Raw genomic sequence first — 84834 nt, 5'->3', positions numbered from 1 at the left:
TATTAATTCTCCTCATATTTATTAGATTAAGTTTAATTGACCTTATAAAATCTGTCCAACCAAGTGTAACCGATTCAACAACAAGCTTTTTGGAGTGAAAGAGTAAGTGATTAATCTAACAGGTGATAGGTGGTTAAAACTAGCCACCTGTTCCCTCATAAAACGAAGTGAGGGAAGTGAGGAAGAGTGAGGGAAACCCTTATTCCCGTTCTAACCGTTGTCACATAAGCGTTTGAGGGGAATTGGGGTAAGTGGGGGAAGGTTTTGGGGGTATGTAAAATGAAACCATCAAATCTAGGTTATATGGTTGGAATACCGAACGAATTATATTTTAAAACATTGAATCGTTTTTCTATCGTTTATATAGATCGTCAAGAAGATGGCTGGTTAGTTGTAAGAGAAACACACAGAAAAGATAGATTAGAGCCATACAGTTACAGGCAGATTATAAAAGCTAAATCTTTGGAATATGCCATACAAAAAGCAGAAAAATACATTCAATATTTGAATAGAAAGTCAGCTTAAAACTATTCTTTTTGTAGCACTAAATCAATCATAAATAGCGTTAATACAACGAAAGAGAAGGGGATATACCCCTATAGGTTAATGGAGGTGAGTATTATGGTTAAAGAAAGACGATTAAATAAACCACAAGATGTTAAAAGGCTTATGCAGGAGCAAATAAACATTCTAAGACAAGATGAGGACATTGACCCTATTAAGAGAGCTAACGCCATTGGTTACCTTTCTAACGTGTTTCTAGGAGCTTATAAAGATGGTGACGTTATGCAAAAACTAGAGGAAATTGAAAGTGAATTGAAAAAGAAAGGATTGAAATAACATGAGTATAAACTCTAGAATTGCAAAGTTAGAAAGACAAATAGAGTTACTAGGCGGTAAGGCGAGCGATATAGATTGGCCGGAATTATTCAAGGAATGGAGCGAGGTTGAGTTAAGACTCATCATAGATCACATTGAAAATGGCGTTCCTATATCTGATGAATTGGAATATAAATTAAATCAAGTAGCAGAGGGAATGGAGGTAAGCCAATGAGTATAATAAACAGATTGGCAAAGATAGAAAGACGCTTAGAACAATATATTGATACTCCACAAGTGCATTTCTTTAATAGCGAAGAAGAATATGAAGAAGCTAAAGAGAATGGCGAAGTAAGAGATAATGATGTTAGTTTAATAGATGATATAGTCAAATGATTGAGTGGATTGTGATGATAGGTGCATATTCGTTTTAAAAATGCGGTTGATCGCTTAGGTGGTTAACCGCTTTTTTGTTGTCCAATTGTTGACCAAATCAAAGTTTGTAGCCCAAAAATAAACGCACTACATAAAGAGAACAACAGATAAAGGTTATTATACCAAGGTTTATAGCACTTAATCTTATTTGAGAATATTGGCTACACAGAATTGACAGGGTGGAAGTCGTTGGTTCAAGTCCAATCGGAGTCATACCTGAAATCCCTTGACACATTTGGTGTTGGGGGATTTTTATTTATGTCTGAAATATGGAAAGCATAGATTGGTATCCAGCCACCAATTACCCATCAACAAGTGCATCATAAACAAGCACTTCATCATTATACTCCACCAAAATGATGAATGGGGCATCACCTTTCTCGTATTGATCAGCGGTTGTATACAATTTAGTACCCCTTGGAATTTTGCTAGCGTATAGATTCCTAAACCACTATTTATTACTTGAGCGTTTTTAATTTCTCCAATTCACAAATTAGTATATTCTCACCTTTCGAATCTCTCAATCCGTATCTATACTTCAAATTTGCAAAATCCAACCGATATGATCCATAGAGTGAACAAGATGTCGTTGTATTGTTAAATAATTGTCCAAATGACTGTTAAATAAACGTAGAATACTCCGATATAATTATGGGACTAAGGTAACAACTCCGATCGAAATAATTGTATCATTGAAGATCGGAATTTATATATACGTAGCTTTTGATCAATCTAGCAATCGGAGGAGAGTACATGAAAAAGAAATACCGTTTTGGACTTCGTAAAAAATTAATATTTTTCACAACAATTTTAGCAATCATTACATATTCGATGAGTGCTTTGTTTTTGTATGTAGTCTATGATTACATTACGCAGTATTGGTCTGTTTCCATGGAAGTATTTACGACCTTAACCTTATTGTTAGGGGTTATTTGGTCAGGAATTTTAGCTTTTTTTGCTGCTCGGTTCATTACAAAGCCTTTGGAAAAATTAGAGCACGCAGCCTCAGAAGCCGCCGATGGACAGTTGAACCAAGAAATTGATATTCATTCTTCGGATGATGAAATTCGTGCCTTAGGACAGGCGTTTGATCAGATGCTGACAAATCTAAGAGATACCGTTACGAATATTGATACGCATTTTGAACACACGAATGATACAGTTATTAAAATGAAATCTATTTCACAAGAACTTGCGAGTTATTCAAATACAATTCGTTCAGCGACCGATGAAATTGCCAGTGGGTCCGAAAGTTCTTCAGAAGCAATCCAACAAACAGTTGAGTCGGTTGAGCGGGTTACTGAGCTAGCTGAAAATGTTCAAGAGAAAGCCTCTACTTCAAGGGATAAATCGCGTTCGATGTTAGGTACATTGCAAAATGGGAAAATGGTTGTCAATCAATTAGTTAATGGCATCCAGCAGTTAACAGAGAACCAGGAAATTTCTTTGACGGATGTTAATCGCTTAAAAGAAAATACGAAGCAAGTAGAAACGATTATTACGATGGTTGGTGATATTGCCGAGCAAACAAACTTGCTTGCATTGAATGCGTCCATTGAAGCGGCTCGTGCAGGAGAACATGGTAAAGGTTTTGCAGTTGTTGCTGAGGAAATTCGGAAGCTGGCGGATCAAAGTGCTGAAGCCGTTAAAAACATCTCTGAATTGATTGCAGCGATTCAAAAGGATGTCGGTAATGTTGTTGGGCGAATCAATGAAAATGTAGAGACAGCAAGGGTTGAGTCAGAAAACGGTGTTAAAACAAATGCAGCGATTGAAGAAGTTGCCGATTCTGTAGAAGAAGTCGCAACAGAGATTGATTCGATTTCCGAATTAGTAAATGAACAGTTAGAAGCCATTCAATCAACGGCTTCACAGTCACAAGAGGTTGCCGCAGTCGCAGAAGAAACATCAGCTGGTACCGAGGAAGTCAATGCCTCGATTCAAGAACAAGCGAGTACAATTGAAGATGTTAATCACTTTGCAAATGAATTAGAAAGCCAAGCTCAAAGTTTAAATAAGCAGATTCAACGGTTTAATCTAAATTAAATAAGAGCAATATTATAACCTCTTTTCCTTTAAGGATGGAGGTTTTTTTGTATTCCTTTTAAGAAATTTAGGATCAATGTATTAGGCAATTAGATTTAGAAATTTAAATGATATGGAATTTGATGTCACAGAAAAAACGCGTCTAAACTCAATCCAGAACAAAATAAGTCTAAGTTGACAGTTTTATAAGGGACAATATCCTTTATCAAAACAAACTGAGGACACAATTCAATTTAACTGTTTATACATTTTTATACTCTAGATAACAAAATGTAGTTAATACGTCTCATTTTCTTAAAAAATGTAAGCGTTTTTTTAAAAAAATTAAATTTATTCAGAATAATAGGTTGACTTTCGAACATATGTAAAATAGAATACATAAAAAAGCAAGAAAATTCTGATGAATGGGGGTGAACGAATGATCGGGATGATCGTCCGTCGTATATTACAATTAACTTTCCTTTTGCTAGGTATCTCTTTTTTGGTGTTCATGAGCATGCATTTAGCTCCAGGTGATCCAGCTACCGTTATAGGGGGACCGAATGCTACTTCCTCAGATTTGGAGGCTATACGAGATAAAATGGGCCTTGATCGTCCAGTTCTCGTACAATATTTTGATTACCTAGGTGGAATCTTGCAAGGGGATTTCGGTTATTCGTACCAAACGAATCAGGCAGTGACAGAGGCTATTATTACTCGATTTCCTACAACGGTTAAATTAGCGGTAGCCAGTATGGTCGTTGCAGTCTTAATCGGCATCATTGCTGGAATTATTTCTGCAAGAAAACAGAATTCATGGGTCGATGTGACGAGTACAACTTTCGCGTTAGTTGGTGTTTCTATACCGAACTTCTGGTTAGGAACTATACTCATTCTAATTTTCTCCGTTAACTTTCAGCTTTTGCCTGTTGGAGGATTAAATTCACCCTTTTATACATTTGAAGGTATGAAAGAATTGATTCTTCCGGCAATAACGTTAGGAACAGCTTCTGCAGCTTTGATTGCGAGAATGACGAGGTCCTCGATGCTTGAAGTAATTCGTTCTGACTATATTCGAACGGCAAAAGCAAAAGGTGTAAGAAAGCGGCCGCTGATTTGGGTACATACGTTGAAAAATGCAATGATACCAGTACTCACAATTATTGGAATTAACTTCGGTTCATTACTTGGAGGAACAATCGTCACTGAACAGGTGTTTGCAATTAATGGTATCGGAAGGTTAATGATCGACGCCATTGCAGCGCGTGATTTTCCAATCGTTCAAGGCACCGTATTATTGATAGCGGCCATTTTTGTAGTAGTCAATTTAATCGTAGATATTATTTATACGCTTATTGACCCAAGGATCAGTTATGACTAGAAAGGGGGGATCAGATGTCTGCAGTTACTGAAACAGAGAAGAATATAAACACCGAAAAGAAAACGACAAATCGGTTCGTTGAAGTAGCTAAAAGTCTTATGAAAAATAAACTTTCATTAATAGGGATTATCATCATTACATTGATTGTTCTAGTCGCTATATTTTCACCGATTATTACGAGTTATGGACCATACGAGCAAAATTTAGAAAGGACAAAACTAGGTGTTGGATCGGAAGGTCATTTCCTAGGTACGGATAATTATGGCCGTGATATGTGGTCGAGAATTGCACATGGAGCAATCATTTCATTATTAGTTGGATTAAGTTCTGTCGGTATTGGTTTATTTGGTGGAATCATTCTAGGGTTGCTTGCCGGCTATTATCGTAAATTAGATAGTATCATTATGAGATTCGTAGACTTACTGTTTGCATTCCCTGGTATTTTACTCGCCATGCTCATTATTGCCATGTTAGGTACTAGTTTAGTGAATGTTGTTATCGCAATAAGTATCTGGTCCATACCTGGGTGCGCAAGGATTGTTAGAGGTAGTGTGTTATCCATTAAGAACCAGGAATATATTCAGGCGATGAAAACGGTAGGTGCAAGTGATCTAAGAATTCTTTTGAAGCATGTCCTACCTAACTGTACAGCTCCATTAATTGTCTATGGAACGATGAGAATGGCAACGGCAATTCTTTCAACATCTGCCTTAAGTTACCTTGGATTAGGTGCTCAACCACCAACAGCAGAATGGGGAGCTATGATTGCAGCAGGACAAGATTTTATGTGGGATGCACCACATATATCCATTATCCCAGGAATTGCGATCATGCTGACAGTTTTCGCATTTAATGTCGTTGGTGATGGTTTGAGAGATGCACTAGATCCGAATATGGACGTAAATAACTAACAAACGGAGGAGAGAAATGATGAGATTGAAAAAAACGATTAGCTTATTGTTCCTTTTAATGACAGTACTGTTATTGTTCGTAGGTTGTAGCAACAGTGAAAGTAGTAGTGATGGAAATAACGGAGAAGGTGCTGAAAGTGATAATGAAGGGGCGTTTGAAGTCACCTATGCGACGACCTCTGATGCAGCAGGACTTTCACCGATTGATACAAACGATTCAGTTTCTTCTAACGTTACATACCAAGTGTATGAAACGTTGTTTAAGCAAAATCCAGATACACTTGAACCAGAACCATTATTAGCAGATTCATATGAAAATCCTGATGAAAATACTTGGGTCATTAAGTTAAAAGAAGACATTGAATTTCACGATGGCACACCGTTTAATGCAGAAGCTGTAAAATATACGTTTGACCAATTAAAAGATCCTGAGCGAGCTGCACCACGTGCATCCTTACTTGCTCCGGTTGAATCGATTGAAGTTCAAGATGAGTATACAGTTGTCTTGAAAACGAAAGAACCTTATGGCCCGATGCTAGCTGCACTCAGCCATACGAATGCTGCGATCGTAAGTCCTGAGGCAGATAAAGAAGGAGATATTAACAAAGAACCTGTTGGAACAGGGCCATTTGTATTTGAAAGCTGGGAAGAAGGAAATCAGATTACGTTGAAACGAAATGAAAACTACTGGCAAGAACCGGCTGCAATTGAAAAAGTGACGTATAAAATAGTACCTGAGACATCTACCGCTATTTCAATGCTTGAAACAGGAGAAGTTCAGTTCATTGATCAAATCCCTTCTGACCATATTAATCGTATAGAATCACTTCAAGGAATCGAAGTACAAAAGACTGAAGGAACTCGAGTTTCCTATTTAGGGTTTAATATGGAAAAAGAACCATTCAATGATTTGAAGTTTAGGCAAGCTGTTGCTTATGGCGTGAACCAAGAAGCATACGTTTCACAGCTAAATGATCTTGGAGTCTATAGTGAAAGCATAATTGGCCCGAAAGTCTTTGGGTATGATGAAGAAGCAAAATCAGCAGGTTATGAATTTAATCCAGAGAAAGCAAAACAAATGATAAAAGAAAATGGCTATGAAGGACAAGAGATAACACTCCTTGCAGCCAATCGTGATAACTACCTAAAAATGGCTGAAATAGTTCAATCACAACTATCTGACATGGGTTTAAATGTATCCATAGAGACAATGGAATGGGCAAGCTTTTTAGATGTTGCTAGAAAAGGTGACTTCGATATGACTTTTCTTGGTTGGGCCAACAGTACGGCAGATGGAAGTGAATTGCTATATCCGAACTTGCATTCTGATAATATAGGTGCTTCTAACAGAGTGCGTTTTGATAATAGTGAGTTTAACCAATTAGTAGATGAATCCAGAACATCAGTCGATCAAGAAGTCAGAAAGGAAAAGTTGCATGAAGCAAACCTACTTGCAATAGAAACCGCTCCATGGGTTGTGATGAGCCATGGTGTCGTGACTTTGGGCTATGACGAATCGATTGAAGGATTGGTTGTCGATCCAACTGGTATGTGGTCTCTTTATCCGGTAACCAGAAAGTAGGTGCGAAAAAAATGTCAAATTTACTTAATGTCGAAAACCTTGAAATTAAGTTTCGAACAGCTGACGGCACTTTGCCAGCTGTTCGGAATATTTCGTTCTCGGTGGATCGAGAAGAAACTTTATGTATTGTGGGAGAGTCAGGTTCGGGAAAAAGTATCACTTCATTATCTATTATGGGTCTTCTACCATCGAATGGTGATATTACAAAAGGTTCTATTTATTTAGAAGATGAAAACCTTAGCGGAAAAAAAGAAGATGAAATGGAACGTTTAAGAGGTAATAAATTATCGATGATTTTTCAAGAGCCAATGACTGCCTTGAACCCTGTACTGACCATAGGTTATCAACTAAGGGAACCATTAATTATTCATAAAAATATGTCGAAAAAAGAAGCAAGCCAGGCAAGTGTGGAACTTCTGGATAAAGTTGGTATACCGAATCCAAAAGAGAAACTTAATCAGCATCCACATGAATTGAGTGGCGGGATGAGGCAGCGTGTGATGATCGCTATGGCATTGGCGTGTGAACCATCATTGTTAATCGCTGATGAGCCAACTACAGCCTTAGATGTTACCATACAGGCTCAAATTTTGGACTTAATCAATGACCTGCAATCCGAAATCGGTATGGGCGTCATTTTTGTAACACACGATATGGGTGTTGTAGCTGAAATCGCCGATCGTGTCATGGTGATGTACGGCGGGGAAGTAATCGAATTAGCAGATGTAGAAACTCTTTTTGACAATCCGCTTCACCCATATACGAAAGGTCTGCTTGATTCTGTACCGGATGTGGACGATGTATCTAAGGAAATCAATGCGATTAAAGGTTCGATGCCAAGTCTTAATGAGGAAATACCAGGATGTCGCTTTCATCCCCGCTGTCCTTTTGCTATGGATATTTGTAAGCAAAAAGAACCGCCTACGTTTGAAGTAACATCTACTCACTATAGTAAATGCTGGCTTCAGGAGGTGAATCAAAGTGAACCATCAAACACAGTTACTTCAACTTAATCATGTCAAAAAACATTTTCCTATTAAAAAGGGTTTGTTACAACGACCTAAAAATTATGTCAAAGCGGTCAACGGAATTAATTTAACTGTTTCAGAAGGAGAGACCTTAGGCGTTGTAGGTGAATCCGGATGTGGAAAATCGACACTTGGAAGAGTTGTTATCGGATTGGAAAAACTATCAGATGGATCGATTCAATTTAAAGATGAATCAATTGGTAATCTATCAGAAAGAAAACTAAAAAAATATAAAAAAGATTTACAGATGATTTTTCAAGACCCATTCGCCTCACTGAATCCCCGACAAAAAATCGGTAATGCTTTGGAAGAAATTTTTATCATTCATACGAATATGAGTAAATCTGAACGCAAGCAGAAAGTTTTATCCCTTTTAAAGGAAGTCGGGTTGAAAGAAGAGCATTATGATAGGTATCCGCGAGAATTCAGTGGAGGACAGAGACAACGAGTCGGAATCGCACGCGCTTTAGCACTCAATCCTTCGTTGATTGTATGTGATGAGGCAGTTTCTGCACTTGATGTGTCTGTTCAAGCACAGATAATGAAGCTTCTCAAAGATGTTCAAACGAAATATGAGTTGACCTATCTATTTATTTCTCATGATTTGGGTGTTGTGAGATATATGAGTGATCGAATACTAGTAATGTACTTGGGGGCACAGGTTGAATTAGGTGACTCAGAGCAAATTTATAAGAATCCATTACATCCTTATACGAAAGCTCTATTGTCTGCTATTCCACGGCCTAATCCAAAACATAAGCGGAATCGGATAAAATTGCAAGGTGATTTGCCGAGCGCATCTAATTATCCAACTGGCTGTCCGTTTCACACACGGTGTCCAATCGCTCAGGAACACTGTGCAGAGATTGTACCTGAATGGAGAGAGATTGAAGAAAATCACTTCGTGGCCTGTCATGAAGTTTAGTCACTTCGAGTAGATGATGATTTTATTAGGAAATGCACAAGCTAAAGAAGAGGTTATTCAGCTTTAATAAATGTCATATAAACAACAGAAAGTATTTCAAATAATGGACTCTAAATGACCAAATTAAAAAACCGACCAACAGCCTTAATCAGCTGATGGTCGGTTTCTCTCATTTATAATTTATTTTTCAATAAACTGTTGTGTCCAGTGGTTACCTTGTTCGACATACCCAACACCGATGTGTGTAAAGTTACCGTTTAAGATATTGGCACGGTGTCCTTCACTGTTCATCCAAGCATTGACGACTTGTTGTGGTGTCCGTTGTCCTTTGGCGATATTTTCACCAGCTGTACGGTAATCCACACCAAATTGCTTCATCATGTCAAACGGTGAGCCGTACGTTGGGCTGTTGTGTGCGAAATAGTTATTCGCAGCCATGTCACGTGATTTTTCGCGAGCAACTTTGCTCACTTCTGTATCAATCTGTAATGGTTGTAAACCATGCTTGCTTCTTTCTTCGTTCGTCAATTGAACGACCTGTTGTTCGAACTGATTCAATTCATTATTTGTTTGTTCAGGTTGTTCTTGTTTTTGTTCAGTAACTTCTTCTTCAACTGGCTGCTCTTTTTCTACTTCTTTTTCAGGTGTTTCTTCAATTTGTTGCTCTTTTTCAGGTGTATCTTTAACAGGTTGCTCTTTTTTTGGTTGTTCCGGAGCAGGTTGTTGATCTGGCTTCGGCTGATTTTCTTCATTCTTAGAAGGTTGTTGTACTTCTTGATCTTGTTGATTTACTTCTGGCTGTTCTTGATTGTTTTTCTTATCATCAGAGTTCGATTGAGTAAAGAATTTTTTCCACCAATCATTACCTGAGAAATAGTCGGACCACCCGTTAAAAGAATAGAAGACTTTATATGAATAATTCTGTTGTCCTTGTGCTTGATCGGATGCAGCTGCTGATGCAGAAGACGCAAACACTCCTCCGAACAGAATGGTTAAAGCGATCGCTAGAATGCTAATTTTTTTCTTCATGTGTTGTACACTCCTTTGGGTTGTTTTTGTTGCAACATCATCATAGCATGCGTTTTTCTGTCATATTTGTGGCATAAATTACCTGCTAACTAGACAATTACAGGGATAAAAGCAAAACCTTTAAGTAACAAGCAATTGAGAAATTGGCTATTTTTTAATAATTGGTTAATAGAAGTACACCAGGAAACTTTTACATAGATTTATATATTGACAGATTTCAAAAATCGTCTTTTGTTACAAAAGCGGTCTAAATGTAATGAAAATGTTACTTGATTTGACCAGGGAAGGTCTGCACGATGAATACTTTAATGTAAAAAAGGATAACACGGACTAAATATTGAATAAAATACTTAGGAGGTTATGGTATGAATCTCAAGCTTTCTTTACTAATTCCATTGATAGTTTTTCTTTTAACTGGGTGTGCTCCCAAAAATGAGCCCACAAAGGAATTTACTTTTAAAAATGAATCAGAGAATTGGGAGGCCACAATTTCCGGGACATATTCGCGAGGAAATTCTGATATTTTTGAAGAAACTACTGGTATTTTCACATATAAAGGAGAAAAGGATATTAGGTCAATTGATATTTTAACTTATACGAGTGGGACTGAATTTATGAGAGGAACAGAAGCAAATGAATTATCTACTGAACAATCCATTGAAACATCATTTGATAATTTTGGTTTTTGGGAGGATTATGAAGAAGGGAAAAAGATTATTTTAGAGTTTGAGTGGCGAGAAGGAGATAGAAATACAAAAAGAAAGGAAAAGATGGCATTAGAGTTAATGGAATAGTGAAATCTTTCTAAAACCCTGTTCTTATAAGTGTGATAAATTTCTCCAACATCTAACCCTTAGCTCACATACAAAAAAAGCACCGACTAAAGTCAGTGCTTACATAATAAATTTTCTCTACTTATATTTGTGGTCAGTTTCATTATTTTACACGTGGAAATACCAAAATCATTTTCGTAATCAAGAAAAAGTAGATCATCAAGGGCAGTAAATTAATCCAAACGGTTTCAATTTGAAAGATACGAAATATGAGATAGAAGATCATAGGGATTGTTAAGGAAAACGCAGTCATTTTCCACAACTGTTGGTAGGCTAGTTTTCTATGTAACAAGTTACGTAGAATGACAGCGAGTCCAGATAAAACCGATAATCCAATCACGACGAATAAAAAAATCGTTGCTGGATAAAGAATAATCAGTTGAATAAAGTACAATTCCCTCGGCATTCCAAAATAATCAACTTCCTGATAAGACTTAAATGCATGGAAAATATCAGGGAGAACTAAAATGAAAGTGAAAATCAGTGCGTAAACCATTGTATCTCGCATACTAACCCGGTTTAAGCGAAATAAAGCTTCTTTCTTTGGTAATTGAATACTATTTTTGACGTTTATTAAGAAATTCACGGCTGTTCCTCCGGCGTCCTTTAACTTCGTTTAAAAAATTCTTCGGCTGCTTTAAGGTATTTTTCCTCATCAGGCATCATGTCAAAATCTTCAACAATTGCACTCACAGGGCATACAGAAAGACATGCACCGCAATTGATACAGATTTCAGGATCGATATAATATTGATCTTGTCCTTTTTCAATGCAGTCGACAGGACAGACCTCTACACATTCACCTGCCATTTCATCTTGGCAAGGGGCAGTAATTACAAAAGCCATTATCTATTCCTCCAATGTTGACTTACTCTATCATGTTCATTACTCATTATAATGAAGATTCTTCAAATAAAAAAGCTTTCCGTTCCAAATGAATGACGATTAATCTTATGAGGGAAGGGAACTGAGTAAATGAAGTGCTACGAAAGAGGAGGAATTTGAATGAATATCTATACAGTCGGTCATTCTGTTCATAGCCAAGATTATTTTTTGAAAATGCTTTCCTATGCGGATATTGATTTTGTCGCAGACGTCCGAGCCTTCCCGGGTAGTCGGAAGTTTCCTCATTTTAAAAAAGAGCGGATGGAACAGTGGCTACCAGAATCAACAATCGCTTATCAACACTTTCCTCTTCTTGGTGGAAGACGAACAAAATCAATATCATTTCAGGAAGAATTGAATGATGGGTGGAACAATCGATCTTTTCATAACTACGCGGATTATACATTAACCGAAGATTTTTTAGAGGGAGTAAATGAACTTCAACGTACAGCGAAAAACCATAACCTTGTTTATTTCTGTTCAGAAAGGCACCCTTCACGTTGTCATCGTTTATTAATCAGTAACTGGCTACAAGCCAATGGATGGAAGGTGTATCACATCATCGATAATTCCAAAAACGAAGTAGAACTTGTTGAACATGAATTAGGCCGATGGGGTGCGATGCCAATCATTGAAGAGGATGGATCTGTTGTTTATCCAGAACTGAACGCATGAAAATGCCCACCTTTGAAATGGAGGTGGGCATTATAGCTATTATTTATTTTTCTTCTTTAATTGCGCTTTGCGCTTCATCGACAATATCTTTCGTTTGAGGGTTTCTGGCTAAGTCACCTATTGAGACAACACCTTTTAACTCATCATTTTCGACGACGAATAGGCGTTTCACTTGATGACTTTCCATTTGCTCAACTCCTTCGCGAACATCCGTGTCAGGAGCTGCACTAATGACTTTGCTTGTCATGATTTCATTAACTTCCGTGTTCTCTGGATTCTTTCCTTCTGCCAATCCGCGAATCACGATATCACGATCGGTAACAACGCCTTTTAGCTTATTACCTTCCAACACTGGGAGGTCTCCAATGTCATGATTTTTCATCTCTTTCGCTGTATCCGTAAGATTGTCTGTTGAATCTGCTGCAATGACGGTTTCTGTCATAACTTCTTTAACCATAGGCATGTTGATAACCTCCTTTAGATGAAATTCTTATGCCTCATTGGGTCTTGTTTGACCCACAGTAATACTATTTCCGGAAAGCGATATCTTAAAACTAGGTAATTTGTACACCAATACGGAACACTATGCAAAGTATTCATAAACTCTTCAAAGATTTTATTAAATGAATAATGAATACTATGTTAAATTGAATAAAGAAACAGCAATTTTGATGACAAATGGAGGAAAAACAAATGAAAATAAAACGTTTAATAATTTTGGCATTATTCGTTCTTGTGTTAGCAGCTTGTTCAAATGGTGATCAGGAGGAGACAACAGATTCCTCAAATGATGCGAATGAGTCAGAAGAGTTAACCGCATTGGAAGTGGAAGTTGATATCCCTGAACAAGTCGAAGTAGGGGAAACGGTAGAACTGAAAGCCTTGGTTACTTATGGAGAAGAAGACGTCACTGATGCGGAAGAGATGAACTTTGAGTATTGGAAAAAGGGCGATCAGGACAATAGTGAAACCGTTGAAACGACGAACAATGGAGACGGCAGCTATACCGTGGAAGTCACGTTTGAAGAAGAAGGCGTATATGAGATGTTTGCTCATACGACTGCGAAAGGTCAGCATAATATGCCACAAGCATCAATCACTGTCGGAGATGTCGAAGAATCCGACGAGAAATAATTGTAAATACAACAAGGGCAATCTTCAGAAATGATGAAGATTGCCTTTTTCTATCCTAATTTATTTATTAAATACTTACTCTCCAATTAGATTAACAATACTTCTTCAAAAACATCTCGTCCAATTTTAAAAAGGTAAGCTTGAAAGTTGTACAAACGCCTTCTGGCTCACCGAGTGCTTCTGTCGTTTTTCGGAGAGATGTAATCAATTCTTCAATATTTTTGTAATCTTGCTCGAGGTTGATCAGTAATTGTTTTAATTGGACATCTTTCTCATTGGAATCTGGTTGCTCTTTCATTGGAAGAAGCACATTTTCTTTTCGTTGCATCACATGGCTGAGTTGCTCCTTAAGCATCTGATACAAACTATGAATACTTACAAGTTCAGGAAATCTTCCTCCATGCACTCGGTAAATCTTTGTTACGTAACCATCAACTTCATCAAGGTCTTTTTTAAATTCTTGATGGCGTTCGAGGATATACGAGGTTATTTGATTGACGGAATCCATATCCAATTGGTTGACAGTCTCTTCGTTTGGTTGATTTTTGATATATAATTCGTTTAATTGATGCAATATTTCATGTTTATCTAATCCTAAATCTTCTGAGATCTCACCTATTGGTCGATTATTCTTACAACAAAATCCTATATTGTTTCCTTTAAGAATGGAACTTGATTTTGGAAAATCAAGAACAATATTTCCAGTTTTCGATTCAAGCGTAAATATTCCTTCCATTTGTCATCCTCCTTATATTTTAACGATATACTATGTAGTTTAAATGGTCGTTTCAGTATTGGCTGTGCGATAGGTCACAAAACGAAATGAAAAAGTCATATTCGTTCAATGAAAAGTAAAACAATCTTCTATATAATGAAAGTAGATGATTGTGAAAGAGAGGATGTTTTTTAATGGTATATTCTCCTGAGTTTTTTAGGCAATTTCCTATTTTTTCAGATTTGACAAGTAATGAGTTAGCTGGAGTGGCGGAGATTTCCAATCAGCGGAGTTTTCCTAAGGGAACGAATATTTTTATAGAAGGTGAAGAACGAAAGGCTGTTTACTTTATCTTGTCAGGATTGGTAAAGGTATACAAAGTCAGTGAAGAAGGGCAAGAACAAATTATTTCCTTCTTGCATTCAAATGAAATGTTTCCACATGTTGGCTTTTTTGATGAAACACCAAATCCTGCAACAGCAGTAACAATCACCGAAGTGACCTTGCTTTCCATCCCAATAAAAGAATTTGATGCCTTAATGTTTCGTAAACCTGAAATTTCCATTAAGGTGATGAAAGTTATGGGTAAAAAATTGTTAGAGTTACAGAACCGAATTCAGTCGATTACTTCTCAAAGTGTATTTTCACGTATCGTTAGTACATTATTGCGATTTTCAAAAGAACTAGGAGAGCAACAGGAAGATGGAACGATTCGTATCCGCATGCCAATGACCAATACCGATTTCGCTAGTTTGATTGGTGTAACAAGAGAGTCAGTCAATCGTTCTTTAAATCGGTTAAAAAAAGAAGGCATTATCGATCATAGCCGTAAGGAAATTCATATACTGGATGAAGACAAACTAATCGATTATACATAATTTTTCCCTTGCTTTAAGCGAAGTAGATAAAGGCATCCAATCGAATGAGTATATTTCACTTAAAACAAAAGAAACCCCAATCATCAGTTGTTCAACAATTTAACTAACCTAGACACAATATTGTCAAAAAGCATTGCGAAAACGTGATTTGGAACACAATTTGAATTCCTTTGGGATTTATACTGTAGTTAGTAAGACAGATAGAAAAACCAAAGGAGGAGTTTATTTATGAAAGGTTTCAAGGGGATTTCATTTTTAATTTTAATGGGGTTAATTCTCGTGTTGGCTGCATGTGGTGGAGGAGACGATGAGTCATCAGCATCCGAGGATCAATCTTCTTCTTCTGATACAAGTGAGAAAGTTGTTTTAGAAGCATCCAACTGGGATTTTGATCAAGAAGAATATCAAGCAAAAGCTGGAGACGTCACAATTGAATTGGTCAATGCGGAAGGAATGCATGGAATCACAATTGATGAACTGGATGGCTTTGAATTAGAAGGCGAAGGAAGTAAAACGGTTGAACTAGAAGCAGGAGAATATACGGTTCGTTGTAGTATCCCATGTGGTCAAGGCCATGCAGATATGGTAACGACCATCCAAGTTTCTTAAATCATGCACCATAGGAGGGTAAGGGATGAAGCGGCATGAAGCACTGACACCACTATCCCACCATCATCATCATGCGCTAGTTGTTGCTTTGGATTTCAAAAGAGCTGGCACAGAAAAAAGTTCCAAAAGCTATAAAACATTGATTGAGGAAATGAACGAATTTTGGAAGGAAGATGGGGAGCCTCATTTTCAAGATGAAGAAATGATTCTGTTTCCAATCTATTTGATTTATGCTGAGGAGCCAGATGAAGCGTTGGTTAAAAAAGCTCTCTATCAACACACGAAGATCAGAGGCTTGGTGAAAGAATTACGAAGTCTTCCTATAAAAAACTATGACAAACTGAATGAATTGGGACACCTATTGGATGAACATATTCGTTTAGAAGAAAGAGAATTATTTCCATTGATTGAAAAAGCAGTACCAGATGAATCTTTATACGAAGCCAAAGGGGGATATCATAAAGATTCGGTGAGCGGACGATAACCTATCCTTACAGTGAAAATAAAGATAGGGCATAATTCTAAAAATGAAAAAGCACTGACTTCGGTCAGTGCTTTTTATGTGTGCTAAATCAGTCGGTTTTAACTAGTTTTGTAAGCGCTAATCAAAGATAGCGCTCGAAAAAGATGAGCTATATCCTTGAATAGAAGCGTCCTAATCAAAGATAGCGAGCCAAAAAGGGATGCTATCCCCAATTAGAAGTGTCTTCATCAAGGATAGCGTTTATATAGATACCTATTCGAAAAAAAATAATTATAATGAAGTGCGATTTTCTAAAAAGTCATCATTGGTTACATCCGTAACAAACATATGCCCTGGAGAATGTGTGATCATAAAAGGCACCTTACCTTTTACCGCAGCCATTTGAGGTGTCACTCCACAAGCCCAAAAGACAGGTTCTTCATCATCTTCTATTTTGACCGCATCGCCGAAATCAGGTCGGTCAATTGCTTCGATTCCAATTTGATCTGGTTCACCGATATGAACTGGTGCACCGTGCATGTTTGGATAGTTTGCCGTAATTTGGCGAGCTTTTTCAATTAAGGTTTTTTTGATTGGTCGCATCGAAACGACGAGAGGTCCGTGGAACACACCCGCCGACGTTGTAGGGATCGTTGTCGTATACATGGCAACATTTTTACCTTCTGTAATATGTCTTAAAGAAATTCCAGCATCAAGTAATGTTTTTTCAAATGTAAAACTGCAGCCAATTAAAAATGTGACCAAATCATTGTTCCAAATAGATTCAATGGAACTGAGTTCTCGGTCGACTTTCCCGTCATGATAAACTCGGTATTTCGGCACATCGGTCCGAATATCTGAGCCATTCGCAAGGTTTGATTCCACCTCACCTGGTTCCAACACGTCGATGATCGGGCATGATTTTGGATTCCGATAAGCAAATAGAAAAAAGTCAAATGCATATTCTTTGGGTAAAATAACAACATTCGCTTGTACAAAATCTTCACAATGTCCGGAAGTTGTATGATTAAATTCACCATTTCGGATTTTTTCTCTTAATATTTTAGGGTAATCTCTCATGATACAAACGCTCCCATTTAAATGATAATGTTAGCGTATCTTTTGAGATATAGAAAGTCAATAACGGTTAGTTGTCATACGTTTGAATGTTGAAACCGTTATTTGGATGCCATTCAGCAAAGTAAATATCTTTCACCTCAATATTTTGATCCCTCAATTGCTCAAGCAACCAATCTTTCGTTTTACCAGCAGCTTCCAGGTCTCGCTTACTGATATCTCCTTCTTCTATAAATAAATAACTCGGGTGATTTTGTTCGAAATCATCTAATAGTTCATCTTTATCCGCCTGGTCATATCTGGCTTTCTTAATCACACTGACTAAACCACTTGTTTCTAAAATGGCGTGTTGAACTTGTTCAATGGAAAAAATTCCTTGCATTCGTAAAAGTGTTCGAAGTTGTTCCGTCTCTAACTTTGCTTTCTCCACATTCTTAATATTTAACTTTCCATCTTTAATGAGTGTGATGGCACGACCTTTAACAATCGGCCGTAATTTATCATATTTAACGAGTAAAGTTTCAATTGCCCAAATTAAAAAAGCCCATAGTGCAAGTGCAAAAATAATGTGATAAAATTTAGCTTGGTCTTCGTAAATGGATTCTTCGATTATTCCACCTAATATTAGTGCGTATACGAAGTCTAGAGGTGTCACTTGGGAAAGCTCTTTTCTACCAAGCAATCGTGTTATAATGACGACACCGATTAAGCCGATAATTAATGAAACAGCGATCGTTTGAAACATCATTGACGGATATCCTCCTTTTTTGATTAGTCGCATAAACAGTACCCCTGTTAGTGAGTAAGCAAACTTTTTAAGGGCAATGTCCAAGCTGTTTCATTTAATTTTCATTTACTGTCAAAGAGATGTACTTTAGAAAGGAGCTAACCATGAGGGTCATTGTAATCGGTGATACTCACATGCCTAAGAAAGCGGAAACACTACCAATACCCCTGTTATCTGAATTGGAGAGAGCTGACTTGATTATCCATACAGGAGATTGGTCTTCACTTGAAGTCTATGAGGAATTGAGTCGGTTCGCTGAGGTAAAAGGCGTTAGAGGGAATATTGATCAAGTTGAAATAGTAGAGAGCTTTCCAGAAAAGTTACTCCTGAATATAAAAGGATTTCATATCGGTGTTTTTCATGGAGACGGTACAAAGGGCACGACGGAGAAAAGAGCTTTGGAAGCATTTGAGAGTGAGCAAGTAGATGTCGTTTTATTCGGTCATTCGCACATTCCGTATCTTCGTTATCATCAAAAGACATTATTGATTAATCCAGGTTCACCAACGGACAAACGAAGAGTTCCAGTAAATTCTTTTGTTGTTTTAACGATTAAAGAGACGATTGACCCATCATTTAAATTCTTTCATTCTTAATCAAATAATGGAAACAGTTTTTACTTTTCACTTCCAAATGTCTGTATTACAATCAAACACAAGGTCTGAATGAAAAAATGAGAGGAGTAGACCAATGCAACAAGAGAAACGAAAAAGCTTTTTTCAACGTTTTTTAGACCGCATTGAAAAAACGGGGAATAAGCTACCGCATCCGATCACGCTTTTTGCGATATTAGCACTTATTGTCGTTATTCTATCTGCAGTTGTCTCAAGCCTAGGAATTAGCGTCGAGCATCCAGGCAAAGAAGGAGAAATGGTTGAAGTCACCAACCTATTAGATAAAGAAGGAATACGTTACTTATTTGGAAGCATGGTGGACAACTTCATAGGATTTGCTCCATTAGGTGTAGTCCTTGCCACGATGCTTGGAATAGGTCTTGCCGAGCGCACAGGATTAATCAGCGTGCTGCTTCGTGGATTTGTGATGGCGATTCCAAATTCGTTGATCACAGCAGGTTTAGTGTTTGCAGGTATTATGTCCAGTGTCGCCGTAGATGCTGGTTATGTCGTGTTACCTCCGTTGGGAGCAGTCATATTTGCTGCACTTGGTCGTCACCCATTAGCAGGTATTAGTGCCGCTTTCGCAGGTGTATCAGCAGGCTTCAGTGCCAACTTAACCTTGTCATCACTTGATGCTTTACTGAGTGAGTTGACTTCATCAGCGGCAAGTATTATAGATCCTGCTTATGCAGAACAAATGAACATTGCAATGAACTGGTGGTTTATTATTGCATCAACGTTCTTCTTGACGTTTGTAGGTGCGTGGGTAACTGAAAAAATTGTTGAACCTCGTCTAGGTAAGTATGAGGGTGGATATCAAGGAGAAATCGAACAACTTAACAAGACGGAGAAAAAAGGATTAAAATGGGCAGGTCTATCTGTTTTAATTACAGCTATCTTATTATCTTTGCTCGTTGCATTCCCGAACGCTCCTCTTCGTGCAGATGACGGCGGAATTATCGATTCTCCATTTATGAGCTCTTTAGTACCGGTTATTTTAATATTATTTTTCGTTCCAGGATTGTTTTATGGAATTGCAACGAAATCGATTAAAAGTGACAAAGATGTCGCTGACCAGTTGACAGATACGATGGCGACAATGGGTATGTTCATTGTATTGGCTTTCACAGCCGGTCAATTTGTGGCTTACTTCAGTGAGTCCAATATGGGACTTGTTTTAGGGGTATATGGAGCAGAATTCTTAGATACGATTAACTTAAGTGGTATTCCACTAATTATCACTTTTGTATTTGTTGTTGGTTTCCTCAATTTATTCATCGGAAGTGCGACAGCCAAATGGGCTATGATTGCACCAATTTTCGTTCCGATGATGATGCAATTGGGCTACTCACCAGAGTTAACCCAAATGGCGTATCGGATTGCCGATTCTACAACAAATATCATTACGCCATTGATGACATATTTTGCGTTAATTATCGCGTTTGCGCAGAAATATGATAAGAAAATGGGTATCGGTACATTAATTTCTGTTATGCTGCCTTATTCTATAGCTTTCTTAATTTCATGGACAATCATGTTAATTGTCTGGATGTTATTAGGAATTGACTTAGGACCAGGCGCACCAATTTTATATGAATAGTAGAATTTAGATTGAAATGTTAATCTGTCGAGCATTGAATTGCATAGCAATTTGATGCTCGTTTTTTTGTGATTTTAACGTTTTTTGGAAATATCCTTGGAAAGTGATTTAGTGGGTGATGGTTAGAAAAGGGATATGGGCCCAATGGCAGTATATATGCCTCCTGCTAGCGTGGAAATGAGCCCATAGTTCAATCTTATGCACCCATACTTTCTTTATATGGACCCTAACACAGGATATATGTTCCCAAAATAAAAAAATATGTTCCATTCTATAGAGGTTGTACGGATGAAACAATTTTATAAGTAAATTTTTCAAAAACTTATATAGCTGATCCTCAGAAATTATGATATATTTGTAAAATAGTTGACTCAATTTACATAGGGGGAACAATGGCGATGAGGAAGTCAATGATTTCATTTATCACACTCGCCTTACTATCCGTTACTCTAATTGCTTGCTCAGATCAATCGGAGGATTCTCAAAAGGATACAGAAGATGGTTGGAGTGAAAGTCCTGCTTTTGAATTAGGTGATTACGAGGTAATTGGAAAAGAAGAGCGTTTAGCAATTGATCATATTCCATTTGTCGCAGGAGAGAATGAGCATTATGTCATCTACTTCTGGGGTGAACAGGAAGAATTAATGAATGGCCCAGTGAAGATCGAAGCTTTCCATGAATCTAGTGAAGAAAAAAAGAAGGCAATCGTTGACATGGCCGGTACTGAGAATGAAGAAAAGGTATGGGAAACAACTGCACCGCAAGTTGGTAAGGAACAGGCCCACTTGCCTTTAGTTTTGTCTTTACCGACTGAAGGTGTTTGGCGTTTAGACGTCTACCTTGGCGACGAATTATTTGATCACATTTATGTAAAAGTTGAAGCGAGTGAAGAAGCATAAGTGCTAACCACGGCCATTTGGGTTGTGGTTTTTCTTTGGAGTGAGTCATTGTGAAAAATGAGGAAAGTTTTTTTGTCTATATGCTTCGTTGTAGAGATGGTTCATTATATACAGGCTATACAGTTGATCTAGAAAATAGATTGAAATTACATAAGGCCGGTAAAGCATCGAAGTACACTCGATCGAGAGGGCCCGTCCAATTAGTCTATTGTGAACAACTGGAAACAAAGAGTGAAGCTATGAAAAAAGAAGCCTATGTAAAGAAATTGAGAAAGGACCAAAAAGAAAATTTGATTACTTCAGTAGCAAATGAGTTTGCAAATGTAAAAGAAACATGCCCCGCTTTAAAAGATGAGTAAATGTAAAAAAATTGCTCGTTAACTACCTTTATTGGTTTGTCCGTGTATGAAGTGGGGAACTGGTTACAGAATATGCTTAGAAAGGAGAATATGATTTGAATGCAGTAGAAAATGTACTTAATGACATTGTCAGCTATGGAAACACTATTTTTTGGGATTATATTTTAGTTTACTTACTTATTGGAGCTGGCATTTACTTCACATTAGGGAGTAAATTTGTCCAATTCCGCTTGTTCGGCAATATGTTTAAAGTCATCACTGAAGAGGCTGTTGAACAAAGTGGCCGACGAGGAATTAATGCGTTCCAAGCTTTCAGTATTACGATCGCTTCACGGGTCGGAACCGGAAACCTGGCGGGTGTTGCACTAGCAGTTGCCATCGGGGGTCCTGGTGCTGTTTTTTGGATGTGGATGGTTGCGTTAGTCGGTATGGCAACAGCATTCATTGAAAGTACGCTGGCACAAGCGTATAAAATTCCCGATAAAGATGGTTTTCGTGGAGGACCAGCATATTATATGCAAATGGCACTTGGCCAGAAATGGATGGGTGTCTTATTCTCAGTGTTGATTATTATTACGTTTGGATTAATCTTTAACTCAGTTCAAGCAAATACGATATCGCAAGCTGTTGATCAGGCATTTAATATTGATCCAATATGGACAGGGATTGTTCTTGTTGGTTTGGCTAGCTTAGTGATTTTTGGTGGAATTAAACGGATTGCAACCGTTGCAGGAGCAATTGTTCCAATCATGGCTTTGATTTATATGATTGTCGCTTTGTATGTAGTTGTCACGAACATTACAGAAGTACCTGCCGTATTCTCACTGATTTTCAAAGATGCATTCGGTATGGAACAAGCATTTGGTGGCGGTGCCGGAGCAGCAATTATGTATGGAATCCGTAGAGGTCTATTCTCCAACGAAGCCGGTATGGGTAGTGCACCTAACGCAGCTGCGACAGTTGGTGTCAGTCACCCAGCAAAACAAGGTCTCGTTCAATCTTTAGCTGTATTTTTTGATACAATTGTCATTTGTAGTTTCACAGCTTTTATCGTTATCCTTTACGATAATTTTTATGGAGCTTCAGAAGATGGTATTCAATTGACACAAGTTGCGCTTGATGCCCATATTGGAGCATTTGGGTCCATTTTCTTGGCGATTATTATCTTTTTCTTTGCCTTTAGTTCATTAGTCGGGAACTATTATTATGGTGAAACGAATATCGCGTTTTTGAAAAACAGCCCGGTGTTTTTAAATATTTATCGTGTAATCGTTTTAGCGATGATTATGTTTGGTTCTTTGGCATCAGTTCAAATCGTTTGGAATATGGCCGATTTGTTCATGGCATTAATGGCAGTTGTAAACTTAATCGCTATTTTATTCCTAGGAAGAATAGCTTTTCGAATTTTACAAGATTATATCGATCAGAAAAAAGAAGGAATCGACCCACAATTCCATTATTCTCGAATTAAAGGATTGAAGAATATTGAGTGGTGGGGTAAGCAAGATGAGAAGGATGACCTTCCAAAATAGAATGAATGAAGCTAAGCCTTATGTGATTTTATTGCATAAGGCTTTTTTAATATTAAAAATTATTTCCAAGACTAATCTTTAAAAGAAAAAGGATGTGAAAATGATTGGTTAATGCACAATAACTAATTCTCTTTAAATGAAGAACAAAAAAACAGCCAAGCTATATTCAACTGGCTGTTTTAATAAAACTTATAACCATTCTTCTGCCCACTCTTGTGTGCAACGAATGACTGGTTCCATTGCTTTTCCTTTATCTGTCAACGTATATTCAACACGTACAGGTGTTTCGTCATAAACTTTGCGCTGAACGATACCTTCTTTTTCTAGTTCTTTCAATCGTTCAGATAATACCCTACCGCTGATGCCGATCGAGGATTCGAATTCGCAAAAACGTTTTGGACTCTCGAGGAGTTGATAAATGATTAATGTGACCCAACGTTTCCCCATCAATGTTAATGCTTTTTCAACTTTATCGCATACGGCTGAATCTGCCATGTAAATCACCTCTTTCCTATAGTATACAAAATATAAGTAAAAAAATAAACAAAGTTTACTTACTTGACGCAATCAGATGTCTAAAGTATACTTACTTACATAAAGTAATTAAATAATTTTTAGGAGGAATTAATATGTCAAATATTATATTAGACCAACCACATAGTTCCATTAACTTTCAGGTGAAACATATGATGGTTTCAAAAGCGAAAGGTGAATTCAAAGACTTTGATATTCAAGTTGATGGTGATCTTAACGACTTAGAAAACTTACGTATTGAAGCGGTAATTCAAACAGCATCGATTGATACGAGTCAAGAAGATCGTGATGAACATTTAAAATCAGCAGATTTCTTTGATGCAGAGACGTATCCAACGATTAAATTTGTAAGTAAATCCTTGAAAAAAGTAAGTGGAGATACGTATGAGCTTACTGGTGACGTTACGATGAAAGGTGTTACTAACGAAGAAACGTTCACTGTAAACTTCAATGGTCAAGGAAAAGAACCAATGCAAGGGAATACAATTGCTGGTTTCGACTTCACTGGTACGATCAACCGTGAGGCTTATGGATTGAGCTGGAACGCAGCACTTGAAACAGGTGGCGTACTAGTTGGTAAAGATGTTAAAGTAAATGGTGAAATTGAGTTAATCATAAAATAAGTGTAGAATAAACAAACCCCAGATTGAGGAAAATTATTTTTCAATCTGGGGTTTTTGTATGTTATTCTATTCGTCCTCTCAGGGAGTTAGCGCAATCCCTTTTCTTCCAAAATTTCAATTAACAAATCCGGCCGGTCCGTAATGATTCCATCAACACCCGCATCAACCATTTGCCGCATCGTCAATTCGTCATTGATGGTCCAGTAATGAACGTCCATTCCAAGCCTTTTTGCACCTTCCATCATTTCTTTTGTGAAAAAATTAAAGTATTTATTTGCTCGTGGAAGTTGGATCACATCTCCAGTCGGTTGAAATAAATTACGTAAGAAGAATTTATGAGCGATCGTAAAATTAAATACGACTTCCCGTCCTGTTCCAAGTGCAATTTGTCCATCCGCCAACGCATCAAATCGATTGATGATTTTCTGGTTGAATGATGATACCATCACTTGATCATGCATCTCATACTCTTCGATAATTGCCCATAACTCTTCAACGATTTCTTGATGGACATCTGCCGGGTTCGTGTGTTTGACTTCAAGCATGTAATTCATATCCGGGTAGCGATCAAAAACCTCACGTAACGTCGGTTTATAAACACCGATACCTTTGAATGCATATTCTCCTTCTGTATTTTGAAAGTGAAACCCAGCATCCAATGCTAAAAATTCATCTAATGTATAATCTGAAACGTAACCTGTGCCATCAGTCGTTCTGTCTACTGTTGGGTCATGTGCAAGTACAATTTGCCCATCTTTTGTAATGTGCAAATCGACTTCAATCATATCGACACCCATTTCAGAAGACATTTTAATCGCAGTCATTGTGTTGCCGGGTGCGATTTGATCTCCTGCACGGTGTGCAATAACGAGTGGAGCATCCTGTTCGTTATTAAAAAAAGGATGCTGATCAATTGGTTTTACGGGTAAGTAATTCAATGCAATAAAAACCACAGCAATACCTATTATTATGAGGAAAAATTGCTTGAATCGATTTTTCGTCTGCAGTTTCATCGTCTGTTCCACCTTTTAGCAATCAAAAACTATACTCTATTCATACCTTTTCATGAAGGTTATATAACATAAAGATGATAACTTAAAAAATTGCTACTTTTTGAAAAAACAGTCGTAATTAACTTATCCACTAAAATAATTCTTTGCTGTTCTCGTGTAAATTATATCAGTTTTCTTTATAATAGAAATTAGAGGAGGTTTTTTTATGCAAAATGAAGTAATTGAATATTTAAAGAAGCATCGTGAAAAACATTTAAGTGAACTAAAAGAATTTTTATCCATCCAGAGTATTAGTGCTTTGTCATCTCATAATGAAGATGTCAAAAAAGCAGCAGAATGGGTGAAGAATGAATTAGAAAACATCGACTTTGGTCATGCTGAAATTATGTCTACTGAAGGTCATCCGGTTGTTTATGGTGAGTACATAAGCAATGAGAACGCACCAACCGTACTCGTGTATGGCCATTATGATGTTCAACCTGTCGACCCTGTAGAATTATGGGATTCTGAACCATTTGATGCAACCATTCGTGATGATAAAATTTATGCGCGTGGTGCTACAGATGACAAAGGACAAGTATTCATGCATCTGAAAGTCATGGAGGCAATCTTGAAATCATCCGACGAATCCCCTGTGAATTTTAAAGTACTGATTGAAGGTGAAGAAGAAGTCGGCAGTCCAAACCTACCGAAATTTGCCCAAGAGAAAAAAGATTTGCTCGAAGCGGATTTAATTGTTGTATCTGACTCCGCACTTGTTGAAAGAGGTAAACCGACAATTACGTATGGCTTAAGAGGTCTTGCCGGTATTCAAATCGATGTCACAGGAGCGAAAAGTGACTTGCACTCAGGTGAATATGGTGGAGGTGTTGTCAACCCAATTCACGCGCTAGTAAAAATTGTTGACAGCTTCCGAGATGAAAATAATCGAATCCAAGTCGATGGCTTTTATGACCGAATTCCGGAATTATCGCAAGAAGAACGAGATGCCCTTGCATCCGTACCATTTGATGAAGAAAAATTAAAAAATGAATTGAATGTTTCTGAGTTAGATGGAGAAGAAGGGTATAGCTATGTCGAGCGGACATCGGTTCGACCAACGCTTGAGGTCAATGGAATCTATGGTGGCTTCCAAGGTGAAGGTATCAAAACGGTTTTACCGAATAAAGCCACAGCTAAAGTGACCTGCCGTTTAGTTCCTGATCAAGATCCAGATGAGATCGTTGAGTTACTGACCAATCACGTTGAAAAACATAAGCCAAAAGGTGTTAGTGTTGACATTAAGCCATTTGATAAAGGAAAACCATACGTCACACCATTCGATCATCCAGTTATTCAGATGGCTGCAAAGGCTTATGAGAAAGTTTATCAAGCTGAGACGGCTTACATTCGTGGTGGTGGATCCATTCCGATCGTAGCTGAGTTGGACGAGATTTTGAACGTACCCGTTGTGTTAATGGGCTTTGGTTTACCAGATGAGAATTTACATGCGCCAAATGAGCACTTAAACCTTGAGAATTTCGATAAAGGTATGGAGACTTTGGCCCATTATTATTATATGTTGAATGATTATAAAGGTTAATATTTATAATTAATGATATAATCGCGCTCATTTGAGTAACGAGACACGTACTCGATGACATTTCGTGAAGTTTTTGATCTTATTTGAGTGTCGAGATATGTCATCCATCCGCACGGCATATTCTTATGCTGTGCGGTTTTTGTTTTTTAAGAAAATAAAAACCCTGAATACGTCTATACCCCCGAGCGACGAAAAATTAAGGCCGGAAAGTCCTATAGAAGCGCTCTATACCCCCGAGCGACGAGAAAATGAATCCGAAAAGTCTTATAGAAGCGCTCTATACCCCCGAGCGACGAAAAAATAAATCCGAAAAGTCCTATAAAAGCGCTCTATACCCCCGAGCGACGAGAAAATGAATCCGAAAAGTCTTATAGAAGCGCTCTATACCCCCGAGCGACGAAAAAATAAATCCGAAAAGTCTTATAGGAACGCATTATACTTCCGAACGAATAATATGCCCGACACAATTCAGGGGCATATTTTTTTCACGGACACAAAAACTAACGACACCTAAAGGAGGGAGTATATCAGTGAAAAAGTTATCGGTAATTTTATTTGCAATTATTCTTTTTTGTGTCGGTTGCGGCCAAGAAGAAGAAAGTATTGATTTTCAATTTGAACCAGACCCGGTGAGTTTCGATGGAGATGGTGACCAAGAGAGACCACGAACAAGTCGGTGGGCAAATGATGGTGATCCAAATTCGATCCAGAATCCGGATTATCCATTAGGAACAAAGGAACGTGAACGTCCGAATGAAAGGAATCGACGTGGATTTGAATCAGAAATTGACCCACGCCCAGGGATCGGTTCACCTGAAAAGCGAGATGGAGATTCCATTAAAACGCCATCACAGCTAGACGATTTGCTGGAAGAAGTTGTTGAGTTAACGAATCGTGAAAGAGAAGTGAATGGATTGCCGGCTTTGGAAATCGACAAGGAGTTACAGGACGTCGCTCAAGAAAAGTCAGCAGACATGGCTGAACTCAATTATTTTAGCCACGAATCCCCAACATATGGTTCACCTTTTGACATGTTAGATGAATTTGAGATCGAATACAAAGTGGCGGCTGAAAATATAGCGGCAGGATTTTTTGATCCAGAAGACGTCGTGAATGGTTGGATGAAAAGTGAGGGGCACCGAAAGAACATTTTAGATGAGAATGTAACCCACATTGGTGTCGGTTATGAAGAAGGTGGAGAAATGGAGACTTATTGGACACAATTATTCATTGCTAAATAAGTACAGATAGCGCGAACCTCCATAAAGTCCTAATTTTCTAAATTGACTGTTAACAGATTCCTTTTATATAATGAAGGATAGAAAAGGAATTTAAAGTGGGTGAGGAAAATGGGACTCAGGCTATCAGAATTAATGAATATTCCTTCTTTACAAGACGTTCACGTCGTAACCGGTGAATCTTTGTTGGAAACAAAAAAAGTTGAATGGGTTTCTATCGTTGAATTACCGGTTCAGAACTTTATCCGTAAGCATGAGCTTGTTTTATCATCGGCAACAAATTTCAGGCAAGATTCAGATTTAAGTGATCAATTTGTAAGCGATATCATCCAGTCTGGTGCGACGGCCTTGGCGGTTGCGAGTGATAATTGGACGGAAACTTTACCTCAAAGAATTATTGACATGGCTAATGAAAATCAATTTATTCTTTTGTTGTTGAACTGGAAATCCAGCTTTTCCGACATTGTCCAGGAATCCTTGCAAGTCATCAATGAGCACAATGAAAAAAGAAGAGAGAAAACAGAGGCTCTACGCATTAAATTGATGGATCAAGTGCTCAACAATAGTTCGTTGGAAGCATTAATAAAAATACTATATAAAGAAATCAATATCCCTGTCGCCATCAGTGATGAAGAGAAGCAGATACGGGCCAATTATGATTTTGATCAAGAAATCATCGATGCCATCAATCAGTTTAATGATCTTCCGGTTCAGTTAATGGAATCACCAATTGTACCATCAAGCGACCACCCACTTTACCAACATATTAACCAATATACAGTCGGTAACCAAACATGCTACGAATTGACGATCTTTTCAAATCATAAAAAACAAGGGTATTTATTATTTATGCCTAAAAGTCCGGATGAGCTAGATTGGTTTGTCATGCATGCGTTGGAGCATGGCTTAACGGCATGTGCATTATACTTTTTAACGGAAAATGCCATTGAAATGACAGAAATTCGATTGAAAGATAATTTTGTGATGCAGTTGGCCAAGGAAATAGAGCGTATGGATGCGAAAATTTTATCAAAGGGTGATTTGCTGGGTTATGATCTCTCTTTACGGTATGCCTGTATTGTTGGTGATTTTACAACAGGCTTTTCGGAAACATCTTGGCGTGAAGAGAAGGACCAACCTGGTCATTCTTCTTTGCATAGTTTGAATTACTATATACAAAAAGAAATAACGTATGCAGAACAGCAATTAAATCGAAGGACGATGTCATCGTTTGAAGAAGGTGAGGTCGTTATCTTTCTGGAAATTGATGAAGGAGGTCACCAAAAGACTGTCAGTCATTTTTTGGATATGATTGAAAGACGCTTACATGATCAGTTGGCGGGGATTACGTTTGCATGGGGTATTGGTATTCACAATCAAGGTTTGCAATCTTTTTATAAAAGTTATCAAGAAGCCCGGACAGCACTCGATCTGCATGTAGAGCAAACGACCTTTGGTGGCAGAACGTTTTTCGAGGAAACGAAGTTGAACCGACTGCTATTAAGTATAGAAGGGACGGATGCATTAATAAATATTGTGAATGATACCATTCGTCCATTGTTGGAATACGATCGAAAAAAGCAATCAGATTTAATTCACACTTTCATGACTTATCAAACATTCAAAGGAAACGTTAGTCAGACAGCCAGGGCATTGTTTTTACATCGTCAAACATTATTATACCGATTACGGAGAATTGAAAGTTTGACGGGTCTGACACTCGTTGATTCTGATGATTCATTTTTATTGGAGATGAGTATCCGATTATGGCAACTAAAAAATGGAGAATGGAATGAAGCATAGGTAAGGAGTACAACGGACACATAATATGAAAAAATGACTGACCCGTACGGAGTAGATTTAACTCCGTACGGGTTTTCTTTTGGACGCCTACTTAGCAAGTAAACAAAGTGTATGAGTCCATGAATGAAATTTCATACAAATTGTATGTTACCAAAACCACTCGGCCGGTAATACAATAGAGTAAGAGTTATTATTTAAATATTCTAAATATAAAGCGCTTTCATTTAGAAGGGAGGAAAAGACCGTGTTGACCTTTGAAGTAGGAGAGTACCTGAGAAGATTAAAGAAAACAAAACATCAAATGGAAAAAGAAGGTATAGATGTTTTGTTGGTGACAGACCCGGCGAATATGAATTATTTAACAGGTTATGATGCATGGTCCTTTTATGTGCATCAAATGTTGATCGTAATCATCGATGAACCACAGCCGATTTGGGTCGGTCGGTATATGGATGCTAATGGTGCGAAACGTACGACCTGGATGCATGATGAAAATATTGTTTCTTATCCGGATTATTTCGTGAATTCACATCAATTTCATCCAATGCAGTACATTGCAAAGCTTTTAACTCAGTTAAAACAAGAAAAGCGCGTGATTGGTGTAGAGATGGATCAATATTATTTTTCAGCAAAATGTTATACGACATTACTTGAGCATTTGCCAAACGCAACATTTAGAGACTGCACCTCTATGGTGAATTGGGTTCGTATCATTAAATCCGACCAAGAGATTGAGTTGATGCGACGAGCGGGGATGCTGGCAGAGCAAGCCATGCAAGCAGGTATCAACGCAATTCACACAGGATCAAGAGAATGTGATGCAGCAGCGACAATTTACTATGAATTGGTTAAAGGGAGAGAAGAGTTTGGTGGGGATTATCCATCGATCGTACCGATGCTGCCCACAGGAGATAAGACATCGGCACCTCATTTAACTTGGTGCGATGATTATTTTGAGGAAGGCAATGCCGTCATTATTGAACTTGCTGGTTGTCATAAGCGCTACCATACTCCATTGGCAAGAACGGTATTTCTCGGTAATCCAACTGATCGCCTAAAGAGACTTGATGAAATTGTACAGGAAGGTATAGAGAGTGTTTTACAAAAAGTGAAACCAGGAGCCTATCTTGAAGAGCTGGAAGAAGCTTGGATTGAGTCAACACGGAAATATGGGATTGAGAAAGAATCTCGTTTAGGTTATTCAATTGGATTAAATTATCCGCCAGATTGGGGCGAGCATACTGCAAGTATTCGTAAAGGTGATCGAACAGTCTTGGAGCCAAATATGACATTTCATTTTATACCTGGATTATGGTTCGATCAAGATGGTATCGAGACGAGTGAATCCTTCCGTGTGACTGAAAACGGTGTTGAACTGCTGACGAATTACCAACGTGGACTTATTCAAAAAATACCTTTTCACTTTCCTGATGATACAAAAGGAATTATTAGTTAAGTTAGCAACGAATGAATATAGATATTAATTAAGGAGGAGATTATATGACAACATTCAAACCAGGAACGAAAGCTTCATGGTCAGGGGAAAAGGATCAATTAGCCTTTGGTGCGACACAGGTGCCCGTCGTAAATAGTGTTTCTTTTGGTTACGACGATATGAATGAGTGGTATGAAATTGCAACTGGGCAGCGAGAGGGTCATATTTATGGACGGAACACAAATCCTACAAATCAAGCATTTGAGGATAAAGTAAAAGACTTGGAAAATGCTGAGGCAGCCACTGCTTTTGCTTCAGGTATGGCAGCAATTTCAAATACGCTATATACATTTCTACGTCCTGGAGATCGAGTCGTTACTATTAAAGATACGTATGGTGGAACAAATAAAATTTTCACAGAATTTCTCCCAAATATGGGTGTAGACATTACGTTTTGCGAAACTGCGGATCATGAAGAGATGGAAGCGGAAATTGCGAAAGGCTGCGATCTTGTTTATTTAGAATCGCCGACAAATCCGACACTGAAAATCATCGATATTGAACGCATGGCGAAAGCAGGTCATGAAGTCGATGCACTGGTTGTCGTGGATGGAACATTCGCATCACCTATTAATCAAAATCCATTAGAGCTCGGTGCGGATATCGTTCTTCATAGTGCAACGAAATATTTAGGTGGACATTCAGATGCAATGGGTGGAGTCGTCGCAGGCAGCAAAGAATTAGTCGATCAGATTTACCACTACCGTGAAATTAATGGGGCGACAATAAATCCTCATGCAGCTTATTTATTATTGCGCGGAATGAAAACATTGCATTTGCGCATTCGTCAACAAAATGAAAACGCAATGAAAGTTGCAGAGTATTTAAAAACATCCGAATGGGTAACCGATGTGTTTTATCCTGGCTTGGAAGATCATGTCGGCCATGAGATCGCAAAGAAACAGATGAAAGGCTTTGGTGGAATGCTAAGCTTTAACGTCCGAGGTGGCGTTGAGACGATGAATAAATTTTTGCCGAAGTTAAAGTTAGCGAAACGGGCAGCAAGTCTAGGGTGTGTGCAAACTATTATCGGACCTCCACGAGTAACAAGCCATGTTGAATGTACGCCAGAAGAGCGTGCAGCAATGGGCATTCCGGAGGGCTTGATCAGGTATTCAGCAGGAATTGAAGACCCAGATGATCTAATAGCTGATTTAGAGCAAGCATTTCAAGCATTGCCGGAAGAGCTTCTTACTGCAGAGGTGAATGAATAGACAGTTTGATTAATTGACGAAAAAAGCAGTTCAACGAAGGGAATGAGTCCTCTCTTGAACTGCTTTTTAATTTGATTTCATTAAGAATTTCCGTTCGTTTTCGGGAGTTGGTAGCATACATGTATCTTGACGTCCGAACCATTGATAACGATGGTGGGCGATACATGTATAGGCTTGATCACGAAGCGGTCGTGGTAAAAGTCTTAACAGATACAAATAATTCCAAGGTGCAGGGAGATGTTTCGCAATGCGGAGGGCTGCGGTAGATGTTGTATAGATTCGACCTGATTCAATAAGAACAATGCTATCTATATTTTTATTGTTTAATTGCTGCATCACTTTTCTGCCTAAATCACTTTGTAATGAAGCAAAACGGAATTGGTCCTGTGAATCCCGGTTGATTAAAAATTGGACGGCTCCGTTACAAAGGTTACAAACGCCATCGAATAGAATAATGGATTTATTCACTGAGCAATCCTCCATTCATCACCACAAGGGTTCTTCATGATCGCTAAGTTCAAACAAAAAGGGCATGGCTAAGTAGTAACCAATGAGAAAAGCGAATAAAAGAGGGATGGCTATTGTTAGAGGTACGTCAAAAAAACCCAAAATAGAAACGACAAAGGCACTGATAAATGCATAAAACATTCCTTTTTTTCTACTCCTTGCCGTGAAATAATTTGTTTTTGCACAATTTGGGCATCGTTTTCCAACACCTGTACTGGAAGCCATCCCCAAAGCTTCTTTATAGGTATATTCATAGCCACAATGTTTGCATTGAAACATTCTATTCGCTCCCTATTTAAATAGTTTCCTCAGCAATTTCCCAGAACCTTTACCTGCAACACGCCTACCGACCCGTTTTCCTACACGTCCTTTTCTAACAGCATCGACATCATTCCAAATGCGAAGGAATTTATAAATTTTTGATTTTAAAGACATACGCCCATCTCCTTTATATTGTCATCAAGCGCACTAAAAATAAATATTTTCATTAATATCTTGAATAACGATATACTCTCTATCTTAAGTATACATCGTTTGTTGAATTTTCCCAAGAAAGCAACGTGGTTGATCAGACCACCTTGAAGTTATATCTATTGTCAGTTATAATTAAAGTAACAAAAAAAGTGAATCGACAAGACCACAGGGGGAGCCAATGAGTTGGCTGAGATTGAGTGCGATGCTCTAAACCCTTTGAACCTGTTAGTTAGCACTAGCGTAGGGATGTGGCTTCAATGGTGCAATGCTGGGTGACCCATAATGAAGCCTCCCTAGGATTGCTTTTTTTGTTGTCTAAAAAGAGAAACAGAAGGGGAGGAATTATTATGAATCATAAAACATTGATGTTAGTGGAAATCGCGATCTTAACTACGTTAGCGTTTCTGCTCGACACGATACCAGGATTGCAATTTACCATTTGGCCTCAGGGTGGATCGGTATCATTTGCGATGATCCCGGTTTTTATTATTGCATTCCGTTGGGGGTTAAAAGCAGGACTTGCCTCCGGATTAATCTTTGGCGTATTGGATTTATTATTTGGAGGAACAGTAGTCCATTGGTTACAAGGATTATTGGATTACATTGTTGCCTTCGTTGGACTTGGGGTTGCCGGTGTGTTTGCTAGCGGCATCAGGAAAGGCCTAAGTAATAATGATCATACAAAAGTGTCTATGTTAATTATTCTCGGGACATTTATTGGCATGGCTATTCGGTTTATCGCACACTATTTAGCAGGGGTAATCTTCTTTGCTCATTTTGCGCCGGAAGATCAACCCGTATGGCTTTACTCATTAGTATATAATTCAACCTATTTAATTCCAGGTTTTATTTTATCTGCTATCATCATCATTATGCTCGTTATATCCAGACCACAACTTGTAGTACGCACAAGCTAAATGACAGAATATCCCTTTCCCAGCAAAGGGATATTTTTTATACCTATTATAGGTACCGTTCAAATAAGAACCTCTTAGAAAAATGGATTAGAATATTTGTTTCGTCGATGGCATGTACGTATAATTAACTGTAGAAGTCATAACAATGGAGGTTTAGAATCGTGAATACAGTGTATGATTTTTCCGTTGAAAAAATGAGCGGTGAGACCACAACTTTAGAGAACTATTCGAATCAAGTGATGTTAATCGTTAATACAGCAAGTAAATGTGGCTTTACGAATCAATTTGAGGGCCTGCAAAAGTTATATGAAACTTATCAAGATCAAGGTTTCGTCATCCTTGGATTTCCAAGTGATCAATTTATGAATCAAGAATTTGAAGATCAAGATGAGATCCTGAATTTTTGCCAAACGAATTATGGTGTATCATTTCCGATGCACACGAAGACAAATGTGAAAGGTAAAGAACAACATCCATTATTTCACTATCTAACGGAAGAAAAGAAAGGAATGCTTGGTGGCGAAATCAAATGGAATTTCACGAAGTTTTTAGTGAATCGTGAAGGAAAAGTCGTTGAAAGATACTCGCCTCAAACAAAGCCAGAAAAAATCGAAGCAGACATCAAGAAATATCTATAAGAATTGTAGCATGAGTTTTCGTTTTAAACGGCTTATGTACAAGTTGACCATACTTGAAGAAATCAACGAAATTCACCAAAAATATACCCCAGTTGGATAAGCTACCCTTTCCAACTGGGGTTTCTGTTGCGATAGATTAAATGATTTGATGGAAGATCAATATTAAAAATCTTTGTTGATATTTTTATCTTTAAAGAATAAAGCTTGCTCTGAAAACGATAACGTAAAGTGACCGCGTTTAATAGATAATTCATCTTTCATTTCGTCTATGATTTGTTCCAACGCATCTTCATCGTTATCCTTTTCTCCTCTGGAAAGAGTGAGACGAATAACTACGCCTGTATCTTGTCCCTTTAATGAAGGGATATCATCGTGGGATATATTCAGTTGCTCACCTACGTCTTTTGGATATGTCATCCACAATTCTTTAATAACGTCCTTCCCAAAGCTTTCCTTCAAACGAGGCATTAAGAAATCTTCTAATTCTTCTTCCCATACTTCAGCAACGTAACTGTCCGTGTATTCACCTGTTTCTAGATGAGAATAAACTAAGAATTGGAAATCTGGATCTTTGACCGGCTGTACAATCGCTGCATAAGAGAATTGTTCATAAATAGAAGCATTATCATACATGACGTCAACGATTTCCATTTCATCCGTAAAATGTTTATCTAAATAATCAGTAGCTTCCTCTCTAACCTTTTTTGTATGTTCAGGATCTTTTTGTAGTCCGAAATAAGTAGCTGCGACGATTAAAATAATTAATCCTAGCAAGAAGATACCGATTACTAAAAAAACCTTATTTTTATTACTCAATTCATCACCTCAGTTTTCTTGAGAGTAATATTACTCTTCCGCTATCTATTATATAGAGGGGAAGGTGGTGAGTAAATGCAATTCCTCAAAAGTACAAAAATTTGTTAATTAGATAGAATTTTTGTAATATTATATCTATATAAGATTAAAGGGGGAAAGGCTATGAAACATGCGATTCAATTAGAGTCAATGGACCAAAAGAAAAAGATGAATAAGTGGTTAAAATGGACACTCATCATTTTGGCGATTCTAGCTGTCATCATAATCGGTTTGCTAATTTACGTAAACGCTTACATCGATCGGTCACTCGCACAGACAGAAGGGACAGTTTCACTGAATGGTCTGGAAGAGGAAGTGACGGTTGTATATGATGAGGTGGGCGTCCCACATATTCAAGCAACAAATGATTTAGATTTATTCTATGCTCAAGGCTACATAACAGCACAGGATCGAATCTTTCAGATGGAACTATCGAGAAGGCAAGCATCTGGACAGTTAAGCGAAGTCATTGGTGAAAGTATGGTTGAGCAGGATAAATATTTTCGGACATTAGGCTTGCGGAGAGCTGCAGAGAAATCATTAGAAATATATGATGAAGAATCACTGAATGTATTACAAGCATATGCAGATGGAGTAAATGCATATATCGAACAAATGGAAACGAATAATTCTATGCCTGCTGAATTTAAATTAGCAGGTCTGAGTGAAATTAGCGAGTGGACGCCATTGGACTCACTGACAATTGGAAAATTCATGGCCTTCGATTTAGGTGGGCATTGGGAACGGCAAGCATTTAATTATTATTTGATGAACCATTTCGATGAAGAAGTCGCTTATGAACTATTTCCGACTTACCCTGAAAATGGACCGACTAATATTTTGGAAGAAGAATACGTCGATGTGACTGCCAGTCTCTCGAAAGCAGTTATGCCACATGAGTTCAATGGAAGTAATAACTGGGCAGTGAGTGGGGAAAAGACGAAATCCGGTTCGCCATTATTATCAGATGATCCGCATTTAGGTTTATCGACACCTTCCATTTGGTATCAAAGTCATTTAGAGTCACCTAACTATAATGTTTCTGGCGTTATATTCGCAGGAGTGCCAGGTATCATCCTAGGGCATAATGACCATGTTGCATGGGGAGTTACAAATGTTGGCCCTGATGTACAGCAGTTATATTTGGAGCGAAGACATGAAAATGACCCAGCAAAATTTGAGTATGACGGGGAGTGGTATGAGGCGGACGTCATTACGGAAACCATTCACGTTGATGGTCAAGAATCAATCGACTATGAAGTAACTGAAACCATTCACGGGCCGGTCATATCAGAGTTTGCCAATGGAGTCGAAGAAATAGAAGGAGATACTGTGTTGTCGGTTGATTGGACAGCTCTAGAAGCTACAACAGAGTTGAAAGCTTTATTGGAGTTTAACCAGGCAACCAACTGGAAAGAATTTGAGAAAGCTTTAGAAGGGTTTCATGCACCAGCCCAAAACTTTATGTTTGCTTCTAAGGATGGAACGATTGCTTATAAGGCAAATGGCAAAATACCAATCTATGAAAACCCAGATGATGCCCTATTGCCGATGCCTGGTTGGGATAGCCAGTACACATTAGATGAATTCATCCCATTTGATGAACTCCCAACAGTAGTAAATCCGGATAAAAACTTCATTGCAACAGCAAACAACAAAGTCATTGATGATTCGTATCCATATCATATTAGTCATGTATGGGCACAGCCTTACCGTTATTCACGTATTGAGGAGTATTTAGCATCAAAGGATGATTTGACTGCAGAAGATATGATGGAACTTCAAATGGATCAGAAAAATAAACAAGCAGAGTTATTTGTTCCCATATTTTTAGATGTTCTTGGCGACCAAGCTGATTCGCCGGCGGAAGAGCAAGCGATCAAAATATTAGCCGATTGGGACTTTGAAGATCATAAAGATGAAGCGGGTCCACTTATATTCCATACAATGTTGAAAAAAATCGAAGAAAATTTATACGCTGATGAAATTCCTGAAGAAGTACGATCAATGTTCAAGGGAATGGGCCAAACAACAGACCAACTGATTCTTCAGTCTTATGATGGAGAAGAGTTACATTGGATTGAGCAAAATGGAGGATTGGATCAATTGCTTTCCAATTCTTTCAGCGAAACCATTCAATATCTTACAGATGAATATGGTGAAAGTTTGAATGAGTGGAAATGGGGAGACTATCACCAGATCTATTTTGCACATAATCTTTCTGGCATTTCCTTCTTAGAACGATTTTTCAATCCTGATCCACCACAACCACTCGGTGGAAGTGGAGTCACTGTTATGGCAGCAAGAGGAAAAGAAGATGGGATAGTTAACCATGGAGCAGGCTGGCGATTCGTGAACGATTTAGCTGATCCAAATTCAGGCTATCATATTGTGGGTCCTGGCCAATCAGAGCATTACCGAAGTGATTATTATCAGAATCAATTAGATGATTGGATTAAAGGCAATTATCATGAGACGAGGATCGATAATTACTCAGGTGATCAACTTACATTGGAGCCTAAGTAGAACAATTCGATAGTATGCAACAAAATTTCATAAAAGAAATTAAAGCCCGAATGATTTATGCGTAAAATAAATCGTTCGGGCTTTTTGTTTGATTGGTGATCCGTCAAAACACTTCAATATCTCTTTTGTCTTAGCTCTCTTTTAAGTTCTCCTGCTAAGCACGTTGATTCAATTCGTGTAAAGCTTGTGTCGTGCGCTTGATCTCTCCGTGTAACTCTTCGTTCTGGTTCGCTTGATTTTGAACGGTAGCACTAATCTCTTCCACAGAAGCAGTCGATTGCTCTACAGTTGATGAGAAATCATTCATGGAATCTTCGATGAGTCTTGCATGATCATTGACTTCATCGGCTAATTGTCTAAAGCTTTTCATTTGGTCCATCAATGTATTGGCATTTTCAGAAAATGAACCGAATAACTCACTATTCTCAGTAATGGACTCGATGTGTTCTTTCATTTGCTTATCAATATCATGGATTTGTCGATCGGTTGTTTCATTGGAAGCCCTCATACTTGTTAAGTTGTTTGAAATTTGTTTAGCCGTTTGCTCTGTATGATCTGCCAGCTTACGAATTTCTTCTGCAACAACAGCAAACCCTCTACCATGCTCACCTGCACGAGCTGCTTCAATCGAAGCGTTTAATGAAAGCAAGCTTGTTTGTTCAGTAATATCTTGAATAGATTGAATAAATGATACAGATGAATCCACTTTATCACTTAATTCGTTAAAAGCCGCCTTCATTTCTCCAACACTTGCTTGGAAAGTTCTCATTTCATCAACGAGTTCAAATGATTCGATTTTACCCTTTTCAGCTTTCGTTTTCGTTTCATCTGTTTCCGCCTCAATGCGATCTAAATCACCAACCATTTTTTCTAATAACATCGAAGTTGTACCAATGGACTGGTGAATATCGGAAATTGTTCCTGCTTGTGATTCAGTACCTGTTGCAATTTCTTGGATGGCTCGGTTCATTTCATTTAACGAATCTTTTTGGGTGTTGGATTGCCATTCAATCCCGTCCATACTTTGTTGGATTGTTTTCGTCTGTTGCTCAATGAGTTGATTTTGTTTTTGTTCCTTCTGGAATGCTTGTTCATTACTGGCTTGGAGTTCTTCCAATGTTTTTTGATTTCGAGATGTAATGACAAGCTGTAACAGCAAGACAACGCTTGTCAGTGTAAAAATCAATAACGATGTTGCATAGTCGAATAAATAAGTCTCCCCATGTATATAGATAAACGTTATGAATAATCCAATACTTAGTGTGAAACCAAATAAGAAAACGGGTAAAGATAAATAGAAAGAACTAGTGATCAATAAAAAATAAATCAAAGCGGCTGTTTGTCCTGATGTTGTTGCGAGAATTAAAATTGTTCCGATAATCATAGCAATCCCTGAGATCAGTATGTAAGGTACAACGTTAGATAGCTTTCTGAGATAGACGAGAGTTGTGACGAGTAATAAGGTAATTAGGCTGCCAATCAAAATGGTTAGAATAACGAGTTTCGTTTGTCCAATTAAATAAGTCACACCTGTGCCAAGCACCATAGTGACAAATAGAAAAATAATGGATAATCGGTTCTTTAAGTGGAGTGTATCTGAGACGATTGTTTGAGCCGTATTTTCCATATTTTCACCTCCAAAAAAACAGTATTTACTCTATATATCGGTTTGTTTAAAAAAATAAATAGGAATTTTTGAAAATTTATCAAGTTATTTTAGGGAAAAGTAAATGAATTCGACTAGAGAATCATTTAGTTTAGGAAAAATCGCCAGCGTCATTAAATTATGGTATATTAATGTTTAAAATTAGGAGGAGATGCCAATGGGCTATGTTACGCTAGTCGATATTTTTAAACATCCAATCACTCAAAAGTATTTGAGACGTTCAGGTGTTCATCATGCTGTTAAGGTAACAGAAATTGCCTGCCGCCTTGCAACCGAACGAGAAGAAAATCCAGAACTTGCCACGAAGGCCGCATTACTACATGATATGGGTCATTTTGAGTGGTATAGAGAAGGAAAATGGGATTATGAAGAATATCGAAAACACGATATCCATGCAATTAAAGGGGCAGAACGAGCTCATAAATTATTGATTCGATTAGGGGAGAACAGAGTAAAGGCCAAAGAGATTGCAATTGCAATATTATTACACACCGACTCTTATTTACCGTTTTCTGTAAAGGAATTTCGTACACCCCTACAACAAATCATTTATGAAGCGGATGAAATAGATGAGTTGCCAAAAGGTGGACATCATTATTTGAAAATGGAGAGAGAAGAAGCAATCGAGCGATTAGCAATCATCGACAAAAAAGTTCAGACAGCAAACAATAAAAGTGCAATCTAACCAATAAAAGCTTTTCTATTCCCATCGTATCTTATATAATGAGGTTAATTTGAGGAAAGGAAGATTGCATGAAAACATTTAAATTAATCTCCCTTACAACATTGGAAAAACTAGGCGACGAGCTTCAAAATAAAGAAATTGAGTTTTATGAAGGCTTGATCATTGACCGTGAAATCGATAGAGATCGTTGGCTAGTGGAAGGCTATATGCCTAAATCTTATGAAGACTTTTTCAGAAGTAAGCTGGACAAGAATCGTGAAATTGTTTTTCAAGTCCGAATCACGAAGACTGAAAACCCGAAAGCGACACTAGTTGGGAAAGTGGAAGCGATTGAGGAAGTGGATGATAACATCAGCGTCATCATCATCGGCAATATGGTCAATCGTGAGCGTGAATTAGTTGAGCAAACGTTACAAGATTTAATAGAAGCCGGCTATCAAGGTGAACAATTATTGATTAAATTCAAAGAAAAAAATCAAGAGAGCATTTTATAATCCCTAATCTGGAGGAAAGATCCAGTTAGGGTTTTTTGTCCTATTTGTATAAACGCCCGCTAGAATGAATCTGTTGAAGTTCATTCTTTAGCATGCAAAGGGTTGATGCCGGTAAAAGGAGAACGTATCATGAATCGAATTAAACAAAAAAAATCATTATTAGACAGACTAACAGTTGTACAACTTATTTCAATATATTACTTCGTTGCCGTATCTGTAACCGTATTGCTTCTTTCACTGCCAATTGCTCAAAAAGAGGGTGCGGATCTAAGTTTCATGGATGTTGTTTTTACAGCTACCAGTGCAGTAAGTGTTACCGGGTTGACCGTCGTGTCGACAGCTGATTCATTCTCCGTCTTCGGTATATTTGCGATTGCGCTTGCACTCCAAACTGGTGGATTAGGTGTTATGGCATTGGGTACGTTAATTTGGATCGTCCTCGGTAAAAAAATAGGCTTTAAAGAACGGCGCCTTATTATGACAGATACAAACACAAAGTCTATCTCTGGGATTGTTCGCTTAGTCAAAGAAATGTTTTTTGTCATTTTAGGCATCGAGTTCATTGGTTTCCTAACCCTTGGCACATATTTTATGACGTATTATGATTCCATCTGGGAAGCTTTTTATCATGGGTTTTTTACGGCAATCAGTGCAACGACCAATGGTGGTTTTGATATTACAGGTGCTTCACTCATACCTTATCAAAATGATTATTTTATTCAGTTCATTGTTATGTTATTAATTATCTCTGGGGCAATCGGATTTCCAGTATTAATCGAAGTGAAAGAGTATTTGCAAGTACCAAGAGAAGAACGCAATATGAAACGATTTTCATTATTTACTAAATTGACTTCGTTAACGTACTTTGTTTTGCTCTGTTTTTCCTTTGTCGTCGTATTGCTATTAGAGTTTAATCATTTCTTTGCAGATAAGAGCTGGCACGAGACGATATTTTATGCTCTCTTTCAGTCGACTACCGCAAGAAGCTCTGGATTAACGACATTGGATATCAATGAGTTTACCGAACAAACTCAATTGTTCTTATCCTCAATGATGTTTATTGGTGCTTCGCCAAGTAGTGTTGGTGGGGGAATCCGAACAACCACGTTTGCTTTGGTCATTATTTTTATTTTACAGTTTGCCAGAGGCCGGTTCAGGTTGAAAATCTTTGGAAGAGAAATTGAAGAGGAAGACTTATTCAAAGCGGTCGTCGTCACATTTTTGGCATTGCTGATGACATTTATTGTCGTTACGATCGTACGGGTTATTGAGCCTTTTTCATTAATCAGTATAATTTTTGAGGTGACATCGGCATTCGGAACAACAGGTCTATCGATGGGGATCACACCTGATTTGTCGAATGTAAGTAAGACATTATTAATGGCCTTGATGTTCATCGGAAGAATTGGAATCTTAACCTTTCTTTTCTCACTTAATCGAGACCGTCAAGAATCATCTTATCGCTATCCGAAAGAAAAGATCAATATTGGTTAGTGTTGGTTTATAATCGAGATATCTTAACTAAAATTATAAATGGAAAATGGGTGCAGATAGCTGATCAGAATAATCGACTGGATGCCACTTCATCTGTCGGATAATAAACAAATTACTAGCGCTAAAGAGAGTACGGAACTTCAGTTAATGGGTGAAATTACAAAACGCCGATCGTTTTAGAAAACGATCGGCGTTTTTCATATTTTCAGATTCAAAGTTTTGTTCATTCAACTAGCAATAAAACGCAGCACCAACAATGATTAGCAAAATAAATAGAACGACGATTAACGCGAAGTTGTTGTTATATCCGCTTCCACAGTTATTTCCTCCATATCCGGCTGGGCTTACAAAGTTATTTTGGCATCCGCAGTTGTTGTATCCTCCGAATCCGTGCATATCATTTCACCTCCAAGTTATTCATGTACTATATTCCTATGTCTCGATTGAATGACTGGGAAGGGACAATGACCTAGTTTTAATAATTTTTTTAAAATATTATTCATCTGTTGATTGATCTTCTTCTTCTTCGCTATGCTCTGTTTTCGATAACAGTTCTCTTTGCAAATTGAGAATCTTTAGTTGGTCGTTTTCATATCCGATGGTAAAGTTTGTACGATAATGATGTGTCTCTTGAACTTCTTCGTTTTGCAAGATTTGGTGATCGGATAGAACAGTCACTGAAGCGTTCTTTTCCTTATTAATTTCTATTTCAGTATCTGAGCGTTTAATCTCACCGGATACAACGTATAGTTCACGGAATTCTGGATAGGAGTATTCGACTTGTTCTTCACTACCTAATAATGAATATGCTGTAAAGTAATCCCGTAAATTCAAGGTCTCATAAAAATAATCAATTAAATATTCAACATCGGTCAATAATTTGTCATCTGCTACATCTAGAAAACCATTTGGGTCGCCATCGTAATTTAACTCTTCGTTATTTGCGGTATCTGACCACATCAACAAACGATCATAAACTTGAGAGATCGGAATGCTGAAGCCCATATCACCTTCAGACGTGGCAGCTGAATTGATGGCGATTACTGTACCTGTATCTCTATGAATCAATGGACCTCCGCTATTCCCAGTTGATATGTCTGCAGTAATCTGATACAAATTATTATACTCATAATCCGAACCATCAACAGTGAAACTACGATTCTTTCCTGAAATCGTTCCGATCGTGACAGTGTTTTGAAATCCATGAGGACTCCCGATAGCAATGATATTATCACCCGTATTTGGGGTTAATCGGGTATTAATCTCCAAGCCGCCGTTATTTGCTAATTGGGGTACCCGGATTAAAGCGATATCATCACGCTCACCGATTCCGATAATTGCTCCAACATAATTTTGCGCATCAGAGGTTTTTACATACACTTCTGAGGCATTTTGGACGACATGGGCATTCGTCACCACATCGCCTTTGTCATTGTAAACAAAACCGGAACCAATGTTTTGGCCGTAAGGGCCGGTTGTCTCGACTTGTACGACGTGTTTTTCAGCATCGTGAATAATAGTCTGTAGATCCTTTGTCTGATCTGAATCTTGATCCTCTTTGTTGACGACATCTACCAAATCAGAAGAGACACCAAGTGCTTGCTCCTGCCATTGGTTATAATAGATGTAATACAGAGAGAGACCCGTGACAAGTAAGAGGACTGTAAGAAAGACAGGCAGAATTATTTTTTTGGCTCGGTACATAGGATCACTTCCTTATTCTTCATCCAGGAACCATGAAACTTGGTTAATTTCAATGGATACTTTATCAGGCATCTCATAGTGGATGTATTCAAATTTACCCGTCTCATTCGGATAGAGTGTTTCTGGATATAAGAATGTTTCATTTTCAGTCAACAATTCATCGTTTTCATCGTACAACGAATAATTCACCGTAACCGATTGGATGGGTACAGTCGCCACGCTCTTGATTTCTCCTTTGACGACGATATCACCATATTCATCTGGCTTCGCTTCTACTTTGACAATTTCTACGGCATTGTTTTTGTTCTGGTCTTGTTCCAATTCATATTGACTTAGGGCTTGTTCAATACGTTTTTGTTGCTCTGTTTCAAACGCGACTTTTTGTTTTTCAATCGTCGATTTTAAGTTTTTTAAACGTTCACTTTCAGGGATATACCTTAAACCTTCTTCCACAATGTTAAGGGCAGTTGTGAATTGGTTGTCTTGGAGGTTTTCACTTGCTCGGGAAAATGTATCATTAATAAACCGGTCTTCCATCGATTGGACTAATTCTTCTGATTTATCTGCCTTAATGGAATGAATTTGCCATAACAATATTTTTAATTCATCAATTGTTGGGTTTTCGCTAAATTGTTGTTTAATTTGTGCGACTTGAACTTCATTTCGTTTAGAAATAATCCGGTCTAATAATCGTTGAGTCACTTCACCTTTATAGGGTTTCAATTGATCCTCTGCTTCTTGTGCTAGTTGCAGTCCCTCTTGAAATGCTTGATCCCCGATCAACTCGTCGATGGATTGGATTTTTGATTCCACTTTAAGCGCAACCTTCATAAATTCCTTAGCAGTTTTAGCCGCTTGAAAATTTGTCTTTAAAGACCCAGCTTTTTCAAACGCTTCTAATGCTTGAGAATAATGACCTTCTTCTGCATGCTGGATACCTGTTTGGTAAGCTTCTATGGTTTCGCTATTTTGATTCTCCAAATAAAAATGAATAATGATACCGCCAGCCAAAATAACGGATAACGTAATGATCGGTAATAACCACCAACGGTTAAACCCATCTTCTTTCCGTATTCGTTCCTTTACATCAGGAATCTCAGCGCCACAGACGAGACAGAATCGTTCATCTTTTTCGGTTTGTGTGCCGCATTGTGTACAATATTTCATTCAATCACCTGTCGCTCGCCTTTCATTTGATCTATTAAATCCATTTTAGCATAGTTTCTCGTGAATAATTGGTGAAGTTCGTGGCTATTTGTTAAATTTTTTCTGTGAACATTTCCATAAAAGATATGTTATTTGTTATGATATAATATGTATAGATTTGATAGTAGCAACCTTAGGAGGTGCAACAGAAGTGGATGTTGTATTAGGTATTATCATGATGGCTGTTCTTGTTACGTTTATTGGTTACTGTATATTCGACAATGCAAACCAATAATCTTCACTTAAAGAACTGTTCCCTTATCATTAGACGTAAAGAAAGTGTGAAATGTTTCAATACATTTCACACTTTTTTTATGTTCTTGGCGATTATATAGTTGAAAGGAGGGAGCAGACACATGGCGAGCGAATTAAAATTAGATACACAACTCCAGTTAATGTTTGAAACGGGGATTGACCAAGAAGGGAAAATCATAATCAAGCGTAAAAATTTCAACCAAGTGAATACAGAAGCCGATGCAACTGCACTTTATACTGTAGCAAATTCTTTAGCTAACTTGCAGGCGCATCCACTTCACCAAATCGTTCGAAACAATACGTACAATATTCAAAACTAATAGTAGCAGTTCACAAAAAAGGAGGTGGCGAGGATGAAACGAATCGAATTAAAGTTCCGGAATGAAGAAGGACGGTTATCAACAGTTTCACTAGATGACCCTAAGGAGCCTGTAGATCCAATTGCCGTTAAACAAGCTATGCAGGTGATTATCGATCAAGACGTTTTCACATCAAGTGGCGGCTCATATGTCAGTATGGATAGTGCTCAAGTCGTCGATCGTACAGTTGAAGAAATCTCACTTGATTAATTGATGACGGCTGAATAGAGGACGGCTCTATTCAGTCGTTTTTTAATGATTAAGTGCAACACTTCAATCTAAGTGTGACTCAATAGCATCGTGGCCTAGATTGATAAAAAAGGAGGGATAGGTATGGAGCAATGGATTACTTGGATTCCAGAAGTTGGTTTTCCAATTTTGGTAACGTTTTATTTATTACACAGAATTGATCATCGATTGAAGGAATTAAATGAATCTTTACTTCAGCTACCACTGAATCTTGGCACGTATAAAAGATAAGATAAACGATCACTAAAATGTTCCCTGAAAAGGGAAGTTTAAATGATTGAGAAAGTGATTCGTATCGTAATCCGAATAAGTTATAAGTAAAACTACGATAATAGCAAGAGTGATATAATTAACCCCAGTTAGTGGACTGTTTACAGTTGTCCATTAACTGGGGTTATCGTCTGTCACTTATGATGTACATTTCAGTTCTTATCGTGTCATTGAAATATGGTCAAACGGGAAGATAATAAATTCAGAACGACCGATAATATCATCTTCATCAATTAAGCCTAATCCGTTTCGGCTATCTTTACTGATCGGTCGATTGTCTCCCATAACAAAGTATTTTCCTTCAGGAACTTCTACAGGCCCAAATGCATCCGTCTCATGTCGTAATGCTTCGGTGAGATAATCTTCTTCGTAAGCTTCGCCATTTATAAAAAGCGTATTGTTTTTATACTCGATAATGTCATTTGGTTTACCAATAATACGTTTAACATAATTTTTAGTTTCACGAGAGATAATGACAATTTCGCCACGGTCTGGTTCATTGACAAAGTAAACAATTTTATTGAAAATAACCCTCTCTCCATCTTCTAGGGTTGGATCCATACTTGCGCCTTCAACAATTGATGTCGCAAACACAAATGTTCGAAGGAAAAAAGCAATAATCAAAGCAATAACAATTGCTTTACCCCATTCCCATAATTCTTTTTTCAATTTGGTTCTTCCTTTCCGTGCTGATCCTTCTATATAAGGAAGTTCATTTTAATCATTGTATACTGATTAGTTTACCACAATTATGTGGCAACTTCTTTAATCATCGTTTTTTATTTTCCCTGTTACCCGTTTCTTAAACGTATGCTCAAATGCATGTTAAATGGCTACAAAAAATAGTTTGACTTAGTTTATCTATAAAATGAAAGGGTATAATTAATTTATATTCTTTATCGATTCAGACTGAAGGACTCCATTCTCAGGTAAGCGAAGAGTGGAGGTGAACTGCTTTCCGCCAAAGGATAAACGGGCACCCCTATTGTCTGGCAAGAAGCTATATCACTTCCCATACGACCTTCGAAATTGTATAATGAGAACATACGTTTCGGTGTTGGGAGGTATCGATCTTGCTGATCAGATTATTTAGGGAAAAGTAGTTCAAATCGGTTGCCTTTTCAATCGCTATTATAATATAGTATTACTGTTTTATAACTTATGCAATAAGGATAACGAGCGCAGCTGCTCGAAATCCTTAAATGATTTATAGAAAAGAATACCTTAGAATGGTGGTTTGAAATAAATGAAAAATAAACTTAGCCAGCTTGAAAAAGAAATTGAAATACTTCGGGAGAAAATGGTCGAGCAAGCAACAGAGAAAGGAAGACTTAGTGATGAGTCCATTGAAGCTTCCCAAGAGCTTGATCGATTGATTAATGAACATATTGAACTTCAACAAAAAATGCAGAAATGATGCTTATTGATTTAAGAATTGCTCAAGACGATTTAACCCTTCTTCCAATACGCTCATTTCATAAGCGTATGAAAGCCTAAGATAACCCTCTCCAAACTTTGAGAATGCATCCCCTGGAACAAAAGCTAACTTAGCTTCGTTGACCAGTCTCATGGCAAATTCAAAACTCTTTTCATTTGTAGGAATTTTGACAAACACATAGAAAGCCCCGTCTGGAGCGACCGCTTCCATGTTCATTTGTTCAAGTCGCTTCAGTACATAGTTACGTCTTTCTTTATAAGCATTTTTCATCACGACCGGGTCTGATTTCCCTTCTGTTAAGGCTTCCAGTGCGGCGTATTGACTGATGGATGTTGGGCATGACACATTATATTGATGCACCTTCAGAACATGCTGTTGGATTTCTTTCGGTGCAAGCAAATAACCGATCCGAAATCCTGTCATTGAATGAGATTTGGATAACCCTTGTACAATCAGTGTCTGCTTTCGAACCTGTTCAAATATCCCAATAGATGTATGGTTACGCTCATAAGTTAATTCGCTATAAATCTCATCTGCTAAAATAAAAGTGTCTCTACCACTGATCAAATCGGCAATTTCTTGGAGTTCTTCTTTAGATAAGGTAACGCCTGTAGGATTTGAAGGGTAAGAAAGGATGATACATTTGGTCTTACTCGTCAGGTTTTCTTTTAAAAGGTCAGCCGTTAATTTAAAACCGTTTGTCCGTGTGTCTATATATTTTGGTGTTGCTCCAGCCAAGCGAATTAGTGGTTCGTAGCCTGGATAAACCGGTCCTGGTAAAATGACTTCATCTCCAGGTGAAAGGATTGAACGTAATGTGATATCAATCGCTTGGGAAGCTCCAACGGTAACAATCACTTCATCTTCAGGTCGATAAGATAATTGGTAGTTTGATTGGACAAAATCGCTAATTGCTTTCCGCAAATCCAACAAACCTGCGTTTGGTGTATATTGCGTATGATTTTGGTCTAAGGCTTGTTTGGCTGCCTCTTTGATATGAGCTGGAGTCTGAAAATCGGGTTGCCCAATTGTTAAAGATAAAATGTCTTTTTGGTCACCAACTAAATTGAAAAACTTACGAATTCCAGAGATTTCAAGTCCTCTTACGGTATCATTCAATAAATGCTCCATTGATTATTCCTACCTTTACAAATATTCTTGATTGAATTGTCATGTCATTGCCCATAATGGGTGATGGGGTGAGAAAATGATTTTCAAAGAGATGTATCAAATCATTACAGAAGATTATCTTGCTGTGTTCTTGTTAATATTAATTTCAGCAATTAGCTATCTAGGAGTCAATCGATTCGTCCGTTTTTGTTTAATGCGATATGGAACCAGGACATTGAGTTTTATGTTTACAACCATCCTGTTGTTATTCTGGGTGTTTAGCGATTTCAGCTTTCTATCCCATCAACTGACAGATACGAATGAAAGGTATCAATTTCTTCTCAATGTACTCATTGCATTAATGTTATTCGGACTTTTATTGATTGCTGCGATTACTGTTAAGAGTTTATCACAGATGAAGAAAAACAAGAACAATATATAAGGTGAAGAAAAAACGAGCTATTGATGAGCTCGTTTTTAATCTTTCTTATAATATTCCACGTAATCTAGAATCTGCCCGTATTCTTCTTGGTCAGTACCAGAAAACATATTCAGAACGGTACCTTCAGGAGAAACGAGGAAAAAAGATATTCCATGGTTTACTTGATCATAACCGTCGACTTTAGAAACAAGCGTTTTAAATGAATTTGCCGCAAAGCTTTCGATTTCTTTTTGGTTATACCCAGTTAGAAAATCCCAATTCGTAAAGTCTGCATTAAAATTATTTCCATACTCTTTTAAATCTTTTGGATCATCGTTTACTGGGTCCACGGAAAATGATACAAATCGTAAATCAATATCCTTTTCTTTCGCTTCGGACTGTACTTTTGACATGTTTGCAGTCATTGGTGGACAAACCGTTTCACAGTTGGTGAAGATAAAGGTGCCCACCCAGTAATTGCCTTTAAGGTCTTCAAGGCTGACAGTCTCTCCATCTTGGTTTGTATACTCAAAGTTCTCTACTTCCGTTTCAAGTTGAGGGTCTGGTGTATATTTCCCTGACTCGTCTTCTCCACACGCTGAAAGAAACGTAACCGAAAGAATAACGAGCAATCCAATCATTATTTTTTTCAGATTCATAACCTGCCACTCCAGTACTATATTTACTATCATTTTAACACCTTAACTTGAATGCTAACGAACGAAAACATGAAGAAATTTCAACAAATCTTAGAAGTGAGAAGTTTTACTTTGAATCATCTTTTCTTAGTGTATATAGATTGATCTCTGGACGACATAAAAACCGAAATGGAAGACGGGTTGTTCCAAGGCCTTTTGAGACAAATAGCTGTAAAGGCCTTTCGCCAAGCGTAAAGCTTCCTTCTACATACTTCTCACCTAAAATAGGTGTAATAATATAACCGATGATCGGTAACTGAATTTGACCGCCATGACTATGACCAGATAGTTGCACATCAAACGGAAAGTTTTTCGTCGTGTCCGCAAAATCTGGTTCATGTGAAAGAAGAATATTGAATCGATCTTGTTCTGATTGATCAATTAATTGGGTAATCTCTGGATTGCCAAGTAAAATATCGTCCAATCCAGAGAGATTGAAGTAATCCCCATCTTTTTGAATTTTCGTCGTCTCGTTTTTTAACAGTTGAAAACCTGCAGAGGACATCACTTGAGCAATCTTTTCAGTTCCATATCCGCCATGATCATGGTTTCCGTATATCCAGTACTTTCCATGACGTGCTTGTATTTCACTTAGTTTATCAATGACCTTTGCGTACTGTTGGTTGGAGATTGTCGATGGATCATCGATAAGATCACCGGTGAATAAGATAAGATCTGGGTCCAATTCTCCGATTGTTTGAATCAAATCATCGAGTTCCTTCAATCCATAATTAAACCCGATATGAGTATCCGTTAACTGTAACATTTTAAACCCTTCAAAAGACTCAGGTATCCGTTCTGATTTTATGTCATTTCGAACAATATTTACCCAACGAGGCTCAATTTCGTGCGCATAGTAATAACCACCGTAACCTGCTCCGACTAAACCAATTGTCCCTATTAACGAACGTTTCAGAAATGTTCTCCGATTCATAAGCGGTTAATCACCTTTCTGTTCAATTAGTTGCATTATAGCATGAGGTTCACTGTTTGTAACTTGAGAAAAATGAACGAATATTCATTTTTTTGGAGGATTTCGAGTGTCTATCTCGAATGTATTCGACAGGGAGGGGAAAAAATGAAAAACAAAGTTGTTATCGTTACAGGTGGCTCCAGTGGAATGGGTAAGTATATGGCTAAAAAATTTCACAATGAAGGAGCTAAAGTCGTGATTACCGGTAGAAATGAAGAAAGGTTGGATGAAGCAAAGAAAGAAATAAGTTCAGATGGTTCAAATATACTGTCAGTAGCTATGGATGTCAGGAATCCGGAAGACGTTGAACGAATGGTTCAAGTCACAGATGAGACATATGGACGTATTGATTTCTTAGTGAATAATGCTGCAGGTAACTTCATTGTACCTTTTGAGAAATTGACTCCAAATGGTTGGAAATCCGTAATCGACATCGTATTGAATGGAACGTTTAACTGCTCTTCCATCGTCGGCAAGTATTGGATTGAAAAAGGCATAAAAGGTTGTATTACAAATATGGTCGCAACTTATGCGTGGAATGCAGGTGCATACGTTGCTCACTCTGCTGCTGCGAAAGCCGGTGTTTTATCTCTGACACGTACATTGGCGGTTGAGTGGGGGAGGAAGTATGGTATTCGAGTCAATGCAATCGCACCGGGACCGATTGATCGGACAGGAGGTTCTGAAAAGTTATGGGAATCTGAAGAGGCGGCCAAGCGTACGATTCATTCCGTTCCACTACAGCGGCTAGGTGAACCTGAAGAGATTGCTGAGTTGGCCTATTTCATGTTCTCCGATAAAGCAACGTATCTAAATGGGGAAGTTATTACATTGGATGGTGGACAATGGTTAAATGAGCACCCTTTCTAAAAAAACAATCTTATTGTAATCTCAATTTGATGAAATAGGATAGGAAGCCAGTTTTCCTATCCTATTCATGTCATAGGTATCTTCAAATACTCTTCTATTCTTTCTGATTACATTGTATCCATGGCTTGTAAGATACCCTTAGTTGGAGTCTCGCTAGTGAAAAAGCAAAATCGAGAATAATGATTTCATTACTCATTCGAATTGGTTTATGATAAAATTATGGTTGACTGGAGAAAGAGATCACCACTTCCATTAAGGTTAGGGGGAGACTAAATGCTTAATGTGACAGAATTTGATCTCACGCAAAAATTAGTGAATGAATACATGATCGATTCTGACAAAGTGGCTCACGTCCAATTGAACAACCCATTGAAACATGCGCTGCTGGTACTCACAAAAACTGGATATAACGCTGTTCCAGTTTTGGATTATGACGGCACGTTTAAGGGTCTGATCAGCAAATCACATATTATCGAGAAAATGTTCGGTTTAGATCAAATCGAAGTTGATTTACTTGATGAAATAACTGTGAAGCATGTAATGGACAATGACATAAAAACATTGCAATTGGGTGAAACACTGGAAAAAGCATTACATTTATTAATTGATCATAATTTTGTCTGTGTCGTAAACCATTCCAACATAATGGAAGGCATCTTAACCAGAAGGCAGCTGTTGAAGCAAATTAGGAATCAATTTTATCAGCAAAAAACAATCTAATGATCAGAATAGTATTGGAGGAAATTGAAGTGGAAATGATGGACGCAAATCAAATTATTGATTTTATCTCAAATGCAAAAAAATCAACACCTGTAAAGGTATATGTAAAAGGCAGTAAGTTGGATGCTATTGAATATCCTGAAAACGTGAAAGACTTCATTCAGGGTGACACAGGAGTTTTATTCGGTGAGTGGAAGGATATTGAAAAGATCATTGAAGACAACCAAAATATCTTTGATGATTATGTCGTCGAAAATGACCGTCGTAACTCGGCAATTCCTTTACTGGATTTGAAAGGAATCAATGCTAGAATCGAACCGGGCGCGATCATTCGCGATCAAGTTGACATTGGTGATGGCGTCGTTATTATGATGGGGGCTTCCATTAATATTGGAGCTGCCATTGGTGAAGGCACGATGATTGATATGAATGCAGTACTCGGTGGAAGAGCAACTGTCGGAAAAGATTGTCACATCGGAGCCGGAACAGTGTTAGCTGGTGTCATTGAGCCACCATCCGCAAAACCGGTAATTGTTGAAGATGAAGTCGTCATTGGAGCAAACGTCGTCGTATTGGAAGGTGTCACTGTCGGCAAAGGCGCGGTTGTAGCGGCTGGTGCAATTGTAACAGAGGATGTACCACCGAATACAGTCGTGGCGGGTACACCTGCAAAAGTGATTAAAGAAATTGATGACCAAACAAAGTCCAAGACAGAGATCAAAAAAGAATTGAGAAAGTTAGATAACTAATATTCATCTAAGCGGGACTTCGATTTTGTCGATAGCCCGCTTATTTGTTTCTGTAGCATCAATTTTCTATTGTGAAAGGTTTGAGAAAGAATGGAAAGACAGTGGGTACAAGTACGTAGGGATTTGCACCAAATTCCTGAGATTGGTTATCAAGAATATAAAACACAGGGTTATTTGGAATCGATGATTAATCGCTTGCCACAAGAGCATCTTCATGTCGAAAAGTGGAAAACAGGATTGTTTGTTTTAGTGAAAGGTATTGAGGGGAAACGTACAATTGGATACCGCGCAGATATCGATGGACTTCCCATTAAAGAAGAGACTGGATATTCCTTTGCATCACAGCACGAGGGATATATGCATGCTTGTGGGCATGATTTTCATATGACAATTGCACTTGGAGCATTAACCGAAGTGGTTGAAAATCGAATGCAAGATGATATTTTATTTATTTTCCAACCGGCCGAAGAAGGACCGGGGGGCGCTGAACCGATGCAAACAAGTGACTTTTTTCAACAGCATCGTCCGGATATCATTTTTGCACTGCATATAGATCCTTCATTGCCAGTTGGAACAGTTGCTACGAAGCCAGGAGTTCTCTTTGCGAATACGAGTGAACTATTTATCGATTTTTACGGAAAAGGCGGTCACGCAGCGTATCCTCATCTAACGTCTGACATGTTGATGGCAGCAAGCGCATTTAATCTACAGCTTCAACAGTTGGTATCTCGTGTTACCGATCCACTTAGTGAAGCAGTGGTGACGCTGGGTAAAATGGTAGCTGGTACAGCAGGTAATATTGTTGCAGAACATGCAAGAGTAGAAGGGACCATGAGAACGTTGGATCCCCAAGTCATACCACTTTTACGTGAGCACATTCAAACGCTACTCAATGGTATTGAGGAACGTTATCATTGCAGTACTTCCGTAGATTTCGGGGCGAGCTATTATATGGTGGATAATGATTCTGCTTCTGTAGAGCAATTTAAAACTGCTATTCAAAGAACTTCTGTTCAATACCAGGAGGCTCCAATCTCAATGGCTGGTGAAGATTTCGGATATTTTCTAAAAAATATTCCCGGATTTATGTTTTGGTTGGGAGTTGAATCACCGTATGGACTCCATCATAGTAAACTTCAACCGAAAGAAGAAGCGATCCACGTCGGTATTGAAGCGGTTACCGCTGCATTGGAAAAATTATAAACGGGAGAGAGATAAACACATGACTCATATGTTTAAAAAAATCGATCATGTTCAGCTGACAGCACCAACCGGTTCTGAATACGAAGCAAGGGAATTCTACGCTGGTATGCTTGGTATGGAAGAGGTGAAGAAGCCGGAATCTTTAGAAGCAAACGGAGGGGTTTGGTTCCGATTTGGTGAATTTGAACTTCATATCGGTATTGAAGAACCCTATACGCCGGCCAAAAAAGCTCATCCCGCTTTTGAGGTTGACCAGCTTGATGAATTCATCGCCTTATTGGAAGAACATAAAGTAAATTACACAGTAGATGACCAATTACCGAATGCAAATCGAATCTATTTAAACGATCCGTTTGGCAATCGATTGGAAGTCTTGGAATGGATTGAGCAATAATACGATTAAACTTAAAAAACCCTTTGTAAGTCCAACGGATAGGACTTCCAAAGGGTTTTTTAGAACTTGTAAAACAAAGGGCACAAAACTTAAGATTTTGGAACATTGACCTGATGAGGGTAAGGAATTTCAATGTTGTTCTCATCCAACGCTTCTTTGATTCGTTTTCTTAACTCTCTCTCTATGCCGAACTGTTCGTTTTTCTCCGTTTGTGCAATGACACGTAATGTGACTTGTGAGTCGTCAAGGGATTGTACGCCAACGACATCAGGTCCTTCTTTAATCAAAGGATTTTCGCTCATTTCTTCACAAACTTTTTGAAGGACTTGTGTAACATGGTCAATATTTTCTTCATAAGCAATTCCAAAATCCACAAGTGCACGCATATTTCCGCGTGTGTGGTTATTAACATTTTGTATATATCGGTTCGGAATATAGTTTAACGTGCCGTCAAAGCTTCTGATTTGAGTTGTCCGAAGACCTAATTCTTCAACGATTCCGTTTTCTCCACCTGCTGTAACATAATCATCCACATCAATCTGCTTTTCAATCAAAATGAAAAATCCTGTCACGATATCACTGACTAATCCTTGTGCGCCGAAACCAATGGCTAATCCAATAATACCTGCACCTGCCAATAGAGGAGTAATCGGTATATTAAAGATTCCCAGCAACATAACGATAAACAAGAAAATTAATACATAATTATATACGTTAATGAGTAGATTGCTAAGCGTTTTCTTTCTACCTTCACTTAGCTTTTGTTTGGTGGCAACTTGATTCATTAAGCTTGTGATCAATTTCTTGCCAATTGGTTTAATAATTAAAAATAAAATAAGTAATAACAAAATCCTACCGGAAATTGTTAATGCAGAGCTGATCATTACGCCCCAATCAAGATCAAAATTCATTTTAATAACCCCTTTTAACGATGATTTTCTTCAGTGTAAATTGTTAACTTCGTTTATGTATTTAACGAAATACACTAAACAACAACACTATATACCCTTACACTTATATCTTCAAACGAAAAAGCAAATAATTTAATTTGGTTGAAAATAATAATTTTTTAATAAATTGCGACAAAAGGGTGGAAATTTATTTCGGAACCCGATATATTAATAAGGCAAAGGTATTTATAAAAGCGAGGGGATCATCATGGAAGTTTTCAAGAAATTAAAACAGTTTTATTGGCCTTATCGGTGGTATTTTTTCTTCTCTATTATTTCACTTGTGTTTGTAGCGGGCATTACCGTCATTTATCCGATCGTTTTACAGATTACGATCGATGATGTCGTTGCCAAGGAACGATTTCAGCTTGTTCCGTACATTGCACTTATTTTTGTTGGTTTGATGGTTGTGAAATCAATCGCAACTTATTTCAATCAATATTTAGGTGATTTGTTTGGCATTTCATCTGTTTATGCCGTTCGCGATGAAATGTATAAAAAGTTACAACGGCTCTCTTTTAAGTATTATGATAATGCAAAAACAGGGGATCTCATGTCACGTTTGACGGCGGATGTGGAAGGGTTTCGTTTCTTCTTATCATTCGGCTTTTCTGAATTGTTGAGGATCTTTTTGTTAATTACCGTTAGTTTAGGTGTTATGTTCTTTTATTCAGTTCCATTAGCGCTGGTGACAATGGCCGCTATGCCCTTTCTTGCTATTGTCGTCTATAAGTTCGATCGACGTGTTCATCCCGCCTTCCGTGGGATCCGTAAATCATTTGGCCGAATGAACACTCGTGTCCAAGAGAATATTTCTGGAATGAATACAGTTAAATCCTTGTCCCGCGAAGATTTCGAAATCGGACGTTTTTCAGAGAAGGGTGAGAATTACCGACAACACTATTTAGATACAGCGAAGATATGGTCAAGATACTTTCCTTTAATGGAATTTATCGGGAATGTGTGCGTGGTTGCATTGCTTGCCTTTGGTGGTTATTTAGTGATTCAAGGAGACTTATCTGTTGGCCGATTAATCGCATTTTTTAGCTTAGTTTGGTATATTCTTGGGCCATTAATGAATTTAGGATTCGTCGTAAACCAATTTTCACAAGCGAAAGCATCCGGTGAAAGATTATTGGAAATTTTAGAATCAGATCTAGAAATTGAGGACCAACCAACCGAACAGATTGATCGCATACAAGGTCATGTCACATTTACAGATGTCACCTTGACGTACTCAGAGGATGATGATCAAGCATTAAAGAATATAAGCTTCGATGCTCCTCCAGGTAAAGTGATTGGTTTAATAGGTGGAACAGGTGCAGGAAAAACAAGTATTACCCAGTTGATTACACGCTTTTATGAGCCTGAAGAAGGTCAGGTGTTAGTTGATGGGAAGCCAGTTAATGAATTCCCTTTAACTCAATTACGTAAAAATATAGGCTTTGTTTTACAAGAACCATTTTTATTTTCAACAACCATCAGAGACAATATTGCTTACGGCAATCCAGAAGCAACCATGGAAGAGATTGTTGATGCTGCGACACGAGCACAAGCACACGATTTCATCATGGAAATGCCCAATGGATATGACACGTTATTAGGCGAAAGAGGAATGGGACTTTCTGGCGGCCAAAAGCAACGAATATCCATTGCTCGTGCAATTTTGATTAACCCAAGTATTCTTGTTCTTGATGACGCTACTTCGGCTGTTGATATGCAGACAGAATTTAAAATCCAAAAAGCGTTGAAAGAAGTGATGGAAGGTCGAACAACATTTATAATTGCTCATCGTATTTCATCATTGAAACACGCAGATGAGATTTTAGTTCTTGAGAACGGAGAAATCGCCGAGCGAGGAAAACACGATTTTCTACTCCAGAACAAAGGAGCTTATCAACGTATTTATGATATCCAGTACCAAGATGAAGAAGCCATCATGGCAAACCAAAAACATGCTTAAAGGAGGGTGCTCGCATGGCGACAGCAACAAAAGAAAAAAGTCCGCATTTAAAAAGATTTCATTACACGCTAGATGTGGCAGTCGATAAGCCATTCAACTGGAAGCAGATGTTACGTTTGCTTCAGTTTTTAAAACCATATGCTAAAACCGTTTTACCGATTGCAATCATTGCAATGCTCGTCTCAACCGCAGTTCGATTAATTGTTCCAATCTTAATCGGTCGTGTGGCAATCGATATAGCCGTTGCCAACCAGGACGTTAACTTGTTGATTCAGTTGGTGGTAGGGATTTCAATACTCTATCTTTTAAGTTATATTGGCAATGCTGTACGTATTAAATATGTCAACATTCTAGGACAGAATATCATTTATGATCTAAGGAAGCATTTATTTTCCCATGTACAGCGATTATCGAATCGATTCTTTGATAATCGATCAGCAGGTAGTATTATCGTGCGAATTATGAATGACATTAATTCTTTGCAAGAGCTGTTTACGAATGGCATTATCAATTTGTTAATGGACGTTACCATGTTAATCAGCATCATCGTTATATTGGTTGTGCTGAGTCCACAGTTAGCTCTAGCAGTCATGGTGATTATACCAATTATGTTCTATATTTCGACTAAACTGCGAAAAAACATTCGTAAATCATGGCAAGATGTACGGATCCAGCAATCTCGTCTGAACTCTCATTTGAATGAAAGTATACAGGGTATTCGTATTACTCAGTCATTCGGGCAAGAGCGTGCAAACACCGAATATTTCGATGGTGTGAATACCGATAACTTTGGTACGTGGCGAACTGCGACCCGAAAAAGTGCGATGTTCCGTCCATTTGTAGAAATGAGTAACGCGTTTGGAACAGTAATATTGGTAGCCTATGGTTCCTACTTGATCATCAATGGAACAATCGATATTGGTACATTTGTTGTATTTGGTTTCTTTATCGGGATGTTTTGGGAGCCAATTTCCCGACTAGGACAAATGTATAACCAGTTACTAATGGCGATGTCTGCCTCTGAAAGAATCTTTGAATTTTTAGATGAGCAGCCGAACGTTGTTGAAAAAGAAGATGCTAAACGATTGGAAGATATCGAGGGTCATATCGAATTCGATCATGTCCAGTTCTCATATGATGAAGATCGGGTTGCACTACATGAAATTTCCCTGGAAATGAAACCGGGTGAAGCAGTCGCATTAGTCGGTCATACAGGATCCGGAAAGTCAACGATCGCCAATTTGATCAATCGCTTTTATGATCCTACAAAAGGTTCTGTTAAAATCGATGGAAATGATTTGCGTGACGTCAAACTAGACGATGTCAGACAGCGCATCAGTGTCGTGTTGCAAGATACCTTCATTTTTTCGGGGACAATTATGGAAAACATCCGTTTTGGTCGACCAACGGCTTCTGATGAAGAAGTTATTGAAGCGGCCAAAGTCGTTGGGGCAGATGAATTCATTCAGAGATTATCAGATGGATATGGAACAGAAGTAGAAGAGCGAGGGAATATTTTATCAGCAGGTGAAAGACAGTTGCTTTCGTTTGCAAGAGCATTGTTGGCTGATCCAAAAATAATCATTCTCGATGAGGCTACTGCCAGTATTGATACAGAAACGGAAATGAAAATCCAAGAAGCTTTGAAACGCTTATTAGAAGGTAGAACATCCATTATTATCGCTCACAGGCTTTCAACGATTCGAGATGCCGATCAGATCATTGTTCTAGAAAACGGTAAAATTCTCGAACGTGGAAGTCATCAGGAATTAATGAATATACAAGGTGAATATTATCACTTAGTCAAATCGCAATTTCAAATGCTTGATCAGCTATAAAAAAAACGGCCACTTAATCAATGGATTAGGTGGCCGACTATTTTCTGATGATAAAATTATGGTATGATATCCTTGATAGATTGAAGGAGGAATTCCGATGAAAAAGTTATATGGGGTAATCGGACTCGGCCGTTTTGGCGGAAGTGTTTGTTTGGAGTTAGCCCGAGAAGGCTTTGAAGTATTAGCACTCGACCGTGATGAAGACCGTGTAAATGAATTTAAAGATATAGCTGCACATGCCGTCATCGGTGATTCGATGGATGAACAGACGTTAATCGATCTTGGTTTTAAAAACATCGATCATGTGATTGTTGCCATCGGAGATAATGTGCATGCGAGTATATTAACAACGCTTATTTTAGAAGAATTAGGCATTAAACGCATCACCGTTAAAGCACAAAATGATTATCATGAAAAGATACTAAACAAAATTGGCGCTGATCATGTTGTTCATCCGGAGCGTGATATGGGTAAACGAATTGCACATAGTATCGTATCCAGTAATATTCTTGATTATATTGAACTTTCCGATGAATATAGTGTGGTAGAAGTGAAAGTCGGCAATAAAATGGATCAAAAAACGATTCAAGAATTGGATGTACGTGCACGATTTGGATGTAATATCGTTGCGATTAAAAGAGGTAAGGACGTAAATGTGTCACCGATGGCAGATGAAGTATTAAGACATGGAGATATTCTGATTGTCATTGGATCGGATAAAGATATCTCCCGATTCGAGAAAAAGTTAGTTATCGAAGAGTAGAAAGGGAGGGCTTAAACCGTAAACTCCCTTTTTCAAAAGTTACATAAGAAAAATACCGAAATGATGGATATCGCCATCAAAATGAACTTCAAAAGTGATAAAAAATCACCAATCACGCATAAAGCGTAATTGGTGATTTTTTTATTTCATTTATTAAATTGCTTTCGGATAGGTAAAAAATTAAACTTCCATAATGATTGGTAAAATCATTGGACGACGCTTAGTACGATCGAATAAGAATGGCTGAATCGTATCAGTAATTTCATTCTTGATTTCTGACCATTGTGTCGTTTTTCTTTCCATAACTTTTTCAAGATGTTTTGCAACCAAGCCTTGTGCTTCTTTAATGAGATCTTCAGATTCACGCATGTAGACAAATCCTCTTGAGATAATGTCCGGACCTGAAGCGATTTTATGCTCTTTCATATTGATGCTGACGACGACAATCACTAAACCTTCTTCAGATAGTATGCGACGGTCTCTCAGTACGATATTTCCAATGTCACCAATACCACTGCCATCGACATAAACAGAACCTGCAGGGATTTTTCCTGCAACGCTCACATCTTTTTTACCAATGGCCAGCACGTCACCAATATCCATGACAAATGAATTTTCACGTGGTACACCTGTTTGTTCTGCAAGTTTTGTGTGTTCAACAAGCATACGATGTTCACCGTGAATTGGCATGAAGTACTTAGGCTTCATCAACCGTAACATTAACTTTTGTTCTTCTTGTCCACCGTGTCCGGATGTATGGATATCATTTAAAGAACCATGAATCACATTTGCTCCTGCACGGTAGAGTTTATTGATATTGCGGTTAATGCTAATGGCATTCCCGGGAATCGGTGATGATGATAAAACAACTGTATCATCTGGGTGGATTTGGATGTGACGATGTGTACCATTGGCAATTCTTGAAAGAGCTGCCATTTGCTCACCTTGAGACCCCGTACAAAGTATGACGAGTTCATCGCTAGGCATTTGATTAATTTTATTTGGCTCGATAAACGTATCGTCAGGAGCATTAATATAATTTAATTCCTGTCCAAGGCGAATGGCATTTTCCATACTGCGTCCAAATACAGCAATCTTACGATCATTTTCAACCGCAGATTGAACGACTTGCTGTAGACGATAAATATTGGAAGCAAACGTTGCAAAGATTATTCTTCCGTCTACCTTGTTAAAGATATCCCGTATGCTTTCGCCGACAACACTCTCAGAAAGTGTGAATCCAGGAACTTCACTGTTTGTACTGTCAGACATTAGGCATAAAACACCTTCTGCTCCAATTTCAGCCATTTTCGTCAAGTTGGCTGGTTCTCCAACTGGAGTGAAATCAAATTTGAAATCACCGGTTTGTACGATGTTTCCTGGTGGTGTCTTGACAACAATTCCGAGTGAATCCGGGATACTGTGTGTCGTTCTAAAGAAGCTTACAGCTGTTTTTCTGAACTTAATGACATCTTCTTCTTCAACAGAATGTAGCTTCGCATTCCTTAATAATTTGTGTTCTTCTAGTTTGTTTTTGATCAGACCGATCGCGAGCTTTCCAGCGTAAATTGGAACATTGATTTCACGTAATAAATATGGAATGCCTCCGATGTGGTCTTCGTGTCCGTGAGTGATGAACAATCCTTTGATTTTATCTTGGTTTTGGATGAGATAAGTGTAATCAGGAATGACATAATCAATTCCCAAAAGTTCGTCTTCAGGGAATTTGATACCGGCATCAATCAAAATAATTTCATCTTGGAATTGAACGCCGTACGTATTTTTTCCGATTTCACCTAATCCCCCCAAAGCGAAGATAGCTACTTGATCATTTTTGACAAATTTCATAAGCTAGATATTCTCCACTTTGAAGTCTTCGGATTTTTGCTCATAAGCTAAATGAGCTTCATTTAATTCAAGGATGTGTTCAATATTGATGTTTCGATCAGCGAGTTTTTCACGGACTTTCTTCACGCTATCTGCTTCAATATACATTGTTTGTGTTTCTTCACGTACAGGAGCTTCTTCTGCGTGCTCCTGAAATAATACTTTAAAAATCATTTTTTTCCTCCTAGTTAATTGTTTCCTACGTTGTTTACCTATCCGTAAAAGCAATATTTAAATGCTAAGATGATAGCATTATGGATAAATTGTTATTCAAAAGGTTTGCTGCATATAGTTGATCAGAATGTTTAAGCCCCAAGTGTCTTTTTGTCTCGAAGCAACTTTTTTAAACGTTTTCTCAATTTTTCTCGTAAACGCTTTAACATGGCGACATACGCTCCTTAATGTATGACGTAAATCCAAAAAACGATTCGCTGAGAAAAGAGAACACTACATTACATTTTCCTGTCGTTATTATCCACTTATTATTTCCATTATATACTTTCCCGTATCACAATTGAAACAATATAATCGATTGTTTTAGAAAAAGTATTTAGACGAATCAGTGTACGACCTATAGATCATCAACAGATACTGCATTTTCTGGTGGTGTCATCGGATCGTTTTCATCAATATGATCATAGAACATGACACCGTTTAAATGGTCGATTTCATGTTGAAAAACAACTGCTGCATAACCTTTAAGACGTAATTTTACTTCTTCACCTTCAAGAGTTGTTGCTTTCACTGTTATCCTTGCATAACGGGGAACAATACCTGGCACATCTCTATCTACGCTTAAACAACCTTCTCCACCAGGGAGGTAGGTTTCTTCAACTGAATGACTGATGATTCTTGGATTGAATAATCCATAGCTATAAGTTCGTTCATGATGATCAGTGAAATGAACAGCCATCATTCTTTTGGATATGCCAAGCTGAGGAGCCGCTAAACCGACTCCGCTTCTCAAATTATACTTTTCAATCATTTCTTCATCTTGACTATTTTTAATAAACTGCAACATTTTCGTTAAAAGTGTTTTATCTTCCTCTGAAGCCGGAAGCTCGACTTGATCAGCCTTTATTCGTAGGGATTCATGACCTTCCCGAACAATATCTTTCATGGTGAGCATACGATTCATCTCCTTGCTTGGTGCTCTATATATATGAATGATACAATTAAATATTGAAAATACCGTTTAATTCATTCTTTACATATTTTATCATATATTTATTGGATTCATAATAAAATGTATCTCAAAAAATGAATTGCTTTGTGTTATAATAGCTAGAAAGAATTTGATAGATAGACAGGAAGGAAGAGACACATACATGAAGAGATTATTAACAATCATAAGCATAATGGTTTTGGGTATCACACTTGCAGCCTGTAACAGTAGTGATCAAACAAAAGAAGAGATTTATAATCATCTGGAAGAAGCCGTCAAAAAAGAAAAGGATTTTCACGAAGCACAAAAAGATCTTGTGGAAGTTGAAAAAGAAGAAAGTAAGCTATATGAACAAATGATAGAGATTAATATGGAAGAGATTGACCAAGTAAAAGACAAAGCAGAGAAGGCGAAAAAACTCTCCCAAGATCGAAAAGAGATTATGGAAAATGAAATGGAAAGTATCAAAGCAGGAAAAGAAGAGTTTGATGAAATGGTTCCTTTAGTCGAGGAACTGGAGAGCGAAGAGGCGAAAAACCAGGCAAATGAGATGGTCGAGGTAATGGAAAACCGTTATAAGTCATTTGCCGAACTCCATGAAACTTATTTATCATCCATTAAAAGTGATCAAAAGCTATATGATTTACTGATGGATGAAGAGTTGGATAAAGAAACATTAGACGAGCAAGTAAATGAAATTAATCAAAAGTATGAAGAGATTGCGACTCATCAAGAGGAATTTAATGAACTGACCAACGAGTTCAATGAACTTAAAAAACAGTTTTACGAAACAATTGAATTAGATGTTCAATATGAAGAAGAGTCGGAATGATCACAGCTAAAACAAAAACAAAATGATGATTTTAAAGCCAATTATTTAAATAACAAACCAATGCGAACGTTCTTTCACCAAAAACGCACACGCCCTGTAGGGAAACTTGCATGCCACGCACTTTGTGAAATTCTGTGCAATAAATCTTGCCATGTCCGTGAAATGCATGAAATTATCAATGAGTATTATTCAAACAAAAGCCCGAACGATTTAGATATAGTCGTTCGGGCTTTTGTTTTTATCCCAACTTCTAACAAAAGAAGATAGGACAAGTGCATGTTGGCAGCCTATTCTTAGGCGTTATTAACGCTTTCGTTTTAATTAACTCTGATCGTGGGTAGGGCACTATTTTCGCCCGCCACGTTTGATTAAAACCACTCCTTAAACCTATCGAGTTCAGTTCCTAATTACTCGCAAGATCGTTCTTCTTTTTTAAAAGCGATTAATCAAAGATAGGCCGCATCTGTCTTCATCCCCCGAAATAATACTTACAACTGTTCCGCTAATGATTACCCTCCATGCCGCTCAACTCAAATATTTCCCAACTCCACTTTCATATGAATCGCAATTCGAATAAGACACGCGCAACTGATACCACTTTAGTTCACTGACTTCTTCATTCACTGCCATTGAAATTGCTGATCGATCAATCTGTTTTACATGAATTTAGCCAGTCTGTTATATTACAGACTCAGTTTATTACTATAACAGATGAACGTATTTCAACTCATATAAAAATTCAGAAAACTGACTGGTTGCTTGGTAAGCAAATACAATTGACGAGTGTTCCCTTTATGTTATAAACTACTCTATAGAACCTTGTATCACTAAAATTTATCTTTTTCATGAAACAGTTTGTTTGATTAAATGCCCGAGCTTAAGGGTAAATATAAAAGATGAAGTTTAGTATGAGGAACGTTAGCCAAACTATGGTAAGAATATAAGGAAAGGAAGAGGTGACTGGTGTGGTTTTTAAAAGTCCAGTAGAAGGCATCGAAGAAAAATTTGAGATGATTCAAATCTTGAATGAAGATGGGAAAATTGTGAATGAGGATGCAATGCCGGATTTATCTGATGATGATTTGGTAGAATTAATGCGACGTATGGTTTATACGAGAGTTTTGGATCAACGTTCAATTGCGTTGAACAGACAAGGAAGATTGGGTTTCTATGCACCGACAGCAGGGCAAGAAGCTTCTCAATTAGGTAGTCAGTTTGCTTTGGAGCAAGATGATTTTATCCTTCCGGGATATCGTGACGTTCCACAGTTGATTTGGCAGGGGCTTCCGTTGTATCAAGCTTTCTTGTTTTCTCGTGGTCATTATCATGGGAACCAAATGCCTGAAGATGTTCAAGCATTGAGTCCACAAATCATTATCGGTGCACAAATTACACAGGCTGCAGGTGTGGCACTCGGAATGAAACGTCGTGGCAAGAAAAATGTTGCCATTACTTATACAGGTGATGGCGGTGCATCGCAAGGTGACTTCTATGAAGGTGTAAACTTTGCCGGAGCTTACCAGGCACCAGCGATATTTATCGTACAAAATAACCGATTCGCTATTTCTGTTCCAGTTGAAAAACAATCAGCAGCGAAAACAATTGCTCAGAAATCAGTAGCTATGGGAATCCCTGGCTTCCTAGTCGATGGTATGGATGTTTTAGCTGTTTATAAAGTAGTACAAGAAGCTCGTGAACGTGCTGTGAATGGTGATGGTCCGACATTAATCGAAACATTGACGTATCGTTATGGTCCACACACAATGGCGGGGGATGACCCTACACGCTACCGTACAGAAGATATGGATAGCGAATGGGAGAAGAAAGATCCAATTGTCCGTTTCCGTAAGTTCTTGGAAGATAAAGGACTATGGTCTGAAGAAAAAGAAAATGAAGTTATGGAAAAAGCGAAAGAAGAGATAAAAACAGCGATCAAGAAAGCGGATAAACAAGAAAAACAATCCGTTACGGAGTTAATTTCCATTATGCATGAAGAACTTCCAGTTAATTTGAAAGAGCAAATGGAAGAATATAAAGAAAAGGAGTCGAAGTAAACAATGGCTGAAATGACTATGATTCAAGCAATAACAGATGCCTTACGCACAGAGTTGAAAAACGATGACAATGTGCTCGTTTTTGGTGAGGATGTTGGCCAAAATGGTGGTGTTTTCCGTGCGACTGAAGGCTTACAGGATGAGTTTGGAGAAGAAAGAGTTTTTGACACGCCATTGGCTGAATCAGGAATCATCGGCATGTCTGTCGGTTTGTCGACACAAGGTTACCGACCAGTTCCGGAAATTCAGTTCTTCGGCTTCGTTTTCGAAGCTATGGATGCAGTGGTAGGTCAATCTGCTCGTATGCGTTACCGTTCCGGAGGTAGATGGCATGCGCCAATTACAATCCGTTCACCTTTTGGTGGTGGTGTTCACACACCAGAACTTCACGCAGATAGCTTAGAAGGTTTTATGACTCAAGCACCGGGTCTTCGTGTCGTTATTCCATCAGGTCCATATGATGCAAAAGGGTTATTGATTTCTTCGATTCGAAATAACGACCCTGTTATTTTCTTGGAGCACATGAAGTTATATCGTTCTTTCCGTGAAGAAGTTCCTGAAGACGAATATACGATCGATTTAGACAAAGCGAACGTTGTAAGAAAAGGTACCGATATGACGTTAGTTGCATACGGTGCGATGGTTCATTCGTCCATTAAGGCAGCGGAAGAATTAGAAGAAGAAGGAATCAGCTGTGAAGTCATTGACCTTCGTACGGTGAGCCCAATTGATATTGACACAATTCTAGAATCCGTTAAGAAAACAAACCGTGCAGTCGTTGTTCAAGAAGCTCAGCGTCAAGCAGGAGTGGCAGCTGGAATTGTTGCTGAAATTCAAGAGCGTGCGATTTTGCATTTAGAAGCACCTGTTTTTCGAGTGACTGCTCCAGATACAGTATATCCATTCTCCCAAGCGGAAGAAGTATGGTTACCTGATCATCAAGACATTAAAGAAAAAGTAAAAGAATCCATGAACTTTTAATTGAAATTGATAATGAATAGGAGGGATTATCTTGGCCTTTGAATTTAAACTTCCTGATATTGGTGAAGGAATCCATGAAGGTGAAATTGCCAAGTGGTTTGTGAAAGAAGGCGACCAAGTAAGCGAAGATGATGTCTTAGCCGAGGTTCAAAACGACAAGGCAGTTGTTGAGATCCCATCTCCGGTTGATGGGACAGTCAAAAAAATCTTTGTTGATGAAGGCGAAGTAACGACCGTTGGTACGGTCATCATAACCTTCGATGCAGAAGGGTATGAAGACGACTCGGAAGAAGAATCATCAAAAGAAGAAGAACCGAAACAAGAAGAACAAACGGAAGAAAAGAAAGAAGAACCGAAAGAAGAGCAAACAGCGGATCGTAAACAAACAGAAGCGAGCGAAAAGTCTGTTGACGAAAACAAACGGGTCATTGCGATGCCTTCTGTCCGTAAATATGCACGAGACAATGACGTAAATATTCAGCAAGTTAGTGGTTCAGGTAAAAATGGTCGAATCTTAAAAGATGATATTGATCAATTCTTAAGTGGGGATCAACCTACTGAAGATGTCCAGCAGACGGAAGAAACTGCAGAGCAACAAGCGGCACCGCAAACAACGGAAGGTCAATACCCTGAAACAAGAGAGAAAATCAGTGGTATTCGCCGTACAATTGCAAATGCAATGGTGAACTCCAAACGTACAGCACCACATGTTACATTGATGGATGACGTGGATGTTACCGCTATGGTAGAACACCGTAAGAAATTCAAAGCAATTGCAGAAGAGCAAGACATTAAACTAACTTATTTACCATATGTCGTAAAAGCTCTAGTTTCAACATTGAAGAAGTATCCGATCTTGAATGCTTCCTTCGACGATGAAACAGAAGAACTTATTTATAAGCATTATTACAATATTGGAATTGCTGCTGATACAGACCGTGGACTACTTGTACCGGTCGTAAAAGATGCAGATCGCAAATCCATGTTTGATATCTCTGCTGAAATAAATGAGTTGGCAACAAAAGCGCGTGATGGTAAACTTTCTCCAGGGGAGATGAAAGGTGCTTCTTGTTCGATCACGAATATCGGATCTGCAGGTGGACAGTGGTTCACTCCTGTCATCAATCATCCTGAAATGGGTATTTTAGGTATTGGTCGAATCAGCGAGAAACCAGTTGTTCGCGACGGAGAAGTTGTTGTAGCACCTGTATTGGCATTATCTCTAAGCTTTGATCATCGCATGGTTGACGGTGCAACAGCACAATATGCGATGAATCATGTAAAACGATTATTGAATGATCCACAACTAATTATGATGGAGGGTTGATTATGGTAGTAGGAGATTTTCCAGAAGAAGTAGATACGCTAATCGTCGGTGCTGGACCCGGCGGTTACGTTGCAGCAATCCGAGCTGCACAAATGGGACAAAAAGTAACCATTGTAGATAAGGGCAACCTAGGCGGTGTTTGTTTGAACGTAGGTTGTATTCCATCTAAAGCATTAATTTCAGCAGGTCATCGTTATGAACAAGCGTCTGGTTCTGATGACATGGGAATTGTTGCAGAAAAGGTATCTGTCAATTGGGATAAAGTCCAAGAGTGGAAAGGCCAGGTTGTTAACAAATTAACCGGCGGTGTTGAAAGCTTATTAAAAGCGAATAAAGTAGATATCGTTAAAGGTGAAGCTTATTTTGTTGATCAAAATACAGCCAAAATCATGGACGAAAAGCAGTCGCAAACGTATAAGTTCAAAAATTGTATTTTAGCAACAGGATCTAGACCGGTTGAATTAAAACCATTCCCTTATTCTGAGCGCGTGTTAGACTCTACAGGTGCATTGGACTTAAAAGAAGTTCCAGGAAAAATGGTTGTAATCGGTGGAGGTTATATCGGTACTGAACTTGGTGGCGCGTACGCAAGCTTTGGTACAGAAGTAACTATCCTTGAAGGTACAAAAGATATCTTGGGCGGTTTCGAGAAACAAATGACCCAATTAGTGAAAAAACGTCTGAAAGGAAAAGGCGTTGATATTGTTACAGAAGCTATGGCTCAAGGCGTTGAAGAAACCGATAATGGTGTAAAAGTAACCTATGAAGTAAAAGGCGAAGAAAAAACAATAGAAGCTGATTACCTATTGGTAACAGTCGGCCGTCGTCCAAACACGGATGAAATTGGACTTGAAGAAGTTGGCGTGGAAATGGATGATAAAGGCTTAATTAAAGTGGATAAACAAGGACGTACGAATCTAGATACCATTTATGCGATTGGTGACATTGTTGACGGACCACCATTAGCTCACAAAGCTTCTTATGAAGGTAAAATTGCTGCTGAGGCGATTAGTGGAGAGAAATCAGAAATCGATTATCTATCCATGCCACTTGTCGTTTTCTCAGATCCAGAGCTTGCAAGCGTTGGATACAATGAGAGCGACGCAAAAGAAGCAGGCTATGATGTTAAAGTTTCTAAATTCCCATTCGCAGCTAACGGCCGTGCGTTAAGCTTAAATGATACGGATGGTTTCGTGAAATTAATTACGCGTAAATCAGACGGATTAGTCATTGGTGCTCAAGTTGCTGGTCCAAGTGCAAGTGATCTAATTGCAGAATTAGGACTTGCTGTGGAGGCTGGTATGACAGCTGAAGACTTAGCATTGACGATCCATGCTCACCCAACACTTGGTGAGACGGTTATGGAAGCAGGCGACCTTGCAATCGGCATGCCAATTCATACAATGAAATAATGAATAGGTGAGAAATTAAAACACACCGATTCAGTTGAACCTATCCGGTTCGCTGATCGGTGTGTTTTTTCTTTGAAAAATATAAAGATTCTAATACACAACTTAGCGTAAGTTTCGGTGGCGATCGCTGGTATTAAATGAGACATAAAGAGATACGCAAGATAGGGCTAGAGTACTTAAACGCGATCAAAGAGAATTTATATGAGTTTTACAAAACCGTAAAAGCCTCAGCTATACCAGAAGTCGAAAAAGCGATTGAGACGCTTCTTCAGAATTCATGAAAAGCCCCAGATATAATTTACACAACGGTTACCTTGAAGATGTCATTAATCAAACCAAGATGATTCATGAACAAAACAACTCCGAACTAAGCTACAGTAATTTATCGCTTAGTTCGGAGTTGTTTAGCTGATATTTTTATTCAACTTTCTATTGATTAAGACATTATTACGATCACTCAATCGGTTCGTTTCTTCTTCGTCTCTTGAGAGGGGCATTCCTTGCTTCTTCTCTGAATTCTTTAACCAATGAGAAGATAACCATCAGCAAGATGAACACGAATGGAAAGGCGGCTAAAATTGACGCTGTTTGCAATGCGCCTAATCCACCTTGCCATAGCAACACAGCAGCAGTTGCTGACTGTACCAATCCCCAAGCAAGTTTTACTCGAACATTTGGGTTGAGACTACCGCCCGTCGTTTGCATGCCTAATACGAATGTTGCTGAATCGGCAGAAGTAATGAAAAAAGTACTAATCAATAAAATCGCCAGTAGCGATGTTATAAATGACAATGGGTAGTTCTCAAGGACCGTGAATAATGCAATCTCAGCTCCTTGATCATTAACCACTGACATAATATCCATCCCTTGGTGGTATTCCAGAGAAATAGCTGATCCGCCGAAAACAGCGAACCACAATGCACCGAAGATGGTAGGTACTAATAGTACACCTATGACAAATTCTCTAACTGTACGTCCACGAGAGACGCGGGCTATGAACATTCCGACGAAAGGTGCCCATGCGATCCACCATGCCCAATAGAACATCGTCCAATCTTGTAGCCATACTGCGTTTTCAGAATTGAAAGGTGTTGTTCTAAAGCTCATGGACGGTAAGTTCTGAACGTAACCGCCTAATGAAGTTGTAAAGAAATTCATGATGAAATTAGTTGGTCCAGCGAACAACAAGAAAAACATCAACAAGAATGCAATAATAATATTCGTTGTACTTAAAATCCGAATACCTTTATTCAATCCAGTCGCTGCTGATATCATGAATAAAACAGTAACTACTGCAATGATAATCAATTGAACGACAATTGTGTTACTGATTCCAGGTATAATGAATCCTAATCCACTGGCTATTTGTTGTGCACCTAGACCAAGAGAAGTTGCAACACCGAATACTGTCGCAAAGACAGCAATCACGTTGACGATTGTACCATATGGCCCATTCATTCTATCCCCAAATAATGGTTTTAACGTTGTGCTGATCAATCCTGGTTCATCTTTTCTGAATTGAAAGTAGGCTAGTGCCATAGCTAAAATTGCATAAATCCCCCAAGGATGTAGTCCCCAGTGGAAAAATGAATACCGTAATGCAGTTTTCGCTGCTTCCGTTTCATTCGCGGTTGCATAAGGAGGCATGTTGAAATGCGAGATAGGTTCCGCAGCTCCCCAAAATACAAGCCCAATTCCCATTCCTGCACTGAATAACATTCCGAACCAGGTTAAATAGTTGTATTCTGGTTTGTCTGCTTCTTTTCCTAATTTGATATTCCCATATTTCGAGACAACTAAGAAAATAGCAAAGATCAGGAATGAAGTTGCTGAAAGTAAGTAAAACCAACCGAACTTATCTACAATAAAACCTTGAATATTAGTCGTAATGTTATTTAAGTTCCAAGTCGGCAGGATACTTGAAGGAACAATCCCCCAAACAATAAATAAAAGTGCTATTAATAATGAAATATAAAAAACCTTAGTAACCTTTTTTCCCATGTTAAAAAACCTCCTATTGGACGAGAAAACGTACATTATCATAAGGACATAATCCATTGAAACAAAAATTCAAACGACAATCAAGGAAATTTCATTTATTAGCGTTCTTTTACTTTTACCCTCTTGTTTATAAAATAACCATTCAGCAAAAAAATAACTGTTTCAAGAAAAGAAATATCGAGTTATAATGGAGTTATTACATATATAGGAGGACAACCATTGAAAACGAAATACACCATTGGAATACTACTTATTTTATTATTCGTCGTAGGCTGTCAAACAAATGACGAAGCAGAACCTAATGATCATCAATCTGAAACAGCACAAGACACATCAGAAGATACAGAACAATCCGCGGAAGAAATAGATAAAGAAGAAGAAACAGAAGTCGAAGAAGCGGACGACTCTGCTGATGAAAATGAGGATGACCAAGTAAAAGAAGAACAAACTAACGATACAGAAGAAAAAGAAAAAACACCCAAATATAAAATGAACGACATATTTGGCTTTGATCCAATCGATGATGCGGACGAGCAAGTGGTTTTGATGACAATCGATGATGCACCTGATGAACATGCAGTTGAAATGGCTGAGATTTTAACGGAGATGGACGTTCCAGCAATTTTCTTTGTCAATGGTCACTTTATTGAATCTGAGGAAGAGAAAAAAGCGTTAAAACAGATTCACGAAATGGGTTTCCCGATCGGTAACCATACGTATGATCATAAGAATTTAAAGGAATTAACAGAAGAAGAACAGCGAGAACAAATTATTCCACTAAGCGATAAGATTGAAGAAATTATTGGAGAACGCCCACTGTTTTTCAGAGCTCCACATGGTGCAAATACAGATTACGCGAAGAAGCTTGTCAAAGAAGAGGGCATGCTGTTGATGAACTGGTCATTTGGTTATGACTTTAAAGCAGACTATATGGAAAAAGAGGCGCTAACTGAAATCATGTTGGAAACAGAGCTATTAGGGAATGGTTCCAACCTTCTGATGCATGACCGAGAATGGACGAAAGAAGCTTTACCTGATATTATCACCGGCTTAAGAGATAAAGGGTTTGGCTTCATCGATCCATACGAAATTCAAACAATTGAATCGTAAATAATCGAACTGTCTGTTTAAACTCAAACAACCTTTCAAAGGTGGTGGGTGAAGCAGGCAGTCTTTTATATGTACACTGAAGGTTATGTGAATGGTGTGGTTTTTTAATTAATTTGAATTTAATGATATTATGAAGACAGAATACCATAGCAGGAGGCATGATGATGAAAACGAGATTGACGGAATTACTTAAAATTGAAATGCCGATTATTCAAGGTGGATTAGCTCATTTGGCATATGCTGAATTAGCAGCAGCCGTTTCAAATGCTGGCGGTTTGGGCCAGATTACTGCCATGAGTTTGGATAATGAAGATGCACTGAGGGAAGAAATACAAAAAGTGAAAAAATTAACTGACAAACCATTTGGTGTAAACTTTGCGATCGGACAGCATGGTCGGCCGTTTGAACATATGGTCCAAGTGGCCTTGGATGAAAACGTACCAGTGATATCCGTAACAGGTGGGAATCCGAAGCCTGTACTGGAAATGTTTCAAGGAACAAACACAAAAAAATTGGTTTTGGTGGCAGCTAGAAGACAAGCAGAGAAAGCTGAAGAATTAGGTGCTGATGCAGTAATGGTTGTTGGCTATGAAGGCGGAGGACACTTGGGAAGAGACCATATCGGAAATTTCGTGCTCATTCCTGAAGTTGTCCAAGCAGTTGATATTCCAGTAGTTGCTTCTGGTGGAATTAGTGATGGCAAAGGGTTAATGGCTGCATTGTCATTTGGTGCTGAAGGAATTGAGATGGGGACCCGGTTTATTGCAACAAAAGAGTGTGTCCATGCAAGTGAAGCCTATAAACAAGCAATCCTTGACGCCGGGGCCCAGTCAACAGTATTGATTAAAGAGTCCATTGGCGCTCCAGCTCGTGCATTGAAAAACGATTGGACCGATAAAATTTTAGAATTGGAACAAAAGAATGTCGGTTATGAAGGATTGAAAGATTATATTAGCGGAAAAGCCAACAAACGATTTGCACAAGAGGGACAAGTAGATGAAGGTTTTGTTTGGGCAGGGCAAGTCGCGTGGCGAATACAAGATCTCCCATCGGTTCAGGAGCTTTTTGATCAAATGGTTGATGAAGTGGATGAAATTCAACAGCGTTTAACACAAATAACTACGAAATAAAGGGAGTACTGATCGTATGGAATATAGCTATCCAATTGATCCAGACTGGACAACAGATGAAATTGTAAACGTCATTGGGCTTTTTCAAAAGGTTGAAGAAGCATATGAGCAAGGAACACGGCCAAAGGATATATTACAGGCATACAAAGAGTTTAAAAAAGTCGTTCCATCAAAAGCTGAAGAAAAAACTTTATTTAAAGATTTTGAGAAAAAATCAGGTTTCATTCCTTTTCAGGTGATAAAAAAAGCGAGAGCAGCTGGTGATGGAAAGATTAAAATGTAGAATTGCTGATTTTATGAAAATTTTATTACTATAGCACAAAAAGATGATCTCGATTGGCAATCGGGATCATCTTTTCAATTCTTATAACCAAAATAACCTCAATACGATGGAAACAAATAATACATTAACGTTCTTGTCTTAGTCGCTATTTATTAATTATTCGTTGAGACATTTTTAGCAAGATCATAAAAACGCATGAGTTGCTTGAACGTATCTTCGCATTCTTTCAGAAATTTTTCACCATCCTGTAAGATGGGGTCTTGTCGGTCATATGTTTTACCACAAAGGATTTCTGCTTTCTTCACATTTTCCAGGCGATCGACGACACGATCGAATTCACCTTTTTTCATTTCTTCATGTGAAATTGTTTCTGGTTTCATATGATCTTCTGACCAAACGAAGTCATTCGGTATTTCGTTTAAAATTTCTTTTTTGTGCTTTTTCAGCTGTTCAGCTAAACCTACTTTTATTGGACTTTCATAAATGACCGCAAACCAGATGAATACGTGAGACTCCCACATACCAATCTGGAAATGTGGTAGTTTCTTATATCCTCTCTTACTGCTTGCCAATGCAGCCCATGTATCATTCGGAGGATTTTTTGTTCTACGAGCATGCTTGGCGACATGGACAAACATCTCGTCACCTGAAAGACTGGATAGGTCAGGTTCAAGATGGTTAGCAATCGCCTCAAGCTTGGTGGAAATTCGACTTCTGAGTGCCTCCATTCGTTCTTCCAAGCCATCGATGGTAAATACATTAAAGTCTCGTTGTTCAAAGCCGTTAAAACTGCTCATTTTGTCACCTCATTTCAGTTCCATTTTCTCCATTGAAATTGTAGCATAAATCGAATGACAACGTTAAGAATTGTGAAGGACACTGTACTTTAAGTGTATTATTCGGCATTATTTGATAGGATATTTGATATGAAGAAGTTTTTATAGAAGGAGAAAGATAGAATGGACAACTTTGAAAAAAGTAAATTAATCGATGAAGCAAAAAGAATTATTTTCAAAGCAAGTGAACAAATAAAAAACCATATGCAACGTCCTTATGACATCAATACAAAGCAAGATCGAAAAGATTTAGTCACAGAGATTGACGAAAGTACTGAAAAATTTATTATCAAAAAAGTTAGGAGTTCATTTCCAGATCATAAAATTATGGCTGAAGAAGGAACGGGAGACGAGGTTAACTCCTTAGATGGAACCGTATGGATTATCGATCCGATCGATGGCACAATGAACTTTATTCATCAAAAACGCTTTTTTGCGATTTCAATTGGTATTTATCATAATGGTGAAGGTATTGTTGGACTGATCTACGACGTGATGGATGATACACTCTATGAGGGTATAAAGGGAGAAGGCGCCTATAAAAATGGCAAAAAAATCCCCGAATTGACAAAAGAAAGAGAATTGAAGGATACATTAATTGGAATTAACAGTTTCTGGTCTATACCAAATAGACGCTTAAATGAAGAAAAAATCCATCAATTAATTCGCGATGTGAGAGGTACACGTTCCTATGGTTCTGCAGCACTTGAATTTGCTTATATTGCAGAAGGGATTATTGACGCATATATAACGATGCGCCTCTCTCCATGGGATATAGCTGCCGGTATAATTATCATTAATGAGGTTGGAGGCAAAGCGACTCAGGTCAATGGAGAACCGCTTGATCTTTTAAAAGACAATACTGTATTGGCAGCAAATGAAGTTGTTCATAGTGGCTACATCGACTATATTGAAGAGAAATAGGCTGCATGGATAACATCGAACGTTTTTGCTTAGAATTCGTTATACCATTTAAGTGAACGGCTGCACAGTCGCAGTAAGTTTATGCACAGTGCAGCCGATTTAAGTACTTATACTTATTTAGAGTCTACAAAAAACGTAAACGATTACTTTTTAATTGATGAGTAATGTTTCTTTTTGTAGCGTAGGCCAAAGACCATCACAGCCATGCCTCCGAAGAAAAAGGCAAAAACCAACCAAAAGTTTTGAAAGCTTATCGCAACTGCTGTCGCTAAAAAGAGTGAGACAACCAACACGGCCAATAAAGCCATCTTTATTTCAAATTTCATTATTATTCAACTCCTAAACTGATAAATTCACGGTTTTGTTATGTTTTTTATGGTTTCATTATAGAAAAAAACAAATTGATTTAGTATGATTGTATAGGACACGATAGGAGGTTACCCGATGGATAAAACGGTTTCCCAACAATTTAGCTTTAGCCCAGTCGAACGTTACTTTTTAATGGACGTTGGTGGAGAACTAGGGTTTTGGCTAATGTTTTTTGCTATATTTATCTTAGCAGTAATCACATATAAGTTAGGCTTCGCAAAAGAATTACCATTATTGAAATCAATCATTGTGTACATAATGTTATTTATTGGTTGTTTTATCTTAGCCATCTTTGCTATATTTGCCCTGCCAATTGCTGAAGTGCTTATTGTGATTGCTCTTGTACTAGGGATTTATCGTTTTCGGCTATACCGGGAACGAAAAGAACGAAATCGTTCAAGCAATGAATAGAGACTGCTGCCTTCACTGGCGGCAGTTTTTTAATTTTTACTGGAAAAGTCCGTCTTAATTGTCTTGCTTTGTGGCGATTCTTGTGATTTTTGTTCAACTTTCTGAGTGATCCGTTGATCACAATCAGGACATAAGTAGGAGAGCTTTCTTCTTTTTTGTATTTCTTTGGCGACTAATGAAAAAGGCTCCAAGGTATCTACCCGATCACATAGAATACATTTTACACGCATTATTTTCACCTCAAATCCACTCTACATTATACCACCAACAACGACAAATTTGGAATGATGAATAAGAATTGCCGGCCAACAAAAAATATAAGGACAAGGTTTGAAAATTGTTGGATAGGGAATTGATAAAATCATAAGCGTTTCCGAACATAATGAGGAGGGGATTTACGATGAAAAAACGATTGTTTGCGGCACTCGGAGCAGGAGCAGTCGCTTATGTAATGTCTGATGAAAATCGAAAACAAAAAGTGATGACGAAAATCAAAGGGCTGAAAAATAAATATTTCGGTGAAAAAGATCAAATCCCTGAAGTTGAATCAGGAAAACCCGACTTACAGAATGACGAAAACTCCAAAATGGTCAATGAAGGATCGCAATTTGGAGTTCAATATTACAATAAAGTTCGTGAAGGCGAAGACCCAACTAAATATCCAACTCAACAATAATACTGAAACTCCCTTGTCTGTGTGATGGACAAGGGAGTTTCCTGCGTAAACGTAAATAAAGTAAAGATTATAGTGGTTGATTTTGTTCTTGTCGCTCTTGTTGAATGTCATCCGTGTTTTCTTGGTTTTTCTCATATTGTTCATCTTGATCTGTCTCACGCATTGGCATATCAGGGATATATCGTCCAATTACATTAGCAATTTCGTCTAAAATGACACTTCGTCCTTGGCCGTTTTGAATAGACTCATTAATATTCGCTATTCGTTTCATAATATCACCATCAGCCATAACATACGCATAGTGACCGTAAGGGTCGTGTTTAATGATTTCTGTTACTGCATGTTTAACAGATCCTGACTTACCTCGATCCAAATCTTCATCGATATCTATACCGATAATTGTATAGTCACCAAAGACGACAGCTCGTGCATTGTTTACATTTGGAACACTGTTGGCTAACTGGACTAATCGTTCAGCCGCCTCTTGGTTTGTATGTTCTTGAGTAGTCTGATGATTCGTTGGATCATTTACACGTTGTAAGTCCGGACTTGCAGTGTTTTCGGGTGAGTTAGCTTCTTGATTGCTACAAGCTGAGAAAAGAAGTATAAATAAGATAAGGAGTGTAAATTTCCACTTCAAATAAATAACCTCCTTTTTTAACTAGCTTGAGCAAAAAAGGAGGTTGTATGCATTGTAAAAATAGACAGTTAATCAACATCTATGAGAAAATGGAAAGGCTTAGTTAATCGTAATCACATCAATGCCTTTAAAAGGATTCTGTTGATTGGTACCATCACCGAATAATAGGTGAACGGGTCCATCTTCTTTCGGCGGCTTACCGTCGATTGCAAAGATCAATAACGACTCTTTTAATTCATCCAATGAAATTTCAATTTCACCTTGGTCGGTATGTAGGATGGCTGAGGTTGCATCCTCTTTTGGATTGGATGTTTCTAAAAAAGGTTTGATCGGCATCACATAACTGTTTTCAAGCACTTTTTTACCTTCAAATCGACTGACACTTCGTTTGACAGGTGGTCTGATCCGCTGTTGAGGCTCGACGTCCTTTTCAGGATGGTTTTCTTCTTTATCCGGTAAAAAGGCTTCTTCCAGCTTGATTTTTCGATCATCAAAGATCCATACTGTTGGGTCAAGTGTTATGGGAAATTGAACGTTCCCTTTTAATTGAACAATCATCGTTGTTACACCTCTTTTTTATAAATTTCTATACAAGTATAACGAACATTTTTGATGAATGCATTAAAGGAGTGATTTTTCATGATCGAAATCGATGAAAAAGACTTACATTATTGGCTCGAACACGTGAAAATTTATGCAAATAATGGAAAGGTCGCAGATTATATTCCAGCTTTGGCCAATCAGCAACCAGAAATCAATGCAACGGCCTTTTATCCGATTGGAGATAAAGAAGTAGCATGTGCGGGACAGGCTGATTATTCTTTTACCATTCAAAGTGTATCAAAGGTTCTTACATTAGCACTTGCCTTGATCCAACACGGGGAGCAAGCTGTTTTTTCTCGAGTCGGTAAGGAACCGTCATCTGACCCGTTCTATTCCATTCAAAAGTTAGAAGTTGAAAAACCGAGCAAGCCATTAAACCCGATGATTAATGCAGGTGCACTTGCTGTTACCAACATGATCAGAGGACGTGGGTCAGAAGAAATGGTTGAAGAAATTTTAAATCTTGTTCGACTATTAACCGATGATCCGTCGATTGAGTATGACGAAGAAGTAGCCCGTTCAGAGTTTGAAACAGCATTTTTGAATCGTGCGCTCAGTTACTTCATGAAACAAAATGGTATCATTACCGGAAGTGTAGAAGAGTTACTTGATGTTTATACGAAACAATGTGCAATCACAGTCAATGTGAAACAGCTAGCTCGTATTGCTGCAGTTTTTGCCAATGATGGAAAAGATCCAGATACAAATCAACCACTGCTTCCATCACATGTTGCACGTGTTTGTAAAACCTTTATGGTGACTTGTGGAATGTATGATGCTTCCGGAACCTTTGCAATCAATGTTGGTATACCAGCGAAAAGTGGAGTGTCTGGTTGTATTATGGGTGTTATTAAAGAATCAGGCGGACTGGCAGTTTTCGGACCTGCACTAGACGAACAGGGCAACAGCGTTGTCGGTATGCACCTCTTGAAGGACCTAGCAGATGATAAACGTTGGTCGATCTTTTAGAAAAACGTCTTTCTTATAATGGCTTTGTTCATGGATAATTTCTTGCAATTTTACCTTGAAGAAGGTACTATTTAATAAGGGAGCGTAGGAAAGTTAGGAGGGATTTTCTGTGTCATCCAGAATATCACTAGAAAAGAACCAAGCCCTAGCCCTCTTGCAGGCAGATGCTGATAAAATTTTACAACTTATCAAAGTTCAAATGGACAACTTAACCATGCCTCAATGTCCTTTATATGAAGAGGTATTAGATACTCAGATGTTTGGTCTCTCAAGAGAAATAAACTTTGCCGTTCGCTTGGATTTAATTCAAGAAGAAGATGGTAAAGCTATTATGGAAAACTTGGAAAGACAATTGAGTGCGTTGCATGAGGTTGCCCAAGACACGAAGAATTTATCATAATAAAAACTCAAACAATGCTTACTTCCAGTTCGTGAAGGCATATGTTTGAGTTTTTTTGCGTTTAAGTGAGTTGAATAGATCGAAAGCAAAACGCCGAATCAAAAAATGTTTTGATAAAATAATTCATTACAAACGTATATTTACCTCGAAACAAAGGGATTATTTTCTATCCAAAACCGATAAGGATAAGCAACAGCCTCTTTTGCATTTGGAATGCCGATTCGTCTTCCGGCCTTTATTTCTTTAGGGTTTTCTCCATCCGCAATATACAGTGGCTTCTCCCACAGTTGATGACCATAATGAGATAAATCAATAGCCATCGCTTTCGTGAGTTTACCTGGTCCACTTGTCAGGTTCGTTCTTTTTGTGACTGGTCTGTTGTCTAGCATGACTTCCTCTCCAATAATCGGCTCCATTCCACGAATTAAAATGGCATGCGGTTGATTCATTCGGCCGGTTACGACGTTCATTAGATTATGTGTATGCATCGTATAGATATAGGCCAAGCCAGCCTCGTGAAACATGATCTCCGTTCGTTTTGTCCGGCGATGATTAAAGCTATGTGCTGCTCGGTCTTCAGGTCCCATGTATGCTTCTGTTTCAACAATTTTTCCTGCCAGAATCCCATTAGGGGTTTCGTGAATTAAAAAAGAACCCAGCAACTTTTCGGCTAATTGAAGTGTCGGCTTTTCAAAAAAAGACTTATGAACCGGTTTTAACTGTTTATGCTTCATACGAATTCCTCCAATAATTATATAGTATACAGTTTACCCGTTTTTTAAAAATACGGAACAGGTAGAATTATTACTGAACAATTATTCATTTTTTGCAGGAATTTTTAAAATTATGTTGAAAGTTAAGAGAGATAAGAGAAAATTTGCGAATTTGGGAGGTCCATCATGACGAAAATTAAATCAATCAATAAAGTACTTGTAGCGAATAGAGGAGAGATAGCTATTCGTGTATTTCGAGCGTGTACAGAATTAAATATACGCACGGTTGCCATTTATTCTGAAGAAGATACAGGCTCGTATCATCGATATAAAGCAGATGAAGCCTATCTTGTTGGTGTCGGAAAAAAGCCGATTGATGCTTACTTGGATATCGAGGGAATTATTGATTTAGCAAAGCGGGTCGGGGTAGATGCCATCCACCCAGGTTACGGATTTTTATCTGAAAACATTCAATTCGCCAAACGGTGTGAAGAAGAAGGCATCATTTTTATTGGTCCGACAAGTGAGCACTTAAATGTATTTGGGGATAAAGTAAAAGCTCGGAAACAAGCGTTGCAATCCGGAATTCCTGTAATTCCTGGTACAGATGGTCCTGTTCAATCATTGGAAGAAGTGGAAGCGTTTTCGAAAGAACATGGATTTCCGATAATCATCAAAGCAGCCCTTGGTGGAGGCGGACGAGGGATGCGAATCGTTCGTACAAAAGAAGCATTGAAAGAAGCTTATGACCGCGCAAAATCCGAAGCCAAAGCGGCTTTTGGTAATGATGAAATTTATGTGGAACGATTAGTAGAACAACCTAAACATATTGAAGTGCAAATTTTAGGTGACGAAGCGGGGAACATGCTTCATTTATACGAAAGAGATTGTTCGATTCAACGACGTCACCAGAAAGTAGTAGAAATTGCGCCCAGTATCTCGTTATCAGAATCACAACGGGATGAAATTTGTGATTCTGCCGTCAAATTAATGAAGGATGTAAATTATCTCAACGCTGGTACGGTTGAGTTTTTGGTGACAGATGACGAATTTTTCTTTATCGAAGTGAATCCGCGCGTTCAAGTCGAACACACAATTACCGAAATGATTACCGGTTGCGATATTGTACAAACGCAGCTGCGAATTGCTATGGGTTATTCCTTGCATGATAAGGAAATCGGTTTGCCGCAGCAATCAGAAATATCGACACATGGATATGCGATTCAGTCACGTGTAACAACTGAAGATCCATTGAATAATTTTATGCCGGATACAGGAAAAATCATGGCTTATCGTACAGGTGGGGGTTTTGGTGTCCGATTGGACGCTGGTAACGGTTTTCAAGGAGCAGTCATTTCACCGCACTATGATTCGTTGCTTGTAAAAGTATCTACTTGGGCTCTGTCTTTCGATCAAGCAGCACGAAAGATGGTACGGAATTTAAAGGAGTTTCGAATTCGCGGTATTAAAACAAATATTCCTTTTTTAGAAAATGTTATTTTACACAATAAATTTTTGAATGGTAGTTATGACACAACCTTTATCGACTCATCACCTGAACTTTTTGTATTTCCGAAAAAGAAAGACCGAGGAACGAAACTGTTATCTTATTTGGCTTCAACAACTGTCAACAGTCCGTTAACGACAGGGCAGGAGAAAAAGCCATTATTTGATCCAGTAAGGATTCCAACTGTAGATCCGGACAGTAGTTCAGAAGCAGGAACGAAGCAATTGCTTGATGAAAAAGGACCTGAAGCGGTCAGTGAATGGCTGAAACAACAAAATGAAGTATTGTTGACAGACACTACGTTCCGGGATGCACATCAATCGTTACTAGCAACGCGTGTACGTACAAAAGATTTATTAGAAATTGCTGAGCCAACGGCAAAACTCCTGCCTAATTTATTCTCAGTGGAAATGTGGGGAGGGGCAACCTTTGATGTCTCTTACCGATTCCTGAGAGAAGATCCATGGGAGAGATTGATTAAGTTGCGTGAAAAAATGCCGAATGTGTTATTTCAGATGCTCTTACGTGCGAGCAATGCGGTAGGATACACAAATTATCCGGATAATGTCATCGATGAATTTGTTGAGAAAAGTGCTCAGGCAGGCATTGATGTCTTTCGGATTTTCGATAGCTTGAATTGGGTTGAAGGCATGAAACCAGCAATCGAAGCGGTTCGAAAACAAAATAAAATCGCTGAAGTTTCAATGTGTTACACAGGAGATATTTTAGATCCAAATAGAGATAAATACGACTTGGATTATTACATCAATTTGGCAAAAGAACTGGAATCATTAGGTGCTCACATCTTAGGTATTAAAGATATGGCTGGATTATTGAAACCTGAAGCGGCTTATCAGTTGATTTCTGCATTGAAACAAGAAATCGACATTCCTATTCATCTTCACACACATGACACAAGCGGAAATGGCGTCATGATGTATGCGAGAGCCATTGAGGCTGGTGTCGATGCAGTTGATGTGGCTACCAGTTCAATGGCCGGGCATACTTCTCAACCAAGTGCGAATAGCTTGTATCATGCACTGGAAGGAAATAAACGACAACCTAAAGTTGATATTGCATCATACGAAGAACTAAATAAGTATTGGGAAGATGTCCGTGATTATTATGCTAATTTCGAAAGTGGATTAAAGGCACCTCACACGGAGATTTACTTACATGAAATGCCTGGTGGACAGTATAGTAATTTACAACAGCAAGCAAAAGCGGTCGGTTTAGGTGATCGTTGGGATGAAGTGAAATACATGTATCGTACGGTCAATGATATGTTTGGCGATTTAATCAAAGTGACGCCATCTTCTAAAATCGTCGGCGACATGGCACTGTTTATGGTACAAAATAATTTGAAGGTTGATGATGTCTATGAAAAAGGAGAGAATCTTGACTTTCCAGATTCAGTGGTTGAATTTTTCAGAGGCATGATCGGAAAACCTTACAAAGGATTTCCAAAAGAACTACAACGAATTATTTTGAAAGGCAAAGAGGAAATCCCCGGAA

The 84834-nt window shown here is 38.2% G+C and carries 91 protein-coding genes, 1 pseudogene and 1 riboswitch (1 of these 93 cut by a window edge); of the genes and pseudogenes, 60 read left to right on the top strand and 32 right to left on the bottom strand.

Annotation, left to right across the window (positions count from 1 at the left end; translation table 11 throughout):
* Window positions 1–279 precede the first annotated feature (279 nt).
* From KQ486_RS06165 to KQ486_RS06120, 10 genes are all read left to right on the top strand, one after another.
* A complete protein-coding gene (locus KQ486_RS06165) occupies window positions 280–525 on the top strand; it encodes a hypothetical protein (protein WP_216687072.1) in 246 nt (81 codons plus the stop codon).
* Window positions 526–621: 96 nt separating this feature from the next.
* A complete protein-coding gene (locus KQ486_RS06160) occupies window positions 622–840 on the top strand; it encodes a hypothetical protein (protein ID WP_216687071.1) in 219 nt (72 codons plus the stop codon).
* Between the two features lies 1 nt (window position 841).
* Window positions 842–1054, top strand: a complete 213-nt coding sequence (locus tag KQ486_RS06155; protein WP_216687070.1) for a hypothetical protein — start codon at window positions 842–844, stop codon at window positions 1052–1054.
* On the top strand, window positions 1051–1215 hold the full coding sequence (locus tag KQ486_RS06150; protein ID WP_216687069.1) for a hypothetical protein: 165 nt from the start codon (window positions 1051–1053) through the stop codon (window positions 1213–1215). Before KQ486_RS06155 ends, KQ486_RS06150 begins: the two co-directional genes overlap by 4 nt.
* A 792-nt stretch (window positions 1216–2007) precedes the next feature.
* Window positions 2008–3300 (top strand): methyl-accepting chemotaxis protein, encoded by a 1293-nt coding sequence (locus KQ486_RS06145; protein ID WP_144159998.1) that lies wholly within the window; start codon window positions 2008–2010, stop codon window positions 3298–3300.
* A gap of 418 nt (window positions 3301–3718) precedes the next feature.
* Window positions 3719–4660: a nickel ABC transporter permease gene (nikB, locus tag KQ486_RS06140; RefSeq protein ID WP_144159994.1), complete on the top strand. Its 942-nt coding sequence runs from the start codon at window positions 3719–3721 to the stop codon at window positions 4658–4660.
* Window positions 4661–4674: 14 nt separating this feature from the next.
* Complete coding sequence (locus KQ486_RS06135) at window positions 4675–5571, top strand: ABC transporter permease (protein ID WP_144159992.1); 897 nt, start codon at window positions 4675–4677, stop codon at window positions 5569–5571.
* Window positions 5572–5590: 19 nt separating this feature from the next.
* The gene (locus KQ486_RS06130; RefSeq protein WP_246569206.1) at window positions 5591–7153 is read left to right on the top strand and encodes a glutathione ABC transporter substrate-binding protein; all 1563 of its coding nucleotides are present in this window, start codon (window positions 5591–5593) and stop codon (window positions 7151–7153) included.
* A gap of 11 nt (window positions 7154–7164) precedes the next feature.
* Window positions 7165–8166, top strand: coding sequence for an ABC transporter ATP-binding protein (locus KQ486_RS06125; RefSeq protein ID WP_144159989.1), 1002 nt, complete (start codon window positions 7165–7167; stop codon window positions 8164–8166).
* Window positions 8129–9106 (top strand): ABC transporter ATP-binding protein, encoded by a 978-nt coding sequence (locus tag KQ486_RS06120; RefSeq protein ID WP_144159986.1) that lies wholly within the window; start codon window positions 8129–8131, stop codon window positions 9104–9106. The genes KQ486_RS06125 and KQ486_RS06120 overlap by 38 nt, the downstream gene beginning before the upstream one ends.
* Before the next feature lie 180 nt (window positions 9107–9286).
* On the opposite strand, the gene KQ486_RS06115 is transcribed toward KQ486_RS06120, so the two are convergent.
* Window positions 9287–10135, bottom strand: a complete 849-nt coding sequence (locus tag KQ486_RS06115) for a CAP domain-containing protein (protein ID WP_216687068.1) — start codon at window positions 10133–10135, stop codon at window positions 9287–9289.
* Window positions 10136–10500: 365 nt separating this feature from the next.
* On the opposite strand from KQ486_RS06115, the gene KQ486_RS06110 reads away from it, so the two are divergent.
* Complete coding sequence (locus tag KQ486_RS06110) at window positions 10501–10929, top strand: hypothetical protein (protein WP_144159980.1); 429 nt, start codon at window positions 10501–10503, stop codon at window positions 10927–10929.
* A 142-nt stretch (window positions 10930–11071) separates the two neighbouring features.
* On the opposite strand, the gene KQ486_RS14605 is transcribed toward KQ486_RS06110, so the two are convergent.
* Window positions 11072–11554, bottom strand: a complete 483-nt coding sequence (locus tag KQ486_RS14605) for a DUF1189 family protein (RefSeq protein WP_144159977.1) — start codon at window positions 11552–11554, stop codon at window positions 11072–11074.
* 20 nt (window positions 11555–11574) lie between these two features.
* On the bottom strand, window positions 11575–11814 hold the full coding sequence (locus tag KQ486_RS06100) for a DUF362 domain-containing protein (RefSeq protein WP_144159974.1): 240 nt from the start codon (window positions 11812–11814) through the stop codon (window positions 11575–11577).
* Window positions 11815–11973: 159 nt separating this feature from the next.
* On the opposite strand from KQ486_RS06100, the gene KQ486_RS06095 reads away from it, so the two are divergent.
* Window positions 11974–12528 (top strand): DUF488 domain-containing protein, encoded by a 555-nt coding sequence (locus KQ486_RS06095; RefSeq protein ID WP_216687067.1) that lies wholly within the window; start codon window positions 11974–11976, stop codon window positions 12526–12528.
* A gap of 43 nt (window positions 12529–12571) precedes the next feature.
* Here KQ486_RS06095 and KQ486_RS06090 read toward each other — a convergent pair whose 3' ends face one another.
* Window positions 12572–12991 (bottom strand): CBS domain-containing protein, encoded by a 420-nt coding sequence (locus KQ486_RS06090; RefSeq protein WP_144159971.1) that lies wholly within the window; start codon window positions 12989–12991, stop codon window positions 12572–12574.
* 230 nt (window positions 12992–13221) lie between these two features.
* Between KQ486_RS06090 and KQ486_RS06085 the strand changes: the two genes are divergently transcribed.
* Complete coding sequence (locus KQ486_RS06085) at window positions 13222–13662, top strand: FixH family protein (protein WP_144159968.1); 441 nt, start codon at window positions 13222–13224, stop codon at window positions 13660–13662.
* Between the two features lie 91 nt (window positions 13663–13753).
* Here the strand turns inward: KQ486_RS06085 and KQ486_RS06080 are convergent, their stop codons facing one another.
* Window positions 13754–14398 (bottom strand): DUF542 domain-containing protein, encoded by a 645-nt coding sequence (locus KQ486_RS06080; protein WP_144159965.1) that lies wholly within the window; start codon window positions 14396–14398, stop codon window positions 13754–13756.
* Window positions 14399–14571: 173 nt separating this feature from the next.
* Between KQ486_RS06080 and KQ486_RS06075 the strand changes: the two genes are divergently transcribed.
* From KQ486_RS06075 to KQ486_RS06065, 3 genes are all read left to right on the top strand, one after another.
* On the top strand, window positions 14572–15255 hold the full coding sequence (locus tag KQ486_RS06075; protein ID WP_216687066.1) for a Crp/Fnr family transcriptional regulator: 684 nt from the start codon (window positions 14572–14574) through the stop codon (window positions 15253–15255).
* A 228-nt stretch (window positions 15256–15483) separates the two neighbouring features.
* Entirely contained in the window at window positions 15484–15864 is a 381-nt protein-coding gene (locus tag KQ486_RS06070; RefSeq protein ID WP_144159959.1) for a cupredoxin domain-containing protein, read from the top strand.
* A gap of 25 nt (window positions 15865–15889) precedes the next feature.
* Window positions 15890–16348: a hemerythrin domain-containing protein gene (locus tag KQ486_RS06065; protein ID WP_144159956.1), complete on the top strand. Its 459-nt coding sequence runs from the start codon at window positions 15890–15892 to the stop codon at window positions 16346–16348.
* 270 nt (window positions 16349–16618) lie between these two features.
* Here KQ486_RS06065 and KQ486_RS06060 read toward each other — a convergent pair whose 3' ends face one another.
* Both KQ486_RS06060 and KQ486_RS06055 read right to left on the bottom strand, forming a co-directional pair.
* Window positions 16619–17407, bottom strand: coding sequence for a putative hydro-lyase (locus tag KQ486_RS06060; protein ID WP_144159953.1), 789 nt, complete (start codon window positions 17405–17407; stop codon window positions 16619–16621).
* Window positions 17408–17474: 67 nt separating this feature from the next.
* Window positions 17475–18152, bottom strand: a complete 678-nt coding sequence (locus KQ486_RS06055; RefSeq protein ID WP_216687065.1) for a DUF421 domain-containing protein — start codon at window positions 18150–18152, stop codon at window positions 17475–17477.
* 143 nt (window positions 18153–18295) lie between these two features.
* On the opposite strand from KQ486_RS06055, the gene KQ486_RS06050 reads away from it, so the two are divergent.
* The 5 genes from KQ486_RS06050 (at window position 18296) to KQ486_RS06030 (ending at window position 23198) form a co-directional block, all read left to right on the top strand.
* A complete protein-coding gene (locus tag KQ486_RS06050) occupies window positions 18296–18787 on the top strand; it encodes a metallophosphoesterase family protein (RefSeq protein ID WP_216687064.1) in 492 nt (163 codons plus the stop codon).
* Between the two features lie 94 nt (window positions 18788–18881).
* Entirely contained in the window at window positions 18882–20408 is a 1527-nt protein-coding gene (locus KQ486_RS06045) for an AbgT family transporter (RefSeq protein ID WP_216687063.1), read from the top strand.
* Between the two features lie 410 nt (window positions 20409–20818).
* Entirely contained in the window at window positions 20819–21307 is a 489-nt protein-coding gene (locus KQ486_RS06040; RefSeq protein ID WP_216687062.1) for a DUF4871 domain-containing protein, read from the top strand.
* 50 nt (window positions 21308–21357) lie between these two features.
* Window positions 21358–21666, top strand: a complete 309-nt coding sequence (locus KQ486_RS06035) for a GIY-YIG nuclease family protein (protein WP_274237043.1) — start codon at window positions 21358–21360, stop codon at window positions 21664–21666.
* Window positions 21667–21761: 95 nt separating this feature from the next.
* Complete coding sequence (locus tag KQ486_RS06030) at window positions 21762–23198, top strand: alanine/glycine:cation symporter family protein (RefSeq protein WP_144159938.1); 1437 nt, start codon at window positions 21762–21764, stop codon at window positions 23196–23198.
* A 189-nt stretch (window positions 23199–23387) separates the two neighbouring features.
* On the opposite strand, the gene KQ486_RS06025 is transcribed toward KQ486_RS06030, so the two are convergent.
* On the bottom strand, window positions 23388–23693 hold the full coding sequence (locus tag KQ486_RS06025; protein ID WP_144088640.1) for a winged helix-turn-helix transcriptional regulator: 306 nt from the start codon (window positions 23691–23693) through the stop codon (window positions 23388–23390).
* A 134-nt stretch (window positions 23694–23827) separates the two neighbouring features.
* Here KQ486_RS06025 and KQ486_RS06020 point away from each other — a divergent pair, with 134 nt between their 5' ends.
* Complete coding sequence (locus tag KQ486_RS06020; protein WP_144159935.1) at window positions 23828–24355, top strand: YceI family protein; 528 nt, start codon at window positions 23828–23830, stop codon at window positions 24353–24355.
* Between the two features lie 86 nt (window positions 24356–24441).
* Here the strand turns inward: KQ486_RS06020 and KQ486_RS06015 are convergent, their stop codons facing one another.
* Window positions 24442–25368 (bottom strand): glycerophosphodiester phosphodiesterase family protein, encoded by a 927-nt coding sequence (locus KQ486_RS06015; RefSeq protein WP_216687061.1) that lies wholly within the window; start codon window positions 25366–25368, stop codon window positions 24442–24444.
* Window positions 25369–25573: 205 nt separating this feature from the next.
* Here KQ486_RS06015 and KQ486_RS06010 point away from each other — a divergent pair, with 205 nt between their 5' ends.
* From KQ486_RS06010 to KQ486_RS05990, 5 genes are all read left to right on the top strand, one after another.
* The gene (locus KQ486_RS06010; protein WP_144159929.1) at window positions 25574–26950 is read left to right on the top strand and encodes a dipeptidase; all 1377 of its coding nucleotides are present in this window, start codon (window positions 25574–25576) and stop codon (window positions 26948–26950) included.
* Window positions 26951–27480: 530 nt separating this feature from the next.
* Window positions 27481–28191 carry a CAP domain-containing protein gene (locus tag KQ486_RS14600; protein ID WP_274237051.1) on the top strand — a complete coding sequence of 237 codons (711 nt, stop codon included), beginning with the start codon at window positions 27481–27483 and terminating at the stop codon, window positions 28189–28191.
* A 108-nt stretch (window positions 28192–28299) separates the two neighbouring features.
* Window positions 28300–29991, top strand: coding sequence for a PucR family transcriptional regulator (locus tag KQ486_RS06000; RefSeq protein ID WP_216687060.1), 1692 nt, complete (start codon window positions 28300–28302; stop codon window positions 29989–29991).
* Between the two features lie 247 nt (window positions 29992–30238).
* Window positions 30239–31447 carry a M24 family metallopeptidase gene (locus KQ486_RS05995; RefSeq protein ID WP_216687074.1) on the top strand — a complete coding sequence of 403 codons (1209 nt, stop codon included), beginning with the start codon at window positions 30239–30241 and terminating at the stop codon, window positions 31445–31447.
* 44 nt (window positions 31448–31491) lie between these two features.
* Entirely contained in the window at window positions 31492–32700 is a 1209-nt protein-coding gene (locus KQ486_RS05990) for a cystathionine gamma-synthase family protein (protein WP_216687059.1), read from the top strand.
* Between the two features lie 66 nt (window positions 32701–32766).
* On the opposite strand, the gene KQ486_RS05985 is transcribed toward KQ486_RS05990, so the two are convergent.
* Genes KQ486_RS05985 through KQ486_RS05975 form a run of 3 tightly spaced genes read right to left on the bottom strand, consistent with a single transcriptional unit; the run spans window position 32767 to window position 33642 of the window.
* Complete coding sequence (locus tag KQ486_RS05985; protein WP_255439638.1) at window positions 32767–33168, bottom strand: thiol-disulfide oxidoreductase DCC family protein; 402 nt, start codon at window positions 33166–33168, stop codon at window positions 32767–32769.
* 18 nt (window positions 33169–33186) lie between these two features.
* A complete protein-coding gene (locus KQ486_RS05980) occupies window positions 33187–33486 on the bottom strand; it encodes a TIGR04104 family putative zinc finger protein (protein ID WP_216687058.1) in 300 nt (99 codons plus the stop codon).
* Between the two features lie 12 nt (window positions 33487–33498).
* Window positions 33499–33642, bottom strand: a complete 144-nt coding sequence (locus KQ486_RS05975) for a hypothetical protein (protein WP_186278509.1) — start codon at window positions 33640–33642, stop codon at window positions 33499–33501.
* Between the two features lie 197 nt (window positions 33643–33839).
* Window positions 33840–33945: riboswitch (TPP riboswitch) on the top strand.
* An 83-nt stretch (window positions 33946–34028) separates the two neighbouring features.
* On the opposite strand from KQ486_RS05975, the gene thiT reads away from it, so the two are divergent.
* Both thiT and KQ486_RS05965 read left to right on the top strand, forming a co-directional pair.
* Window positions 34029–34598 carry an energy-coupled thiamine transporter ThiT gene (gene thiT, locus KQ486_RS05970; protein ID WP_246569205.1) on the top strand — a complete coding sequence of 190 codons (570 nt, stop codon included), beginning with the start codon at window positions 34029–34031 and terminating at the stop codon, window positions 34596–34598.
* Between the two features lie 161 nt (window positions 34599–34759).
* Window positions 34760–35236 (top strand): glutathione peroxidase, encoded by a 477-nt coding sequence (locus KQ486_RS05965; protein ID WP_144159914.1) that lies wholly within the window; start codon window positions 34760–34762, stop codon window positions 35234–35236.
* A 162-nt stretch (window positions 35237–35398) separates the two neighbouring features.
* Here KQ486_RS05965 and KQ486_RS05960 read toward each other — a convergent pair whose 3' ends face one another.
* Window positions 35399–36052: a hypothetical protein gene (locus KQ486_RS05960; protein WP_216687057.1), complete on the bottom strand. Its 654-nt coding sequence runs from the start codon at window positions 36050–36052 to the stop codon at window positions 35399–35401.
* A gap of 162 nt (window positions 36053–36214) precedes the next feature.
* Between KQ486_RS05960 and KQ486_RS05955 the strand changes: the two genes are divergently transcribed.
* Window positions 36215–38617 carry a penicillin acylase family protein gene (locus tag KQ486_RS05955; protein ID WP_216687056.1) on the top strand — a complete coding sequence of 801 codons (2403 nt, stop codon included), beginning with the start codon at window positions 36215–36217 and terminating at the stop codon, window positions 38615–38617.
* A gap of 154 nt (window positions 38618–38771) precedes the next feature.
* Here the strand turns inward: KQ486_RS05955 and KQ486_RS05950 are convergent, their stop codons facing one another.
* A complete protein-coding gene (locus tag KQ486_RS05950) occupies window positions 38772–40244 on the bottom strand; it encodes a methyl-accepting chemotaxis protein (protein ID WP_216687055.1) in 1473 nt (490 codons plus the stop codon).
* A 196-nt stretch (window positions 40245–40440) separates the two neighbouring features.
* Between KQ486_RS05950 and KQ486_RS05945 the strand changes: the two genes are divergently transcribed.
* The 3 genes from KQ486_RS05945 to KQ486_RS05935 all read left to right on the top strand — a co-directional run bounded on the left by KQ486_RS05945 (window position 40441) and on the right by KQ486_RS05935 (window position 42956).
* Window positions 40441–40968: an HD domain-containing protein gene (locus KQ486_RS05945; RefSeq protein WP_216687054.1), complete on the top strand. Its 528-nt coding sequence runs from the start codon at window positions 40441–40443 to the stop codon at window positions 40966–40968.
* A 68-nt stretch (window positions 40969–41036) separates the two neighbouring features.
* Window positions 41037–41462 carry a YwpF family protein gene (locus tag KQ486_RS05940; protein ID WP_216687053.1) on the top strand — a complete coding sequence of 142 codons (426 nt, stop codon included), beginning with the start codon at window positions 41037–41039 and terminating at the stop codon, window positions 41460–41462.
* A 129-nt stretch (window positions 41463–41591) separates the two neighbouring features.
* Window positions 41592–42956 carry a TrkH family potassium uptake protein gene (locus tag KQ486_RS05935; protein ID WP_144159896.1) on the top strand — a complete coding sequence of 455 codons (1365 nt, stop codon included), beginning with the start codon at window positions 41592–41594 and terminating at the stop codon, window positions 42954–42956.
* Window positions 42957–43187: 231 nt separating this feature from the next.
* Here the strand turns inward: KQ486_RS05935 and KQ486_RS14330 are convergent.
* The 3 genes and pseudogenes from KQ486_RS14330 to KQ486_RS05920 form a co-directional block, all read right to left on the bottom strand.
* Window positions 43188–43265 (bottom strand): annotated as a pseudogene (locus tag KQ486_RS14330) (YjcZ family sporulation protein); the annotation flags it as partial.
* Window positions 43266–43451: 186 nt separating this feature from the next.
* The gene (locus KQ486_RS05925; RefSeq protein ID WP_216687052.1) at window positions 43452–44660 is read right to left on the bottom strand and encodes a S1C family serine protease; all 1209 of its coding nucleotides are present in this window, start codon (window positions 44658–44660) and stop codon (window positions 43452–43454) included.
* Window positions 44661–44672: 12 nt separating this feature from the next.
* Window positions 44673–45827, bottom strand: a complete 1155-nt coding sequence (locus KQ486_RS05920; RefSeq protein WP_216687051.1) for an FxLYD domain-containing protein — start codon at window positions 45825–45827, stop codon at window positions 44673–44675.
* A 395-nt stretch (window positions 45828–46222) separates the two neighbouring features.
* On the opposite strand from KQ486_RS05920, the gene KQ486_RS05915 reads away from it, so the two are divergent.
* The 3 genes from KQ486_RS05915 (at window position 46223) to KQ486_RS05905 (ending at window position 46960) form a co-directional block, all read left to right on the top strand.
* Window positions 46223–46441 carry a DUF1659 domain-containing protein gene (locus KQ486_RS05915; RefSeq protein ID WP_216687050.1) on the top strand — a complete coding sequence of 73 codons (219 nt, stop codon included), beginning with the start codon at window positions 46223–46225 and terminating at the stop codon, window positions 46439–46441.
* Window positions 46442–46474: 33 nt separating this feature from the next.
* Window positions 46475–46690: a DUF2922 domain-containing protein gene (locus KQ486_RS05910; RefSeq protein ID WP_144159880.1), complete on the top strand. Its 216-nt coding sequence runs from the start codon at window positions 46475–46477 to the stop codon at window positions 46688–46690.
* 123 nt (window positions 46691–46813) lie between these two features.
* Window positions 46814–46960, top strand: coding sequence for a YvrJ family protein (locus tag KQ486_RS05905; RefSeq protein WP_144159877.1), 147 nt, complete (start codon window positions 46814–46816; stop codon window positions 46958–46960).
* 198 nt (window positions 46961–47158) lie between these two features.
* On the opposite strand, the gene lepB is transcribed toward KQ486_RS05905, so the two are convergent.
* The gene (lepB, locus tag KQ486_RS05900; RefSeq protein ID WP_144159874.1) at window positions 47159–47668 is read right to left on the bottom strand and encodes a signal peptidase I; all 510 of its coding nucleotides are present in this window, start codon (window positions 47666–47668) and stop codon (window positions 47159–47161) included.
* A 577-nt stretch (window positions 47669–48245) separates the two neighbouring features.
* On the opposite strand from lepB, the gene KQ486_RS05895 reads away from it, so the two are divergent.
* Window positions 48246–48416 carry an aspartyl-phosphate phosphatase Spo0E family protein gene (locus tag KQ486_RS05895; RefSeq protein ID WP_216687049.1) on the top strand — a complete coding sequence of 57 codons (171 nt, stop codon included), beginning with the start codon at window positions 48246–48248 and terminating at the stop codon, window positions 48414–48416.
* 3 nt (window positions 48417–48419) lie between these two features.
* On the opposite strand, the gene KQ486_RS05890 is transcribed toward KQ486_RS05895, so the two are convergent.
* Complete coding sequence (locus tag KQ486_RS05890) at window positions 48420–49568, bottom strand: aminotransferase A (protein ID WP_216687048.1); 1149 nt, start codon at window positions 49566–49568, stop codon at window positions 48420–48422.
* A gap of 76 nt (window positions 49569–49644) precedes the next feature.
* On the opposite strand from KQ486_RS05890, the gene KQ486_RS05885 reads away from it, so the two are divergent.
* A complete protein-coding gene (locus KQ486_RS05885; RefSeq protein WP_144159865.1) occupies window positions 49645–49989 on the top strand; it encodes a hypothetical protein in 345 nt (114 codons plus the stop codon).
* A 35-nt stretch (window positions 49990–50024) separates the two neighbouring features.
* Here the strand turns inward: KQ486_RS05885 and KQ486_RS05880 are convergent, their stop codons facing one another.
* Both KQ486_RS05880 and KQ486_RS05875 read right to left on the bottom strand, forming a co-directional pair.
* A complete protein-coding gene (locus KQ486_RS05880; protein WP_216687047.1) occupies window positions 50025–50627 on the bottom strand; it encodes an SCO family protein in 603 nt (200 codons plus the stop codon).
* Window positions 50628–50733: 106 nt separating this feature from the next.
* The gene (locus KQ486_RS05875) at window positions 50734–51600 is read right to left on the bottom strand and encodes a metallophosphoesterase (RefSeq protein ID WP_216687046.1); all 867 of its coding nucleotides are present in this window, start codon (window positions 51598–51600) and stop codon (window positions 50734–50736) included.
* Between the two features lie 144 nt (window positions 51601–51744).
* On the opposite strand from KQ486_RS05875, the gene fadH reads away from it, so the two are divergent.
* The 5 genes from fadH (at window position 51745) to KQ486_RS05850 (ending at window position 55575) form a co-directional block, all read left to right on the top strand.
* On the top strand, window positions 51745–52509 hold the full coding sequence (gene fadH / locus KQ486_RS05870) for a 2,4-dienoyl-CoA reductase (protein WP_216687045.1): 765 nt from the start codon (window positions 51745–51747) through the stop codon (window positions 52507–52509).
* Between the two features lie 273 nt (window positions 52510–52782).
* Complete coding sequence (gene cbpB / locus KQ486_RS05865) at window positions 52783–53229, top strand: cyclic-di-AMP-binding protein CbpB (RefSeq protein ID WP_144159856.1); 447 nt, start codon at window positions 52783–52785, stop codon at window positions 53227–53229.
* Between the two features lie 29 nt (window positions 53230–53258).
* Window positions 53259–53978, top strand: a complete 720-nt coding sequence (gene dapD / locus KQ486_RS05860; protein WP_186278508.1) for a 2,3,4,5-tetrahydropyridine-2,6-dicarboxylate N-acetyltransferase — start codon at window positions 53259–53261, stop codon at window positions 53976–53978.
* Window positions 53979–54068: 90 nt separating this feature from the next.
* Entirely contained in the window at window positions 54069–55181 is a 1113-nt protein-coding gene (locus KQ486_RS05855) for an N-acetyldiaminopimelate deacetylase (RefSeq protein ID WP_144159852.1), read from the top strand.
* Between the two features lie 19 nt (window positions 55182–55200).
* The gene (locus KQ486_RS05850; protein WP_216687044.1) at window positions 55201–55575 is read left to right on the top strand and encodes a VOC family protein; all 375 of its coding nucleotides are present in this window, start codon (window positions 55201–55203) and stop codon (window positions 55573–55575) included.
* An 89-nt stretch (window positions 55576–55664) separates the two neighbouring features.
* Here KQ486_RS05850 and KQ486_RS05845 read toward each other — a convergent pair whose 3' ends face one another.
* Complete coding sequence (locus tag KQ486_RS05845; RefSeq protein WP_216687043.1) at window positions 55665–56486, bottom strand: mechanosensitive ion channel family protein; 822 nt, start codon at window positions 56484–56486, stop codon at window positions 55665–55667.
* A gap of 247 nt (window positions 56487–56733) precedes the next feature.
* On the opposite strand from KQ486_RS05845, the gene KQ486_RS05840 reads away from it, so the two are divergent.
* From KQ486_RS05840 to KQ486_RS05830, 3 genes are all read left to right on the top strand, one after another.
* Window positions 56734–58488, top strand: a complete 1755-nt coding sequence (locus KQ486_RS05840; protein ID WP_216687042.1) for an ABC transporter ATP-binding protein — start codon at window positions 56734–56736, stop codon at window positions 58486–58488.
* Window positions 58489–58502: 14 nt separating this feature from the next.
* Entirely contained in the window at window positions 58503–60326 is a 1824-nt protein-coding gene (locus KQ486_RS05835) for an ABC transporter ATP-binding protein (protein WP_216687041.1), read from the top strand.
* A gap of 97 nt (window positions 60327–60423) precedes the next feature.
* Entirely contained in the window at window positions 60424–61089 is a 666-nt protein-coding gene (locus KQ486_RS05830; protein ID WP_216687040.1) for a potassium channel family protein, read from the top strand.
* A gap of 180 nt (window positions 61090–61269) precedes the next feature.
* Here KQ486_RS05830 and rnjA read toward each other — a convergent pair whose 3' ends face one another.
* The 3 genes from rnjA to def all read right to left on the bottom strand — a co-directional run bounded on the left by rnjA (window position 61270) and on the right by def (window position 64105).
* Window positions 61270–62937: a ribonuclease J1 gene (rnjA, locus tag KQ486_RS05825; RefSeq protein ID WP_216687039.1), complete on the bottom strand. Its 1668-nt coding sequence runs from the start codon at window positions 62935–62937 to the stop codon at window positions 61270–61272.
* 3 nt (window positions 62938–62940) lie between these two features.
* Window positions 62941–63150 (bottom strand): DNA-dependent RNA polymerase subunit epsilon, encoded by a 210-nt coding sequence (locus KQ486_RS05820; RefSeq protein WP_144159831.1) that lies wholly within the window; start codon window positions 63148–63150, stop codon window positions 62941–62943.
* A gap of 397 nt (window positions 63151–63547) precedes the next feature.
* Window positions 63548–64105, bottom strand: a complete 558-nt coding sequence (gene def, locus KQ486_RS05815; protein ID WP_144159828.1) for a peptide deformylase — start codon at window positions 64103–64105, stop codon at window positions 63548–63550.
* Window positions 64106–64304: 199 nt separating this feature from the next.
* Between def and KQ486_RS05810 the strand changes: the two genes are divergently transcribed.
* From KQ486_RS05810 to lpdA, 5 genes are all read left to right on the top strand, one after another.
* On the top strand, window positions 64305–64973 hold the full coding sequence (locus KQ486_RS05810; RefSeq protein WP_216687038.1) for a YkyA family protein: 669 nt from the start codon (window positions 64305–64307) through the stop codon (window positions 64971–64973).
* A 1010-nt stretch (window positions 64974–65983) separates the two neighbouring features.
* Window positions 65984–67027: a pyruvate dehydrogenase (acetyl-transferring) E1 component subunit alpha gene (gene pdhA, locus KQ486_RS05805; RefSeq protein WP_144160189.1), complete on the top strand. Its 1044-nt coding sequence runs from the start codon at window positions 65984–65986 to the stop codon at window positions 67025–67027.
* A 3-nt stretch (window positions 67028–67030) separates the two neighbouring features.
* Complete coding sequence (locus KQ486_RS05800) at window positions 67031–68008, top strand: alpha-ketoacid dehydrogenase subunit beta (RefSeq protein ID WP_144159822.1); 978 nt, start codon at window positions 67031–67033, stop codon at window positions 68006–68008.
* 31 nt (window positions 68009–68039) lie between these two features.
* Window positions 68040–69335: a dihydrolipoamide acetyltransferase family protein gene (locus KQ486_RS05795; RefSeq protein WP_216687037.1), complete on the top strand. Its 1296-nt coding sequence runs from the start codon at window positions 68040–68042 to the stop codon at window positions 69333–69335.
* Window positions 69336–69337: 2 nt separating this feature from the next.
* A complete protein-coding gene (lpdA, locus tag KQ486_RS05790) occupies window positions 69338–70747 on the top strand; it encodes a dihydrolipoyl dehydrogenase (RefSeq protein ID WP_144159816.1) in 1410 nt (469 codons plus the stop codon).
* A gap of 453 nt (window positions 70748–71200) precedes the next feature.
* Here the strand turns inward: lpdA and KQ486_RS05785 are convergent, their stop codons facing one another.
* Window positions 71201–72748, bottom strand: coding sequence for a glycine betaine uptake BCCT transporter (locus KQ486_RS05785; protein ID WP_216687036.1), 1548 nt, complete (start codon window positions 72746–72748; stop codon window positions 71201–71203).
* 219 nt (window positions 72749–72967) lie between these two features.
* Here KQ486_RS05785 and KQ486_RS05780 point away from each other — a divergent pair, with 219 nt between their 5' ends.
* The 3 genes from KQ486_RS05780 (at window position 72968) to KQ486_RS05770 (ending at window position 75271) form a co-directional block, all read left to right on the top strand.
* Window positions 72968–73858 carry a polysaccharide deacetylase family protein gene (locus KQ486_RS05780; RefSeq protein ID WP_216687035.1) on the top strand — a complete coding sequence of 297 codons (891 nt, stop codon included), beginning with the start codon at window positions 72968–72970 and terminating at the stop codon, window positions 73856–73858.
* Window positions 73859–74016: 158 nt separating this feature from the next.
* A complete protein-coding gene (locus tag KQ486_RS05775) occupies window positions 74017–74988 on the top strand; it encodes an NAD(P)H-dependent flavin oxidoreductase (protein ID WP_144159807.1) in 972 nt (323 codons plus the stop codon).
* 16 nt (window positions 74989–75004) lie between these two features.
* A complete protein-coding gene (locus tag KQ486_RS05770) occupies window positions 75005–75271 on the top strand; it encodes a UPF0223 family protein (RefSeq protein WP_144159804.1) in 267 nt (88 codons plus the stop codon).
* Between the two features lie 152 nt (window positions 75272–75423).
* Here the strand turns inward: KQ486_RS05770 and KQ486_RS05765 are convergent, their stop codons facing one another.
* The gene (locus KQ486_RS05765) at window positions 75424–76068 is read right to left on the bottom strand and encodes a YktB family protein (protein WP_144159801.1); all 645 of its coding nucleotides are present in this window, start codon (window positions 76066–76068) and stop codon (window positions 75424–75426) included.
* A gap of 162 nt (window positions 76069–76230) precedes the next feature.
* Between KQ486_RS05765 and KQ486_RS05760 the strand changes: the two genes are divergently transcribed.
* A complete protein-coding gene (locus KQ486_RS05760) occupies window positions 76231–77031 on the top strand; it encodes an inositol monophosphatase family protein (protein WP_144159798.1) in 801 nt (266 codons plus the stop codon).
* A gap of 143 nt (window positions 77032–77174) precedes the next feature.
* Here the strand turns inward: KQ486_RS05760 and KQ486_RS05755 are convergent, their stop codons facing one another.
* A complete protein-coding gene (locus KQ486_RS05755) occupies window positions 77175–77357 on the bottom strand; it encodes a hypothetical protein (protein WP_144159794.1) in 183 nt (60 codons plus the stop codon).
* 118 nt (window positions 77358–77475) lie between these two features.
* Here KQ486_RS05755 and KQ486_RS05750 point away from each other — a divergent pair, with 118 nt between their 5' ends.
* Window positions 77476–77811, top strand: a complete 336-nt coding sequence (locus KQ486_RS05750) for a YlaH-like family protein (protein ID WP_144159791.1) — start codon at window positions 77476–77478, stop codon at window positions 77809–77811.
* Between the two features lie 29 nt (window positions 77812–77840).
* Here the strand turns inward: KQ486_RS05750 and KQ486_RS05745 are convergent, their stop codons facing one another.
* Window positions 77841–78041, bottom strand: coding sequence for a DUF2197 domain-containing protein (locus KQ486_RS05745; protein WP_144159788.1), 201 nt, complete (start codon window positions 78039–78041; stop codon window positions 77841–77843).
* A gap of 170 nt (window positions 78042–78211) precedes the next feature.
* On the opposite strand from KQ486_RS05745, the gene KQ486_RS05740 reads away from it, so the two are divergent.
* Window positions 78212–78487: a YbyB family protein gene (locus KQ486_RS05740; RefSeq protein ID WP_144159785.1), complete on the top strand. Its 276-nt coding sequence runs from the start codon at window positions 78212–78214 to the stop codon at window positions 78485–78487.
* Window positions 78488–78554: 67 nt separating this feature from the next.
* Here the strand turns inward: KQ486_RS05740 and KQ486_RS05735 are convergent, their stop codons facing one another.
* Together KQ486_RS05735 and KQ486_RS05730 are read right to left on the bottom strand one after the other, a co-directional pair.
* Window positions 78555–79127, bottom strand: coding sequence for a YhcN/YlaJ family sporulation lipoprotein (locus KQ486_RS05735; protein WP_186278506.1), 573 nt, complete (start codon window positions 79125–79127; stop codon window positions 78555–78557).
* A 99-nt stretch (window positions 79128–79226) separates the two neighbouring features.
* Window positions 79227–79685 (bottom strand): hypothetical protein, encoded by a 459-nt coding sequence (locus KQ486_RS05730; RefSeq protein WP_144159779.1) that lies wholly within the window; start codon window positions 79683–79685, stop codon window positions 79227–79229.
* A gap of 81 nt (window positions 79686–79766) precedes the next feature.
* On the opposite strand from KQ486_RS05730, the gene glsA reads away from it, so the two are divergent.
* Complete coding sequence (glsA, locus tag KQ486_RS05725) at window positions 79767–80699, top strand: glutaminase A (protein WP_144159776.1); 933 nt, start codon at window positions 79767–79769, stop codon at window positions 80697–80699.
* A gap of 109 nt (window positions 80700–80808) precedes the next feature.
* Window positions 80809–81099: an Fpa/YlaN family protein gene (locus tag KQ486_RS05720; protein WP_144088698.1), complete on the top strand. Its 291-nt coding sequence runs from the start codon at window positions 80809–80811 to the stop codon at window positions 81097–81099.
* Window positions 81100–81239: 140 nt separating this feature from the next.
* Here KQ486_RS05720 and KQ486_RS05715 read toward each other — a convergent pair whose 3' ends face one another.
* Complete coding sequence (locus tag KQ486_RS05715) at window positions 81240–81833, bottom strand: DNA-3-methyladenine glycosylase (protein ID WP_144159773.1); 594 nt, start codon at window positions 81831–81833, stop codon at window positions 81240–81242.
* Window positions 81834–81998: 165 nt separating this feature from the next.
* On the opposite strand from KQ486_RS05715, the gene pyc reads away from it, so the two are divergent.
* Window positions 81999–84834: the 5' portion of a pyruvate carboxylase gene (pyc, locus tag KQ486_RS05710; RefSeq protein ID WP_144159770.1), read on the top strand. The gene runs 608 nt beyond the window's last position; the window shows 2836 of its 3444 coding nt (coding positions 1–2836); its start codon is at window positions 81999–82001; its stop codon lies beyond the right edge, outside the window.

It is taken from the genome of Allobacillus halotolerans, from assembly GCF_018967645.1.
Classification (GTDB): Bacteria; Bacillota; Bacilli; order Bacillales; family Alkalibacillaceae; genus Allobacillus; species Allobacillus halotolerans.
Note: the sequence above shows the minus strand (reverse complement) of the source record. Positions and strands in the feature narration are given on the sequence as shown.

Coding starts and splice junctions, on each gene's coding strand:
- KQ486_RS06065 (WP_144159956.1), top strand. CDS start 15,890: ATGAAGCGGCATGAAGCACTGACACCACTATCCCACCATCATCATCAT.
- KQ486_RS05810 (WP_216687038.1), top strand. CDS start 64,305: ATGAAGAGATTATTAACAATCATAAGCATAATGGTTTTGGGTATCACA.
- KQ486_RS05890 (WP_216687048.1), bottom strand. CDS start 49,568: ATGGAGCATTTATTGAATGATACCGTAAGAGGACTTGAAATCTCTGGA.
- KQ486_RS06070 (WP_144159959.1), top strand. CDS start 15,484: ATGAAAGGTTTCAAGGGGATTTCATTTTTAATTTTAATGGGGTTAATT.
- KQ486_RS05820 (WP_144159831.1), bottom strand. CDS start 63,150: ATGATTTTTAAAGTATTATTTCAGGAGCACGCAGAAGAAGCTCCTGTA.
- KQ486_RS05990 (WP_216687059.1), top strand. CDS start 31,492: ATGACAACATTCAAACCAGGAACGAAAGCTTCATGGTCAGGGGAAAAG.
- KQ486_RS06090 (WP_144159971.1), bottom strand. CDS start 12,991: ATGCCTATGGTTAAAGAAGTTATGACAGAAACCGTCATTGCAGCAGAT.
- KQ486_RS06085 (WP_144159968.1), top strand. CDS start 13,222: ATGAAAATAAAACGTTTAATAATTTTGGCATTATTCGTTCTTGTGTTA.
- cbpB (WP_144159856.1), top strand. CDS start 52,783: ATGCTTAATGTGACAGAATTTGATCTCACGCAAAAATTAGTGAATGAA.
- KQ486_RS06110 (WP_144159980.1), top strand. CDS start 10,501: ATGAATCTCAAGCTTTCTTTACTAATTCCATTGATAGTTTTTCTTTTA.
- KQ486_RS05750 (WP_144159791.1), top strand. CDS start 77,476: ATGGATAAAACGGTTTCCCAACAATTTAGCTTTAGCCCAGTCGAACGT.
- KQ486_RS05855 (WP_144159852.1), top strand. CDS start 54,069: ATGGAAAGACAGTGGGTACAAGTACGTAGGGATTTGCACCAAATTCCT.
- KQ486_RS06010 (WP_144159929.1), top strand. CDS start 25,574: ATGCAAAATGAAGTAATTGAATATTTAAAGAAGCATCGTGAAAAACAT.
- KQ486_RS06160 (WP_216687071.1), top strand. CDS start 622: ATGGTTAAAGAAAGACGATTAAATAAACCACAAGATGTTAAAAGGCTT.
- KQ486_RS06095 (WP_216687067.1), top strand. CDS start 11,974: ATGAATATCTATACAGTCGGTCATTCTGTTCATAGCCAAGATTATTTT.
- KQ486_RS06055 (WP_216687065.1), bottom strand. CDS start 18,152: ATGATGTTTCAAACGATCGCTGTTTCATTAATTATCGGCTTAATCGGT.
- KQ486_RS06150 (WP_216687069.1), top strand. CDS start 1,051: ATGAGTATAATAAACAGATTGGCAAAGATAGAAAGACGCTTAGAACAA.
- KQ486_RS05940 (WP_216687053.1), top strand. CDS start 41,037: ATGAAAACATTTAAATTAATCTCCCTTACAACATTGGAAAAACTAGGC.
- def (WP_144159828.1), bottom strand. CDS start 64,105: ATGCTCACCATGAAAGATATTGTTCGGGAAGGTCATGAATCCCTACGA.
- KQ486_RS06020 (WP_144159935.1), top strand. CDS start 23,828: ATGTCAAATATTATATTAGACCAACCACATAGTTCCATTAACTTTCAG.
- KQ486_RS05875 (WP_216687046.1), bottom strand. CDS start 51,600: ATGAATCGGAGAACATTTCTGAAACGTTCGTTAATAGGGACAATTGGT.
- KQ486_RS05935 (WP_144159896.1), top strand. CDS start 41,592: ATGAATCGAATTAAACAAAAAAAATCATTATTAGACAGACTAACAGTT.
- KQ486_RS05835 (WP_216687041.1), top strand. CDS start 58,503: ATGGCGACAGCAACAAAAGAAAAAAGTCCGCATTTAAAAAGATTTCAT.
- KQ486_RS06125 (WP_144159989.1), top strand. CDS start 7,165: ATGTCAAATTTACTTAATGTCGAAAACCTTGAAATTAAGTTTCGAACA.
- KQ486_RS05980 (WP_216687058.1), bottom strand. CDS start 33,486: ATGTTTCAATGCAAACATTGTGGCTATGAATATACCTATAAAGAAGCT.
- KQ486_RS05745 (WP_144159788.1), bottom strand. CDS start 78,041: ATGCGTGTAAAATGTATTCTATGTGATCGGGTAGATACCTTGGAGCCT.
- KQ486_RS05850 (WP_216687044.1), top strand. CDS start 55,201: ATGACTCATATGTTTAAAAAAATCGATCATGTTCAGCTGACAGCACCA.
- KQ486_RS06000 (WP_216687060.1), top strand. CDS start 28,300: ATGGGACTCAGGCTATCAGAATTAATGAATATTCCTTCTTTACAAGAC.
- KQ486_RS06045 (WP_216687063.1), top strand. CDS start 18,882: ATGCAACAAGAGAAACGAAAAAGCTTTTTTCAACGTTTTTTAGACCGC.
- rnjA (WP_216687039.1), bottom strand. CDS start 62,937: ATGAAATTTGTCAAAAATGATCAAGTAGCTATCTTCGCTTTGGGGGGA.
- lpdA (WP_144159816.1), top strand. CDS start 69,338: ATGGTAGTAGGAGATTTTCCAGAAGAAGTAGATACGCTAATCGTCGGT.
- KQ486_RS05730 (WP_144159779.1), bottom strand. CDS start 79,685: ATGATTGTTCAATTAAAAGGGAACGTTCAATTTCCCATAACACTTGAC.
- KQ486_RS05950 (WP_216687055.1), bottom strand. CDS start 40,244: ATGGAAAATACGGCTCAAACAATCGTCTCAGATACACTCCACTTAAAG.
- KQ486_RS06115 (WP_216687068.1), bottom strand. CDS start 10,135: ATGAAGAAAAAAATTAGCATTCTAGCGATCGCTTTAACCATTCTGTTC.
- KQ486_RS06040 (WP_216687062.1), top strand. CDS start 20,819: ATGATTTCATTTATCACACTCGCCTTACTATCCGTTACTCTAATTGCT.
- KQ486_RS05905 (WP_144159877.1), top strand. CDS start 46,814: ATGGAGCAATGGATTACTTGGATTCCAGAAGTTGGTTTTCCAATTTTG.
- KQ486_RS06060 (WP_144159953.1), bottom strand. CDS start 17,407: ATGAGAGATTACCCTAAAATATTAAGAGAAAAAATCCGAAATGGTGAA.
- KQ486_RS05740 (WP_144159785.1), top strand. CDS start 78,212: ATGAAAAAACGATTGTTTGCGGCACTCGGAGCAGGAGCAGTCGCTTAT.
- KQ486_RS05845 (WP_216687043.1), bottom strand. CDS start 56,486: ATGAATTTTGATCTTGATTGGGGCGTAATGATCAGCTCTGCATTAACA.
- KQ486_RS05830 (WP_216687040.1), top strand. CDS start 60,424: ATGAAAAAGTTATATGGGGTAATCGGACTCGGCCGTTTTGGCGGAAGT.
- KQ486_RS06025 (WP_144088640.1), bottom strand. CDS start 23,693: ATGGCAGATTCAGCCGTATGCGATAAAGTTGAAAAAGCATTAACATTG.
- KQ486_RS05920 (WP_216687051.1), bottom strand. CDS start 45,827: ATGAAATATTGTACACAATGCGGCACACAAACCGAAAAAGATGAACGA.
- KQ486_RS06100 (WP_144159974.1), bottom strand. CDS start 11,814: ATGGCTTTTGTAATTACTGCCCCTTGCCAAGATGAAATGGCAGGTGAA.
- KQ486_RS05785 (WP_216687036.1), bottom strand. CDS start 72,748: ATGGGAAAAAAGGTTACTAAGGTTTTTTATATTTCATTATTAATAGCA.
- KQ486_RS05955 (WP_216687056.1), top strand. CDS start 36,215: ATGAAACATGCGATTCAATTAGAGTCAATGGACCAAAAGAAAAAGATG.
- KQ486_RS06155 (WP_216687070.1), top strand. CDS start 842: ATGAGTATAAACTCTAGAATTGCAAAGTTAGAAAGACAAATAGAGTTA.
- KQ486_RS05770 (WP_144159804.1), top strand. CDS start 75,005: ATGGAATATAGCTATCCAATTGATCCAGACTGGACAACAGATGAAATT.
- KQ486_RS06075 (WP_216687066.1), top strand. CDS start 14,572: ATGGTATATTCTCCTGAGTTTTTTAGGCAATTTCCTATTTTTTCAGAT.
- KQ486_RS05775 (WP_144159807.1), top strand. CDS start 74,017: ATGATGATGAAAACGAGATTGACGGAATTACTTAAAATTGAAATGCCG.
- KQ486_RS05910 (WP_144159880.1), top strand. CDS start 46,475: ATGAAACGAATCGAATTAAAGTTCCGGAATGAAGAAGGACGGTTATCA.
- KQ486_RS05800 (WP_144159822.1), top strand. CDS start 67,031: ATGGCTGAAATGACTATGATTCAAGCAATAACAGATGCCTTACGCACA.
- KQ486_RS05765 (WP_144159801.1), bottom strand. CDS start 76,068: ATGAGCAGTTTTAACGGCTTTGAACAACGAGACTTTAATGTATTTACC.
- KQ486_RS06080 (WP_144159965.1), bottom strand. CDS start 14,398: ATGGAAGGAATATTTACGCTTGAATCGAAAACTGGAAATATTGTTCTT.
- KQ486_RS06165 (WP_216687072.1), top strand. CDS start 280: ATGAAACCATCAAATCTAGGTTATATGGTTGGAATACCGAACGAATTA.
- KQ486_RS05975 (WP_186278509.1), bottom strand. CDS start 33,642: ATGTCTTTAAAATCAAAAATTTATAAATTCCTTCGCATTTGGAATGAT.
- KQ486_RS06135 (WP_144159992.1), top strand. CDS start 4,675: ATGTCTGCAGTTACTGAAACAGAGAAGAATATAAACACCGAAAAGAAA.
- thiT (WP_246569205.1), top strand. CDS start 34,029: ATGAATCATAAAACATTGATGTTAGTGGAAATCGCGATCTTAACTACG.
- KQ486_RS06145 (WP_144159998.1), top strand. CDS start 2,008: ATGAAAAAGAAATACCGTTTTGGACTTCGTAAAAAATTAATATTTTTC.
- KQ486_RS06050 (WP_216687064.1), top strand. CDS start 18,296: ATGAGGGTCATTGTAATCGGTGATACTCACATGCCTAAGAAAGCGGAA.
- KQ486_RS05945 (WP_216687054.1), top strand. CDS start 40,441: ATGGGCTATGTTACGCTAGTCGATATTTTTAAACATCCAATCACTCAA.
- KQ486_RS05840 (WP_216687042.1), top strand. CDS start 56,734: ATGGAAGTTTTCAAGAAATTAAAACAGTTTTATTGGCCTTATCGGTGG.
- nikB (WP_144159994.1), top strand. CDS start 3,719: ATGATCGGGATGATCGTCCGTCGTATATTACAATTAACTTTCCTTTTG.
- KQ486_RS05885 (WP_144159865.1), top strand. CDS start 49,645: ATGATTTTCAAAGAGATGTATCAAATCATTACAGAAGATTATCTTGCT.
- KQ486_RS05715 (WP_144159773.1), bottom strand. CDS start 81,833: ATGAAGCATAAACAGTTAAAACCGGTTCATAAGTCTTTTTTTGAAAAG.
- KQ486_RS05915 (WP_216687050.1), top strand. CDS start 46,223: ATGGCGAGCGAATTAAAATTAGATACACAACTCCAGTTAATGTTTGAA.
- KQ486_RS06015 (WP_216687061.1), bottom strand. CDS start 25,368: ATGAAACTGCAGACGAAAAATCGATTCAAGCAATTTTTCCTCATAATA.
- KQ486_RS05760 (WP_144159798.1), top strand. CDS start 76,231: ATGGACAACTTTGAAAAAAGTAAATTAATCGATGAAGCAAAAAGAATT.
- glsA (WP_144159776.1), top strand. CDS start 79,767: ATGATCGAAATCGATGAAAAAGACTTACATTATTGGCTCGAACACGTG.
- fadH (WP_216687045.1), top strand. CDS start 51,745: ATGAAAAACAAAGTTGTTATCGTTACAGGTGGCTCCAGTGGAATGGGT.
- KQ486_RS06130 (WP_246569206.1), top strand. CDS start 5,591: ATGAGATTGAAAAAAACGATTAGCTTATTGTTCCTTTTAATGACAGTA.
- KQ486_RS05925 (WP_216687052.1), bottom strand. CDS start 44,660: ATGTACCGAGCCAAAAAAATAATTCTGCCTGTCTTTCTTACAGTCCTC.
- KQ486_RS05880 (WP_216687047.1), bottom strand. CDS start 50,627: ATGAATCTGAAAAAAATAATGATTGGATTGCTCGTTATTCTTTCGGTT.
- KQ486_RS05895 (WP_216687049.1), top strand. CDS start 48,246: ATGAAAAATAAACTTAGCCAGCTTGAAAAAGAAATTGAAATACTTCGG.
- pdhA (WP_144160189.1), top strand. CDS start 65,984: ATGATTCAAATCTTGAATGAAGATGGGAAAATTGTGAATGAGGATGCA.
- KQ486_RS05755 (WP_144159794.1), bottom strand. CDS start 77,357: ATGAAATTTGAAATAAAGATGGCTTTATTGGCCGTGTTGGTTGTCTCA.